Here is a 110407-nt window from a genome sequence, read left to right as displayed (position 1 = left end):
AGGAGGCCGCGGCGACCCTGCCGGCCTTCGCCCGGCTGGCGGGGCCGGAGACGGTCTTCCTCTCCATCATGGCCGGGCGGAACGTCGCCGGCATGCGCGCCGCGCTGGGCGGGCAGGCTGCGGTCATCCGCGCCATGCCGAACACGCCGGCCGCGGTGCGGCAGGGCTTCACCGTGGCCTTCCCCGGCCCCGGCGTGACCACGGCGCAGCAGGACCTCGCCGACCGGCTGCTCTCCGCCATCGGGGAGGTCGCCTGGGTGGCGGAGGAAGGGCTGATCGATCCGGTCACGGCGGTCTCTGGCGGCGGCCCGGCCTATGTCTTCCTGCTGGCCGAGGTGATGGAGGCCGCGGCGGTCGAGCAGGGGCTGCCGCCCGATCTCGCCCGCCGGATGGCGCGCGCGACGGTCGCCGGCTCCGGCGCCCTCCTGGCCGCCAGTCTGGAGGACAGCGCGCAACTGCGGAAGAACGTGACCAGCCCGAAGGGCACGACGGAACGGGCCCTCGCCGTCCTGATGGCGCCGGATGCCTTGCCCGCCCTGATGTCGAAGGCGATCCAGGCCGCCACCGACCGGTCCCGCGAACTGGCGGGGTGAGGGCGATGGGCCGGAGGGAGGCCGGACCGGCCACCACGTCCCGGCGATCCGTGGCGCCGCCGCCGGCCCGCGCCACCCTGGCCTGCCGACCACCCCATGCGGATGGCGCCCGGACCGGCATGCCGGTTCGCCATGGAGTCGCCTCCGGCCGGCGGGGGTGCCCTCCCGGCCCGCCCTGGTCTGCCCGACCCGCCAGCGCCATCGGCGATTTCCCCCTTTGCGCCGGCGCCGGCCAACCCAAACTGGAGCGTCATGAGCGAGACGACCGATGATATCGATTCCCGCCTGCTGGCCGGCTTCTGGCAGGTGGTGGCGGCGCATGGCTGGCAGGGCGTCACGCTCCGCCGGGTGGCCGCGGCCTCCGGCCTGCCGGCCTCGGAGGTACGCCTCCGCGCCCCTGGCGGCCCGCGGGACCTGCTGGCCCTGCACGGACGGCTGACGGATGAGGCGGTCGAGGCCGGCACCGTCCCCGGCCAGGGCGGCGCGCCGCGCGACCGGATCTTCGACGTGCTGATGCGCCGGATCGACGCCATGCAACCGCACCGCGCCGGCCTCGTGCGGCTGCTGGAGGAATTGCGGACCGAGCCGGGCCTGGCCCTCTGCCTGCTGGCCGGGCTGCCGCGCTCCATGGCCCGGCTGCTGCAGGCGGCGGAGATCGACTCCTCCGGCATCTTCGGCGCGCTGCGGGTGCAGGGGCTGACGGGCGTCTGGCTGGCGACCATCCGGGCCTGGGTGAAGGACGATTCCACTGATCTCGGCCCGACCATGGCGGCGCTCGACCGGGCCCTGGACCGGGCCGAGCAGGTTGCAAGATCGTTGCGGCTCGATCCGGGCGATATGGCCGCAAGTTGATTTTGCTGCATCGCAGCATGCTCTTTGACCGGCCCTCGCGAGGCCCCTACTGTGCCTTTGCCTGATCACAGGGCGGAGGACGATATGTCAGAGACCGGTGGCAACAAGCCCGCGAACGACCTGATGCGCATGCTGGCGGATTTCCGCATGCCCGGCATGCCGGATGTCGAGGCCCTGGCGGCGGCCCAGCGCCGGAACCTGGAGGCGCTCTCCGCCGCCAACCGGGTCGCGCTGGAGGGGGCGCAGGCAGTGGCCCGCCGGCACATGGAGATCCTGCAATCCTCCATGACCGAGATGACCGAGGCGATGAAGGCGCTCGGCACCCAGGAATCGCCGCAGGCCAGGGCGGCGCGCCAGGCGGAGATGCTGAAGGCCGCCTATGAGAAGGCGGTCGGCAACATGAAGGAGGTGGCCGACCTCATTCAGAAGTCGAATGAGGAGGCGCTGGCGCTGCTCAACAAGCGCTTCACCGAGGCGATGGACGAGGTGAAGACCCTGGTGGCCAAGAAGGGCTGACCCACACCGGTCCAGGCCAGGCTCCGGCCTGGCGGGAAGCTCCGGGAGGACAGGGCCTCCCATCGTCCATGGTGCGATGGGAGCCGCGCAAGGCCCTCCCGGACCGTTTTCAGGCCCGCGCCGCAACGGCCAGGGCCGGCGCCTGCCTGGCGGCCAGGGGGCGGCCCGCCGCCCCATACCCGGGTGCCGCCGCGCGCGGCAGGGCGGCGCCCGCGATCGTCTCGATCACCTGCGACTGGATGGCGATGGCGCGCTGCAACAGGCGCCGGTTCTCCTCGCCCAACTCCTGCAGCCGGGTCGTGAGCACCGCAGCATCCTGCCGCGCCGGCCCTTCGGCCTTGGCGCCGGTCTTCGTCGCCGCGGCATAGGCGGCAGCGAAGGCATCCGTCGCCTGGGCCTTGGCGGTGGCGAGCCCGGCAGCGCGCGGCAGGTCGAGCGCGGCGAGCGCCTCGTTCTCGGCCCTGAGTGCCTCGGCCAGGCGCTGGCCGGCGGCGAGCAGGGCATCCAGCATCATCGTCATGGGCGGGTCTCCTCGGGTGGGTGGGCGGCCTGGCGGCGCAGCAGCTCGCGCAGGACGAGGTCGGAAAGGCCGAGCCCCTGGCCGGCGCGCACCGCCTTGGCGGCGATCGCCTCGACCAGCATCGGGCGCCACTGCGCCTCGGCCGCGCCGCCGCCGAAGGCGGAGCGGCCGGCATCGAGGGTGGCGAAGGCGGGCTGCAGCAGCCGGGCCAGGGCCTGGGCCTCGAATTCCTGCGCCGCCTGGCGCAGCCGGGGCGGGGCCTTGGCGAGTTCGGCCGCGGTGAGGGGGCGCGGCAGCGGTGCCGCGCCGTCCCGCATCGGGGCGAGGGAGGGCGTGGCCAGCGTCATCAGCGCAGCTCCATCTCGGCCTGCAGGGCACCGGCGGCCTTCACCGCCTGCAGGATGGAGATCAGGTCGCGCGGCCCGACGCCGAGCGCGTTCAGCCCGCGCACCAGCTCCTGCAGGGTGACGCCGCCGCGCAGCACGCCCAGGCGACGCTCCGCCTGGTCCTCCACCTCGATATTGGTGCGCGGCACCACCACCGTCTCGCCATTGGCCAGCGGGTTGGGCTGGCTGACCTGTGGCGTCTCGGTGATGCGGATGGTGAGATTCCCCTGGGCGATGGCGACGGTGGAGACGCGGACATTGGCGCCCATGACGATGGTGCCGCTGGCTTCCTCGATCACCACGCGGGCGACCTGGTCGGGCTCGACCCGCAACTGCTCGACTTCGGCCAGCAGGGCAATGGGGTCGCGGCCGGCCATGTTGAGCGCCACGGTGCGCGGATCGGTCGCCGTCGCCAGGCTGCCGCCGGTCGCGCGGTTGATGGCGGCGGCGATGCGCCGGGCGGTGGTCAGGTCCGGGTTGCGGAGCGCGAGCCGCAGGCTGGGCCGGCCCGTGAGCGCATAGGGGATCTCCCGCTCCACGATGGCGCCCGAGGCGATGCGGGCGCTGGTGGGCACGCCGCGCTGCACGCTGGCGGCGGCGCCCCGGGCGGCGACGGCGCCGGTCGCGACCGCCCCCTGGGCCACCGCATAGACCTCCCCATCCGCGCCGAGCAGCGGCGTGACCAGCAGCGTGCCGCCCTGCAGGTTGGTGGCGTCGCCGAGCGCCGAGACCGCGACATCGATCCGGCTGCCCGGCCGGGCGAAGGCGGGCAGGTTGGCGGTGACCATCACCGCCGCGACATTGCGCGTATCCAGCCGCGCCTCGTTGTCCCGCGTATTGACGCCGAGGCGTTCCAGCATGCCGATCAGGGTCTGGCGGGTGAAGATGGCGGTCCGCAGCCGGTCGCCCGTGCCGGGCAGGCCGACGACCAGGCCGTAGCCGACGAGCTGGTTGTCCCGCACCCCCTCGATATCCGCGATGTCCTTGATGCGGACCGGCTGGGCCGCGGCGGGGGCGAGGCCCGCGAGGATGGCGAGCAGCGCCGTCATGGCCGCCGCCACAAGCGCGCTCTTCGCCCTTGCGAAAGCAATTTTGGCCACGCTGCCCTCCATCCCGCAGGTGCCGGCGGCGTCGCAACCGCCGTGCCAGCCCGCGGGCCGGGGCAGGCGGCAGGGCCTGCCGGGATGGCCGGCCAGGATTGCCGGCGGCAGGCAGAAGCGATGCGGGAGGCAGGCGGGATGCGGGAAGTCGGCAGGGTGGCGGCGGGCAGCGCGGCGCAGCGCGGGCGCGGCGCCTACCGCGGCGCGGGCGGCTTCTCGGTGGGCGGGGGAGGCGACGCGCCGCCGCTGGCCGAGGCGGCAGGCGCGGCCGCCCTCGGGCCGGTGGGGCTTGGCCTGCTCGCGGTGCAGGAAGGGGGCGACCGGGCGGCGCGCGACCGGGCGGCAAGGCAGCGTGCCGAGTCGATCCTGCAAGAGTTGCGCGATCTGCAACATGAGCTGCTGCGCGGCGGGAGCGATATGAAGCGGCTGGAAAGGCTCGCGGCACTCGGTCTGGGCGAGGAAGGGGCGGACCCACTCTTGCAGGAGGCGGTGCGTGCGATCGTCCTGCGCGCGCGGGTGGAACTGGCACGGCGAGGTTGGAACGAGACCGTGTCAGCCAAATGAAAATCCGTGCATATCAGCAATTTGCGCAGGCGTAACCCCTTGGCGCACGAGGGTGCGCCCCTGTATGGTCCGGCCAACTTTCCGGGGCGGGGCGCCAAGCCCGGGCCTCGAACGGAATGGGGCCGTCCAGACGATGCTGATCACCCTGCCGCCCGACTACCGCCCGACCGACGACGAAGAGTTTATGAACCCGCGGCAGCTGGAGTACTTCCGGCAGAAGCTGCTGCGCTGGCGGCAGGACCTGTTGCGGGAAGCAGGGGAGACCCTCGCCAGCCTCTCGATCGGCGGCATCAGCGAGGCCGACCTGACCGATCGCGCCAGCGTCGAGACCGACCGCGCGCTGGAACTCCGCACCCGTGACCGGGCGCGCAAGCTGATCTCCAAGATCGACCAGGCGCTGGAGCGGATCGAGAACGGCACCTACGGCTATTGCGAGGAGACCGGCGAGCCGATCGGCCTCCGCCGGCTGGAGGCCCGCCCGATCGCCACCCTGTCCATCGAGGCGCAGGAGCGCCATGAGCGCATGGAGCGGGTGCACCGCGACGACTGAGCACCGCCCGCCGCCGCGAACCCGGCGGAGGAGATATCCCGCGACGGCCGGCCTTGCGCCGGCCGTTGCCGTTCCCGGACCCTGGCCTGCCCGCCGCGCTGCCCCGTAGTCTCCCCCGAAGGAATGGGGGAGGATGACCATGCGACTTGCAGCCCGCCATGCGCTGATCACCGGCGGCGCCTCCGGCATCGGCCTGGCCACGGCGCGGCTCTTCCTGCGCGAGGGCGCCAGGGTCGCGCTGCTCGACCGCAATGCGGAAGCCCTGGCGCGCCTCGCCGCCGAACTCGGCGTGCCGGGCATTCCGGTGGATGTCGCCGATGCGGCGGCGACCGCGGCCGCGGTGGATGCCGCCGCGCAGGCGCTCGGCGCGCTCGATGCGGTGGTGAACGCCGCCGGCATCAGCCGGGTGGCCTCGCCCGCGGACACCACGCCCGAACTCTGGCGGCAGGTGATGGCGGTGAACCTGGACGGGCCCTTCCATGTCTGCCGCGCCGCGCTGCCGCATCTCCGCCGGGCGGGCGGCGGTGCGATCGTCAATCTCGCCTCCGCCGCCGGGCTGGTGCCGCGCCCGAATTACGCGGCCTATGGGGCCTCCAAGGGCGGGGTCCTCATGCTGACGCGCTGCCTGGCGCTGGATCTGGCGAAGGAGAACATCCGGGTCAACGCGGTCTGCCCCGGTGCCATCCTGACGCCGATGGTGGAGGAGACGATGGCGGCGCAGCCCGACCCCGCCTCGGCCGAGCGGGCCTTCCTGTCGCGCTACGCCATGGGCCGCTTCGGCACGCCGGAGGAGGTGGCGCAGGCGGTGCTCTACCTGACCAGCCAGGAGGCCAGCTTCGTCACCGGCTCCGCCCTCGGCGTGGATGGCGGCTCCGCCTGGCACTGAGCGGGGCGGGCGGGGCGGCCGTGGGCGATGCCGCCTTCCACCCCCCGCGCGGCGGGGGAGGGTTTCGCGCCGCGCTTGATCGCGGGCGGCGAGAGGCGTAACCCTGCCGGCGGGCCACGCCCCCCCACCGGGGCGCATTCGCTTCTGCAAGGGAGCCATATCATGGCGATCGCCGCGAAGCCGGACCTGCGTCCGGCCAATCCGAGATTCTCTTCCGGTCCCTGCGCCAAGCGTCCCGGCTGGACGCTGGAGGTGCTTTCGGGCGCCTATCTCGGCCGCAGCCACCGCGCCGCGGCGCCGAAGGCGCGCCTCGCCGAGGTGATCGAGCGCAGCAAGGCCGTTCTCGGCATGCCGGCCGGCTGGCGGCTGGGCATTGTTCCCGCTTCCGACACCGGCGCGGTCGAGATGGCGCTCTGGTCGCTGCTCGGCGCCCGCGGCGTGGACGTGCTGGCCTGGGAGAGCTTCTCCGGCGACTGGGCGACGGATGTCGTCAAGCAACTGAAGCTGGCCGATGCGCGCGTGATCAAGGCGGACTACGGCAGGCTGCCGAAGCTTGAGGCCGACGGCACGCGTGACCTGGTCTTCGTCTGGAACGGCACGACCAGCGGCGTGCGGCTGCCGAATGCCGACTTCATCCCGGCTGAGCGCGAGGGCCTGGCGATCTGCGACGCGACCAGCGCTGCCTTCGCCATGGACCTGCCCTGGGACAAGCTGGATGTCGTCACCTGGTCTTGGCAGAAGGTCCTGGGCGGCGAGGCGGCCCATGGCATGCTCGCCCTGTCCCCGAGGGCTGTTGCCCGTCTTGAGTCCTACACCCCGTCCTGGCCACTCCCGAAAATCTTCCGCATGACCAAGGGCGGGAAGCTGAACGAGGGCATCTTCCGGGGCGAGACGATCAACACGCCCTCCATGCTCGCGGTCGAGGACGCTGTGGATGGCCTCACATGGGCCGAGGGCGTCGGCGGGCTGAAGGGCCTCATCACGCGGTCGGAGGCGAATCTCGCCGCCGTCGCGGCCTGGGTGGCGAGGACCCCCTGGGTGGATTTCCTGGCCGAGGATCCGGCGACGCGCTCCTGCACCTCGATCTGCCTGAAGATCGTGGCGCCCTGGTTCGTGGCGCTGGATGCCGAGCGCCAGGCCGCAGCGGCGAAGAAGCTGGCCGCGCTGCTGGAGAAGGAGGGCGTCGCCCTCGATGCCGGCGCCTATCGCGACGCGCCCCCGGGCCTGCGCATCTGGGGCGGCGCCACGGTCGAGACCTCCGACATCGAGGCGTTGCTGCCCTGGCTCGACTGGGCCTTTGCGAGCGTCGAGGCCGAGTTCGCGAAGGTGACCGCCTGATGCCGAAGGTCCTTATCTCCGACAAGCTCTCCCCCGCCGCGATCGAGATCTTCCGCCGGCGCGGGATCGAGGTGGACTTCAAGCCGGGCCTCAGCCCGGCGGAACTCCGCGCCATCATCGCGCCCTATGACGGGCTCGCGGTGCGCAGTGCCACCAAGGTGACGCGCGAGCTGATGGACGCCGCGCCGAACCTCAAGGTGGTCGGTCGCGCCGGCATCGGCGTGGACAATGTCGACGTCACCAGCGCGACGGCGCGCGGCGTCGTGGTGATGAACACGCCCTATGGCAACGCCATCACCACGGCCGAGCATGCGATCGCCATGATGTTCGCCCTCGCCCGGCAGATCCCGGAGGCGAGCGCGAGCACCAAGGCGGGGCGTTGGGAGAAGAACCGCTTCATGGGCGTCGAGCTCTTCGGCAAGACGCTCGGCCTGATCGGCTGCGGCAATATTGGCTCCATCGTCGCCAACCGCGCCATCGGGCTGCACATGAAGGTCGTCGCCTTCGACCCCTTCCTGTCGGAGAAGCGGGCGCTCGAGCTGGGCGTCGAGAAGGTCGAGCTGAACGAGCTGCTGGATCGGGCGGAGTTCGTCACGCTGCACGCACCGCTGACCGAGCATACCCGCAACATCCTGAGCCGGGAGAACCTGGCAAAGCTCCGGAAGGGCGCGCGGCTGATCAACTGCGCCCGCGGCGGCCTGGTGGATGAGGCGGCGCTGTACGACGCGCTGGCCTCCGGCCATCTGGCGGGCGCCGCGCTCGACGTCTTCGAGACGGAGCCGGCGACGGAGAGCCCGCTCTTCGGCCTGGAGAACGTGGTCTGCACGCCGCATCTGGGCGCCGCGACCGCCGAGGCGCAGGAGAACGTCGCCCTGCAGGTGGCCGACCAGATGGCCGACTACCTGCTCTCCGGCGCCGTCTCCAACGCCATCAACATGCCCTCCGTCACCGCCGAGGAGGCGCCGCGCCTCAAGCCCTATATGGAGCTGGCGCGGCTGCTCGGCGGCATGGCCGGGCAGCTGACGGCGGCGCAGGACGATGCCATCAAGGTCATTCGCGTGGAGTATGAGGGCCATGTCGCCGAGCTGAACCGCCGGCCGCTGACGGCGGCGTCGCTGGCCGGCGTGCTCGCGCCGCTGATGGGCGCGGTGAACATGGTCAATGCCCCGGTGGTGGCGAAGGAGCGGGGGATCGAGGTCGCCGAGACGGTGCATGAGCGCCGGGGCGACTATGCCTCCCTGCTGCGGGTCACGGTGGTGACGGACCGCTACGAGCGGAGCGTCGCCGGCACGCTGGTGGGCGAGGCGCGGCCGCGCCTGGTGGAGATTAAGGGCATTGCGGTCGAGGCCGATTTCGCCCCCGACATGCTCTATGTGACAAACCAGGACCGCCCTGGCTTCATCGGCCGCTTCGGCATGGTGCTGGCGAATGCCGGCATCAACATCGCTACCTTCCATCTGGGCCGCGCGGCGCAGGGCGGGGACGCGATCTGCCTGGTCAGCCTGGACGGGCCGATCCCGGAGCCGGTGCTGGCCGAGGTGCGGGCCCTGCCGCTGGTGGTGCAGGCCACGCCGCTGCGCTTCTGATACCGACCCGCACAAATGCTGACGCATTTGTGCGGCCTCAATCGCCGGCGCCGCCTCCGGCGGCTTGGTTACGCGCCACAGGGCGCGGCGCCCATCCGGGCGCTCAGCCGCCTGCGGCGGCTGCAGGTCAGCCATTACGCGGCCCGGTATGAGGCGCGGCGGATGGCGGTGAAGGGGCCCGGCACCCGCCGGGCCCCGCCATCACCCTACCGGAAGACGAGGTGGGGCAGCGCCAGCGTGATCCAGGGGACGTAGGTGATCACCAGCAGGCAGGCGAGGATGACGCCGATGAAGACGCCGAGATAGCGCATCATCGTGTCGATGCTGGTGCCGGCCACCTGCGCCGCGGCGAAGAGGTTCACGCCGAAGGGCGGCGTGATCATGCCCATCGCCAGGTTCACCACCATGATCGTGCCGAAATGCACGCCATCCACGCCGAGGCGCTGCGCGGCCTCCTGCAGGATGGGTGCAAGCACGATGATCGAGGCCGAGGTCTCGATGAACATGCCGATGAAGAAGAGGGCGATGTTCACCGCGAACAGGTAGAGCCCGGCGCTCTCGAAGCTGGTGGTCAGCCAGGCCGCCATCTGGTCCGGCACGCCCTGCCGGTTCAGCAGCCAGGAGAACAGCGCCGCGCAGGCGATGATGAACAGGATCACCGCGCTGCTGATCACCGATTTGCGGAAGATCGGGAACAGGTCGGCCGGCCGGATCTCCCGGTGGACGAACATCCCGACCAGGATGGCATAGGCCACCGCGATCACGCTCGCCTCGGTCGGGGTCGTGATGCCGCCATAGATGCCGCCCAGCACCACCACCGGCATGAGGAGCGCCCAGCCGGCCTCCCGCGTCGCCCGCAGAAAGGGCAGGCGCCCCTCGCCGTCGTGCAGCCCCCAGCCCTTGATCCGGCACCAGACCAGCACGGTGGCGACCAGCCCGCCGGCGATCAGGACGCCCGGCCCGAAGCCCGCGATGAACAGCTCGGGGATCGAGGTCTGGGTGGTGACGCCGTAGAGGATCATCGGGATGGAGGGCGGGATCACCACGCCAAGCTCGGCCGCCGTCGCCTGCAGCGCCGCGGCGAAGCCCACGGGGTAGCCGGCCCGCACCAGGGCCGGGATCATGATGGCGCCGATCGCAAAGGTGGTGGCGACCGAGCTGCCGCTGATGGCGGCGAAGATCATGCAGGTGACGACGCAGGTGGCGGGCAGCCCGCCCTGGATGCCGCCGACGATCGATTTGGCAAAGTCCACCAGCCGGCGGGAGATGCCGCCGATCTCCATCAGGTTGCCCGCCAGGATGAAGAAGGGGATGGCGGCCAGCGGGAAGCGGTCCAGCGCGACGAAGAGCTGCTGCGCCGCGACGATCAGCGGGAAGGAGGTGAAGCCCTGGATGCCGACGATGGCGGCCAGCCCGATGGCGATGGCAACGGGGATGCTGGCGGCGAAGAGCACCAGCATCACGGCGAGCATCGTGCCGCTCATACCGCGGCCTCCAGCTCTTCGCCGCGCCGGTCGAGGAAATGCGCGACCGCGCCGACCATGCCGAAGGCGGCGCCGAAGGGGATGGCGGCATAGCCCCAGGACATCGAGACCTCGAGCCCCGCCATCTCCTGGAACTGCACGCGCTGCGTCATCAGCCAGCCGAACCAGAACATGACGCCGAGCAGCGAGAGGCTGGCGGCCAGCGCCGCCGCCTCGATGGCGCGCCGGGCCGTGCCGCGGGAGAGGCGATGGGCGACGTCGATGGAGACGAGGGCGCCGGCCCTGAGCGCCACGGCGACGCCGAGGAAGGCCATCCAGATCAGCGCGGTGCGGACCAGCGCCTCGGACCAGACGGCCGGGGTGGAGGTGGCGAAGCGGGTGATCACCTGCCAGAAGCCGGCGAAGAAGGCGATGGCGAGCGCGAGGCAGGCGAGCGCCGTGGCGAGGCCGGTGCTGAAACGGTCGAGGCCGAGGACGGCGCGCCGCAGCGTCGCGCGCGGGCCGTTGCCGGACCCCGCCCAGAGCGCCAGCGTCACGGCCAGCACGGTGGCCGCCCCGACCACCAGCAGCGGCTGAAGGTTCATTGCATTCATGCGTTCCCCCGCATGCGAAGGGGGCGCGGGACCAGCCCGCGCCCCCGACCCCGTCGGACCCCGGCCCGGCTCAGTTCGTCTGCCAGTCGCGGATGCGCTTCAGCAGCGCGGCATCCAGCGTGCGCTCCCATTCCGCGAAGGCCGGGGCGAGGCTGCTGCGGAAGGCGGCGCTGTCCACCTCGGTGGTCACCTGCATGCCGCGGCGGCGCAGTTCCTCCACGCCGCCGGCATCGTCCGCGGCGACGCGGTCGCGGTTGGCCTTCTGCCCCGCCTTGGCGGCCGTCATGAAGTGCTGCCGGTCGGCGGCCGAGAGGCGGCCCACCGTGCCTGGGTTGCAGATGATGACCTGGGGCGAATAGACATGCGCGGTCAGCGACATGTAGCGCTGCACCTGGTTCAGGTTGTTCGCCACGATCACCGGGATCGGGTTCTCCTGCCCGTCCACCGTGCCCTGCTGCAGCGCCGGCACCAGCTCGGAGAAGGCCATCGGCGTCGGCAGCGCGCCGAGGGTCGAGAAGGCGCGCATATGCACCTGGTTCTCCATGGTGCGCACCTTCAGGCCGCGGAGATCGGCCGGGGAGGTGACCTCCCGCCGCGAATTGGTCAGGTGGCGGAAGCCGTTCTCCGCCCAGATCACCCCGACCAGGCCGCGTGCCTCGAAGCGCTTGAGAACGGACTGGCCGATCTCGCCATCGAGGACGGCATGGGCATGGGCGCGGTCGCGGAAGAGGAAGGGGACGTCGAAGATCCGCACCTCGGGCACGAAATTGCCGACCGGCCCGGTCGAGGTCACGGTGCAGTCGATGGTGCCGATCTGCACGCTCTCGATCATCTCCCGCTCGTTGTCGTTGCGCTGCAGCACGACGCGGTAGCGGTTGTTGGTCAGGCGCTCGAAGGCCTCCTTGAAGCCGGAGGCGGCGGCGCCGGTATGGCTGTTGACCGGCAGGGCATGCTGGATGGTGATCTGGGTCTGCGCCAGGGCGGGCCCGGCGGCGAGCGGCGCAAGGAGCACGGCGGCGAGTGCCGCGCGGCGGGTCAGGGGCATTATGGGGACGTCTCCGGCTCCGTCGGGCCTCCGCGGTTGCGGTGCCGACACAGGGCGCCTCTATATGAGAAGGAGGGGGCTGCCAGCAATCCTCGGCATGGCTTTGGTTCCATTCTCCCCGGGTGGACCGATCCCGAAGCCTTGATCCGGCTCTTCCGCCCGGCAAGGCAGACTGTGCGGGCAGGCAGGGAGGGGCCAATGTCGCAGGATGCGTTCCGCGAGACGAACCGCGTCTTCGAAGAGGTCTTCGTCACGGGCGATTTCGGCGCCCTCGCGCAGGTCTATACGGAGGGCGCCCGGCTGCTCTCGCCCGGCGTCCCGATGATCACCGGGCTGCCCGGCATCATCGAATACTGGAAGGGTGCCGCTGCCGCGCTCGGCGTCACCGGGGTGAGGCTCCACACGCTGGATCTGGCGGCGACGGGCGACCGCGCCGCCGAGCTCGGTCGGGCCGAGATCCACACCGGATCAGGGGCCGCACCGGTGCGCGTGAAGTATGTTGTCCTCTGGACCCGGGCGGGCGGCGCCTGGAAGTGGGACGTCGATTGCTGGAACATGGACGCCTGAGACCGGATACCGCCTGACCGGACCCGGTCGGGCGGTGGGATTCGCCCGCCCGAACAAGGACCTGAGCATCGGAGGCCAGCCCCCGCGCGTGTCGGGCGGTCTACCGTGGCCCGGCATTCGGAACGGAAGGCCGATCCGCGGCAGGGTCCTGGTTTCGCCCCGCTCCACCTGTCCGGTTGTTCACCGCGCTCCCGCGCACCGGGCCAGAGCGGTGTCCCGTCCCCGCGGAGCGGGGGAGGGAGCCCTTGCCTACCGCCCCCGGAAGACCGGCGGCCGCTTCTCCACGAAGGCCTGCAGCGCCTCCTTGTGGTCCTCGGTGTCGCGGCAGCGCGTCATCCCGAAGGCCTCGGCGTCCAGCGCCTCGGCCAGTGTCCCTTCCTCGGCGACCTTCATGTTGCGCTTCATGTGGTGCCAGGCCACGCGCGGACCGGCGGCCAATTGCCGGGCCAGCGCCATGGTGGTCTCGGCCAACGCCTCGTCCTCGACCAGCCGGTTGAGCAGGCCAAGACGATACATCTCGGCGGAGTCGATGACCTCGGCGGTGAAGTAGAGTTCGCGCGCCTTGGCCGGCCCGACCAGCCGGTTCAGGAACCAGTGGCCGCCGAAATCGCCGGAGAAGCCCATCCTGGCGAAGGCGGTGCCCATGCGCGCGCTCTTCCCCCCGATGCGCATGTCGCAGGCCAGCATCAGGGACATGCCGGCGCCGGCCGCCACGCCGTTGACCATGGCGATGGTGGGCTTGGGCATCTCATGCAGGATGCGGGCGGCCTCCATGCGGGCGCGCAGCGACATCTGCGCCTGCTCCCGCGTGCCTTCCAGGATCGGCCGGGCGCCGGTCGCGCGGGACTTCATGTCCCCGCCCGCCGAGAAGCCACGGCCCGCGCCGGTCAGCACCACGCAGCCGATCGACATGTCGCCGGCGATGCGCGTCATCGCCTCCAGCAACTCGTCCAGCAGGCTGCCGCCGAGCGCGTTCAGGCTCTCCGGCCGGTTCATGGTGAGGAGGGCGACGCCCTCCTCCTCGGTCACGATCAGGTCGCCTGGCAAGTGCATCTCCTCCCATATCATTTGGCTGATGCAGCCAGCCTACACCGCCGGCGCGAAATGGCGACCTGTCTCCTGCGCCCGCCGGCCTGACCGCAGCATGGCCGTCCCTTGCGCCCGCGCGCGAATACCCGCCGCGGCGGCCGCCGGGGAAGCGGGGGCGGCTCACTCCGGCGCGTAAAGCCTGACCTTGCCGGGCACGCCCTTGAGCGTGCGGCTGCCGCAGCCACGGAAGCGGATGCCAGACCCGGCCACCAGATCGCGCACGGTCCCGGACACCAGCACCTCGCCCGCGCCGGCCAGGGCTGCGATGCGGGCGGCGATATGCACCGCGATGCCGCGCACATCGCTCTCCTCCCGGTCGAGCTCGATCTCGCCGGTATGCACGCCGCCCCGCACCTTGATGCCAAGCGAGGTGCGGACGGTCTCGGCGATGGCGCAGGCGCAGCGGACCGCACGGGCGGGACCATCGAAGGTGGCGAGGAAGCCGTCGCCCAGGCTGTGAACCTCGCGGCCACGGAAGCGCGCGATCTCGCGGCGGGCGATGCCGTTATGCTCGGCCAGCAGGAGCCGCCAGCGGCGGTCGCCAAGCTCGGCCGCGCGCTGCGTCGAGCCGACGATGTCGGTGAAAAGCACGGTGGCGAGCACCCGCTCCGGGTCGGCATCGCTATGCGCTCCCGTCAGGAACTCCTCAATCTCCGTGATCGCGCGGTCGGTGTCGCCGACCCAGAGGAGGTGGTCCTCTCCCGGCAGTTCGCGATAACGCGCCCCGGCGATGTGTTCGGCCAGGTACCGCCCGCCCTCGACGCTGACGCGGGTATCGCCTGTGCGGTGGATCACGAGCGTCGGCACATGGATCGCGGGCAGGACATGACGAACATCGATCTCCGCATTCATGCGCATCAGGGCCAGCGCCGCGGAGGGGCTGGCCGAGACGCGCTCGTATCGCGCCCACCAGTTGCGCATCCATTCATCCGCCACGGCGCTTGGGGCGAAGGCGCGCAAGCTCTCGCCTGTGCCCCAGTCGCGGTCGATGGCGTCCAGGAAGGGCCCGAACCGCTCCGGCGGCAGCACCCAGCTGTGGAAATGCGCGTAGCAGCCATACAGTACCAGGGATCGCACGCGGTCTGGATGGGTGGCGGCGAAGAGCATGGACATCGCACCGCCCTCGGAGATGCCGAGCAGGGCCGCACGCTCCGATCCGACGGCATCCATGACCGCACGCAGGTCGTCCATCCGCTGCTCCAGCGTCGGCAGGCCGCCGACACGATCCGAGAGGCCGGTGCCGCGCTTGTCGAAGGTGATCAGGCGACAGAAGGAGGCTAGGCGCGAGAACGTGTGCGCCATGCCCGGGTGGTCCCAGTAATGGTCTATATTTGAAATGAAGCCTGGCACAAAGACGAGGTCGAAGGGACCGTTGCCGAAGACCTGGTAGGCGATACGGACATCGCCGCTCCTGGCGTAGTGGGTTTCCGGAGCTCGCATGCCTGCCTCCACTCTTCCGCTGCGGCGCGGGGCCGGCGCCGCCAGGGCCAGCCTGACGCAGGCCGCCAGGACTCCGGGCCGTCTCCCGCCCATGCCGCTGCGCCTGGCCGCGCCGGCTGGCCTGAGCCGCGCAGCATGAGCCTAGGCCGGCCCCACCCCTTGCAGGAAGCCGGAGATGGCCGGCCCGGATCGGCTGGGCGCGGTGCGGGTTCGGGCTGCACGACGACCGATGCCCCGTCCCCCGGGGGCATGCGTCGCTTTGCCGAAAGGCAGCGCAGCCGTGGCGTGCTTCTTTGCTCGCCGCAGGATGGCTTGCGTTGCCGCAGGTCAGGCGGAACACTGCGGGCGTCGCGCCCGGGGAACGAGGCGCCCGAGGGAGGAGAGCGATCCATGAAGGCAGCGGTCCTGCACGCGCCGAACGAGCCCCTGACCATCGAGGAGGTCTCCCTGCAGAAGCCCAGGGCTCGGGAGGTGCTGGTGCGCACCGCCTATGCCGGGCTCTGCCACTCCGACCTGCATTTCATCGAGGGGCTCTACCCCCACCCGCTGCCGACCGTGCCGGGGCATGAGGTCGCAGGGGTGGTGGAGGCGGTCGGCTCCGATGTCACCTACCTGCAGCCGGGCGACCATGTCATCGGCTGCCTCTCCGTCTTCTGCGGCGCCTGCCAGCAATGCACCAATGGCCGCACGGTGCTCTGCGAGAACACCGAGGTGAAGATGGTGCCGGGCCAGTCCCGCCGCCTCTCCTGGAAGGGCGGGGAGGTGATGCACCAGTTCCTCAACCTCTCGGCCTTCGCCGAGCAGATGGTGGTGCACGAGAACGCGCTGGTGAAGATCGACCGGGAGGTGCCGCTGGACCGCGCGACGCTGGTCGGCTGCGGCGTCATCACCGGGGTCGGCGCCGTCATCAACACCGCCCGCATCCCGGCCGGCTCCACCGTCGCCATCATCGGCTGCGGCGGCGTCGGCCTCTCGGCGGTGAACGGCGCGGCGCTGGCCGGGGCCTCGCGCATCATCGCCCTCGACACCCTGCCGGAGAAGCTGGAGGTGGCGAGGACCATGGGCGCCACCGACACCGTCCTGGTGGGCCCAGGGGGGAGCAACGTCGACCCGGTGCAGGCGGTGCGCGACCTGACCGGCGGCGGCGTGGAATACAGCTTCGAGTGCCTGGGCCTGAAGGTCACGGCCGAGCAGAGCTTCGCCATGCTGAAGCCGGGCGGGACGGCCACCATCGTCGGCATGGTGCCCTTCGGCCAGAAGATCGAGCTGCACGGCTTCGACTTCCTGCGGGAGCGCCGGATCCAGGGCTCCTCCATGGGGTCCAACCATTTCCGCACGGACATGCCGCGCCTGCTGACGCTGTGGAAGCAGGGCAAGCTGAAGCTCGACCACCTCATCAGCAACACGCTGAAGCTCGAGGAGATCAACGAGGGCTTCGCCCGGCTGAAGGGCGGCCATGTGGTGCGGCAGCTGATCGCCTTCGGCTAGGGCGGGAGACCGGGGCGGCGCCCCGGCGGATCGGCCTGCATGCCAGAACGCCGGTCCGCTGCTGCTCCCCGGTTGCGGCGCAGGGGGGAGGCGGCGGGGCGCCCCCTTCGCGCCCCGCCGCGATCAGCCCTACAGCGGATTGCGTTCAGAACCGTACACCAATCCGCTGTAGGCCGTTGATTGCTGGGCAGATGCACGCTCCCGGGCGTGAACGTCCGGAAGCGTAATTCTGCTCGAAAAACAAGGAGCTACAGCGGATGAGCGTTCAGATATAAACGCAATCCGCTCTAGCGCTGCCGCTCCAGCCGCTCCATCTCGGACGCCACCATGCCGGCGGCCTCGGCGGTCCGGGGCAGGCGCGGCATGGCCGAAAGCCGGGCGAGCACGGCCGCCGGCCCCGCCGGGAAGGACGGGCCGCTCAGCGTCGCCTCCGCCTGAGCCCGGCTGCCGGCGCGCAGCGAGGCGGCGGTGCGGCGCATGGCCTCGATCACCAGTTGCGGATCCGCCGCGGCCGGGATTCCAAGATAATCCCGCATCTCCGTCCGGGCCCATTGCAGGGTCTGCGGCACCGCCGGGTTGACCACCGGGGCATAACGCGGGTTGGTCGCCATCTCGTGCGCCAGGAATTCCAGCTGCCCGACAGCGATGGCGGCATCGGCCGGCTTGCCGGCCCAACGGCTGGTATCGCCAAGGTTGCGCGGCGCCCAGAGCGCGGCGCCGCGCACCGGATCGCCGATGCCCCAGAGGTGATTCGCGCTCGGGTCGGTCTGGCAGGCCGTGGCCGCCAGGCAGAGCAGGGTGGCCATCGCCGCGCGCCTCATCCGCATCCCTGCCTCCTGGTGCCTGCCGCAGGCCTGTTCAAGAAACCCGGAGGCGTCGGACCGCGGGCCAGCACCTGGGGAGCGCAGGGTCGGGGTCGGCGTTGCGACGGGACCGGAACGCAACGGAAGGCAATCATGCGCGGCATCCTCCTATGGCTTCTCGGCATCCCCATCCCGATCCTGATCCTGCTCTACCTGTTCGGCGTCCTCTGAACCGAAACCGGCGCCGCCAGGTGGAGGGGCGCCATGGTTCTCATCGCCGGTGGGCCGGCCATCCCGGTGAGTAACTGTACGGCCCCACATGACTGCTGGCCCATGTCAGGGGCCGCGGCTGTCGGTGGCGGTCGCAGGTCAGGACCCGTGCGGGCTGAGGTGATACCAGTGGCATGAACGCCCCATTCATGCCGGGTGCCCGGACGGGCGCCGCCGCCGGTGTGGCCTAGAGGAGATCGCGGAGGGGCGTGAACGCCCCGCAGCGTGAATCTGCTCTTACAGACAACGGCCTATAGCGGACCGGCATAGGTTCTGACCTGCAGCCGCCGCCGGCGGCTGAGCGCCCCAACGGGCGCCGCGCCAGGTGGCGCGTAGCCAAGCCGCAGAGCGGCGCCGGCGACGGAGGCCGCAGAAATGCGTCAGCATTTGCGCGGGTTAGTATTATGAGGCGAAGCGGGGCTGCGACGTCGCAGCCCTTCGGAGGCGGCGGGGGCCGGACGCAGAAAGGGGCGCCTTGCGGCGCCCCTTCCCATGTTACCCTTCCGCAGGGATCGCCTCAGCGCAGGACGATCTCGACGCGGCGGTTCTGCGGCTCGCGCACGCCGTCGGCGGTCGGCACCAGCGGACGGCTCTCGCCGAAGGCGGTGATGCCGATGTCGTTCCGGCTGATGCCGCGGGACACCAGCTCCGCCGCCACCGCTTCGGCGCGGCGCTGCGACAGGCGCTGGTTGTACTGCGGCGAGCCGGAGCGGTCGGCATGGCCGGCCACCTCGATCCGCGTGGACTGCACCCGGCGCGCGTTCTGCGCCGCCTCGCCGATGATCTCCCGGGCGCGGGCGGTCAGGTCGGCGCGATCCCAGTCGAAGAAGACCAGGTAGGTGCGGGCCGGAGCGGGCGCCGCGGCCGGGGCCGGGGCAACCACTGGCGGCGGCGGCGGCGGCGGCTGGAACAGCGCGTAGCGCAGGCCGAGCATGACCGAGTGGTTGTAGTTGTCCGCCTCGAGCTTGCCGGCGCTCACCAGCTGGTTGTTCGCCGGGTTGCGGATGCTTGCGGAGAGCTCCGGCTGCAGCGTGCCGAAGAAGCGGTACTCCGCAGTCAGCGTCAGGCCGGTGACGCCGAGCCAGGTGAGGGGCGTCGCCACGCCGGCGATGGCCTGGTAGGCGAACTGGCCGTCATCGTCATCCGCGCTCAGGATCAGGCCGTTCACGGCGCTCTGGCCGCGAAGGTTCTTCCAGTCGGTCCAGGCATAGCCGGCGCCGACACCGATATAGGGCTGGAAGATGCTCTGGCCGAGGCCGAAATTCGCGAAGTCGAAGTCATAGAAGACGTTGACCATCGCGCCATAGGTGCGCTGGAAGCCGCCGGTCCGGGCGATGGGCGCGAGGCCGAGGCCGCGGATGCTGTCGACCTCGTTCTCGCGGTAATTGCCCTCGAGCTCGACGCGGAAGCCATTGCCGAAGCCCCAGCCGATGCTGGCCGCACCGGTCCAGCCAAGCTTGAAATTCGCCTTGCCGGCATTGTCGACCCGGACATTCGGCGGAAGGCCGAAATTGCCCGGAAGGGTCTCGCCGCTCAGATCGAAGGTGGACGGGTTGTTGACCCAGTTCGCACCGGCGCCAAGGCCGATGTACAGGCCGGTGACCGGCTGCGCGCTGGCCGCGGCGGGAACCGCCAGGATGGTCGCTGCCAGCAGCGCCTTCTTCAGACTCATGGCCTCTCTCTCCATTTCTCTCGCACGGGTCACGAGAACCGGAGGCTCGGTTCGGTGGCGACACGCGCTCATTGGCCTAATAAAATCCCGGGGCCGCAGGTTCAGTGGCGCCCGTGCAAGCTCGAAACCCGTTGCCTTTTTGCCACAGATCCTGTGCTGCCCGGTCCCGCCCCGGCCCGGCGGGCCATCTTGCGATGGTTCCCCCGGCGCGGCGGTCCCTACCCGCTGCCTGGCGTGGCGCGTCATGCGCCGGCCCGGGACGACGGGTCACCGGCAGGTAGAGCAGATCAATGCGCCTTGGGGGCACCACGGCTGCGCGAGCAGGCGGGGTGTAAGCTCGGCTGCAAAGTGATGTGGTATTTGCGCCACAGAGTGTGGCGCCAGCCGTGATGGATTGCCTGTCCCCCTCGCGCGCGCGGCAAGCACCGGGCGGGTTCTTCGCCCCGCTTCTGGTCCGGCCGGACTGCGACAGGGGGGAGGCAAGGGCCGGACAGGGCCTGCCGGTCCGAATGCGGGGCCTGCCCCGCCCAGCCATGGGCCGTGATCGGTCGGGCGCGGCCCCGGACGCGGTGTCTGCGGGGTCCGGCCCCAGCGCCGCCCTTGGCCAGGAGGCCAGCGCCGGCGGCATGCAATCGCCCAAGGCGCCGGCCCAGGCAACGGGGCCTGCATGCAGAAAGGGGCGCCGCAAGGCGCCCCTTTCCAGATGTCCGGTCGGGACCTGCGCGCTTAGCGCAGGACGATCTCGACGCGGCGGTTCTGCGGCTCGCGCACGCCGTCGGCGGTCGGCACCAGCGGGCGGCTCTCGCCGAAGGCGGTGATGGCGATCTCGTTCCGCTGGATGCCCTGGCGCACCAGCTCGGCGGCGACGTTGTCGGCGCGGCGCTGGGACAGGCGCTGGTTGTACTGCGGCGTGCCGGAGCGGTCGGCATGGCCGGCCACCTCGATCCGCGTGGTCTGGGTGCGACGGGCGTTCTGCGCCGCCTCACCGATGATCTCGCGGGCGCGGGCGGTCAGGTCAGCGCGATCCCAGTCGAAGAAGACCAGGTAGGTGCGGGCCGGGGCCGGGGCGGCAACCGGGGCCGGCGCGGCGACGGCCGGGGCCGGGCGCGGCGCGTTGAAGGCGTAGCGCAGACCGAGCAGCACCGAGTGGTTGTAGTTGGTCGGCTCGATACGGCCGGAGTCGATCACCTGGCCGTTCGGGCCGCCGGTGCGGACCTCGGCATCCAGCTTCGCATCGAGCGTGCCGTAGAAGCGGTACTCGGCGGTCAGGGTCAGGCCCGGCACGAAGGCGCCGAGATTGTAGCCCACGCCGGCGATCGCCTGGTAGGCAAAGGCCCCGTCGGTGTCGTTCGAGGTCACCGTGGCGCCCGGAACGCTCGCGCGGAACTTGCTGGTCTCGAGCCAGCCATAGCCGGCGCCGACGCCGAGATACGGCGTGAAGGGCGTGCCGGTCTGGATGTCATACACGGCGTTGACCATCACGCCGTACTGGTGGAGGCGGCCGGCCGTCGAGGTCGCACGGATGCCACCGATAGTCGCGGTGTCGACCTCGTTGTAGCGGTAGTTGCCCTCGAGCTCGGCGCGCAGGCCGTTGCCGAAGCCCCAGCCGATCGCGGCGACCGCGGCGGCACCCGGGTGCTTGTAGTCGGCCTTGAAGCCCGAGTCGGTCGACTCCTGGTGGAAGTTCAGGCCGGCGCCAGCGCCGACATAGAGGCCCGACACGGGCTGCGCCTGCGCCGCCACCGGCAGCGCCAGAACCGTCGCGGCCAGAAGGGCCTTCCTGAGGGTCATCCTCGTCTCTCCTCGATCCATAGAGGCAATCTGTCGCACCGCCTGCCACGCCAAAGACGCGTGATGGAACGGAGCGTGGGCGGAACCTAACACCGCTCCACCGCCAGTGGCAGTCCGGACGGACCATTTCCGCATCAATGTGGCGGATATGCCACGGTTAGTGATGGCAATTCGGCCACAGTCGGCTTGTTGGAAGGCCGGCCCGCGCTGCCAGTCAGCAGGGATCGCAGCGGAGCGCCGGGATGGGCAGGGCGGCCCGAGCCGCGCGTTCCGAGGCTCCGGTCAGGCCTGCGCGGCCGGCGCGGGACGGGGCCGGCGCCGCGGTTCCGCGCCTCTCGCCGCTACGGCGGATTGCGTTCCTGTCCGAGCGCCCATCCGCTGGTGCTCTTTGTTCTTCGAGCAGAGCCTCGCTCCCGGGCGTTCCCGCCCGTCCGCGATCCGCTCTAAAGTCCGGCCAGCGCCGCCTCGTCTGCCATCTCCGCCAGTGCCCCGAGCGGCAGCAGCCGGTTGGCATGGCCGAGCTTGCGGCCCACCCGCGCCTCCGCCTTGCCGTAGAGATGCGGCACCACGCCGGGCTGCCGCAGCAGCCCCGGCCAGCGCGCCATCCCCTCCGGCCCGACCAGGTTCAGCATGACGACGTCATGGTGCCGCTCGGGGCTGGCCAGCGGCAGGCCAGCCACCGCCCGCACATGCTGCTCGAACTGGCTGGCGGCGCAGCCATCCATGGTCCAGTGGCCGGAATTGTGCGGCCTGGGCGCGATCTCATTGCCCAGGATCCGGCCATCCGGCAGCAGGAACATCTCCAGCGCCAGCACGCCGATGAGGCCGAGCGACTCGGCAACCGCCGCGGCATGGCGCCGGGCGGCCTCAGCGGCTGCCGCCGGCAGCCGGGCCGGGGCGAAGCTGAGATCGAGAATGTGGTCGCGGTGCCGGTTCTCCACCGCGTCATAGACCGCGCTCGCACCATCCGCGCCGCGCGCCGCAATGGCCGAGAGCTCCGCCGCGAAGGGAACGAAGGCTTCCAGGATCAGTGGCCGGGGGGAGAGGCGGGCGAAGGCCGGCGCCAGATCCTCCGGCCTGCGCAGCACCGCCTGGCCGCGGCCGTCATAGCCGAGCCGGGTGGTCTTCAGCACCGCCGGCAGGCCGATCTCGGCGACCGCCGCCGCGAGGTCCGCTTCGGTATGCACCGCCCGCCAGGGCGCGACCGGCACCCCGGCCCGCTCCAGGAAGGCCTTCTCCAGCAGCCGGTCCTGGCAGATCCGCAGCACCTCCACCCCCGGCCGGCACGGCGAGAGGGGCTCCAGCGCCGCCAGCGTCCCGGCCGGCACATTCTCGAACTCGAAGGTCACCACATCGACCGCGGCGGCGAATCGGGCGAGCGCCGCCGCATCCTCATAGGGTGCGACGGTGGCGGCGGCCGCGACCTGCATCCCGGGGCTGTCCGGCTCGGGCGCATAGACATGGCAGCGATAGCCGAGCCGCGCCGCGGCCAGCGCCGACATCCGGCCGAGCTGGCCGCCGCCCAGGATGCCGATGGTGGCCCCCGGCGGCAGGGGGAACTGCCTGTTCACGCCGGGCTCTCCGGCACGCCCTCGGTCTGCGCGGCCCGCCAGGCGTCCAGCCGCCGGGCCAGGTCCGGGTCGGAGAGGGCGAGGATCGAAGCCGCCAGCAGCCCGGCATTGATGGCACCGGCCTTGCCGATGGCCAGTGTCCCGACCGGCACGCCGCCGGGCATCTGGACGATGGAGAGCAGGCTGTCCATGCCCTTCAGGGCATGGCTCTCGACCGGCACGCCGAGCACCGGCAGCGGCGTCATCGCCGCCGCCATCCCGGGCAGGTGCGCCGCGCCGCCGGCGCCGGCGATGATGACCCGGAGGCCCCGCCCGCGCGCCGCCTGCGCATAGTCGTAGAGACGCCCCGGGGTGCGGTGGGCGGAGACCACCCGCGTCTCGTGCGGCACGCCGAGCCTGTCCAACGTCTCGGCGGCGTGGCGCATCGTCTCCCAGTCGGAGCGGCTGCCCATGATGATGCCGACCAGCGGCGCCAGGGAGGCGGAGGTGGAGGTGGGGGTCCCCTCGGATGTCATGACGTGATGCGATACCTAGGCAATGATGTCGGGCAGCAGCCGGCTTTCCAGCCAGGCGATCTCGTCCTTCAGCTTCAGCTTGCGCTTCTTCAGCCGCTGCACCTGGAGCTGGTCGGCGAGGCTGCCCTCCAGCCGGGCGATGACCGTGTCGAGGTCGCGATGCTCGCTCCGCATCTCGTGCAACTGGCGCAGCAGGGAGTCGCGATCATCCAGCATCAGGATATGCACTCGGAAGTGAAAGGAGGGGTGCAATCCCCTCCGGGCCGCCATTACCATGCCCCGGCGCGGGCGCAACAGCATGGCCGTGCCGGCCTGCGGTGACCGCGTGCCACACAGTCCAGGGAGATGCCGAATGAACAACTCGCCGAGGCTCCGGTCCCTCGAGGAGCGTCATGCGGTGCTTGACCGCCAGATCGGCGAGGAGGATGCGCGGCCCAGACCGGACGAGGCGGAACTCACCCGCCTGAAACGGGAGAAGCTGCGCCTCAAGGAGGAAATGGAGCGGCTGCGGCGCCAGAACTGAGGCGAGGCCAGGGGGCGCCGCGCCTGTCCTGGCGCGGCGTCCTTGCTCAGGCCAGGGTTTCCTCCGCATCGGTGAGCGGCGGCAGCGGCGTGCCCGGCGGCGGCCCGCCCGCCGCGGCGATCGCGGCATTCAGGTCCGATTGGGTGCAGAGGCCGAGGATGACCGGATCGCGCGGCTTGATGTTGGCGCTGTTCCAGTGCGTCCGGTCCCGCACCTTGGCAATGGTCTCCTTGGTGGTGCCGAGCAGCTTGCCAATCGCCGTATCCGTCAGATGCGGGTAGTGGCGCAGAATCCAGGCGATGGCATCGGGCCGGTCATTGCGCTTGGAAACGGGGGTGTACCGCGCCCCCTTGCCGCGGGCCTTCGGCACTGGCAGCGCATTGGCCGACATCTGCAGCCGGGCGGTCGGGTCCGCCTCGCAGCGGGCGATCTCCTCCCGCGTCAGCTGGCCGTTCAGCACGGGATCGTAGCCGATGATCCCCTGCGCCACCTCGCCATCCGCGATCGCCTGCACCTCCAGCGGGTGCATGCCGACGAACTCCGCAACCTGCTCGAAGGTCAGGGACGTCTTCTCGATCAGCCACACGGCGGTGGCCTTCGGCATCAGAGGCTGGGTCATGGGGGCGGTACCTTCTGGGCAGTGCCCGGGGGTGCAGGATGAGCGGCCGGGCATCCCCGCCGCGGCATCGGATCGCATATAGAGGCACCCCCCCGCAGGGTCAAAGCCCGGACAGGCAAAGGAGAAGCGAAGATGGAGGAGGATGCGCCACGGCGCCCCACGGGCTTCACGCCCGCCCTTCTGGACGGATGGAGCGTTGAGGACCTGAAGCATTACATCGCGACGTTGCAGCGGGAGATCGCGCGGGCCGAAGCGGTGATCGAAAAGAAGCAGGCGCATCGCGGGGCGGCGGACGCCTTCTTCCGGAAACCCGCGGGCTGACAGGGGAGGTTCGGGGAACGCCCCCTGGGCGCCCTCGGCCTTCGCGCCCTTCTCCGCATCCACGCCTTCCGACGTCGTCAGGCGGCGGGGTGATAGGTCTCGATCCGCAATTCGCGCAGCGTCAGATCCTGGGCGGTGCCGAGGGTTGCGATCGTGGTCAGGAACCGCAGGCGCCCGCCATCCGGGGCCAGCATCTCGACCGGCACCACCAGCGGCGCGGCGGCGCCGAGGGGCCGGTTGCGCAGCAGGACGGCGATACCGGGCTGCGCCAGCGCCTCCTCGATCGGCGGGCGGCGCGCCGGGTCGGCGCTCGGCAGCCGTGCCTCCCGCTGCACCCGGTCCAGCAGGGCCCGCGCCACCTCCGGCCAGTTGCCGATCAGCCGCCGGGCGCCAGCGGGGTGGCAGAGCAGCCGCAGCAGGTTGGGCCGGGGCGCCGGCAGCAGGGCGAGGCGGGGCAGGGGACCGGGGCCGACCGCCGGCTCCACCCCCGCCGCCAGGCAGGCATCCAGCGCACCGCCATAGGCCCCGTTGAACATCACGATGTCCCAGGCGGCGTCGAAGGCGACCGCCGGCAGCGGCTCATGCCGCGCCAGCAGCAGCCGCAGCGCCGCCAGCACCTCCGCCATGGCCGGCGCCTCCAGCGGCGTCTCGCGATGCGCCGGGGCATGGCCGGCGGCCAGCAGCACCCCATCCGCCTCCCGCGGCGGGACGCCCAGCACCTCGCACAGGCGCAGCACCAGGCCGGGGCTGGGGCGGGACTTGCCGGTTTCGACGAAGCTGAGATGGCGGGTGGAGATGCCCGCCTCCAGCGCCAGGTCCATCTGGCTGAGCCGCCGGGCGCGGCGGGCGCGGGCGATCAGGGCCCCGGCATTGGCCGGGCCCTGGCCATGAGCGCCGGGGCTGAGGAATCCGTCCATGGACCGCAGCCTCGCGCGGACGGTGCCCGGATTCCATGACCTGGGAGGTCATGCCCGCGCGATCGCGGGCATGGAAAAGGCCGGCGGGGAAAGCCCCGCCGGCCCTCGATGGCAAGCCCGTTCCGGCGGCTTACGCGGCCTGGGCCTGGCTGCCCTGCTCATTGGCGGTGATCTGTGCCTGCGGGCGGCCAGCCTGCACCGGGATCTGCCGCGGCTTCAGCGCCTCCGGCACCACCCGCTTCAGGGCGAGCTGCAGCAGGCCGTTCTCCAGGGTCGCGCCCTCCACCACAATGTGGTCGGCCAGCACGAAGCGGCGCTCGAAGGCGCGGCCGGCGATGCCGCGATAGAGGAAGCTGCGGCCCTCCTCGGCCTGCGGGGCGCGGCCGGCGACGGTCAGCACGTTCTCCCGCGCCACCACATCGATGTCCTTCGGGCCAAAGCCGGCGACGGCCATGGTCAGGACATAGGTGTCCTCACCGGTCTTCTCGATGTTGTAGGGCGGGTAGCTCTGCGCGTCGCCGAGGTTGCGCGCGTTCTCGAGCTGGCGGGCCAGCCGGTCGAAGCCGATGGCGGTGCGGAACAGGGGGGAAAAATCGAGGGTGTTCACGGAGAACCTCCTTGAGGAAGCAAGGTCCATGGTTGCCTGCGATCCCCGGCCGAACGGCCCCTTCAGGGCGCCGCGGAGGGCGGGAACCACGCCCGGGGCCCCATCAGGGCGCCCCGTGCGGCGATGACATAGAAAACGCCGCCCCCCGGTTCAAGGGGGCGGCGTTTCGAGAACCTCGGTCCGGCAGGAGGCCGGGGGGCTTACTTCTTCCGGGTGCCGATGCCGGCGAACTTCTTGTTGAACTTCGCCACTTGGCCGCCCGTGTCGATCACGCGCTGCACGCCGGTCCAGGCCGGGTGGGACTTCGGGTCGATGTCCAGGCGGATGGTGTCGCCCGGATTGCCGGCGCAGGACCGGGTCTTGAAGGTGGTCCCGTCGGTCATGATGACGGTGATCTCGTGGTAGTCGGGATGAATGTCCGGCTTCATGGCGCGCTCATGAGGTAAGGCGCAGCCGATACCGACCGGCCGCGGGAAGCGGGGGCTATAGGCGAAGGGGGGGCGGGAAGCAACCTCGGCGATGCGGCGCGCCGGGGCAAGCGGCGCGCGCTCCTCTTCGGCGCCGGCCGTGGACAGGGTGGAGATCGGGGCGATGCCGGCAAGGCTGCCGACGCCTGCCATATCAGCCCTTGCCGGCCCTGCGCCGGATGGATAGGGTGCGATCCGTCATGCACCCGCACGCGCCCATTGCCGGCCTGAGCCGCGGCCTTCCCGCTGCCGCCGATGCGCGCCTGCCCCTCTCCCTCCTTCTCCTTCGACTTAGCCGCCCCTGGGCGTGACGCGCGGCTGACCGGCCCGCCACTGCTCAGGGGAACCTGAGGCGCCCTCGCGCGCCTGCGAGGCCAGGACTCCCTGCGCCCCCGGAGACGGCAACAGACAACCCGAAGGAACGCCCCCATGGCCATCACCCATCCCAGCTTCGGCACGCTGGACGACGACCGCATCATCATCTTCGACACCACGCTGCGCGACGGCGAGCAATCCCCCGGCTTCTCCATGAACATCGAGGAGAAGCTGCGCATGGCGGAGGCGCTGGCGGATCTCGGCGTCGATGTCATGGAGGCCGGCTTCCCCATCGCCTCCCCCGGCGATTTCGAGAGCGTGCAGACCATCGCCCGGCGCTTCGCCAAGGACGGCCCGGTGGTCTGCGGCCTCTCGCGCACCGCCCCGGCCGACATCCTCTCCGCTGCCGAGGCCATCAAGCCGGCCGCCCGCAAGCGCATCCATACCTTCGTCTCGACCAGCCCGCTGCACATGAAGGTCAAGCTGCGGCTGGAGCCGGAGCAGGTGCTGGAACTGGTCACCGGCAGCGTGACGCTCGCCCGCCAGCATACCGACGACGTGGAATGGTCGGCCGAGGACGGCACGCGGACCGAGCCCGACTTCCTCTGCCGCTGCGTCGAGGCGGCGATCAAGGCCGGCGCCACCACCATCAACATCCCCGATACGGTCGGCTATGCCGTGCCGGAGGACATGATCCGCATCTTCACCATGCTGCGGGAGCGGGTGCCGGGCGCCGACACGGTCATCTTCTCCGCCCACAACCACAACGACCTGGGCCTGGCGGTGGCGAACACCCTGGCCGCCATCCGCGCCGGCGTGCGGCAGATCGAGAGCACGATCAACGGCATCGGCGAGCGCGCGGGCAATGCCAGCCTGGAGGAGGTGGTGATGGCGCTGCGCACGCGCCACGACGCCATCCCGGTTCGGAACAACATCACCACGCCGAAGATCCTCAAGACCTCCAAGCTGTTGGCGACCATCACCGGCTTCGACGTGCAGCCGAACAAGGCGATCGTCGGCCGCAACGCCTTCGCGCATGAGTCCGGCATCCACCAGGATGGCGTGCTGAAGGACGCCTCGACCTACGAGATCATGACGCCGGAGAGCGTCGGCTGGACCACCAATTCCCTGGTGCTGGGCAAGCATTCCGGCCGCGCCGCCTTCCGCGACAAGCTGAAGGCGCTGGGCTACGGCGATATCGGCGACAACCAGCTGAACGATGCCTTCCGCCGCTTCAAGGACCTCGCCGACCGCAAGAAGGTCGTCTACGACGAGGACGTGGCGGCGCTGGTGGATGACGAGGTCGTCCGCGGCAATGATCGCGTGAAGCTGGTCGGCCTGACGGTCGCAACCGGCCTCGGCGTCCGTCCCATGGCGACGCTGGCCCTGGAAGTGGATGGCCAGCGGCGGGACGGTACGGCGACCGGCGACGGCGCGGTGGACGCGACCTTCATCGCCATCCGCCAGGCCTTCCCGCATGAGGTCGGCCTGAAGCTCTATGCCGTGCAGAGCGTGACCGGCGGCACCGACGCCCAGGCCCGCGTGACCGTGCGGCTGGAGGAGAACGGCAAGCTGGTGGATGGGCAGGGGGCGGATACCGACACCATCGTCGCCTCCGCCCGGGCCTATGTGCATGCCCTGAACAAGCTGCTGGCCAAGCGCGAGCGGACCGCCCCGCCGGAATTCCAGGCCGCCCTCTCGGCCTGAGGGCGCATCACGGAAGACCGGGATGGCCGGACATCACCCCGGCCGTCCCGCCCCGGACCGGCGGCCCGGATGCGAGCCACATCGCGGCCAGGGCGCCGCACTGGTGGCGCCGCACCGGTGATGGGCTGCGGAGGAGGATGCGAGGCGCGGCCATCGCCCGGCTTGCGCCTGTCTCACGGCGCGGGGCTGTCATGCTGGCATGCGGCGCCCGGGCCTGCGGCGATGCGGGCCGGCCTGCCCCCGATCCGGGGCAGGCACCGGGCCGGCCCCGCCGGGGTGACATCTGGCCGGTGGGGAAGGCCTGCGCCCGCCAGCCCATGATGCAGGCCGGCAGGCTCAACAGGGGCCTGGCGCGGCATCGGCAGGCGCCGATGCCGCCGGGCTCATTCGCCCTTCTTCTCGCGATCCTCTTCGATCATCCGGAGCAGCGCGTCCGGGATCGGCTCCTTCGCGACCGTGTCATATAATTGGTGCAGCCCGCGCCGCAACCATAGGTCGAAGGCGTTGTCCACCGCCTCGCCCTCCTGCTCGGCGCCGGCCTTGGCCGGTTCGCCTGGTCTCTTCTGGTCCGCCTTGCCCATCGCCACTGCCGAGAAAGACGGGGTGGCGACGGGCCGTTCCAGCACCGCCGCCGCGCTCCGCGTCATGGCACCCTAGACTCCGGCGCGGAGTTCGCCAATGCCAATGACATCGGAACGCTCCGGCCGTGGCGCCTGCCGCTCGGACCGCTCCTCGCCGGTCAGCCAGGTCTGGAGCTGACGGCGGGCGCGGAAGACGCGGCTCTTCGCCGTGCCCACCGCGCAGCCCGTGGCCTCGGCAACCTCCTCATAGGACAGGCCCTGCAGCACCACCATGAACAGGGCCTCGCGCTGGTCGCTCGGCAGCCGGCCCAGGGCGCGGGAGAGCTCCTTCAGCACCATCCGGTCCTCATGCGCGGCGCCGACCGCGAAGGCCGACATCGGCAGGTCCTCGATATCCGTGGTCTCGCGCTGCTTGCGCAGGGTGGAAATGAAGCGGTTGCGCAGGATGCGATGCATCCAGGCTGCGAAATTGGTGCCCGGCGTGAAGCTCTCCTGCGCCGCCAGGGCATTCGCCACCGCATCCTGCACCAGATCCTCGGCGGCGGCCCGGTTGCGAGTCAGCGCCAGCGCCTGCACGCGAAGCTTGGGAAGCAGGGCCACCAGCTGGCCATGGAACTCCGCGCTGGCGCGGCCCCCACGCTGCGGCCGCGTCTCGCTCTTCATCATGCCGTCCATCGGTGCGTCCCCTTCGAGAGTCTGACAACCAATGATCCCCGGCGGCGGAGGGTTGCATCGCGGCGGCGTTACGCCGTCACACGACCGAGAGCGGCGGCGAGCATCTTCCGGGCGCGCGACACGCGCGCCTTCATCGTGCCGACCGGCACGTTGCAGATCGCGGCGGCATCCTGGTGCGACATGCCCTGCGCGCCGACCAGGATCACGGCCTCGCGCAGCAGCGGCGGCAATTCCCGCAGGGCACGCGACAGGTCGCGCATCTGCCCCGGCGTCTCCTGCAGCGGCGGTGCCGGTGGCTCGGGCACCGCCTGGCGCAGCCTTGCTGCCTCTCGCTTGCGTGCGCGCAACTGCTCATGAAAGATGTTGCGGATGACGGCGAGGCACCAGGCGCGCAGATCCGTGACCGGTTCCTCGCGGCTGTCCAGGCTGCGCAGGCTGCGCGCCAGTGCTTCCTGCACCAGGTCGTCGGCTTCCTGGGCGTTGCCGCACAGGAATCGCGCGAAGGCGCGCAGTTCGGGCAACAATCCCGCGAGCGCGGACCGCAGTCCCGTATCCGTGGCTTGTTCGTTCACCTGGCGCTCAATATCAACCTTATCGTATACCAACGAGGGTGCCGGGCCTGTGCGCTGGATGACAACCCGAAGAGCGGTCGAGGCCTTACGGCGATGAGTGCAATGGACCGTGCTGCGCTGATCCGTGCCTTGCCCTATGCGCGGCGTTACGCCCGCGCGCTGACCGGCAGCCAGGCGCGTGGCGATGAGGTGGTGGCGGACGCGCTGCGGCAGGTGCTCGCCGCTCCCGCCGAGGGGCTGGCCGAGGATGCCGGGGCGCGCACCGCCCTCTACGGCGCCATCGGCGACACCGTCCGCCGCGCCGAGCCGCCTGCCACGGGCGACCACGCCGACATGTCGATGCTGCAGCGCATGCTGCTGCTGCTGACCGCGCTGGAGGAGCAGCCGCTGACGGCCGCCGCCGCCGCCTGCCGCATCCTGCCAGCGACCGCGGAGCTGGAACTCCGCCTGGCGCGCGACAGCCTGCGCACCGGCGTCGCCACCCGCGTCCTGATCATCGAGGACGAGCCGATCATCGCCCTCGACATCCAGGAGCTGGTCGAGCGCTGCGGCCACAGCGTGGTCGGCATCGCGGCCACCGAGACGGAGGCGGTGGCGATCGCGGAGGCGGAGAAGCCCGGCCTGGTGCTGGCCGACATCAATCTCGGTGCCGGTGGCGATGGTGCCAGCGCGGTGGCCCGCATCCTGCGGCATCTCACGGCGCCGGTGATCTTCGTCACCGCCTATCCGGAACGGCTGCTGACCGGCGAGGCGGTGGAACCGGCCTTCGTCATCACCAAGCCCTTCGACCCGACGACGCTGGCCGTCGCCACCTATCAGGCGGTGACGCGGGGCGTGCGGCCGGTCTGACGGCGGGCGCTGCGGCCTGCCCTTTGCAGGCCGCCGGGCGCGCCCATCTCCCGCACGGGCGATCCGTCCTTGCCCCGGCGCCGATGCCGGGGGGGGGTGCATCTCCCGGTTCGTTGAGCATCGGCAACCGCGGCGACAAGCCGGCGTTTTCCGGCCGCACAAGCAGCGGAGACAACGCATGCTCTACTGGACCCTGATCTTCCTTGTCATCGCGCTGGTCGCCGGCCTGTTCGGCTTCGGCGGCATCGCCTCGGCCTCGGCCGGGATTGCCAAGGTACTGTTTGCCATCTTCCTCGTGCTCTTCCTCGTCTCGCTGATCTTCGGCGTGGTGCGAGGGGCATAGCGGGGCCATCGCACCATGCGGCGGCGCGGCGCGCTGTTCCTCCTGCCGGCGCTCGCGCTGCCGCGTCCCGCCCCCGCGCAGACGCCGGTGCCGCGGGGGGAGTTCTGGTTCGACCCGACACAGCTTCCCTCCTTCACCGGCACGGTGGAGCGCTACCTGCTCAACCCGCGCGGCGAGACCGATGCGCTGATCTTCCGCGAAGGGCCGCAGATCGTCTTCCCGCCGGATGTGGCGGAGGCCGTCCGGCAGGTCGCGCCGCAGGGCCGGCCGCTCGTCGTCTGGGGCATCCGCGCCCGCACCGCGCCGGTCATCACCATGCTCGCCTTCGCCCCCGGCAGCGACGCCACGCCGACGGTGGTGGAGCGCTTCTACTGGCGCCTGGGCGGCCGCCTGCCGGAGGAGCGCGCGACGCGGCTCGCCGTCGCCGGCACGGTGAAGCAGCCCTATTACGCGCCGCAGGGCGAAGTTGCCGGCGCGATCCTGGAGGATGGCACCGTCATCCTCGTCCCGCAGGGCATGGCGGAGGGCATGCGGGACCTCCTGCGGCCCGGCGCGAAGCTGGCGGCCGAGGGCATGGGGCAGGAGGGTGAGGGCGGCCGCGCGCTGCTGGCCAGCGCGCTCGGCGACCAGCCCGGCACGCTGAAGCCGCTCCCGCCGCCGCAGCGCTGAGCCCCGGCATGGCTACCCCCGATCCCGCACCGGAGGCCGCGCCGCCGGAGCGCTTCCTGCGCCGCTTCGGCCGGCTCTCGGCGCTCTACTTCAATGGCGAGGAGAAGTGGCAGGCGCGGCGGCTCGCCACCGGCGTCCTGCTGCTGACCCTGCTGCAGATCGCCATCCAGGTGCGCTTCAACATCTGGAACCGCGACTTCTTCAACGCCCTGGAGTTGCGCGACCGCAGCGCCTTCTTCGGCCAGATGGGCCTGTTCCTGGTGCTGACCGTCGCCAGCATGGTGACGGCGGTCTTCCAGCTCTATGTCCGGCAATTGCTGCAACTGCACTGGCGGCGCTGGCTGGTCTTCCGCCTGCAGCGCCGCTGGCTGACAGATGGCCGGCACTACCAGATGAATTTCCTGGAAGGCGCCGCCGACAACCCGGACCAGCGCATCAGCGAGAACACCCGCTGGGCCACCGCCATGGCGGTGGACATGGCGGTCGGCCTCGTCACCTCGGTCCTGATGCTGGTCTCCTTCGTCGGCATCCTCTGGACGCTGTCGGGTCCGCTGCATGTCGCCTTCGGCGCCACCGAATTCGACATCCCGGGCTACATGGTCTGGGCGGCGCTGCTCTATGCCTTCATCGGCAGCTTCCTGACCTGGCGGATCGGCCGGCCGATGGTGGAGGCCAATATCCGCCGCAACGAGGCCGAGAGCGATCACCGCTTCGCCCTGGTGCGGCTGCGCGAGAGCAGCGAGGGCATCGCCCTGATCCGCGGTGAGGCGGATGAGGAGCGTGGTCTGCAGCACGCCTTCGACCACGTCATCCGGGTGATGAAGGAGCTGATGCGCAGCGAGCGCAACCTGATGTGGCTGACCAGCGCCTATGGCATGCTGCTGACGGTCTTTCCCATCCTGGTCGCCAGCCCGCGCTACTTCGCCGGTGCCATCACGCTCGGCGTGCTGATGCAGATCGCCTCCGCCTTCGGCCAGGTCACCACCAGCCTCAACTGGTTCGTGGACAATTTCCCCCGCATCGCCGACTGGCGCAGCCATGTGGAGCGGGTGGTGGAGCTGGAGGACACGCTGGAGGCGGAGGAACTGGTCGAGGCCGAGAGCCATATCGCGATCCACGAAGGCCCCACCGAGGACGGGCGGGAGGTGCTGGCCTTCCGCGACCTGCAGATCGCCCAGTCCGACGGCGCCATCCTGATCGGCGATGCGACGGCCGAGATCGCGGCTGGCGAGAAGGTGCTGATCGTCGGCGAGAGCGGCACGGGCAAATCCACCCTGTTCCGCGCCATCGCCGGCCTCTGGCCCTGGGGCAGGGGCGAGATCCGCATCCCGCCGCGGGCACAGATGATGTTCATGCCGCAGCGGCCCTACCTGCCGCTCGGTACCCTTTCCGCCGCGCTGGCCTATCCCGCGCCGCCGAAGCGCTTCCCGCACGCGGCGCAGGAGGACGCGCTCCGGCGCTGCGGGCTGGAGCACCTCATCCCGCGCCTGGAGGAGGAGGACCGCTGGGACCGCATCCTCTCGCTCGGGGAGCAGCAGCGGCTCGCCTTCGCGCGGCTGCTGCTGCACCGGCCGCGCTGGGTCTTCATGGACGAGGCGACGGCCGCGCTGGACGAGGCCAACCAGGACGCGATGATGCGGCTGTTCCGGGAGGAACTGGCCGAGAGCGCGCTGGTCTCGATCGGCCACCGGCCGGGGCTGGATGCCTATCATGACCGGACGCTCAGCCTGGTGCGCGGCGCGGAGGGGGCGAAGCTGACGGCGCGGCGGCGGCGGGCGGCACCGCCGGCAGGGAGGGCCGCAGGGCCGGTGGTGGCGGTGGGGCAGGGGGCGCTGCGGCGGCTGCTGCGGGGGGCGCGGGGGTAGCCCGGGTGATCGAGGGGAAGGCTCCCTCGCATCCCCGCTGGACATCGGGTCGGGTTCTGGTTCGATCCTCCCCATGCGTCTCTTCTTCTCCTCCGGCTCCCCCTTCGCCCGCGCCGTCCGCGTGGCCCTGCGCGAAACCGGCCTCGCGCCCCGTGTCGAGGAGGTGGAGACCGCCTTGCGCGACCCGCGCTCCACCCTGCTGCCGCACAACCCCGTCGGCCGCGTGCCGACGCTGGTTCTGCCCGACGGCACGGCGCTGACCGAGACGGCGCTGATCCTGCCCTTCCTCGACACGCTCGGCGTCGCCTATCCGCTGCTGCCGGCCGGTGATCTTCGCGCCCGTGCCGAATTCGGCCGCGTGCTGGGCATGCTGGACGGCATGGCGGTGTGGAACCGCGAATTGCGCCGGCCGCCGGAGGAACGCTCCCCCGGCGTCATCGCGCTGGAGACGGCGCGCACCAGCCGCGTGGCCGATGCGCTGGAGGCGGAGGTTGCGGCCGGCGCCTGGGCGCTGGACGGCCCGCCGGATGCGGCGCGCATCACCCTGGGCTGCCTGCTGGGCTATGCCGAGAGGCGCCACCGTGCCTGGCCCTGGCGGGAGGGACGGCCGGCCCTCGCCGCCTGGTTCGACCGCCTCGCGGCGCGTCCCGCCTTCGCCGCCACGGTGCCGCCGCTCAGCGGCCTTTGACAGGCGGCCTTCCGGCGGCAGAGCGGGGGCCGGGCGGGTCCCGGGCAGCGCGCCCGCGTCGTTCACGGCAACGCCCGGGCAGGGGAGGCCGAGGCATGTCCAAGCCGCCGCGCGAGCGCGCGCGCCTCAACCTGACCTGAAGGCGAAATCGGCGCGCAGGGCCTGCCAGACCTCGATCCGGCGCGGCTCCGCCAGTAGGTCCGGCAACCGGGCATTGAGGGCCGCGCGGTAGGGGCGCTGCATCTGCACCTCCACCAGGTCGCGCCGGTCGGTCCAGGTCTCGTAGAGGAGGAAGCGGCAGGGATCCTCCGGATCCTGATGCAGGATGGTGTTGATGAAAGTCGGCTCGTGCCGCATGGCGTTCAGCACGGGCGCGAGCAGGCCGAGGAATTCGGCCTCCCGCCCCGGCCTGACCTGCAGCGTGATCAGGATGGTGAAGGGCTCCGGGCTGACATCCGGCATGGCGTGCCTCCTGCGTCGAGGCGTGCCATGGGCCATGCCGGGCGCGCGGAAGCGATGACCTCGCAGGTCATCGCCGGACCATGCCCGCCCCGCCCTTTGCCGCGGTGGTTCACCGCTGATGCGGTCCTGGCACCTGCGGTGACGGGGGGCACCCGGGGCCGCATGCTGCTGCCCTGGCGGCGGCACACCGCGCCCCCTGCGCCGGCGCAGGGCCGGCAGCGACGCCTTCGGCCGGAAGGGCGGCGGTTGCGGCACCCCCACCCGGCGATCGGGCCCGCATCCGCCGGCCGTCACGCCGCGCCGTGCGCGCCGGTGGCCGGGCGCAGCAGCCGGGACGGCGCCTTCAGACCACCACGCGCTTGTAGAGGTGCCAGGTGGCATGCCCCAGCACCGGCATCACCACCGCGAGGCCGATGAAGGCCGGCAGGCAGCCGAGGAAGAGCAGCACCGCCACGATCAGCCCCCAGGCCGCCATCGGGCCGGGATTCGCCATGCAGGCGCGGAAGGAGGTCTGGATCGCCGTGCTGATATCGACGCGCCGGTCAATCAGCATCGGTACGGAGACCACCGTCAGCATCAGCACCAGCAGCGCGAAGAGGAAGCCGGCGCCATTGCCGAGCAGCAGCAGCTGCCACCCTTCCGAGGTGGTGAAGGTGGCGTTCACCAGGTCGCCGAAGGAGGCGATCGGCAACTGGCCCATGGTCATGTTGTAGATCATCTTCGCCACGAACAGCCAGGCGACGAAGATGGCCATCAGCATGACGCCCATCATGGCGATGAGCGGCAGGTTCGGGTGCCGCAGCACCTCGAAGGCCGTGAGCCAGGAGACCTGTTCGCCCGCTTCCCGCCGCCGGCTGATCTCATAGAGGCCGACCGCCGCGACCGGGCCGAGCAGGCTGAGTCCGGCGACCAGCGGCCAGAGCAGCGGCATCATCTCGCCGCCCGAGAAGGCGCGCGCCGCGACCCACCCGACCAGCGGATAGAGCACGCAGAGGAAGACGAGCTGGGTCGGGATGGCGAGGAAATCATCCCACCCCTGCCGCAGCACCTCCCGCAGGTCGGCCGTGCCGATCCGGCGAATGCCCGGTTCCGCATCGGTCGTCAGGTGATCATTGGTCCAGGCCCTTGCCATACCGAAACCCTCCCCTCTTCGCGCCGCGGGCACCCACGTCGCGGTCCGCCTGGACCCGAGCGGGAGCGCCGGCCTAGGGGGCGGGAGCCGCCACTCGAGCCTGAGCAAGTGAGATATGGCGCCCTTCCGGGCCAGGGCCGTGGTCACGACCGCGAGATGAGTGGAGGCCCGCTGACGCGACCATCCGATGCGGTTGATGGCACGACGCGACAATCGGACCAGATGGCGGCCCGGTCCCGGGGAGGCCGGCATGAGTTCCCCCAACGAGGTCCGGTGGGTTCCCGCCGCCGTCATGGCAGGGGCTGCAGCGGATTGTTCACAGAGCCGATTCCCGCTCCGGGCGTTCATGCCCGTCCGCGATCCGCTCTGAGGAACGGGCAGCCGGCCGGCGCCTGCGGGACCCGTGCCATTCGCCGATTAACCTTTCTGCCTGGCGCCCGGGTCGTGCCCGCGATGACGGGCTGCACGTCCCGCCACTGCACGAGGGCACCGGATGGCCAGAGGGCGGCAGGCCCGTCCGCGAGTCCCTCCGCGCATTCGGCATCGCCTTTCGTGGTACGACCCTGCCCTTCACCACGCAGCGCGCGACACGGCGGGGGAGGGCGCACTTCTGAGCCCGGTCCGCGATGCGTTGGCCCCGGGCGGCGTCCGCTGCGCCTTCGAGAGCATCACTGCCAAGTCCCGGTCCTGCACGCCGCCTGCCGGACCGGCATCCTGCCGACGCGCATCTCCTGGCTGGTGATCGGCACCGGCGGGCCATGCAGCCGGCCTGCGCCCTCCTGACCGGCGGATAATTCCAGTGCGCTGCCGGTCCACCCGTGCACCGTCCTGGCGATGCCGGCTGCGCCGAAGCTGATCGCCCGTCGCCGGATGCGGCGGCCGATCCCGTACCCTTCCGGCGCTTTGCCCGGCCTTCCGGTTCCGCAGTGGGTTGCGGGGTTCGGCGCTTCGGCTATATCCCTTGGCGGCCCTCTCCCGTGCCGATCCGGCGCGTGGTGCCACTCGTCCGTCGCGTTGCCAAGGACGCCATCGCCGATGAATTCGCTTGAACTGAACAAGGCCTTCGCCGCGGTACTCACGGCCGGGATCGCCTTCATGCTGGCAGGCCAGGTGGGGAAGCTGCTGGTCCACGGCGAGACGCCGCACGAGAGCGCCATCCGCATCGGCGAACCTGCCGGCGGCGCGGCCGCCCCCGCGGCACCGGCCGCCCCGGCGCTGGAGCCGATCTCGGGCCTGCTGGCCAACGCCAGTGTCGAGAATGGCCAGACGGTCGCGCAGCGCCAGTGCGCGGCCTGCCACACCTTCAACCAGGGCGGCCGCAACGGCGTCGGTCCGAACCTCTATGGCATCATGGGTGCACCGCACGGCCATGTGGAGGGGTTCAACTACTCCGCCGCCCTGAAGGGCAAGCCGGGCCCCTGGACCTATGAGGAAATGAATGCCTGGCTGGCCAAGCCGTCCACCTATGCGCCCGGCACCCGCATGGCCTATGCCGGCCTGGCCAATACCCAGCAGCGCGCCGATCTGATCGCCTATCTGCGCACCCTTTCGCCGAACCCGATTCCCTTGCCGCCGGCCGGTGCCGCCGCGGCACCGGCGGCCGCGCCCGCCGCGGCGGCAGCCGCGCCTGCCGCCCCCGCCGCGGCGCCGGCCGCGGCCGCAGTGCCGGCAATCGGTCCGCTCCTGGCCAATGCCGATCCGGAGAAGGGCGGCGCGGTGTTCCGCCGCCAATGCGCCGCCTGCCACACCGCGAATGAGGGCGGGCGCAACGGCGTCGGCCCCAACCTCTATGACGTGGTCGGCAAGCCGCATGGCCACATCCAGGGCTTCAACTACTCCGCCGCCCTGAAGTCGAAGGAAGGCCCCTGGACCTATGAGGAGCTGAACAGGTGGCTCCTCGCCCCGGCGCAGTACGCCCCGGGCAACCGCATGGCCTTCGCCGGCGTGAAGGACGCGCAGGACCGCGCGAACCTCATCGCCTATCTGCGCGGCCTCTCGGCCAACCCGCAGCCGCTGCCCTAAGCCGAAGGCGGCCTCCGCCGCATCACCCCCGGCGACCGTAAGGTCCCCGGGGGTTTTTCATGTCCGCCGGTCGCGCCGTCAGCAGCCTCTCGACTGCCGCTCAGGGGCTGTGACGGCCCCGGCCACCAGACGTCAGCGACTCAGCTCGCGCGTCATCTCCTCGATCCCGCCGAGGGTCAGCGGGTACATGCGCTGCTCCATCAAGCGATGGAGGAGCAGGGCGGACTGGTACCGTCCCCAGGCCGCCTCCGGCATCGGGTTCAGCCAGGCGCTGCGGCGGAAATGGCCGGTCAGCCGGTGCAGCCAGACCTGGCCCGTCTCCTCGTTCCAGTGCTCCACGCTGCCGCCGGGCTGGATGATCTCATAGGGGGACATGGCGGCGTCGCCGACGAAGATCGCCTTGTAGTCCGGGCCGTAGGTCCGCAGCACCTCCCAGGTCGAGACCTCGCTCTCCCGCCGCCGCCGGTTGTTCCGCCACAGCCGCTCATAGGGGCAGTTGTGGAAGTAGAAATGCTCGAGATGCTTGAACTCCGCCCGGGCGGCGGAGAAGAGCTCGGCGCAGACCTGCACATGGTCGTCCATGGACCCGCCGATATCGAGGAAGAGCAGCACCTTCACCGTGTTGTGCCGCTCCGGCACCATCTTCAGGTCGAGCGTGCCGGCATTGTTGGCCGTCGCGCGGATGGTGTCGGGCAGGTCGAGCTCGGTGGCCGCGCCCTGGCGGGCGAAGCGGCGGAGGCGCCGCAGCGCCAGCTTCATGTTGCGGGTGCCGATCTCGATATCGCCGTCGAGATCCCTGAACTCCCGCTTGTCCCAGACCTTCACGGCGCGGCGGTGGCGGGACTCGTCCTGGCCGATGCGCACGCCTTCCGGGTTGTAGCCATGGGCCCCGAAGGGGGAGGTGCCGCCGGTGCCGATCCATTTGCTGCCGCCCTGGTGCCGGCCCTTCTGCTCGGCCAGGCGCTGCTTCAGCGTCTCCATCAGTTTCTCGAAACCGCCGAGCGCCTCGATCTGCGCCTTCTCCTCCTCGGTCAGCAGCTTCTCGACCATCTTGCGGAGCCACTCCTCGGGAATGGCGGCCTCCGCGCCCGGATCGCCCTCGGGGGGTTCCAGCCCCTTGAACACCTCGCCGAAGACGCGGTCGAAGCGGTCGAGGTGCCGCTCGTCCTTCACCAGCGCGGCGCGCGACAGGTGGTAGAAATCGTCCACGCTGTAATCGGCCACGCCCTCCTTCATGCCGCGGAGCAGCGTCAGGTATTCCGTGATGCTGGCCGGGATGCCGGCGGTGCGGAGCGCGAGGATGAAGTGGGCGAGCATCGGCGGTCTCCTCGGGAGACCGGGGGGAGAAGGTATTCTCCCCCCGGGCCCCCCTCATCTATTTCTCTGAGTCTGACTCACAGAAAGCGGTGAGTGGGGGGTCCAAGGGGGAGAGAGGCAGCCCTCTCTCCCCCCTTCTCAGCGCTGCCTCTGCCGCGACAGGAAGGCCAGCCGCTCGAACAGGTGCACGTCCTGCTCGTTCTTCAGCAGCGCGCCGTACAGGGGCGGGATGGCCGTCTTCGGGTCCGAGGAGCGCAGCACCTCGGGCGGCAGGTCCTCGATCATCAGCAGCTTCAGCCAGTCCAGCAGCTCGCTCGTCGCCGGCTTCTTCTTCAGCTCCGTCACGGAGCGGACCTGGAAGAAGACGTTCAGCGCCTCCCGCGCCAGCTCCTGCTTGATGTCGGGGAAATGCGCCTGGACGATCCGCTCCATCGTCTCGCGGTCGGGGAAGCGGATGTAGTGGAAGAAGCAGCGGCGCAGGAAGGCGTCCGGCAGCTCCTTCTCGTTGTTCGAGGTGATGATGACCACCGGGCGGTGCTTCGCCACCACCGTCTGCCGCGTCTCGTAGACGAAGAACTGCATGCGGTCGAGTTCGAGCAGCAGGTCGTTCGGGAACTCGATATCGGCCTTGTCGATCTCGTCGATCAGCAGGACGTGGGGCTTCTCCGCCTCGAACGCGTCCCAGAGCTTGCCACGGACGATGTAGTTCGAGATGTCGTGCACCCGCGGGTCGCCGAGCTGGCCGTCCCGCAGGCGCGACACCGCGTCATATTCATAAAGGCCCTGCTGCGCCTTGGTGGTGGACTTGATGTGCCACTCGATCAGCGGGTGGCCGAGGGCCCGCGCCACCTCATGCGCCAGCACGGTCTTGCCGGTGCCGGGCTCGCCCTTCACCAGCAGGGGGCGCTGCAGGGCGACGGCGGCGTTGACCGCGACCTCCAGGTCGCGGGATGCGATATACGTCTCGGTGCTGCGAAACCCGGCCACGCCTGCCCCCTGAGTGATCTGGCCCAGAGGGTGGCGCCACTCCCGCCCCGCGGCAAGTCTTGCGCGCGGGGCGGGGGCGTGATCCTCAGCTCTTCGCCAGCCCGGCCGCCTTCATGGCGTCGCCGAGCGACTTGTCGGCCTGCTCCAGGTGCCGCGCCGTGCCCGCGGCATCGGCATACATCCCGCCGAAGCCGCGGGAGTTCAGGAAGTCCTGGTACTCCTTGGACTGGTAGATGCGCCCGAGCGCCGGCTCCACCACCCGGACCACCTCGGCCGGCAGGTTCGCCGGGCCGACGATGACGCGCCAAGCGCCGGTGGTGAAGTCGACCCCCAGGCTTTCCTTCAGCGTCGGGATATTGGGGAAGACCGAGAGCCGCTCCGGCGCCATCACCGCCAGGCTCCGGGCGCGTCCCGCATCCAGCATCGCCCGCGCCTCCGGCACCGAGCAGGTGGTGAAGTCGAGCCCGCCGGCTGCGAGGTCCTGCATGGCCGGCGCAGCGCCGTTGGAGGGCACCCAGCGGACATGGTCGGCCTTCAGCCCCATGGCGTTCAGCCAGCCGGCCAGCGCCAGGTGCCAGATGCCACCCTGGCCCGTGCCGCTCGCCTTCAGCTGGCCAGGGCGGCTGGCCTTGATCGCCTCGGCCAGCGACTTCACGTCCTGGTGGGGCGAGGAGGCGTTCACCTGGATGCCCGGCGGGTCGTTGTTCATCAGGCCGAGCGGCGTGTAGTTCCGGTAGGTGACCTCCGTCAGCCCCTGCCAGTGCAGCATGCAGATCTCGGAGGTGATGATGCCGAGGGTGTAGCCATCCGGCGCCGACTGGGCGAGGGCGGTATGGCCGACCACGCCGGAGCCGCCGGTGCGGTTCACCACGTTGAAGGGCTGGCCCAGCTCCCGCTCCAGCAGCGTGGCGACCATGCGCACCACCGCATCCGTGCCGCCGCCCGCGGCCCAGGGGCAGATCATCTGCACCGGGCGCGCCGGCCAGCGCGGCTGGGCGAGGGCCGGCGCGGCCAGGGGGGTGGCGATCAGGGCGGCGCCGCTGCCGAGCAGGGTGCGGCGGGACATTGCGTTCATCGGTTCGTATCCTCCTCTGCCGCCCCTCCCGGCGGGGCGGTTTGTTGCGGACTCTGCTACCCCGCCGCCCTGCCGGCAGGCAAGCGCCGGCCGTGCCGGCGCTTCCACAGCCAGACCCCGGCCGGCCAGAGCAGGGCGGTGAGGGTGAGGGCGGCGAGCAGGCCGCTGATCGGGCGCTCGAAGAAGGGCAGGAAATCGCCATCCGACTTGATGAGGGAGGTGACGAAGCTCTGCTCCACCATCGTTCCCATCACGATGCCCAGCACCAGCGCCGCCACCGGGTAGCCGTTGCGCTCCATCACGAAGCCCAGGCAGCCGAAGGCCGCCACCAGCACCACGGCGAACAGGTTGTTGCCCACCGCATAGGCGCCGACGGCGCAGAGCAGCAGGATCACCGGCATCACCGCCGCGCGCGGCGCGTGCAGCACGCGGGTGGAGGCGCGGATCAGCAGGATCCCGAGCGGGATCATGACGATATTCGCCAGGATGAAGATCAGGTAGAGCGCGTACATGGAGGACGCGTTCTCGGTGAACAGCGTCGGCCCGGGGTTCAGCCCCTTCATGTAGAGCACCCCGATCGCGATCGCCGTGATGGTATCGCCGGGGATGCCGAAGAGCAGCGCCGGCACCCAGGAACTGGCCAGCGCCGAGTTGTTGGCCGCCCCGGCCTCCACCAGCCCCTCCGGGTGGCCGGTGCCGAATTTCTCGGGCTCCTTCGAGAAGCGCTTCGAGGTGGCGTAGCTGATCCAGGCCGCCATGTCGGCGCCCGCGCCGGGCAGCACGCCGACGATGATGCCGATCAGGTTGCCGCGCACCAGCGGCTTCGGGTAACGCTTGGTCAGCGCCCATTGCCCGGAGAGGATGCTGCCGAAGCGCCGGCGCTCCAGTGGCGGCGGGTCGGGCAGCAGCATGGCGCGCATCACCTGCGCCACGGCGAAGACGCCGACCAGTGCAGGGATCGGCTCGATGCCGCCCAGCAGGTCGGGGGACCCGAAGGTGAAGCGCGGCGTGCCGGCCGGATTCTCCATGCCGATGCAGGAGACGAGCAGCCCCAGCAGCATGGCGGCGATCGCCTTCACCGGCGAGGAGCGGGCGACCAGCGTCGCGCACATCAGGCCGAGGATCGCCAGCCAGAAATACTCGAAGGTGGAGAAGGAGAGCGCGACCTCCGCCAGCGAGGGCGCCAGCACCATCAGGGCCAGGGTGCCGACGATGCCACCGATGGCGCTGAACCAGAGCCCGATGCCGAGCGCCAGTTCCGGCTGGCCCTTGCGGGTCATGGCATAGGATTCGTCGGTATAGGCGGCCGAGGCCGGCGTGCCCGGGATGCGCAGCAGGCAGCCCGGGATGTCGCCCGAGAAGATCGCCATGGCGGACGCGGTGATGATCGTCGCCACCGCCGCGATGGGCGAGAGGTAGAAGGTGACCGGCACCAGCAGGGCGGTCGCCATGGTGGCGGTCAGCCCCGGCAGCGAGCCGATGACAAGGCCGTAGACGGCCGCGGCGAAGATCGCCAGCAGGACGTCCGGTGCCGCGACGAGGGCGGCACCCTGGATGAGACCTTCCATGCGGCTACCAGGGCGCGGCCAGGAGGCCGTCCGGCAGCGGGACCCGGAGCAGCTTGCCGAAGATCAGGTGCAGCCCGACCGGCGCCAGTATCGCCAGCGGCAGCGCCAGCCGCGGCCGCGCCCCGAAGGCGAGGGCCATCACCAGCACCAGCCCGGCGGCGGTCAGCAGGAAGCCCAGCCGGTCCACCAGCAGGACATAGAGCAGCAGCAGCACCGGCGGCAGCAGGGCGCGCAGCCCATACAGCCAGCCCGGCGCGGAGCCCTCTTCCTCCTCCTCGAAGCTGTGGCCGATGCCGAAGGCGATCAGCAGGCCGCAGCCGACCAGGCCGAAGCCGATCAGCATGGGGAAGACGGCGGGCCCCACATCCTGGCCGGGCACTGCCGGCAGGCGCGATCCGCCCCAGGCGGACAGGCCCCCCAGGGCCACCAGGACCGCGCCGGTCACCCGGTCGGACAGATGCACCGGACTCTCCTTGGATAGTTTCCTTGCCGTGCAGTCTAGACGAGCGGGCGGATCACTCCAGACCCCCGGCCCTGGATTTGTCGTGCGGCACCGGCCGGTCCATGATGACCCGAAGCCGCAGCGCCGCCCCGGAGATGTACAGAATGAGCCGACCCGCCGCATGAGCATCGCCTGGCACCGCCTGCTTTCCTCGATCGAGGCCACCGAGGCCGGGCTGCAAACCGCGGGCTATATCGCCAGCCGCCCGATCTCGACGGCGCTCTACCTGGCCCATCACCTGCGCAAGCCGATCCTGGTCGAGGGGCCGGCCGGCGTCGGCAAGACCGAACTGGCCAAGGCCGCGGCCTCCTGGCTCGGCCTGCCGCTGATCCGCATGCAATGTTATGAGGGGCTGGACGAGTCCAAGGCGCTGTACGAGTGGAAGTACGGCAAGCAGCTCCTCTACACCCAGATCCTGAAGGACCGGCTGGGCAGCGTGCTGGGGGAGGAGCCGGGGCTGGATGCCGCCATGCGCCGCCTGCACGGCGTCAGCGACCTCTTCTTCTCCGAGGAGTTCCTGGAGCCCCGCCCCCTGCTGCGGGCGCTGCGGGAGCCGGGCGGGGCGGTGCTGCTGATCGACGAGGTGGACAAGGCCGACCAGGAATTCGAGGCCTTCCTGCTGGAGCTCCTCTCGGACTACCAGGTCAGCATCCCGGAGATCGGCACGGTGCGGGCGGATGTCCCGCCGGTCGTGCTGCTGACCTCCAACTCGATGCGGGACCTGGGCGATGCGCTCAAGCGCCGCTGCCTGCACCTGCATATCGGCCTGCCGGATGCGCGGCTGGAGGCGCGGATCATCGCGTCCCGCGTGCCGGATGCTGCCGAGGATCTGCGGCGGCAGCTCGTCGCCTTCGTGCAGCAGCTGCGGATGCTCGACCTGAAGAAGCTGCCCTCGGTCAGCGAGACGATCGACTGGGCGCGGGTGCTGGTGCTGCTGCACGCGCCGCAGCTCGACCATGTGATGGTGCGGGAGACGCTGAACGTCCTGCTGAAATTCGAGAGCGACATCGAGGCGGTCACGCCGCAGATCGCCGACCTGCTGCTGAAGGCGAAGCGGGAGGCGGTGCCCATACGATGACGACGTGGCGCTGATGGAAGGCCCGCTGCTCGACTTCTTCCGTGCCGCCCGCAGCGCCGGGCTGCGCATCTCCCCGGCCGAGAGCATCGATGCGACGCGCGCCGCGCAGGTGGTGGGCCTCGGCGACCGGGCGCGGCTGAAGGACACGCTCTCCCTCGTCCTGGCCAAGACGGTGGAGGAGAAGCGCGCCTTCGCCGAAGTCTTCGACCTCTTCTTCCGCCGCGGCGATTTCTCGCCCGCGCCGCCGGTGGAGGAGGCGGCCCGGCAGCCGGCGCCCGAAGCGCAGGCGAGCGGGCAGGGGGAGGGAGGTGGCGGAGGCGGCGGGCAGATTGCGCGGATGCTGCTCTCGGGCGATCAGGCGGAGCTCGCCGCGGCGGTGGAGGAGGCGGCACAGGAGGCCGGCCTTTCCAATATCGCGCTCTTCACCCAGGTGAACCTCTTCACCCGCCGCATCCTGGAGCGGATGGGGCTGCAGGCGCTGGAGCGCGAGATCGCGGCGAACCCGGAGGCCGAGCGCACCGGCCGCCTGCGCCAGGGCCGGGACCGGCTGCGCGACCAGGTGCGGGACTTCGTGGAGCAGAACCTGGCGCTCTTCGCCAGGGGCGAAACCGAGGCCTTCCGCGAGCGCATGCTGCAGCAGACGCGGCTCTCGGCCATCGACCGCCGGGACCATGAGCGGATGCGGGTGCTGGTCCGCGCCATGGCCCGCCGCCTGGCGACGCAATACGGCAGGAACCGCAAGCGCGACCGCCGCGGCGTGCTGGATGTGCGCCGCACCCTGCGCCGGAACATGGGCTGGGAGGGCATCCCCTTCCACACCGTCTGGAAGCAGGAGAGGATCGAGAAGCCGAAGCTGGTCGTGCTCTGCGATGTCAGCGGCTCGGTCGCCGCCATGGCGCAGTTCCTGCTGCTGTTCCTCTATTCCTTGAACGAGGCGTTGTCCGGCCTGCGGTCCTTCGCCTTCTCGGGCAACCTGGTGGAGGTCTCCGACATCCTGGAACGCCACCCGATCGAGGCGGCGATCCCGGAGGTGATGGCGCGGGCCGGCTTCGGCTCCTCCAACTACGGCATGGCGCTGGCGGATTTCGAGCGGGAGCATATGCGCCTCCTCGACAGCCACACCACGGTGATCATCCTGGGCGATGGCCGGGGCAACCGCACCGACCCGCGGGTGGACATCCTGACCCGCATGGCCGACCGGTCGAAGCAGCTGGTCTGGCTGAACCCGGAAGTCCGCACGCTCTGGGGCACCGGGGATTCGGACATGCTGCGCTACGCCCCGCATTGCCGCGTGACCGCCGTGTGCAACACCTTGCAGCATCTGGAGCGGGTGATCGGCGCCCTGCTGCGCGACGGCGGCTGAGCCCGGTCGCTCCAGGGCCGGTTCCGGCCGGGCAGGCGAACACGGCCACCCGCCCGGGGCCGTGCCACCGATGGGGCCCGCTGAGGGAGGGGGCGGCGTCCCCTCCTCAGGCGGTCCGCCGCCGCGGCATCTCGACGCCCGCGGCGTTGCCCTCCGGCTCGAACCTCACCGCATTCGGATGCAGCACGGTCGCCTGCGCCGCCTCCTCCACGCTGCGGATGCCGGCCTGGCCGAAGGTGGCGCGGATCTCCTCCATGAAGCCGGCGGTGGCATGCGCCCCGCCCGCCGCCCCGATGGCGGCGACCGAGAGCAGGAAGGCACGCCCCGCGAAGCAGAAATCCGCCCCCACGGCCAGCGTCCGCAGCACGTCCAGCCCCGAGCGGATCGAGCCGTCATAGAGGATCTTCGCCCGTCCCCCGACCGCGGCGGCAATCGCCGGCACCGTGTCGATCGAGGCGGGCGCAGCATCGAATTGCCGCCCGCCATGGTTGGAGACCCAGATGCCGTCCACGCCGAGCGCCACCGCGCGCTCCGCATCCGCCGGGTGCTGGATGCCCTTCAGCACCAGGGCGCGCGGCCAGGCCTCCCGGAATTTAGCGATGTCGTCCCAGGTGACGCCGGTGGTCATGTTCTGCGTGACGAAGCTGGCCAGTTCGGCGATCGAGGCGTTCTCGCCGACATATTTCCGCATGTTCTCGAAGCGCGGCTGGCCCTTCTGCAGCATCTCCAGCGCCCAGAAGGGCGCACGGGCGATGTCGAACAGGGTGCGCGGCCGGTAGCGGAAGGGCACCACCAGCCCATTGCGGACATCGTGCACCCGCTTCTGGCGCATCGGCACGTCCAGGGTCACGACCAGCGCATGCGCGCCCACCGCCTCCGCCCGCCGGATCAGGTCCAGGGACATCCGGTGGTTGTCCGCCGGCAGGCCATAGAGCTGGAACCAGAGGCTGTCCGGCGCGATGCGCGCCAGCTCCTCCATGCCCACATTGGCGACGGTGGAGGAAACATAGGGGATGCGCGCAGCCTGGGCCGCGGCGGCCAGGATGGCATCGGCCCTCGGCCAGACCATGCCGACATTGCCCATGGGCGCGACGCCGACCGGCGCCGCATAGTCCCGGCCGAAGAGCTTCGTGGCGGTGGTCACGCCGGCGAGATCGACGGCATAGCGGGGCACGATCCGCACCGCGTCCATGGCGGCGCGGTTATGCGCCACATTGGGCGCCCCGTCCCCGACGCCGCCCGCCACGAAGTCATAGGCGAAGCGGGCGACGCGCCACTTCGCCCGGCGCTGCAAGTCGTTATAGGTTGGGAATTTCCGGCGCAGCCGCCCCGCCGGCGTTTCCGACGCGCCGGCCGCGCCCCAGCCCGTCGGCTTGCCGGCACTGCCCGTGCTGCTGCCACTCATCGGTCGTTTCCCCCAATGCTTTGCGCCGATTATGCACCACCGCGGCCCGGCGGAAAGCGGGGGCGGCATTGACGCCTCGCCTTGAGATGACACATCCGGCTGTTGCCGCGGGCGACATTCCCGCCCGGGCGCCGTTGAGGCCAGGCCGATCGCCGGGCGCCGCACCGAGGAGGACACCAGACCGATGGTTGCCGACCACTTCCGACCAAGACTCGCCCGGCGCGCCGCCCTGCTGTGCCTGCCCCTGCTGGCAGGCTGCGCCGGCGCGGTGCAGCAGCCGCCGAATGGCTGGGCCAGGCTGCCGCGGGATGCGGTGGAGGGCGCCGGCGACCCGGTGCGCGCCGCGGTCCTCAACACCGCCTATGTCTTCGGCCAACCGGCCAGCGTTGCCGGCCAGCCCGGGGAGGCGGCGCGGGCGGTGGCGAATTACGAATTCCTGACCGTCGAGATCCCCTACGGCGCACGCTGGCGCGGCCTCAACCCCATGGTCTCGACCGAACTGGCCGCCGGCCGGCAGGAGGTGCACTCGGCCTTCGGCATCGCGCCGACCGCACCGACCCAGCAGGTGGTGGATGCGCTCTACGGCGCCTGGCGCGCGCAACTGGCGGGCGACCGGGGGGCGGCCGAGCGCGCCCTCTCGACCCCCGCCTTCACGTTGGGCGGCGCGGGGACGCTGCAGCGCCTGGCCGCCATGCCCGTGCTGCCGCGGGCCGCGGCGGCATCGTCCTTCGCCGCGGCGGAACTGGACCGGCAGGACCGGCTCGGCTCGCCGCGCGGCAATGACGGGGGCGGCGGCGGCCGTCAGTAACCGGCGGCGCCCCGGCTCCCGGCCGGGGCGGCCCTGCGGCCTATTCCGCCGCCCGCTTCGCGTAGATGCCCATGCCGTTATAGGGCGCATAGGGCGGGAAGGCGCCGATCGCGGTCATGTCCACCTCGACCAGGCTGGGGCCCGGGGTGGCGACCGCCTTTGCCACCGTCTCCGCCAGCTCCTCCGTCCGGCTGACCTTGAAGCCGGGCAGGCCGGCGACGGCGGCGAGCTTCTGGAAATCCGGCCCCTGCAGGTCGCCGAAGAACATGCGGCCATCCTGCAGCGCGCCCTGGATATGCTTGATGACGCCGTAGCCGCGGTCGTTCATCACCATCACCACCAGCTCCGCGCGTTCCTGCACCGCGGTCCAGAGCTCGGTCTGGTTCAGGGCGAAGCCGCCATCCCCGACCATGGCGATGGCCTTCCGCCCCCCTCCCGCCAGGGCGGCGCCGATGCCCATGGGCAGGCCCGGCCCGATGGCGGCGCTGACGGGGTGCACCGCGTCGCGCGGGCCATAGACCGGGAAGATGCGGTTGCCCCAGGAGGAATTGCTGATGGTGACGTCGCGCACCCAGAGCGCGTCGCGCGGCAGGGCGCGGCGCAGCTCCGCCGGGAAATCGGCATAGGGGCCGAGGGTCTCCCGGTACTCCGCCACGGCGCGGCGCTTCATCTCGGCAAAGTCGGCGGCGAAGCCGGGATCGACCCGGAGGCGCCCCTGCAGCCGCCGCGCCAGCCCGGCCATCACCAGCCCGGCATCGCCGCAGACGAAGGCGGCATTGGCATAGGTCCGGCCATTGGCGCGCGGATCGACATCTACATGCACCAGCGTTTCCGGCAGCTTCAGGGAGAAGTCCATGGTCTCATGGCCGCGCAGCCGGCTGCCGACCACCAGCATGGCATCGACGGAGCGGTAGAATTCCTGCACTCGCGGCGAGCCGTTGCCGTGCAGCCCCCCGAGCGTCATCGGGTGGTCCTCCGGCACGATCCCGCGGCCGTTCCAGGAGGAGACGGCGCCGAAGCCGAGGCCCATCAGCGCCATCGCCTCGGCCCGCGCCGATTTGGCGCCGTTGCCGAGCCAGAGCATAGGCCGCCTGGCCCGCGCCAGGATCTCCGCCGCCTCGTCCAGCGCGGCCTCGGAGGGCGGCAGGGGCGGCGGCACGGGCAGGACCAGCGTGTCGAGCTGGGCCGGGCGGGGGATGGGCGTGCGCTGGATGTCGATCGGGATCTCGAGGCTGACCGGGCCCATCGGCGGGGTCAGGGCAAGCGTGGCGGCCTGGGTCAGCACCCCCAGCGCCTCCTGCGCCGAGCGGATGCGGAAGGCCGCCTTGCAGACGGCCGCCAGCATCGCCGTCTGGCCCGGTACGTCATGCACCGTGCCCATGTCGCGGTCGATGAACCTGGTCGCGGTCTGGCCGGTGATGTGCAGCATCGGGGAGCCGGCGAATTGCGCCTCCACCAGGCCGGGCACGGTATTGGCGGCGCCGGGGCCGGTCGAGGAGAACATCACGCCGAGATGGCCGGAGACCCGGGCATAGGCATCCGCCATATGCGCCCCGCCCATCTCGTTCCGCACCATGACATAGCGGATGGCGTTCCGCCGCCCGATGCCGTCCAGCATCGGGATGTTGTGCACGGAGACGATGCCGAAGCAGGTGGTGACGCCGATGCGGGAGAGGAATTCCGCCACCAGGTCGCCGACATTGTAGGCGCTGTCCGCCATTCTTGGGTCCTCCCGTGATGTCACGTGGCGCCATGGGCGCTGGGGTGGTGTCCGGTCCGGCGGCTGCGCTGCCCCGGGGCGCGGGCGGCCGTGGACCGGTTGCGCAAACCATCGGCGCCCCGCTGGCGCCTGCGGAGTGGTGCGGCTGGTGGGAGCGGCGCCGTGGCTCCGGGCCTTGGCACGGTCCCCGTGTTTCCTGGAGCAAACTCCGACCGGACCGGACCGACCCGGCCAGGCGGAGGAACCGGCTCGCCTGAACCGGCAGCCGGAACGGCCGGAGTGAGGCCCCGCGAAAGCAAGCCGCTCCAGCGGCGGGCACCGGCGCGTGGTGCCCGCGCACCGCCTTCAGATGCCGTTCTTCAGCACCCGCCTGGCGATCGCCATGCGGTGCACCTCGCTCGGCCCTTCATAGATCCGCTGCACGCGCACCTGGCTGGCCATGAGCTGCAAGGGCAGCTCCTTCGTCATGCCCATGGCGCCGAATGTCTGCATGGCGTTGTCCAGCACCTCCTGCGCCATTTCGGTGGCGAAGACCTTGATCATGGAGGCCTCGTTGCGGACATCCTCGCCGGCGCCGAGCTTCGCCGCGGCGTCGCGCACCATCAGGCGGCAGGCATGGATCTTCGTCGCCGCCTCGGCGATCCACCACTGGATCGCCTGGCGGTCGGAGAGCTTGACGCCGAATGTCACGCGGTTCTTCGCCTGCTCGCAGAGCATCTCCAGCGCCCGGCGGGCCATGCCGGTGCAGCGCGCGCCCATCTGCAGCCGGCGGACATTCAGCCGGAGCTGCATCGGCGCATAGCCCCGGCCCAGCTCGCCCAGCACCTGGCTCTTCGGCACCCGGCAATCCTCGAAGACCAGCTCGTAGGTCCGGCGGCCGCCGATCATCGGGATCTCGCGCTCGATGATGAAGCCGGGCGTGCCGCGCTCGATGATGAAGGCGGTCACCCCCTCCTGCCGCTTGCCCTCGCCGGTGCGGGCCATGAGGATGATGAAATCGGCGCGGGGGACCCCGCTGACCCAGATCTTGCGGCCGTTGATGACCCAGTCGTCGCCATCCTGCACCGCGCGGGTGGTCATGCCGGCCGGGTCTCCGCCCGCCCCGGGCTCGGAGATGGCGATGCAGGACCGCGCCTCCCCCCGCGCATAGGGGTCGAGGTATTTCCGCCGCTGCTCCTCGTTGGCCACCGCCTTCAGCATGTGCAGGTTCGGGCTGTCCGGCGGGAAGAGGAAGGGGGTGACGGTGCGGCCCATCTCCTCCTCCACCGCCATCAGGGCGGCGAGCGGCAGGTCGGCGCCGCCGAACTCCTCCGGCACGTCGAGGCCCCAGAGGCCGAGCTCCTTGCATTTGGCGAGCAGCGGCGCCTCTTCCTCCGGCGTCAGGCCGTAGCGCTGGCCCTCGGCCTCCCGCTTCAGCACCGCCGGCTCCAGCGGCATCAGGTCCTTCTCGACGAATTTGACCACGAGGTCGCGCACCATCCGGTGCTCCTCGGCCAGTCCCGGAATGCCGCCGATATCGAAGCCGTCCATGGCCCGTTTCCCCAACCCTTCGGAATTGGCGGGAAGATTAGACCCGGGCGGCGGCGGGCGCGAAGCCCCCCTCCGGTGGCCATGATGGTTGACAGGGCCGGTCCCCTGTCCATGCTGCCGGCAAAGACGAGGGAGACGTTCCATGGCCGATCTGGACCTGGTGATCCGCGGCGGGACCGTGGTGGATGGCAGCGGGGCCAAGCCCTTCGAGGCCGATGTGGCGATCGCCGGCGGCAGGATCGTGCAGGTCGGGCAGGTCGCCGGACGCGGGGCGGAGGAGATCGACGCCAGGGGGAAGATCGTCACCCCCGGCTTCGTCGATATCCACACCCATTACGACGCCCAGGCCACCTGGAGCAGCCGGATCGACAGTTCCTCCTACAACGGCGTCACCACGGCGCTGATCGGCAATTGCGGTGTCGGCTTCGCCCCCTGCCGGCCGGAGCGGCGCGACGCGCTGGTCAAGTTGATGGAGGGCGTCGAGGACCTGCCCGAAGTGGTGCTGACGGAAGGGCTGCCCTGGAATTGGCAGAGCTTCCCGGAATTCATGGACGTCCTCGGCGCCCGGCGCTGGGACATGGACATCGCGGCGCAGGTGACGCACGCCCCCTTACGCATCCATGTGATGGGCGAGCGCGCCGAGGCGCATGCCGAGGCGACCGAGGCCGAGGTCGCCGAGATGGCCCGCCTGGCCGCCGAGGGCATCCGGGCCGGCGCGCTCGGCTTCTCCACCTCCCGCGCCATCGCGCACCGGACGCTCGACGGCAAGCACACGCCGACGCTCGGCACGCCCGAGGCGGAGCTGGAGGCGATCGGCCGCGCGGTCGGGGAGGCCGGCGCCTCCTGGCTGCAGGTCATCTCCGACTTCGATGAGCCGGAGGATGAGTTCGACCGGCTGCAGCGCATCTGCGCCGCCTCCGGCCGGCCGATGACCTTCTCCCTGCTGCAGCGGGAGAGCCGGCCCTGGCTGTGGAAATTCCTGCTGGAGAAGATCGAGGCGGCGAACCGCGCGGGCGCCCGGATGACCGGCCAGGTGATGGCGCGGCCGGTCGGGCTGATGTTCGGCTTCGAGCTGTCGCAGCATCCCTTCGTGGCGAAGCCGTCCTGGCAGAAGATCGCGCATCTGCCCTTCGCGCAGAGGATGCAGGCGCTGCGCGACCCGGCGCTGAAATCGGCGCTGCTGGCGGAGGAGACGCCCGACCCGATGCTGCGGGCCCGCCTGAACACCTGGGACATGATCTTCAAGCTGGGCGACCCGCCGGATTACGAGCCGCGGCCGGAGACCAGCCTCGGCGCCATCGCGGCGCAGCGCGGCATGGACCCGGCGGAACTGGCCTGGGAGTGGATGATGGAGCAGGAGGGCAAGGCCATCCTCAACCGTCCCATCATCAACTATGCCGACCGCGACCTGGAGGCGGTGCGCACCATGGTGGAGCATCCGCAGACCCTGATGGGCCTCGGCGATGGCGGCGCGCATGTCGGCATCATCTGCGATGCCTCCTCCACCACCCATATGCTGTCCTACTGGACCCGCGACCGCACGCGCGGCCCGAAGCTGCCGCTGGAATTCGCGGTGAAGCGGCTGACGTGGGACAATGCCCTGGCGCTCGGCCTGGCGGATCGCGGCCTGGTGGCGGCGGGGAAGAAGGCGGACCTGAATGTCATCGACTACGACCGGCTGCAGGTGAAGGTGCCGGTCATGCGCTACGACCTGCCGGCCGGCGGCAAGCGGCTGGTGCAGAAGGCGGATGGCTATGTGGCCACCGTGGTCAATGGCGCAGTGACCTACCGGGAGGGCGAGGCCACCGGCGCGCTGCCCGGGCGGCTGGTGCGCGGGGCACAGGGCTGACCACGGGGAAGGCCCTGCCTTCCCCGGACCTCATCCGCCAGGCCGGAATCCGGCCCGGACCGGGGTGATTTCCGCCGACGCAAATCCTGACCTGCAGCCGCCACAGGCGGCTGAGCGCCCGGACGGCCGGCCCCCATGGAAGACGCCGGAGGCGTCTTCCATGCGCATCGGGGGCGCCGCGCCAGGTGGCGCGTAGCCAAGCCGCAGAGCGGCGCCGGCGACCGAGGCTGCATGAATGCGCCAGCCTTCATGCGGGTTGGTTTCAGTCAGCGCCCGCGGATCGCGCGCCAGACCCGCTCTGGCGTCAGCGGCATCTCCAGATGCGTGATGCCGAGCGGCCGGAGCGCATCCACCACCGCATTCACCAGCGCCGGCAGGGCGCCGACCGTGCCGGCCTCGCCCGCCCCCTTCACGCCGAGCGGGTTGGTCTTCGTCGGCACCGGATTGCTCTGCACCAGCATGGCGCAGAGATCGGCCGCCCGTGGCATCGGGTAGTCCTGGAAGCTCGCGGTCAGCAGCTGACCATCGCGGTACAGGATGGCCTCGCCGAAGACCTGGCCGAAGCCCTGCGCCACGCCGCCATGGATCTGGCCCTTCACCAGCAGCGGGTTGATCACCGTGCCGACATCGTCCACCACCGTATAGGCCAGCAGCCGCGTCTCGCCCGTTTCCGGATCGACCTCCACCTCCGCGATGTGGCAGCCATTCGGGAAGGTCGCATCGCCCGGCCGTGTCACCAGCGCGGCGCCGAGGCCGAGTTCGGCCCCATCCGGCAAGGCTCCGGGAACATAGCTCTGCCGCGCCACCTCCTCGATGGATAGGCCGCGATCCGTGCCGGCAACGCGGAACAGGCCGCCATCGAATTCGACATCCGCCTCGGCGGCCTCCAGCAGATGCGCGGCGATCTGCCGGCCGCGGGCGATCACCTTCTCCGCCGCGCCCACCAGCGCGCCGCCGGCCGCCATCATGGAGCGCGAGCCGATGGTGCCACGGCCATGCGCCACCACATCCGTATCGCCGAACTGGATCCGCACCCGCTCCGGCGGCAGGCCGAGGCGGGAGGCGATGATCTGGCGGAACGCCGTCTCATGCCCCTGGCCATGGTTGTGGCTGCCGAGCAGCAGCGTGGCGCTGCCGCCAAGCGGATCTCGGCGCCTTCCTCCAGCGGCTTGCGATGCGGCCCGCCCGCGCTCTCGATCGCATTGGCGATGCCGATGCCGCGCAGCATCCCGCGCGCCCCGGATTCCGCGCGGCGCGCGGGGAAGCCGGCCCAGCCCGCCGCCTCCAGCGCCAAATCGAGGTTCCGCGGGAAGTCGCCACTGTCATAGGTGTAGTCGAGCCCGGTGCGGAAGGGCATCTCCTCCGGCCGGATCATGTTGCGCCGGCGGATCTCGACGCGATCCAGGCCGAGCCGGTCGGCGGCCAGGTCCGCCAGCCGCTCCATGGCATGGATCGCCTCCGGCCGTCCGGCGCCGCGATAGGGAGCGGTCGGCTGGGTATGGGTGAAGAGGCCGATCACTTCCGTGCAGATATGCGGCGTGCGATAGACGCCGGCGAGCCCGCCGACATTGTTGGTGGAGGAGACCGGGCCCTGCCAGGCGAGATAGGCGCCCATATTCGCCAGCGTGCGTACGCGCAGCGCGAGGAACTCGCCCTCGGCCGAGAGCGCCAGCTCCGCCGTCGAGAGGTTGTCGCGCGCATGGCTGTCACTCAGGAAGCTCTCGGTCCGCGTCGCGGTCCAGCGGACAGGCCGGCCCAGGCGCTTCGCGGCCAGCAGGCACAGGATATGCTCGGGGAAGGGGCTCTCCTTCATCCCGAAGCCGCCGCCGACATCGGGGGAGATGATGCGGAGACGGTTGGACGGGACGCCGAGGGCGTGCTCCGCGATCTCGTTGCGCATCACATGCGGCAATTGCGTGCCGGTCCAGAGGGTGTAGCGATCCTCGATCGGGTCATGCGCCGCCAGCGCATTGCGCGGCTCCAGCGGATTGGCCGAGACGCGGCTGATCCGGTAGTCCAGCGAGACGGTCTGCGCGGCGCGGGCGAAGGCCGCCTCGACCGCGGCGACATCGCCCAGGCGGAAGAGGAAGCATTCATTGTCCGGCGCCTGCTCCGGCCAGACCGCCGGCGCGCCGGGACGCGCGGCCTCGGCCAGGTCGGTGACGCAGGGCAGCGGCCCGTAGGCCACCTGGATGCGTTCGGCGGCATCCTGCGCCGCGGCCGGCGTCTCCGCCACCACCGCCGCCACGGGGTCGCCGACATGGCGCACCGCATCGGCGGGCAGCACGCGCCAGGGTGGCTGCACCAGCGGCCCGCCGCCGCGCCGGTGCCGCGGCGTGACGCAGCGCAGGCGGGCGGGGATGTCGAGATCGGCGGCCGTCAGCACCAGCCTTACGCCCGGCATGGCGCGCGCCGCCGAAATGTCGATGGACAGGATGCGCGCCGCGGCATGGGGTGAGCGCACCAGATGCAGGTGCCAGGCGCCCGGCGCCGCGATGTCGTCCACGAAGCGTCCGGCGCCGCGCAGGAAGCGCAGATCCTCCACCCGCCGCACCGGCGCGCCGATGCCCTGGGCCGCAAGCCCGGTCCCCGTCATGCCGCATTCCCTCCCGCCTGGCTTGCCGGGGATGCTAGCGGAGGAGGTGGCGGCTGCCGAAGCCCCTTGCCCCGCTGCGCCGCAGGGTTTTCCCTTGGCGCATGTCCAGCGTCACCGACATCGCCATTGCCGAGGCCGGGCGGCGCGCGCGGACCAAGGCGCGCAACCAGGAGGCGATCCTTGCCGCGGCGCGCCAGGTCTTCGCCGAGCTGGGCTATGAGGCGGCGAGCGTGCGCGACATCATCCGGCGGACCGACCTCGCTTCCGGCACCTTCTACAATTACTTCCGCTCGAAGGAGGCGATCGCCCGGGCGCTCGCCGCCGATGCGGCGGAGCGGCTGCGGCCGATCCTGCGGGCGGAGCGCGACCGGGCGGCGGATCTGGAGGGCTGGCTGGATGGCGTGATCCGCGCCTATTTCCGTTTCCTCGTGGAGGAATATGGCCGGGCCGCCGGCCTGCCGCAGGTACGGGTCGATGCCACGCCGGCGCAGCGCGCGGTGTTCGAGGAGGTGCGCGAGTCGCTCACCCGCATCCTGGGCGACCAGCTGGCCCCGCAGGCCGACACGGCCTATCTGACGGCCGGCGCCATCGGCATCGCCCGCCATGTGGGGGAGCAGATGCTGCGGCGTGCGCCGCCCGATCCGGACGGCGCCGCGCGCTTTGCCGTGCGGCTCATCCTGCATGGCCTGCCGGCGGTGGCGCGCGGCGCCTAGGCCGCCATTCCGGACCCTCCGGCGTCCGGGAAGGGGCGGCTTGACCGGCCTCGTCTATCCGGAGGGAGGGCGCTGGAGCGCCAATCCTTGCCGGAACTCCGGTCCCTCCGCGCCCGCCAGGTTGAGCCGGCGCAAGGCCAGGGTGCGCGCAGGGGGTTAAGGATATTGGATGCTTGCCGATTGCCTGCATGATCTCGCTGCTCTCGGCCCCGGCGGCCTGGCGGCCCTGATGGGGGCGCTGTTCCTGGCCGGGCTGGCGGGCGGCGTCACCCATTGCTCCACCATGTGCGCGCCCTTCGTGCTGGCCCAGGCGGCAACCGGCATCGGCGCCGGCGGCGGGCGGCTGCAGCGGCTCGCCGGGGCGGCGCTGCTGCCCTATCAGGCCGGGCGTATGCTGGGCTATGGCGCGCTTGGCGCCCTCGCCGGCGGCGCGGCCGGTCTGGTCACGCTTGCCAGCGGCATGCGCTGGCTGCTGGCCGCATTGCTGGCGGTGGCAGCGGTCTTCATGCTGGCCCAGGCCTCCCAGCGCTTCGGGGCGGTGTTGCCGCGGCTCGGCCGGGTGACGCCGAAGCTGCCGGCCGTGGTCGAGCGGCGGATCGGCGCGCTGCTGGCGGCGCCCACCGGCTGGCGGGGCGTGCTGCTCGGCCTGCTGCTCTCGGCCCTGCCCTGCGGGCTGCTCTACGGCGCGCTGGCGGCGGCGGCGGCTTCCGGCAGCGCCCTGGCCGGGGCGCTGGCGATGATGGCTTTCGTCGCGGGGACGGTACCGGCGCTGACCGGCGTCGCGCTGCTCGGCCGGCTGTTCGGGCGGCGGCAGGGGCCGGCGCTTCGCCTGGCGGGCGGGGCGCTCTTCGCGCTGAACGGCGTGGTGCTGCTGGCCATGGCGGCGCGGCTGGTGGCCTGACTCCCGCGGCCCGGCGCGGGGTGACCGCCCGCCGGGCCGGACTGCCCATCCGGCAGCAAATGGCCGCCGGACTGCCCAGACCCGACATTGCGGCCCGCCCAGGCCGGTCCCTCCGCATCCTTCGGCCATCCGCCCCCCGGCCCTGATCGCCGGCCGGGACGTATCGCACGCGTGGCGACGCCGTCTCCGGATTTGCCGTATTTTCACCGAATGTCTCGTTTCATGGGATCGTCCCATGAGATGAGGTGGCGCGGTGCGGGTCCTGCAGGTATCAGGCGTGCTGCCGGGGAGCATGGCGGAGAACAGCGGACCCGGCGACTGGGAGGCGACGCTCTCCCTGGCCGGCGACCTCTCCGGGCTCACGGGCGTCGAGCTGCTGGGGCGCGATGCGCTGGCCTTCAGCGCCAGCCTGCTGCCGGGCCTGCCCGCCCTGGTCCTGCGGCCGGGCGCCCCGGCCGATTTCGAGGCCCTGGCCGCTGCCGGGCGCAGCCCGGTGCTGGAATTCTCCCTGCGCTTCACCTTCGCGGACGGCAGCACGGTGGAGGACCTGACGCCGCGCAGCGTGACGGTGCTGGACCGGGACGACACGCCGCCCTCCTCCCTGGCTTTCGCCAGCGGTGGCACGGTCGTGGCCGGGGTCATCGGCGCCGTGATCGGCAGGCTGACCGTCACCGACCCGGACAGCGCCGGGCCCTTCACCTTCTCCTTCCCCGAGGAGGATGCCTGGCGGTTCGAGGTGGTGGGATCGGTCTTGAAGCTGCGGGAGGGCATCAGCCTCGGCCTCGACGACATGCCGCGCCGGCCCTTGATCATCGAGGTCTCGGACGGCCGGCAATCCGCCGCCTTCCTGCTCGAGCTGCGGGTCGCCGACCCGGCCACCTGGCTGGGTCATGTGCCGCCCGGCGAGACGCGCGGGGGGCTCCAGATCGTCGCGCCCGACACCGTCCTGGCGCTGCGCGAGAGCCGCGCCGTCACGCAGGTCGAGGCGCTGCCGGGTGGGGAGCGCGTGCTGACCCTGCAGGAGGGCCTGCAGGTGACCCTCCCGGCCGCCGAACGGCTCGTCTTCGCCGATGGCTTCCAGGATGCGGGCCCGCAGAGCCCGGGCGTGCAGGCCGCCGCCCTGGCCCGCGCCCTCACGGGCCGCGAAGCGGATGGGGGGACGCTGGCCGGCATGGTCGCGCGCGCCGAGGCCGGCACGGGCTGGACGGAGATCGCCGCCACGCTGGCCGGCACGCTGCCGGCCGACCCGGGGGCGGCGGTGACGGCGCTCTACCGCAACGCGCTCGGCCGTGATCCCGGGGGAGAGGAGCTGGCGCTGCAGACGGGCCGCCTCGCCGCCGGCGTCACGCCCGCCCAGCTTGCGGTGGATATCGCCCTCGGCGCCGAATCCCTCGGGCGGCAGCCGGGGGAGGGTGTCTGGGTCGCGGATCCGCTGGGCGAGGGCGGGGCCTGGCGCGGCGGGACAGGGGGGCTGCCCGGCGCCGTGGTCCCGGTGGCCACGGCGCCAGACATGGTGTGGCTGCTCTGACGGGGCCCCGGGCCGCGCGGCCCGGCGGGTCGCGTCAGCGCACCACCATATCCTTGTAGGCATGCCAGGTGGCATGCCCGATCAGCGGGAAGACCAGCACCAGGCCGAGATAGAAGGGCACCAGCGCCAGCCCGGTGAAGACCACGATCAGCGCGGCCCAGAGCAGCATGGCCTTCCAGTTCTCCAGCACCGCCTGGATGCTGACCGTGATCGCCTCCAGCGCCGAAACCTCCCGCTCCACCAGCATCGGGATGGAGACGGCGGAGATCGCGAAGCTCGCGGCGGCGAGGACGAAGCCGAAGCCCGTGCCGATCACGAGGAAGGGCAGCAACTGGTCGGATTGCAGCATCGCGTAGGGCAGCCGCTCCAGGCTCGGGATGCCGTTCAGGCCGAAGAAGAGCATGAAGATCAGCCCGGCGATGCGCACCCAGAACAGGTGGATCACCAGCAGGGCGACGCCGATGAAGGCGATCTGCCCGCCATTGCGCCGGAAGGGCCCGACCATGTCGGCCAGCGTCGGCTGCTTCCCCTCCGCCCGCAGCCGGCTCGCCTCATAGAGGCCGGCGGCGACCAGCGGGCCGATCAGGAAGAAGCCGGAGGTCGCGGGCAGGATGGCCCAGAGCGTGCCGACCTCGAACAGCAGCAGGGACAGCACCCAGCCGGCCAGGCAGACGGCACCGCCATAGGCGAGGGCGATCGGCTTGCTCGCGAGCATGTCCCGCCAGCCGGCGGTCAGCCAGACCCAGGGCCGGTCGGTGGCGATATTGCGCACGCGACTCGGTGGCCGGTCGGACAGGGGCAGGGTCTCAGTGGTCATCGGGCGTCCTCCCCGGGGCGCGATGTCGATATATCACCGTCAGGGTTTCCTGCCCACGCTGCCTTGATCCCGATCAAGGACTCCTTAGCGAGTTCGTCGTGTTCTCCGGCTGCGCGCGGCGCGATGGGACGAGTCCGTCTGCCTGCCGCCCGCGTCATAGTTGGGAGATCCGCTTCATGGCCGTCGCGGGCTATGCAGGACCTGCCACCGGTCACGGGCCGGGGCGGGATTTCGATATGGTGGAAGGGCCGATCCGGGCCTTTGCCATCGCCACCATCTTCTGGGGCGTGGTCGGCTTCCTGATGGGGGTGCTGATCGCCTCCCAGCTCGCCTGGCCGCTGCTCAACCTCGACCTGGAATGGACGACCTTCGGGCGCCTGCGCCCGGTCCACACCTCGGCCGTGATCTTTGCCTTCGGCGGCAATGCGCTGATCTGCACCTCGCTCTACGTCGTGCAGCGGACCTGCCGCGCCCGCCTGTTCGGCGGCGAGGACATGGGCTGGTTCCTGTTCTGGGGCTACCAGTTCTTCATCGTCACCGCCGCGCTGGGCTATGTGCTGGGCGTCACCCAGGGCAAGGAATATGCCGAGCCCGAGTGGTATGTGGACCTGTTCCTGACCGTCGTCTGGGTGGCCTACCTGATCGCCTTCGGCGGGACGATCCTGCGGCGGCAGGAGCCCCACATCTACGTGGCCAACTGGTTCTACCTGGCTTTCATCATCACCATCGCGATGCTGCACTTGGTGAACAACTTCGCCCTGCCGGTCGGCGGTGGCGTGGGCAAGTCCTACATCGTCTGGTCCGGCGTGCAGGATGCGATGATCCAGTGGTGGTACGGCCACAACGCGGTGGGCTTCTTCCTGACCGCCGGCTTCCTCGGCATGATGTACTACTTCATCCCGAAGCAGGCGGAGCGGCCGGTCTATTCCTACCGGCTGTCCATCGTGCATTTCTGGACGCTGATCTTCCTCTATATTTGGGCCGGCCCGCACCACCTGCACTACACCGCGCTGCCAGACTGGGCGCAGACGCTCGGCATGGTGTTCTCGGTGATGCTGTGGATGCCGTCCTGGGGCGGCATGATCAACGGCCTGATGACCCTATCGGGCGCCTGGGACAAGCTGCGCACCAACCCGGCGCTGCGCTTCTCCGTGACCTCGGTCGGCTTCTACGGCATGTCGACCTTCGAGGGGCCGGTGATGTCGATCAAGGCGGTGAACGCCCTGTCGCACTACACGGACTGGACCATCGGCCATGTGCATTCCGGCGCCATGGGCTGGGTCGGCTTCGTCTCCTTCGGCGCGATGTACTACCTGTTCCCCAAGCTCTGGAGGAAGACCGGGCTGTACTCGGACAAGCTGGTCTCCTGGCACTTCTGGCTCGCGACCCTTGGCATCGTCTTCTACATCACCGCCATGTGGGTCAGCGGCATCATGCAGGGCCTGATGTGGCGCGCCTACGATGAGCTGGGCTTCCTGCAGTACAGCTTCGTCGAGACTGTCGAGGCGATGCACCCCTACTACGTGATCCGCATGCTGGGTGGCCTGCTCTACCTCAGCGGCGCGCTGATCATGGTCTACAACCTGTGGATGACCGTGCGTTCCAGCACCCTGGCCGAGGCGGCGCCCGCTGCCCAGCCCGGCCTGGTGCCCGCGGCGGCCGAGTGAAGGAGGGCCGATCCATGTTCCGCTTCCTCCGCGACCACGGCATCATCGAGCGCAACCTGATCCTGATGGGCGTGCTCACGCTCATCACGGTCTCGATCGGCGGCCTGGTGCAGATCGTGCCGCTCTTCACCATCGAGACGACGATCGAGCGGGTGGAGGGCATGCGCCCCTACACGCCGCTCGAGCTCGCCGGCCGCGACATCTATGTCCGCGAGGGCTGCTACACCTGCCACAGCCAGATGGTCCGTCCCTTCCGGGACGAGGCCGAGCGCTATGGCCATTACTCCCTCGCGGCCGAGAGCATGTACGACCGCCCGTTCCAGTGGGGCTCCAAGCGTTCGGGCCCCGACCTGGCGCGGCTGGGCGGCCGCTACTCGGATGACTGGCATGCGGCGCATCTCCGCAGCCCGCGCGCGGTGGTGCCGGAGAGCATCATGCCGCCCTATGCCTTCCTCGACCGTCCGCTGGACTATTCGGACATCGGCGCGAAGCTGAAGGCGCAGCAGGCGCTCGGCGTCCCCTACACGGACGCGATGGTCGCCAATGCGCGGGCGGATCTGGAGGCGCAGGCCCGTCCGGATGCGGACGCCGCCGGCTTCTCCGGCCGCTACGCCAAGGCCCGCCAGGCCGCCTTCGATGGCAATGCCGGGACGATCACGGAAATGGACGCGCTGGTGGCCTATCTGCAGATGCTGGGCACCCTGGTGCAGTTCCGCGACGTGACGCCCGAGCAGGTCCGGCAGCAGTAGGGAGAGGCACCGATGGACCTCGTCAAGCTGCAGTCGATCCTCTCCACCGTCTGGGTGGTCTGGTTCTTCGCACTCTTCCTCGGGATGTTGATCTACGTCATGCGCCCGTCGAAGCGCCGGCACTACGAAAGCCAGGCCGACATCCCGCTGAGGGATGACGCGGCTGGCCACAGGAGCATCTGACGATGCCGACCAAGGTCGAAAAGGACAGCATCACCGGCCAGGAGACGACCGGGCATGAGTGGGACGGGCTGAAGGAGCTGAACACGCCGCTGCCGAAGTGGTGGCTGTACGTCTTCTATGCCACCATCCTGTTCAGCCTGGTCTGGGTGGCGCTCTATCCCGCGCTGCCCTTCAGCGGCGCCACGGGCGTCACCGGCTGGACCGCGCGCGGCGCGCTCGGGCCGGAGCTGGAGGCGGAGCGCGCGGCGCGCGAGCCGATGCTGGCGAAGCTGCGCGAGGCGACGCCGGAGCAGATCGCGGCCGACCCGCAGCTCCGCGCCTTCGCCCTCGCCGGCGGCCGCATCGCCTTCGCCAACAACTGCGCCGGCTGCCACGGCGCAGGCGGGCAGGGCGCGCCGGGCGGCTTCCCGTCACTGGCGGATGATGACTGGATCTTCGGCGGCAGCTTCGACGCCATCCAGCACAGCATCAGGCACGGCGTGCGGAACGGCGAGTCGGAGGAGGCGCGCGGCATCGCCATGCCCCGCTTCCAGGTGGATGGCCTGCTGACGGCCGCGCAGGTGGGCGACGTCGCCGAGCATGTGCTCTCGCTGACCGGCCGGGCGACCGACCAGGCGGCGGCGGGCCGCGGCGCCCCGCTCTTCGCCGAGCAATGCGCGAGCTGCCATGGCGAGAAGGGCGAGGGCAACCGCGACATGGGCGCCCCCCGCCTGAACGACCAGGTCTGGCTCTATGGCGGCGACAAGGCCAGCGTCGTGCGCAGCATCGGCTGGTCCCGCGCCGGCGTGATGCCGAGCTGGGGCGGCCGTCTCGACCCGGCCGTGGTCAACATGCTGACCGTCTACGTCCACACGCTGGGCGGCGGCGAGTAGGACGAGGCGTGTCATGGGCGAGGTGAAGTCACCCGAACGCACGAAGCCGGCGGCGGCGCAGGCCAGCACCGGCTCGCTCTACGCGACCCGCCAGAAGGTCTATCCGAAGGCGGTGCAGGGGACGGTGCGGAAGGCGAAGTGGCTGATCCTCGCCCTCTGCCTCGGCCTGTACTACACCGTGCCGCTGATCCGCTGGGATCGCGGCCCGGAGATGCCGGACCAGGCGGTGCTGGTCGACATGACCCATGGCCGCCTGTTCTTCTTCTTCATCGAGATCTGGCCGCAGGAGGTCTATTACCTCACCGGCCTGCTGGTGCTGGGCGCCATCGGCCTGTTCGCCGCGACCAGCCTGTTCGGCCGCGTCTGGTGCGGCTTCACCTGCCCGCAGACGGTCTGGACCGATCTGTTCATGCTGGTGGAGCGCAGGATCCAGGGTGACCGCAACGCCCGCATGAAGCTCGACCTGCAGCCCTGGACCAGCGAGTGGCTGCGCAAGAAGGCGCTGACCCATGCGGTCTGGCTGGGCATCGCGGCAGCGACCGGCGGCGCCTGGATCATGTATTTCAACGACGCGCTGGAGATGACCCCGCGCTTCTTCACCGGCCAGGCGAGCCTTGAGGTCTATTTCTTCTTCAGCCTCTTCACCGCCACCACCTACCTGCTGGCCGGCTGGGCGCGGGAGCAGGTCTGCACCTATATGTGCCCCTGGCCGCGCTTCCAGGCGGCGATGCTCGATGAGAACTCGCTGGTCGTCACCTACCGCGCCTGGCGCGGGGAGCCGCGCGGCAAGGCGAAGCAGGACGGGCTGGGCGACTGCGTGGATTGCCGCGCCTGCGTGCATGTCTGCCCGACGGGCATCGACATCCGCGACGGCCAGCAGATGGAATGCATCGGCTGCGGCCTCTGCATCGATGCCTGCGACGACGTCATGGGCAGGCTCGGCCGGCCGAAGGGGCTGATCGCCTTCGAGACCCTGACCAGCCTGGCGGCCAGCGAGGCCGCGGCGAAGCCGCTGCCGCCCGGCCCGCAGCGCCTGGCCTGCGGCATGCAGGCGCGCCGGCCGCAGAAGATCATCCGCCCGCGCACCCTGGTCTATGCCGGGGTCCTGGGCCTTGTCGTCGCCATCATGGGCGGCGCCTGGCTGCTGCGGGAGACCACCTCGCTGGCCGTGCTGCGCGACCGCGCCCCGATCTTCGTCAAGCTCTCGGATGGCGGCATCCGCAACGCCTATACGCTGAAGCTCGGCGACAAGACCCGCGGGATCGAGACCTACAGCCTGGTGCTGGACGGGCCGAAGGGGCTGAGCCTGATCGTGCTGGATGCGGAGAGCGATCCCGCCGGCGCGCCGGTGCTCACCACCCGGCCGGACGGCATCACCCAGTGGCGCGCCCTGGTCACCGCCCCCGCCGGGCTGAGGCTGCCCGAGAGCGTGCCCGTCACCTTCCGGCTGGTGGATGCCAGCGGCCGCACCGAGGTCCGCACCGCCAGCGTCTTCCTGGGACCGAAGCCATGAGCGCCACCATGACCACCCGCCGCAGCGCCTGGATCCCCTGGGTCTTTGTCGGCGGCATGCTGCTGGTCTTCGCGGTCAATGCCGGCATGGTCTATGCCGCCCTCTCCACCTTCACCGGCGTGACCGTGGGCAAGTCCTACGACAAGGGCCGCGCCTACAACCATGTGCTGGCGGAGGCCGCGCGGCAGGATGCGCTCGGCTGGCGGCCGGAGGTGGCGCTGGAAGGCGGCGTGCTGCGCGTGACGGTGCGCGACCGGGAGGGGCTGCCCGTCCCGGGCCGGCTGGACGGCGTGCTGCGCCGCCCCGTCGAGGGCGCCGAGACGGCGGTCGCCGCGGGCGCCGTGGCCCCGGGCGTCTGGGTAGCCGAGGCCCCGCCGCATGCCGGGCTGTGGGAGGCGCGGCTGCGCCTGACCGCGGAGGATGGCCGGCATCTCGACATCCGCCAGCGGGTTATCGCCCCGTGACCACCGCCGCCCGCCTCGCCCCCGAAGCCACGGCCGGCTGCGCCCATTGCGGCGCGCCGGTCCCCGCCGGCGCGCGCTTCTGCTGCGCGGGCTGCGAGGGGGCGCACGACCTGGTGGCGGGCCTTGGCCTCGATGCCTTCTACCGCCGGCGGGAGGGGGCGGATGGCAGCCTGCGCCCCGCGGTGGACGCCCCTGCCATCGACTTCACCCCGCATGTGCGGGAGGAGAAGGACGAGCGGACCATCGAGCTGATGGTCGCCGGTCTCACCTGCGGCGCCTGCGTCTGGCTGATGGAGCAGGCGCTGGCGGCGGAGCCGGAGGTGACGCGCGCCCGCGTCGCGCTCTCGACCCGCCGGCTGACCCTCTCCTGGCGGGGGGAGGCGGGGCGCGCCAATGATTTCGTCGCGCTGCTCGCCCGGCTCGGCTTCCGGGTCGCGCCCTGGTCGCCGGCCTGCCTGCGGGCGACCGAGGATGCCGAGGGGCGGCGGCTGATCCGCGCGCTCGGCATCGCCGCCTTCGGCGCGATGAACGTGATGATGCTCTCGGTCGCCGTCTGGGTCGGCTGGGACATGGGCGAGGCGACCCGCGCCGCCATGCATTGGGTGGCGGCGATGATCGCCCTGCCGGTGATCCTGGTCGCCGGCCTGCCGATCTACCGCAGCGCGCTGGACGGGATTCGCGCCGGGCGGCTGAACATGGACATGGCCGTCTCGCTCGGCGTGCTGGCGACCACCTTCATGTCGCTCAGCGAGACCCTGCGGAACGGCCCCTATACCTGGTTCGACGGCGCGACCGCGCTGCTCGCCCTGCTGCTGGCCGGCCGGGTGCTGGACCGCGCGGCGCGGCGCCGCGCCCGCCAGGCGGTCGCGGAATTGCTGGCGCTGCAGGAGGGCACCGTCACCCGGCTCGACCCCGATGGCACCGCCCATGCCGCGCCGGCCGCCAATATCCGCGCCGGCGACCGGCTGCTGGTCGCGGCCGGGGAGCGGCTGCGGCTGGATGCGGTGCTGGAGACTGGGGAGGCGCTGCTGGATGCCAGCGCCACCAATGGCGAGAGCCTGCCGCGCAGCTTCGCCGCCGGCCAGGCGCTGCCGGCCGGCGCGGTGAACATGGGCGCGCCCTTCGTCGCCCGCGTGACGGCCGCCGCGGCGGATGGCTCGCTGGCCGGCATGGCCCGGCTGCTGGAGCGGGCGGAGCAGGCCAAGGGCCGCTTCGTCGATATCGCCGACCGGGCGGTGCACTTCTACGTGCCCATCGTGCACACGGTGGCGGCGCTGACCTTCCTCGGCTGGTGGCTCGGCGTCGGCGTCTCCTGGCAGGAGGCGCTGGTGCCTGCCGTCGCCGCGCTGATCGTCACCTGCCCCTGCGGCTTCGCCATCGCGGTACCGGCGGTGCAGGCGGTCGCGGTCGGCGCGCTGTTCCGCCGCGGCGTGCTGGTGGCGAACGGCACCGCGCTGGAACGGCTGGCCGCCGCCGATCATGCGGTGCTGGACAAGACCGGGACGCTCACCGAGGGGCAGCCGACCCTGCTGCCCGGCGACTGGACCGAGGCCGAGCTGCGCGAGGCCGCCGGCCTCGCCCGCGCCAGCCGCCACCCCCTGGCCAAGGCGCTCGCCGCAGCCTGCCCGGAGGCGCCGATGCTCCCGGGTGTCGAGGAAGTGCCGGGCCGCGGCCTGATCGCCGGCGACCGGCGCCTCGGCAGCGCCGCCTTCATTGGCGTGGCCGGGCCGGATGCCGGGTTGACGCTGTGGTACGCCGCGCCGGGCCGCGCGCCCGTCGGGACACCACCGGCCTCGCAGAGCGATGGCGATGGGAAAGCTGTGGCCTTCCGCTTCGCCGACCGGCTGCGCGGGGATGCGCCGGCGGTGGTGCGGGGCCTGCGCGAGCTTGGCCTCTCGGCCGAACTGCTCTCGGGCGATGCGGCGCCGGCGGTTGCGGCGGTGGCCAGCCAGGCGGGCATCGAGCACTGGACCGCGCAGGCGACGCCTGAGGCGAAGGCAGCGCGGATCGAGGCGCTGCGGGCCGGGGGGCGCCACCCGCTGATGGTGGGCGACGGCATCAACGACGCCGCGGCGCTGGCGCTGGCGCATGTCTCCGCCTGCCCGGGCGATGGGACGGACCTGGCGCAGACCGCGGCCGACCTGGTGCTGCGGGCCGATGGGCTCGCCGCGCTGCCCGGCGCCATCCGCACCGCGCGGCAGGCGCAGCGCCTGGCGCGGCAGAACATCACCTTCTCGCTGGTCTACAACGTCATCGCCGTGCCGCTGGCGATCACCGGCGTGGTCACGCCGCTGATCGCAGCACTGGTCATGGCCTCCTCCTCCCTCATCGTGATCGGCAATTCGCTGCGCGCCGGAAAGGACGCCGCATGGACACCCTGATCCTCCTCGTGCCGGTGGCCCTCTTCATGGGTTTCCTCGGCCTCGTTGCCTTCCTCTGGAACCTGCGCGCCGGCCAGTACGAGGACCTGGACGGCGCCGCCTCCCGCATCCTCTTCGACGACCTTCCCCGCAAGGAGCCCCGCCCATGAGCGGCACCACCATCTTCTTCATCGCCTTCTCCGCCGTCATCGCCCTGGTCGGCCTCTTTGCCGGCGCCATGGCGCATGACTACCTGCAGTTCTTCGGCTTCGCGCTCTTCGCCTTCGGGGTGCTGTTCGGCTATTCCTGCGTCAAGCGGCACTACGACGCGCAGGACGCGGCGCGGCACTGAGCCTGGCCCCCCGCGGCGCCGGACAACGGTGCCGCGGGGGGGGGCGATCAGGGGGCGGGCGTCCAGCTCTGCTTCAGGCTGCGCAGGGTGAAGCTGGTCCGCGTGTGGCGCACGCCGGGCAGGCGGTACAGCTTCTCCCGCAGCAGCCGCTCATAGCCCGCGGTGCCGCCGACCGCGGCCTTGATGACATAGTCGTACTCGCCCGTGACCAGCCAGGCCTCGATGATCTCGGGCATGTCGGTCACCGCCTGCTCGAAGCGCCGCAGGCTCTCCTCGTCATGGCGCTCCATCATCACCTCGATGATGACGGTGTCCGGCAGGCCGAGCTGCGCCTGGTCGAGGATCGCCACATAGCCCTTGATGACGCCGGCCTGCTCCAGCCGCTTCACCCGCGTCCAGCAGGGGGAGGGGGAGAGGCCCACCTGCTCGGCCAGTTCCGCATTGGTCAGCCGGGCATTGCGGTGCAGGGCACGGAGGATCCGGCGGTCGATGGCGTCGAGCTTGGGGGCGTCCATGGCGGAAGCTTCCGCCGCCCCGGGGCTGACAGGCAAGGCGCCCGTGCTAGCCTGCCGCCATGCCCCGCGAGATTCGCCTGAACGCCTTCGACATGGCCTGCATCGGCCATATCCAGCACGGGATGTGGACCCATCCGCGCGACCGGTCCACCGACTACCACCGCCTGGACTATTGGACCGGCCTCGCCCGCACGCTGGAGCGCGGGCTGTTCGACGGGCTGTTCCTGGCCGATGTCGTCGGGATCTACGACGTGCTGGGCGCCAGCCCGGAGGCCGCCCTCCGCAACGCCGTGCAGGTGCCGCTGCTGGACCCGATGCTGCTGGTGCCGGCCATGGCGGCCGCCACGCGGCATCTCGGCTTCGGCGTCACGGTGAACCTGACCTATGAGGCGCCGGCGCTGTTCGCCCGGCGCTTCTCCACGCTCGATCACCTCACCGATGGGCGGATCGGCTGGAACATCGTCACCGGCTATCTCGACAGCGCCGCCCGCGCCATGGGCCTGCCCGCGCAGAAGGCGCATGACGCCCGCTATGACGCCGCCGAGGAATTCATGGCGACCGCCTATGGCCTCTGGGAGGGAAGCTGGGCCGCCGATGCGGTGAGGGCGGACCGCGCCGCCGGCCTCTATGCCGACCCGGCCCGAATCCGCCCGATCCGCTCCGGCGGGATCGAGGCCATCCATCTCTGCGAGCCCTCGCCGCAGCGCACCCCGGTCCTCTACCAGGCCGGCGCCTCCGACCGCGGCCGGGAATTCGCCGCGCGGCATGCCGAGTGCATCTTCCTCAACCCCTCCAGCCCCGCCAATGTCGCCCGGCTGGTGGCCGATCTGCGGGCCAGGGCGGCCCCGCGCCCAATCCGCGTCTTCGTCGGCGCCACGCTGATCCTGGGGCGGACCGAGGCGGAGGCGCACGACCTGCTGGAGGACTACCGCCGCCATGCCTCCGTGGAAGGGGCGCTGGCGCATGCCGCGGCCTCCCTCGGGATCGATTTCGACCGCTTCGGCATGGACGAACCGATCGCCGCCTCCGGCAGCAATGCCATCTCCTCCAATGTTGAAGCCATGGCGCGGGTCTTCGGCCCCGGCTGGACCAAGCGGCACCTGATCGACCAGTTCATCCTGGGCAGCCGGCAGAAGCCCCTGGTGGGCACGCCGGACGCCATCGCCGACCAGCTCATCGTCTTCTGCGAGGAGACGGGGGCGGATGGCTTCAACCTCTCCCGCACCGTCATGCCGGAATGCATCGAGGCGGTGGCGGACCTGCTCGTCCCCGCCCTGCAGGAGCGGGGCGCCTACAAGACCGCCTACGCCCCCGGAACCTACCGGGAGAAGCTGTTCGGCGCCGGCCCCCTGCTGGCGGAGCCCCATCCGGCGGCAGCTTTGCGCGGCTGAGCCCTAAGAGCCGGAAGATCCTTCCGTCTCTTCGGCGGCGCACAACGAAATCCGGCATGATCTGCGGCGGAACCCGGTCCATCCTTCCGGGTGAGACGGTCCGCGCGGGGGCTTGCCGCTGCCCCCGGCCGGCCCGACATTCACAGGCAACAAGGGTGGCCCCTGGCCGCCCCGTCCGGGAGAGATCGGAATGGGCAGCATCCAACGCCCCGAGGCGACGCTCGAGGACCGCTGGGAGAAGGCCGGCGAGACGCTGCTGCTGACCGGCATCCAGGCGCTGGTGCGCCTGCCCCTGGTCCGCCACCAGCTCGACCGGGCGATGGGCTGGAACACCGCGGGCTATGTCAGCGGTTATCGCGGCTCCCCCCTCGGCACCTACGACCAGCAATTGCTGAAGCAGCAGAAGCGGCTGGCGGAGGCGAATATCGTCGTCCGGCCCGCGCTGAACGAGGATCTGGCGGCGACCGCCATCTGGGGCACGCAGCAGGTCGCGCTCTACGGCGCGCAGAACTTCGATGGCGTCTTCGGCATCTGGTACGGCAAGGGCCCGGGCGTCGATCGCAGCGGCGACGCGCTGCGCCATGCGAACAGCGCCGGCACCGCGCCGAAGGGCGGCGTGCTGGCCCTGGCCGGTGACGATCCCTCCTGCAAGTCCTCCACCATCACCTCGGGCTGCGAATACTCCTTCATGGATGTCGAGATCCCGGTGCTCGACCCCGCGGGTGTCACGGAGATCCTCGATTTCGGGTTGAAGGCGCTCGACATGTCGCGCTTCTCCGGCCTCTGGATCGGGATGAAATGCGTCGCCGAGACCATGGACGGCGCCGGCACGGTGCTGGTGGACCCGGCCGCCTATGCGAGCGTGACGCCCGATTTCGCCTTCCCGGCCGATGGCGTGCATATCCGGCTCCGCGACCACGCCATCCCGCAGGAACAGCGCCTGCGGCACGTCAAGCTGCCGGCGGCGCTCGCCTTCGCTCGCGCCAACGGGCTGAACCGGATCGTCTGGGACAGCCCCAATGCCCGCTTCGGCATCGCCGCGCGTGGCCGCGGCTATGCCACGCTGCGCCAGGCGCTGCACGATGCCGGCATCACGGAGGAGCTGGCGCGCATGGCCGGCCTCCGTATCTGGAAGGTCGGCCTTGCCTGGCCGCTGGATGCCGAGGGCGCGCGGGAATTCGCCCGCGGGCTCGAGGAGGTGATGGTGGTCGAGGACCGTCGCCCGGTGATCGAGCCGCAGCTCCGCGATGCGCTGTACCATGAGGCGCAGCGCCCGCGGATCACCGGCAAGTTCGACGAGCAGGGCCGGCGGCTGCTGTCGGACCTGACCGAGCTCGACACCGGCGCGGTGCTGCGCGCGCTTGCCGCCCGCCTGCCGGAGGCGTTGCAGACCGAGCAGCTCAAGGCGCGCATCCGCCAGCTCGACCAGGTCGCGCAGCTGCAGATGCCGCCGATCCATGATCGGACGCCGCATTTCTGCCCGGGCTGCCCGCACAACACCAGCACGCGGGTGCCGGAGGGCAGCCATGCCATGGCCGGCATCGGCTGCCATACGCTCGCGATCTACATGGATCGCAACACCGACCTCTACACGCATATGGGCGCGGAGGGCATGCCCTGGCTCGGCATGGCGCCCTTCGTGTCCGAGAAGCATATGTTCGTGAATATCGGCGACGGCACCTATGCCCATTCGGGCAGCCTCGCCGTGCGCCAGGCGGTCGCCGCCGGCGCCACCATGACCTACAAGATCCTGGTCAACAGCGCCGTCGCCATGACCGGCGGCCAGACGCCGGAAGGCGAGCTGGGCGTGCCGGAGATCGCGGCGCAGATGGCGGCCGAGGGCGTGCAGAAGATCGTCGTCGTCTCCGACGATCCGGAGCGGCACCAGGGCGATGCGCGGATGCCGAAGGGCACGGAATACCGCCACCGCCGCGACCTCGACCTGGTGCAGCGGGAGCTGCGCGAGAGCCCAGGCGTCACCATCCTGATCTACGACCAGCAATGCGCGACGGAGCGGCGCCGCAAGCGCAAGCGCGGCTTGCAGGCCGTCGCCACCAGGCGCGTCGCGATCAACCCCCGCGTCTGCGAGGATTGCGGCGACTGCTCCCGCACCTCGAACTGCCTGGCCGTCGAGCCAATCGAGACCCCCTTCGGACGCCGGCGGCAGATCGACCAGAGCGCCTGCAACCAGGACCTGAGCTGCGTGGAGGGCTTCTGCCCGAGCTTCGTCACACTGGTCGGCGCCGAGCCGGTGAAGAAGGCGCCGCCCGCGGTCAGCGAGGCACTGCCGGAGCCGCAGCGTCCGGACGCGCGGGCGGGCGAGCCGGCCTTCAACATCCTCCTTGCCGGCGTCGGCGGCCAGGGCGTCACGGCGCTCTCGGCCATCCTCGGCATGGCGGCGCATCTGGAGGGACGGCCGAGCCGGTCGGTGGACATGCTCGGCCTTGCCCAGAAGGGCGGCGGCGTCTTCGCCCAGCTCCGCATCGGCCGGGTCGGGGCGGCGCCGGAGAGCATCGAGGCGCCGCGCATCGGCATGGGGCAGGCGGATCTGCTGCTCTCGGCCGACATGGTGGTGGCGCATGGCCGCACCGCGCGGCCGCTGCTGGGCAGTGACCGTACCGTCGCCGTGCTGAACGCGGACCTGCAGCCCACCGCGCAATTCGTGCTGGACACCAGCACCCGGTATGACCGGGAGGGCATGCTGGCCAGCATCCAGGGCGCCTGCCGGGAGGTGGTGACGGTCCCCGGCGTGCAGGCGGTGGAGGAGGCGCTGGGCGACCTCATCTACCTCAATGTCTGGCTGCTCGGCATCGCCTACCAGAAGGGGCTGGTGCCGCTGAGCGCGGAGGCGATCAACCGGGCGCTGGAGCTGAACGGCGCGCAGGTGGAGCGGAACAAGGCCGCCTTCGCCCTCGGCCGGCAGGCGGCGCTCCAGCCGCCCGCGCCGGTGACGCCCGAGAGCGAGACGCTGGACGCGCTGGTCGCCCGCCGCGTGGCCGACCTGACCGACTACCAGAACGCCCGCTACGCCCGCGACTACGCCGATTTCGTGGCGAAGGTCCGCGCCGCGGAACAGGCGGCGGTGCCGGGCGAGGAGCGGCTGGCGCGCGCCGTGGCGCAGCAGCTCTACCGCCTGATGGCCTACAAGGACGAGTACGAGGTCGCGCGCCTGCACAGCCTGCCGGAATGGCAGGCGCAGCTCGCCGGCCAGTTCACCGGCACGCAGCGGGTGGAGCTGAACCTGGCGCCGCCGATCCTGGCGAAGCCCGACCCTGTGACGGGCGTGCCGCGCAAGATCGCCTTCGGCCCCTGGATGCTGAAGGCGATGGGGATGCTGCGGCACGGCAAGGCGCTGCGCGGCACCGCGCTCGACCCCTTCGGCCGGACCGAGGAGCGGCGGATGGAGCGCGCCCTGATCGGCGAGTACCGCGCCGGCATCGAGCGGCTGCTGCGCCTGCTCTCGCCCGCGACGCATGCCAAGGTCTGCGACTGGGCGGAGGCCGCGGCCGGCATCAAGGGCTACGGCCACATCAAGGCGCGCAACACCGCGGCGGCGCGGGAGCGGATGGCGGCGATCGAGCAGGAGATCATGGCGCCGGCGCCCGTGCCGATGGCGGCGGAGTAGCGGGACGCCGGGCCACGGGCGGCGGTGCGTCCCGCGCCGCCGCGCGGGAGGCCGGGGCCTTCCCTCTGGACGCCGCCACCCCGCCGGTCCGATATCGGGGGACGGAGGAGACAAGATGCCGCTCGATCACCAGGCCGCCCCGGCCGCCGGTTTCGACCTGCCCGAGGCTACGCGCGAGCTGCGCGAGACAGCGCTCGCCTTCGCCCAGGAACGCCTGGCGCCCCACGCCCTGGACTGGGACCAGAACCGCCACTTCCCGGTGGAGGAGATGCGGGAGGCCGCGGCGCTCGGCATGGCCGCCCTCTATGTGCGGGAGGAATCGGGCGGCGCCGGCCTGACGCGCCTCGACGCCGCGGTGGTGTTCGAGGCGCTGGCGACCGGCTGTCCTACCGTCTCGGCCTATCTCTCCATCCACAACATGGTCGCCTGGATGATCGACCGGTTCGGCGATGACGCGCAGCGCGCGCAATGGCTGCCGGACCTGATCCCGATGCGGAAGGTCGCCAGCTATGCCCTGACCGAGCCGGGCAGCGGCTCCGACGCCGCGGCGCTGCGGACGCGCGCGGTGCGGGACGGCGAGGACTACATCCTGGATGGCACCAAGCAGTTCATCAGCGGCGCCGGCGCCTCCGACCTCTACCTGACCATGGTGCGGACGGGCGGGGAGGGGCCGGGCGGCGTCTCCGCCCTGCTCATCCCGAAGGAGACGCCCGGCCTCTCCTTCGGCGCCAATGAAAAGAAGATGGGCTGGAACGCCCAGCCGACCCGGCAGGTGATCTTCGACGGCGCCCGCGTCCCTGCCTCCGCCCTGCTCGGCGAGGAAGGGCAGGGCTTCCGCTTCGCCATGGCCGGGCTCGATGGCGGCCGGCTGAACATCGCGGCCTGCTCCCTCGGCGGCGCGCAGGCGGCGCTCGACAAGGCGCTCGCCTATGTCCAGGAGCGCCGCGCCTTCGGCAAGGCCGTGGCCGATTTCCAGAACACCCAGTTCCGCCTCGCCGACATGCAGACGGAGTTGGAGGCGGCGCGCACCTTCCTCTGGCGGGCCTGCGCCAAGCTGGACGCGAAGGCGCCGGACGCCACTACCTTCTGCGCCATGGCCAAGCGCTTCGTCACCGACACCTGCTCGAAGGTGGCGGATGACGCGCTGCAGCTCCTCGGCGGCTACGGCTATCTGGCGGAATACGGCATCGAGAAGATCGTCCGGGACCTGCGCGTGCACCGGATCCTCGAAGGGACCAACGAGGTGATGCGGCTGATCGTGGCGCGCAACATGCTCGGGCGGCGTGCGTGATGCGAGGGGCCGGACGCATCGCGTCCGGCGAGCCCCTCAAGGACGGGAGGGAGTCGATGATCCTCTGGGGCTACTGGCGCTCCTCGGCCGCCTACCGGGTCCGCATCGCGCTGAACCTGAAGGGCCTCTCGGCCGAGCACCGCTTTCGCCACCTGCGCCAGGGCGAGCACCGCTCGGAGGAGGCGCTGGCACTGAACCCGCAGGGCCTGGTGCCGGCCCTGGTGCTGGAAGATGGCGTGGTGCTGACGCAGTCGCTCGCCATCTGCGAATACCTCGATGAAATCCGGCCGGAGCCGCCGCTGCTGCCGCGCGAGCCGGTGGCGCGCGCCCGGGTCCGCGCCTTCGCCCAGGCGATCGCGGCCGAGATCCATGCGGTGCAGAACCTCAAGGTTCTCAACCGCCTCAAGGCGCTCGGCCACAGCCAGGAGGAGGCGAATGCCTGGGCGCATGACGTGATCGAGGAGGGGCTGCTGGCCTGCGAGGCGCTGCTGCGCGACCAGCCCGGCCCCTTCTGCTTCGGCGCGATGCCCAGCCTGGCCGATCTCGCGCTGGTCCCGCAACTCTACAACGCCCGGCGCTTCGGCGTCGCGCTCGGCCCCATGCCGCGCCTGCTGGCCGCCGAGGCCGCCTGCATGGCCCTGCCGGCCTTCGCCGAGGCGGCGCCGGAGCGGCAGGCGGATGCGGAATAGGCTTGCAACCACGGCGGGAATTTCCCACCTTGCCGTCATGGTCATACGGTATGGCTTCGGTGTCCTGGCCGTCCTGGCGATGCTGTCGGGCCCCGCCGGCGCGCAGACCTCCCCACTGGTGGTGCCGGAGGGCGTGGCGGTCGCGGTGCCGGCCCGGGGGGCGCCCGCCTTGCCCCGGACCGCCGCCGCCGCGCCGCAGCCGCGGCCCCGGCCGGCCCGCCTGGCGCCATCACCGGCGGAGCCCGCCTCCGCCATGCCCCCGGCTGTCGCCCTGCTGCCGCTGGTGGCGGCGGTGGCGCTGGCGGCGACGCTCTCGGGCGGCGGCGGGGGAGGCGGGATCTCGGCGCCGATCCGAACCCGCTGACGCCGGCGCCCTATCGCGCCGCGCGGTGCAGCTCCCGCCCGATATTCTCCCGCGCGCGCCCTTCGAAGGCGGCATGCAGGCGCGGGTGCCGCAGCAGCCGCGGCGCAGCCCGCAGGCGGCCGAGGAAGGCCCGCTGCGCCTCGGTCCAGGCCGCGTCATCCAGATGCCGCGCCTCGGCCCGCAGGTTCCGCCCGTTCCGGGCGAAGGTCGGTGCCTCCTCGCCGATCGGGGTCAGGTCCAGGTCCAGCATCCATAGCCGTGCCGCGCCGGGCTCGCCATGCGGCAGCGCGGCATTCAGGTGGTCGGCGGTTGCCAGGATCGTATCAGCGACCCAGTCCACCTCCGCCCGGGTGAAGCCCGGCAGGCGCTGCGCCACCTGTCGCCAATAGGCGGCCGAGCGTGCCTCATTGTCCCTCGCGCCCGGGACGAGCACGGCGTCGTGGAAGAGGATGGCCGCCGCGATCAGCCGGGCGATGCGCGGGCGGCGCATCGGCCCCGTCCGGGCATAGCGCCGGTGTCGGCGCCAGAGCACGGCCAGATGGCGGAGGTCGTGATAGCCGCGCCAGGGCGCGCTCATCCGGCGCAGAAGATCGGCCCGCACCGGCGCCGGCAGGTCCAGCACCGAGAGCAGGTCGTCGATGCCGCGGGGACGGTTCATGTCCGGGCCACGGCATGGACCATGGGCTGGCCGGCAGGGCACTCCTCCGGTCGCGGCACCTCCGGCCGTCCCCTGGCCGGGGCGAGGTGGCCGATGGGTCGGGCGTCGCTGGCGGGAATCCGGCAGTACTCCTGCGCAAGGGTGGGCTCCGGGAATCAAGGGCCGGGCATCCCGCTTCGGGCCGGCTCGTCGTCCGTAATCCGCGATCGGAAAATGGGTTCTGCCCCCGGGTCCCGGCCGCCCGGCCCGGCGCCTGCCATGCCGGCGCGCCGGGTGCCGCGGGCGGGGTTCCGGCCAGGCCGGTCCGGTGCGGCGAAGCCATCCGGCCGGATGGTTCGGGCATCCTGCGGCGGAGGGCGGGGACTCGGGCGGGACGCGACGAGAACGACGTCGGCCCGCACCGCCGGCCAGCGGCGGCCAGGGGCTGGTGGGTCGGTCAGGGTTGTCACGATCGTGTGGGCCGCCAGCGCGCCCCGCGGTGCCAGCCGCGTCGGGACCGCACCGGTGACGCCCTCCTCCATTCGGGCCTTGCCCCTGCCGGACGGCGCCGTATCCGCGCCAATGGCAGCAGGAGGGGGCAGGGCAGCGCGGACCATGGTCCGAAGTCCATCATTGCGCTGCTTACGATGCTCCCGGCCGTCCCGCGCCGGCTGTGCGCCAGCGCACAGTTCAGCTTGCGTAGGGTGTCATGCTGGGCTGTGATCCGGCGGCGGCAGCAGTGGCGGCGGAGCATGGCCCAGGCCCCGGAGGACGATCGGCTCTCCCGCTTCCCGCTTTTGCGGGAGGTGGAACCTGCCCTGCTGGCGGAGGCCGCGCGCCAGGCGCGCTGGCGCAAGGTGCAGCCCGGCGAGGTCGTCATCGACTTCGACGACAGCACGGATGAGGTCTTCCTCATCATCTCCGGCACGGTGCGCGTCGCCGTCCATTCCGCCAGCGGCCAGGAGGTGATCCTGGGCGAGCTGGGCAGCGGCGAGATCTTCGGCGAGATGGCGGCGATCGACGGGCTCAGCCGCTCGGCCAATGTCACCGCCGTGCACAGCTCCGTCCTCTGCTGCCTGCCGCGGACGGCCTTCCTCGACCTCGTGCTCAAGGCGCCCTCGGCCGGGCTGGGGCTGCTGCGGCTGCTGACCGCCCGGCTGCGCCTGCTGGATGCCCGCAATGTCGAACTCGCGGTGCTGCCGGTGCGGCACCGGCTGGTGGCGGAGCTGCTGCGGCTCGGCCGGCCGCGGGAGGATGGCCAGCTCCGCATCAGCCCGCCGCCGCCCCAGCATGTGCTCGCGGCGCGGATCGGGGCGCGAAGGGAGGCGGTTTCGCGCGAGCTCTCGGCCATGAGCCGGGAGGGGCTGGCGGCGGTCAGCCGCCAGAGCATCCTGCTGCCGAAGCCGGACGAGCTGCGCCAGGCGCTGCGCCGGGCCATGGCCGGGGATGTGGGAAAGGGCGCGAAGGCAGCGAAATAGGGCGGATCGCGGCCGGGCGTGATGGCCGGGCGCGCGAATCCCTCTGTGGAAACTGACCTCCGGCGGACCGGTGTTCTTCGCCGGATGCAGTCCGCTGCATTCCCTTGGTTGCGGCGCGGGGGTCGCGCCGGGGCGGTCACGCGCCTTCGCGTTCTGCTCCGGCCTGCCGCAGGCAGGCCGGCGCCTCGACGCCGGGCCTCACTCCGCCGCCGCCACCGGCCGCCTGGCCCGCCGCCCCCCGACCAAGGCCATGGCCATGGTGGCCAGGATGAAGAAGACCGAGGCGGCGAAGACCAGCAGCGGCTGGCCGTGGTCCATCAGGAAGCCATAAAGCATCGGCCCGACGGTGCCGCCGATGTTGAAGCCGGTGGTGACGATGCCGAAGACCCGCCCGACCGCATCGGGCGGCGCCGCGGCCCGCACCAGCATGTCGCGGGATGGCATGATCATGCCGGAGAGGAAGCCGGCCCCGCCCAGCGCCGCGACCAGTGCGACGGGGCCCAGCGGCACCAGCCCGACCAGCGCCACCAGCGCCCCGGTCAGGCCGAAGCCGAGCGCGGCGACATCGCCATGCCGCGTCGTGCGGTCCGCCACCACCCCGCCGGCCAGCACGCCGAAGGCGGAGAGCAGCATGAAGGCACTGAGCGCCACATTGGCCACGGCGAAATCCACCCCGTGCCCGTTCACCAGCGCCGCCACCGAGAAATTCTGCACGCCGCCGGTGGACAGGCTGAGAAGGGCGAAGAAGGCGGTCAGCATGATGACCGCCGGGGTGAGCACCGAGCCGCCCTTGGCCGCCTCCTTGCCCTTCGCCGCGGCGCGCGGGGCAGGGGCGGGGTCGCCTGCCAGCGCCAGCGGCAGGGCGACGGCGAAGGCGATGGCGCCGGCTGCCAGCAGCGCGGCCGGCAGCCCGCCGAAGGCGGAGATGCCGAGCATCAGCGCCGGCGCCAGCGCCCCGCCGAGATAGCCGGCGAAGGTGTGGATGGAGAAGGCGCGGCCGATCCGCGCCTCCCCGATGCCGCGCGACAGCATCTCGTAATCGGCGGGGTGGTAGACGGCGTTCGCCAGGCCGAGCAGCGCCGACGCCGCCAGCAGCATGGGGTAGGAGGGAAAGAGGCCGAGCGCCACGAAGCAGGCGCCGCCCAGGCCGAGCCCGGCCACCAGCACCCGGCGGGACCCGTAGCGGTCCACCGCGAAACCCATCGGCGCCTGGGTGACGCCCGAGACGATGTTGAAGACCGTCAGCGCCAGGCCGAGTTCGATGAAGCCGACCCCGAGGCTGTCCCGCAGCAGCGGGAAGAGCGGCGGCAGCACCAGGATATGGAGATGGCTGACCAGATGCGCGGCGGAGACGAGCGCGAGCGTCCGCAACTCGGCTGGCGTCCAGGCGCGGGTACCCGTCTGCTCCCCCTGCTGGTGCATGGACCGGTCTTTCCTCCTTGCCTGCCGGGCAGATGGGGCGCCCGGCCGAGGCTGCCAGGATCGGACAGGCGGGCCGGGCTTGGGAAGCCGGCACGGCCCGGGGCTGCGCCGCGCCTGCCGCATGGGTCCGGGGGGATGGGCCGGCCGGGCAGGGTGCCGGGATCCGCTGATCCGCCGCCGATTCGCGGCCGCGGCACCCGCATTGCGGGCCGGCGTTTGATCGCTCAGCGCCCCGCGCCACGCCCATCATGCCGGGCGCCGGCCCCGGATGGCCATGCCGGAGGGCAGGCCGGGCGGGGAGCGATCCGGCCAAGGGAGAGGCATCATGGACCGGCGAGTCAGCGGCCATGTCCGGGGGCACGGCATTCCGGAGTGCGGCGGCCGCCATGGCGCCTCGCTTCCGGATCATGATCGGTCGGCCGATCCCAACGACCCTCCCGCCGCCATCGATGCGGTGGTGCTGAATACCCGGGCCAGCTGGGCCTATTTCGCCGATGGCGGCGGGCAATTCGCCGCGGTGGCGAATCTCGGGGCCGGGCCGGCCGCGACCACCGGCAAGGTCGTGCTGGCCGATACCGACGGTGACGGCGACCTGGACGTGACGCTGGCACACCGGCCGCACGCCACAGAGGTCTGGCTGAACCAAGGGGGCCGGAATTTCACCTTGGCCAGCGAGCTTGGGATGGGCGTCGCGGCCGCCCTCGCCGATCTGGATGGCGATCGCCGGGTCGATCTGCTCATCGCCGACCGCGACGCCTCCATCATCCGGCTCGGCGATGGCCGGGGACAGTTCCGCGACAGCGGACAGAGGCTGGCCGGTATCGGTGAGGAGGGCGACGCCGCCCTGGCCGATCTGGACCAGGATGGCGCCCCCGATGCGATCCTCGTTCATGGAAGCGGCCCCGGCGCGGTCTACCTGAACGACGGCCAGGGGCAGCTTACGGACACTGGCCAGCGCCTGCCGGCGGCGCTCAGCCTCGCCATCGGCGATCTCGACGGGGATGGCCTGCCGGACCTCTTCCTTGGCCGCGCCAGCGAGGATCAGGTCTGGTTCAACGACGGCACGGGGCGTTTCGCCGATAGCGGCCAGCGCCTGTCGGGTGCCGCCGGAAGCCGTGATGTGGCGCTCGGCGACGTGGATGGCGATGGTTCGCTCGACGCCGTGACGGCAAGCTCGGACCCGGGCCCGGTGGTGTATCTGAACGATGGCGCAGGGCGTCTGCGGCCGGGCCAGGACATCGCCGTCGGCCCTGCGGAGATGGTGGGAGTGGCGCTGGCCGATCTGAACGGCGACGGCGCGCTCGACCTGTTCTTCGCCAATTACGCCGGCTTCAACCAGGTCTGGTACAATGACGGAACCGGACGCTTCACGGATAGCGGATTGCGCATTGCCAGCGACCGGAACCTCGACGTCGCGCTGGGCGAGCTGGATGGCCCTGCCGTGACGCCATCCGTCCCGGGGCCGGGGCCCGAGCTGTTCTGACCGGTCCGGGTCGCGTCGCCCTGAGGGGGAAGCGTCCTCCCCGTCCGGGGCTGGCGTGACCGGCGCGCCGGGCGATAGCCTGCGCCGGCCGAACGGAGACATTGCGATGCGCCCGAACAGCCTGCACGCCGCCGACCTTGCCCATATGGTCCATCAGCAGACGGACCTGGATGCGCATGGCCGCGAGGGCGCGGTGCTCATCGCCCGCGGGGAGGGTGTGCATGTCTTCGACACCGAGGGGAAGGAATACATCGAGGCGATGGCCGGCCTCTGGTGCGCCTCACTCGGCTTCTCCGAGAAGCGCCTGGCGGAGGTCGCCTATCGGCAATTGCTGACGCTGCCCTACTACCACACCTTCTTCCAGAAGGGGCATGAGCCGAGCGTCAGGCTGGCCGAGCGGCTTGCCGCGATCGCGCCGGCCGGGCTCAACCACGCGCTCTTCCAGTGCAGCGGGTCGGAGGCGAACGACGCCGCCATCAAGCTGGCGTGGTATTACCACAACGTCACCGGCCGGCCGGCGAAGAAGAAGATCATCGGCCGCATCCGCGGCTATCACGGCAACACGGTGGCGACCGCCTCGCTCTCGGGCCAGCCGCACATGCAGGCGGATTTCGACCTGCCGCTGACCGACCGCTTCCTGCACGTCTCGAACCCCAACTACTACCGCTTCGGCCAGTCCGGGGAGACGGAGGAGCAGTTCAGCGCCCGCATGGCCGCGGAGCTGGAGGCGCTGATCGAGCGGGAAGGGGGCGACACGATCGCCGCCTTCTTCGCCGAACCCGTCCAGGGCGGCGGCGGCGCCATCACCCCGCCGCGCGGCTATTTCGACCTGATCCAGCCCATCCTGAAGAAGCATGACATCCTCTTCGTGGCGGATGAGGTGATCTGCGGCTTCGGCCGCACCGGCCACTACTGGGGCTGCGAGACCTACGGCATCAGGCCCGACATGCTCTCCTGCGCCAAGCAGCTCACGGCCAGCTACCAGCCGCTCTCGGCGCTGCTGATCTCGGACCCCATCCATGCCGCGCTGATCGAGGGCAGCCGGCGCAACGGCAGCTTCGGCCATGGCTATACCTATGGCGGCCATCCCGTCGCCTGCGCCGTCGCGCTGGAGACGCTGAAGATCTACGAGGAGCGCGACATCGTCGGCCATGTCCGGCGCGTCTCCCCCGCCTTCCTGGACGGGCTCGGCGCGCTCGGGGAGCATCCGCTGGTCGGGGATGTGCGCGGTGTCGGGCTGATCGCGGGTGTCGAGCTGGTGGCGGACAAGGCGACGAAGGAGCCTTTCCCGCCCGCGGCCAAGGCCGGGCTGCTGGTGCAGGAGAAATGCCACGAGGCCGGGCTGATCGTCCGCGCCATCGGCGACCGCATCGCCTTCACCCCGCCCTTGATCATCACCGCGGAGGAGATCGCGGAGATGTGCGCCCGCTTCCGCGCCGGGCTGGATGCGGCCTGGGCCGTACTGCGGGAACGGCGGACGCTGGCCGCCGAATAGCACCCGCTCACGCTTCGCTTTCCTTCTTGTTTCCTCCCGGCCTAGCCTCTCCGCGCCGGGAAGCGAAGGAACGGAGGGAACGCGATGCGGGTATCGACCGTGGCGGCGGCGGCCGTCCTGGTGCTGTCGCCTGTGCCCGGGCAGGCCCATGGGCCGGGCGAGCACCACCAGGTGCGCGACCATCAGGCGGAGCATCACCCCGCCGCGCAGCAGATGGCGCAGGCCCGGCCGGCGCAGCAACAGCAGCAGCAGCAGGGCGCCAACTGGCACCCCTCCCGCTACGGCGCCAACGACACCATCGGCGCGATGAACCTGCTGACGCCACAGAAGGTGCTGGAGGCGGCGCGGCTGGTGCAGCGCGGCCAAGTCTATCGCCTCGGCGTGCCGGTGGGGCGGGAGACGCCGGCCTACCCGCCGCGCAACGCTGCGGTGACCATCCTCATGCCGGACCAGCATGGCGGCGCCATCGTGCCTTCCGAGAACAAGGTCTCCTATGTGGATGACATGTTCACGGGATGGCTCGGCGTCGGCAGCCAGCTCGACGGCTTCGGCCATCTCGGCATCGACAACGTCTTCTACAACGGCAACCGGGCCGAGGATTTCGTCCGCACCACCGGCGTCACCAAGCTCGGCATCGAGAACGTGCCGCCGATGGTGACGCGCGGCGTGCTGGTGGACATGGCGCGCGCCCGCAACAAGCCGATGCTGGAGGAAGGCGAGGTCATCACCGCCGAGGACCTGCAGGCCGCCATGCGCGACCAGGGCGTGCAGCTCCGCCAGGGCGACGTGATCCTGATCCATACCGGCTGGGTGGAGATGCTGGAACGCGACCCCGCCCGCTTCGGCAAGGGCGAGCCCGGCATCGATGCCGGCGCGGCGGAGTGGCTGGCCGGGCAGGGCGTGGTCGCGGTGGGCGCCGATACCTGGGGCGTGGAGGCCGTGCCCTTCAAGAACCCCAACCGCGTCTGGGAGGGCCACCAGATCCTGCTGGCGAAGAACGGCGTCCATATCCTGGAGGTCATGGACACCCGGGGGCTCGCGCGCGACCGGGCGACGGAGTTCCTCTTCGTGCTCGGCCAGCCGCTGCTGAAGGGCGCGGTGCAGGCGATGATCAACCCGATCGCCATCCGCTAGGCGGGTGCGCCGGCGTGCCGCGGCACGCCGGCGCACCCGGCAACGGCGCGCATGGCCCGCACCCGAAAGCCCGAGCCCCTCGCGGGCCTCACCAGTCCCGAACGGGAGCTCTGGCCCGGCATCACCAAGCAGGACCTGGCGGCCTACTGGCAGCAGGTCGCGCCGCGCGCCCTGCCGGAGATCGCGCATCGTCCGCTTGCGCTGCTGCGCTGCCCGGAGGGGATCGGCGGCGGGCGCTTCTTCCAGAAGCATGGCGGCCGCGGCCTGCCGGCACCCATCCGGGCGGCGGAGGCCGAGGGCCAGCCCTATCTCGCCATCGACGATGCGGCGGGCCTGCTCGCCTGCGTCCAGGTCGCGGCCATCGAACTGCATGGCTGGGGCGCAACCGAGGCCGACCCGGCGCATCCCGACCGGGTGGTCTTCGACCTCGACCCCGGGGAGGGCACGCCCTTCGCGGCGGTGGTGCAGGCCGCGCTCGACCTGCGCGCGCGGCTGGAGGGGCTCGGCCTCGTTCCCTTCTGCCGCACGACCGGCGGCAAGGGGCTGCATGTGCTGGCGCCGCTTGATGGCGGCGCGGACTGGCCGGCGCTGCGCGGCTTCGCGCGTGGCCTCGCCCAGAGGCTGGAGGCGGAGGCGCCAGAGCGCTTCGTCTCCAGCCTGCCCAAGGCCAGGCGCAAGGGCCGCATCCTGGTGGACTGGCTGCGCAACGGCCCGGGCGCGACCGCCATCTGCTCCTACGCACCGCGGGCACGGCCCGGGGCGATGGTGGCGACGCCACTGGCCTGGCAGGAGGTGACGCGGGCGCTCGACCCCGCCGGCTTCACCCTCCGCACCGTGCCGCGGCGCCTGGCCCGGCAGCGGCAGGACCCTTGGGCGGCTTTCGCCGCCGCGGCGCGGCCGCTGCCGGAGGCGCCGGGCTGAGCCGACCGCATGCTGGCCGCGCCGCCACGCCCCGGTGGGCGGCATCGCCGGCCTGGCGGTCCCGCCCGGCGCCTCCTTGCGCTAAGCTGGCCCGGACACGGCCGGCGGGGCAGCCGCCGGGCCAGCGCAGGGGCGGGATGCCGATGGATACCAGGATTGATATGCAGGCCGGCCGGTCGCAGGCGGCCCGGCTGGATCGCCTTGCCGAGCTGGCGGTGCGGGTCGGGCTCAACCTCGCCCCGGGGCAGGAGCTGGTGATGACCGCGCCGCTCGAGGCGCTCGACCTCTCCCGCCGCATCACCGAGCATGCCTATCGCGCCGGCGCCTCGCTGGTGACGACCTTCCTCTCGGACGACCAGGCGGTGCTGGCGCGCTACCGCCACGCGCCGGATGAGAGCTTCGACAAGGCGCCGGGCTGGCTGTTCGACGGCATGGCGCAGGCCTTCCGGGATGGCGCGGCGCGCCTTGCCATCGTGGGCGAGGATCCGGCGCTGCTCGCCGGCCAGGAGCCGGGAAAGGTGGCGCGCGCCAATCGCGCCCGCTCCAGGGCCTATCGGCCGGCGCTGGAGCTGATCTCCGGCACCGTCATCAACTGGAGCCTGGTCGCCGCCGCGACGCCGGCCTGGGCCAAGGTGATGTTCCCAGACCTGCCGGAGGAGCAGGCCATGGCGCGGCTGTGGGACGCGATCTTCGCCGCCTCCCGCGTCGATGCGCCGGACCCGGTGGCGGCCTGGGCGGCGCACAATGCGGGGCTGATGGCGCGGCGGACCATGCTGAACGGCAAGCGCTACGCCGCGCTGCATTTCCGCGGGCCCGGCACCGACCTGCGGGTCGGGCTGGCGGAGGGTCATGCCTGGATGGGCGGCCTCTCCACCGCGAAGAACGGCATCACCGGCAATCCCAACATCCCGACGGAGGAGGTCTTCACCACCCCCGATGCCCGGATGACCGAGGGCGTGGTCGCCGCCACCAAGCCGCTCTCCTACCAGGGCACCCTGATCCGCGACATCCGCGTCCGCTTCGAGGCCGGGCGGATCACGGAGGCGCAGGCGAGCACCGGCCAGGCGGTGCTGGAGCAGATGATCGGCACCGATGAGGGCGCGCGGATGCTGGGGGAGGTGGCGCTGGTCCCTGCCTCCAACCCCATCGCGCAGAGCGGGCTGCTCTTCCTCAACACGCTGTTCGACGAGAATGCCGCGAGCCATATCGCGCTCGGCCAAGCCTATTCGAAATGCTTCCTCGACCAGGATCTGTCGAAGGAGGAACTCGCGCGGCGCGGCGCCAATACCAGCCTGATCCATGTGGACTGGATGATCGGCTCGGCCGGGACCGATGTGGACGGCGTGGATGCCGAGGGCCGGGCGGAGCCGCTGATGCGCGGCGGCGAGTGGGTGGGGTAGGGCCCCCCTGCACAGGCGGCAGCCGGGGCGGGCCCAGGCTCTGCGGATCTGATCCGGGCCGGGCCACCCCGGCGCGCCTTTCACGGCCGGCGCCGGCCTATGGGACCTTGGCGCCCGCCGTGCGGATCACCTCCGCGAAGAGTTTCTCCTGTGCCGTCCGGAACTGGGCAAGCTCCTTCGGCTTCGTCCACCAGGTCGTCGCGCCATTCTCCTCGAAGAACCGGCGCAATTCGGCATTCTCCAGGGCCTGCCTGGTCAGTGAGGACAGGCGCTCCACGACCGGCGCCGGAATCCCCGCCGGGCCGACCAGGCTGCCCCAGGAGGTGATCTCGAAGCCGGGCAGGAACTCCGTCATCGTCGGTATCTCGGGGGCTGCCTTGCTGCGTTCCGCGCTGGTCACCGCCAACGCCCGCACCTTGCCTTCGCGGGCCGCCGAGATGACCGTCGGCATGTTGTCGAACATGAGCTGCACCCGCCCGGCCAGCAGGTCGAGCATCGCCGGGGCGCCGCCGCGATAGGGAACGTGCAGGATCTCCAGCCCGGCCTTCTGCTTGAACATCTCCATCGAGAGATGCGGCGAGGTGCCGAAGCCGCTGGAGCCGTAGGTGTATTTGCCTGGACTCTTCTTGAGCAGGTCGATCAGCTCCGGCACCGTTCGCGCCGGCAGGTCGTTGTTGACGAAGAGGAGGTTCGGCACCTTCCAGATGCCGGAGATGAAAGTGAAGTCGCGCGCCGGATCGTAGGGCAGGTCGGGAAGGATGCTGGGCGCGATCGCCAGCGAGGCGATGCTGCCAAGGCCGAGGGTGTAGCCGTCCGCAGGAGCCTGGGCGATGGCGGCCTGGCCGACTGTGCCCCCGGCGCCGCTCCGGTTCTCGACCACGAACTGTTGCCCCGCCAGCTGGCTCATCCTGTCGCAGTAGATGCGTGACAGGATATCCGTGGCAGCGCCGGGCGGAAAAACATTGATGTAGACCACCGGCCGGCTTGGCCAGTCGGATGCCGTGCCACTCTGGCCGCGTGCCACCCCGGACGCCGACAGGCTTGCCGCCATGCCGAGCAGCAGCGGACGCCGCGTAATGCGCGGATTTCCTCGTGCCTGGTCCATGTCCCTTCTCCCGGTGCCCGGCTCCTTCGCGGCCGGGCTCGGGGGGATATAGGCAGCCACTGCCGCGGCCGAAGCCTCGGGACGGCCCGGCCCGCCATGCGCTGTCTCGGCGACCGGAGGCCGGCCTCCCGGGCACCATGACAGGCGGCGGTTCCCCGGCCGGGATCAGCCGGCGCGCCTGGCCTTCCAGACCTGCCAGCCGATCATCGTGAAGACGCCGAGCATGATGGTCAGGCCGATCGGCCCGGCCCAGCGCTCCACCAGGTCGAACCTGTCCTCCAGCATATAGCCGGCCACCGCCAGCCCGCCGGTCCAGATCATCGTCCCGACCCCGGTCCAGAGATAGAAGACCCGCCGCGGCAGGGCGACCAGCCCGGCCGGGATGGAGATGCCGGTGCGGATGCCCGGCATCATGCGGGCGATGCACACCGCCGCCGGCCCGTTGCGCCGCAGCGCCAGCTCCGCCTTGCCCACCTCCTCACGGCCCAGCCGGGTGAAGCGGTGCAGCTTGTCGAGGATGCGGTACATCCGGTCGGTCCCGAAGGCGCGGGCCAGTTCGAACCACACCGCATTGCCGGTGAGGGAGCCGGCAATGCCGGCGATGATCACCCCCTCCAGCGACATCTGCCCGCGCGCCGCGGCGAAGCCGGCCAGCGGCATCACCACCTCGGACGGGATGGGCGGGAAGAGGTTCTCCGCCACCATCAGCAGGAAGACGCCGAACAGGCCGCCCGAGGCGACGAGATTGGTGGCCCAGTCGATCATGTCCCCTGCCTGAAGAGCATCAGCGTGACCCAGCGACCACGCGTGTAGTTGAAGCCCGTGACATTACCGATATCCTGGAGCGGAAGCGACAACGCCTTCGCTTCCGCCTGGAAATCCTTCTCCGCCCGGTCGCCCACCGCGACCACCCGGCCGGGCCCGGCCGCGAGGAAGCGGGCGGCATCCGCCCCTGTGCGCAGCAGGCTGGTCTCGCCCCCTACCGCGAACAGCACCGAGGGCTCGGCATGGCTGGTGATGCCGAAATCGCGGGAGGTGAGGCCGGGCACGCGTGCTTCCAGCGTCGCGGCCAGGCGCGGCGCGATCCAGAGCGGCTGCAGCCGCGGCACCAGCCCTTCCAGGATGGCGGCATAGAGCGGGATGGCGAGCAGCGCGCCGAGCAGCCCGGCCCGGCCCCATTCACCCCGCCAAGCGGTGCGGAGCAGGACGAGGACCAGCAGGGCGGCGAGCGGGCCGATCAGCAGCCCGGTCACGAACATGTCCCGCAAGGTGAACAGGGCGGCCGCCTGCGCCGCCAGCACCAGGCCGAGCGCCGTGAGGATCAGCGCCGCCGCCGCGACCCCGCGCCACCAGCGCCGCGGCAGGTGCCGAAGCGGGTCCATGGCCCAGGCGGCGCCGAGCAGCATCAGCGGCGGGTAGAGCGGCAGGGTGTAGTGCGGCAGCTTGGTCTGCACGGCCTCGAAGACCAGCCAGGATGGCACCACCCAGGCCAGCAGGAGGCGCGTCGGCGGGTGCAGCCGCTCCCGCCAGGCGGTGGGCAGGGCGCAGAGCACGATCCAGGCGCCCGGGAAGGCGGCGATGCCGAAGGTCAGCAGGTAGAAGCCGGGTGGGCCCCAGTGCTTCTCCTCCCCCGAGCCGATCTTGGAGAGCATGTCGCCGCCCACCGCCTGCTCGAAGAAGCGGCCTTCGGTCGCGAGGCCGATGGCGATGAACCAGGGGGCGGCGGCGGCGGCCATCAGCGGCAGGCCCCAGCCCGGGCGCAGCGCCCGCAGCCAGGGTGCCCCCTTGTCGGCGATGGCCAGCGTGACGCCGGCCAGCAGCGGCACCATGGGCCCGACCGGGCCCTTCAGCAGCACGCTGGCGCCGAGGATGAGCCAGAAGCCGGCGGCCTGCCGCGCCGTGAACTGCTCCGGCCGCAGATAGGCCTGGGCGAAGAGGCCCATGATGGCCGCGACCGTCGCCAGCAGCGCCGCATCCGTCTTGGCGATATGCGCCTCGGCCACCAGCACCAGGGAGGAGGCGAGCATGGCCGCGCCCAGGAAGGCCGCCCGCCGCCCGACCAGCGAGCGACCCCAGTGGAAGGTCGCCAGCACCGCCAGGATGCCGCCGAGCAGGCTCGGCACCCGATAGGCCCAGATGTCGCCCCGTTCGCCGAGCCCGGTCGCTTCCAGCAGATGGACCGAGCCGGCCTGCAGCCAGTGGATGCCGGCCGGCTTCTTGTTCCGCTCCTCCTCGCCGACGCGGATGCGGACATAGTCGCCGGTATCGACCATCTGCCTGGTCGCCTGGGCGAAGCGGGATTCGTCGCGGTCCGTGGCGGGCAGGCTGAAGAAGCCCGGCAGCCAGAGAGCCAGGCAGAGCAGCACCAGCGCGAGCCGCGGCCGGCGCTGGAGCGCATCAGGCAGGGCCCCGAGGGAGCGGTCGGGGCTGGACGGCGCCGGGATATGCATGGGGGCGCGCGATAGCGCGTTTCGTCGCCGGGTGATAGAAGCAAAACACGCTATCTGCTTGTTTTCTGAGCAGATTCAGGCCCTTGGTCACTGGGTGCCGGGCCCTGGACGCCGCCGGCGATCGGCTCTGGCCTGCGCGGGGCCCGCGGGCCATAAACGGCGGCCTCATGGCCAATCCCCCGCAGAACCCTGCCCGGCGCGCCGCCGCCGCCCTGCTCGACGCCGTCCTGGTCCGCCACCGCCCGCTCGAGGAGGCGCTGGACGCCCTGCCGACCGACGGCAAGCCCCACAAGGTGCGGGGCAAGGGGGAGGCCCGGCCGGGCGCCGCCCTCTCCCCGCGCGACAAGGCGGCGGGGCACCGGATCGCCGCCGCGGTGCTGCGCCGGGCGGGCTCGCTGGACGCGGTGCTGGAGCCCTTCCTGCGGCGCGAGCCGCCGCCCGCGGTCCGCCATGCGCTGCGCATCGGCGCCGCCGAACTCCTGCTGCTCGGCACGCCGCCCCACGCCGCGGTGGGCAGCGCCGTGGACCTGGTGCCGGCGCCCTTCGCGGGCCTGGTGAATGCCGTGCTGCGCCGGGTGGCGGAGGCAGGGCCGGCAGCGCTGGAGGGGCTGGATGCCGAGCGGCTGGACACGCCGGGCTGGCTCTGGACCGCCTGGCATGCCGCCTATGGCCCCGCGGTGCGCGCCATCGCCGCGGCGCACCGGGTCGAGGCGCCGCTCGATCTCAGCCTGAAGCCCGGTGCCGCGGCGCCGGAGGGTGGGGAAGAACTGCCGGCAGGTGGTTGGCGCTACCCGGCCGGCACGCGCGTGACCGAACTGCCGGGCTTTGCCGAGGGCGCCTTCTGGGTGCAGGACGCCGCCGCCGCCCTGCCGGCGCGGCTGCTGGCGGCACGGCCCGGGGAGCGCGTAGCCGATCTCTGCGCCGCGCCCGGCGGCAAGACCGCGCAATTGGCGGCGACCGGCGCGCAGGTCTGGGCGGTGGAGCGCGACCCGAAGCGCGCCGCGCGGCTGCGCGAGAACCTGGACCGCCTGAAGCTGCCGGCCGAGCTGGTGGTGGCGGATGCGGCGCAATGGGATGCCGGCGGCGCGCAGTTCGACGCCATCCTGCTGGACGCGCCCTGCACCGCGACCGGCACCATCCGCCGCCATCCGGACGTGCCCTACCTCAAGCGCCCGAAGGATGTGCCGAGCGCGGCCGGGCTGCAGCGCAGCCTGCTGGAGGCCGCCGCGAAGCGCCTCGCGCCCGGTGGCCGGCTGGTCTTTGCCACCTGCTCCCTGCAGCCGGAGGAAGGGGAGGGGCATCTGGCCGCGGCGCAGGCGCTCGGCCTGATCCCGGACCCGGTGCGGGCCGAGGAGGTGCCGGGCCTCGCCGCGGCGGTGACGCCGGCCGGCACGCTGCGCACGCGGCCGGACCTCTGGGCGGAGCGCGGCGGCATGGACGGCTTCTTCGTCGCCCGCTTCCGCAAGGCCTGATCTCCGGCGCGCCGGATTTCCGTGCGCAGGACGGCCGCGCGCCGCTGCCGCTTGACGGCCCGGCGCGGGCATCGTCTGCTCTCCACCAAGGGCTGCGCGGCTGCAAGGGCGCGGCGAGGGAGACGTCGCAGGAAAGACCGGCACCGCGCGTGCCGCCCGCCATGCATCCGTCGCTTCGCCGTCCTGCCGATCCCGATGGGGAAAACCCCGCGCGCGGCCATGGGAGAGAGGGACGACAAGGATGCAGAGCAACGGGACTTCGCGCCGCACGCTCCTCCAGGCCGGGGCCGGGCTCGGCCTCGCCGCCACGGTGCCCGCCACGGCGCGGGCCCAGACCGGCCCGGCGCGCGGCGGCGACCCGCTGCGGATCGGCGTCATGACCGACCTCTCCGGCCCCTTCGCCGGCGCCGGCTCCGTCCCGCTCTTCCAGGGCGCCGAGGTGGCGATCGAGCTCTTCAACGAGCGCGGCGGGGTGGATGGCCGCCCGATCGTCGCCGTCACGGCCGACAGCCAGAGCAAGGCCGATGTCGCGATCAACGAGGCCGAGCGCCTGCTGGGGCAGGAGCGGCTGGAGGTGGTGACGGGCATCTATTCCTCCGCCCATGCCGTGCCGCTCTCCGGCCGGTTCGAGGCGCAGCGGAAGATGATGTGGATCACCTCGGCGATCGCCACCGCGGTGCTGAAGGACAAGAACTACCGCTACGTCTTCCGCCCGACCGTGCATTCCGACCAGTACGGGGAGGGCTCGGTCTCCATGATCCATGAGCATGCGCAGTCGAAGCTCGGGATCGCGCCGGACAAGGTAAAGCTCGCCGTCATCTACGAGGACGGGCCCTACGGCACCGGCGTCGCCGCGGCGATCGAGGCCAATGCGAAGCAGCGCAGCATGCCGATCGTGCTGAAGGAGGCGTATTCCGCCAGCGCGCCGGATCTCTCGACCCTGGTGACCAAGCTGCGGCGGGAGCGGCCGGATGTCATCTTCCAGGTGGGCTACAATCCGGACATCACGCTCTTCCTGCGCCAGGCGAAGTCGGGCGGCCTGCGCTTCCGCATGCTGATCGGCCATGGCGCGGGCTGGTCGCAGATCGACCGGCTCTGGGACACCTTCGGGGCCGATGTGAACCACATGTGCAATGTGGACCCGGCGGCGACCCAGATGCTGGACTGGTCCAAGCTGCAGCCGGGCATCGGCGACCTCGCCAAGACCTTCGTGGACAAGTTCGCCGCCAAGCACCAGGTGCGCGACCTGCCGCCGCATGCCTCCATGGGCTTCAACAACACCTGGATCTTCCTCGAGCACGTCCTGAAGCCGGCGGTGCGCAAGACCGGCGGGTTGAGCGCGGATGCGCTGCGGGAGGCGGCGCTGGAGGTGGATATCCCGGTCGGCGGCACCATCCAGGGCTATGGCGTGAAATTCGAGCCGCCCGGCGCCGCCATGGCGGGCCAGAATGCCCGCAGCATCGCCGTGGTGATGCAGTTCGAGAACGCCAAGTCGCGGGTGATCTGGCCGACCGCGATCGGCGTGCCGCCGGTGCTGCCGCTGCCGCCCGGCCACGCCTACGCGCTGCGGTCCTGACATGGCGGGCGGCGGCGCGCCGCTGCTGCAGGTGGAGGAGCTGACGAAACGCTTCGGCGGCTTCACGGCCGTCGCCGCCGTCTCCTTCACCGTGGCGCAGGGCGAGATCCTGGGGCTGCTCGGGCCGAACGGCTCGGGCAAGTCCACCACCTTCAACTGCATCGCCGGCATGCTGAAGCCGAGCGCGGGCTCGGTGAAGCTGGCCGGCGAGGAGATCGGCGGCCTCACCGCCGACGAGACCTGCCGGCGCGGCATCGGCCGCACCTTCCAGATCCCGCGCCCCTTCCGCAAGCTGTCGCTGCTGGAGAACGCGACCCTCGCGGCGCATTACGGCGCGGCCGGGCATATCGACCGGGCGGAGGCGGAGCGGCGCGCGCGAGACGCGCTGCGCCTTGCGCAATTGCCGGACGACCCGGAGGCGACGACCCACGGGCTGGGCGCCGCCGGCCTCAAGAAGCTGGAACTGGCGCGCGCGCTGGCGACCCAGCCGAAGCTGCTGCTGGCCGATGAATCGCTCGGCGGGCTGGATGCCGGGGAGATGCGCCAGGCCGCCGACATGCTGAAGCGCATCCGCGACGAGCGCGGCATCACCATCGTCTGGGTGGAGCACATCATGGGCGTGCTGCTCTCCGTCGTGGACCGGGTGGTGGTCCTCGACCATGGCGCGGTCATCTTCCGCGGCACGCCGCAGGAAGCGCAGGAGGATGCCAGGGTCGCCGAGGTCTATCTCGGCCCACCGGAATCGAGGGCGGCATGAGCGCGGCACTGAAACCCGATGCGGGCCCGAGGCTGGAACTCTCCGGCATCCAGGCCGGCTATGGCGATTTCCAGGCGCTGTTCGGCGTTGGCCTGAGGGTCGAGCCGGGCGAGGCGGTGGGCGTGGTGGGACCCAATGGCGCCGGCAAGACCACGCTGCTGCGCGTCATCTCCGGCCTGATCCGGCCGCGCGCCGGCACGCTGCGCTATGGCGACCGGGACCTGACCAGGGTGCCGCCGCATGAGCTGCCGGGTCTGGGCATCGCGCACGTACCGGAGAACCGCCGGCTCTTCCCGCACCTGACGGTGGAGGAGAACCTGAAGGTCGGCGCCTTCACCAAATCGGCCCGGGCGCATTTCGAGAAGCGGCGCGACCATGTCTATGAGCTCTTCCCCCGCATGAAGCAGCGCCGGCACCAGCTGGCGGGCACCCTGTCGGGCGGCGAGCAGCAGATGTGCGCCATCGGCCGTGCCCTGATGTCGGGGCCGAAGATCCTGCTGCTGGACGAGCCCTCGGCCGGCCTGGCGCCGCTCGTCGTGCAGCAGGTCTTCGAACTGGTGAAGCGCATCCGGCAGGAGGGGCTGACGGTGCTGATCGTCGAGCAGAACGTGGCGCAGGTGCTGCGCGTGGTGGACCGCGCCTATGTGCTGGAGACCGGGCGCGTGGCGGCAGAGGGCCGCAGCGCCGAACTCGCCGCGGATCCCGCCATCCGCCGCAGCTATCTCGGGGGGCATTGACCGTCCGATCGGCGCAGGGCGCAGCCCGAAGCCGTGAATCGGCCGGTCCGATCATGACCCGTCCGATCGGCGCAGGGCGCAGTCCGAGGCCGTGAATCGGCCGGTCCAACCACTCATCATCCGGCCGGCGGAAGGCGCGGCCCGGAGCCCTGAAGCGGCCGATCCAACACAAGGATTTCCGATGGATCCGTTCTTCCTCGAAGCCCTCGTCAACGGCATTTTGCTCGGCGGAGTCTTCGCCCTGCCGGCGCTCGGCCTGAACCTGGTCTTCGGCGTCGTGGACGTGGTCTGGCTCTGCTATGCGGAGCTGGTCATGGTCGGCATGTACACGGTGTGGTTCCTCTACACCCAGGCCGGCTGGCCGCTCGGCCTCGCCTTCGCCGCCTGCCTGCCGGCCATCGCCGTGCTCGGCCTGCTGCTGCACCTGATCGTGGTGCGGCCGCTGCTGAGCTCCCCGCCGATCAACCAGGTGCTGGCGACGGGCGGCGTGCTCTTTTTCCTGCAGGGCGCGGCGACGCTGGTCTTCTCCACCGATTTCCGCTCGCTCGGCGTGGACATGCCGCCGATGGAGGTGGGCGAGGTCTTCGTCAGCGGCACCAAGCTCGCGGCCTTCATCGCGGCCCTGGTGGGCGCCGGCATCCTGTGGGCCTTCCTCAAATTCACCTATGTCGGCACCGCCATCCGCGCCATCGCCCGCGACCGCGAAGTGATGCCGCTGATGGGCGTCGATCCGCAGAAGATCTACCTCATCGCCTCGGCGGTCGGCGGTGCGCTGGCCGGGCTCGCCGCCTGCCTGCTGGTGGTGCAGCTCGATGTGCATCCCTTCGTCGGCCTCTCCTTCGGGCCGATCACCTTCATGATCTGCGTCATGGGCGGGCTCGGCAACATGCTGGGCGGGTTCCTCGCGGCCTTCCTGATGGGGCTGATCATCTCAGTCGGCGGCTTCTGGGGCACGACGGAGTTCTCCTATGTCGTCGCCTTCGCCTTCTTCATCATCGTCATGTTCCTCCGGCCGAAAGGGCTCTTCGCGCGATGAACGGTCTTGCCCTGCCGGCGGCCCTGTTCGCGGCGCTCGCCGCCGTGCCGCTGCTCTCGCTGCCCGACTATGTCATGCACCTCCTCATCACCATGCTGCTGACGGCGCTGGCCGGCACGGGATGGGCGATGATGGGGCGGTTCGGCCTGGTCTCCTTCGGCCATGGCGCCTTCCTCGGCGCCGGCGCCTATACCATGGCGATCCTCTGGAACGAGCTGGGGCTGACCCCCTGGCTCGGCATTCCCATCGGCGTCGCGGTCGCGATCCTCGCCGGCGTGCTGCTCGCCTACCCCGCCTTCAAGCTGCGGGTGGTCGGACACTATTTCGCCCTGGTCACGCTGGCGGCGGGCGAGATCGTGCGCATCCTGATCGTCGCGCTCCGCGAGCATACCGGCGGCTCGCTCGGCATGACGCCGGCCAAGGCGCCGGAAGGCGGCGCCTTCCTCGCCATGCAGTTCGACAAGGCCGGCTTCTGGTGGGTCGCCCTCATCGCCTGGGCGGGGGGACTCCTCGCCTGGCGGATGCTCGACCGCTCCATGGCCTCCAAGGCGCTGGCCGCGATCTCGGAGGATGAGGACGCCGCCGCCTCCATCGGCATCAAGGTGACGGCGGAGAAGCTGAAGGTCACCGTCATCTCCGTGACGCTGGCCGCGCTGGCGGGGGCGCTGACGGCGCAGTACCGGCAGTACCTGAACCCGGAATCGCTCGCCGGCCTCGGCATCTCGCTGCAGATCGTCTTCGGTGCCATCGCCGGCGGGATGTATGTGCCGCTCGGTCCCACCATCGGCGCCGCCATCACCATCGGGCTGGAGGAAGGCCTGCGGATCGGCTTCGGCACCGAACTGACCGGCGCCGCGCCACTGGTCTATGGCCTGCTGCTGGTGCTGTTCATGCTCTACCTGCCGCGCGGCATCGCCGGCCTGTTCGAGCGCAGGGCGAAGACGCCTGCCACGGCGAAGCGGGCGCCGGGCGAGGCGACGGCCTGACGCGGGCGGAGGGTTGCGGGGAGGCTCCGCCCCCCGGCAACCCTCCGCCCGGGGGCGATGCCCCCGGTGGGCCCGGGCATCGCCATGTCCGCGGCCGCCCGTCTACCACCGCAGCCCGAAGACCCGCCCATGCGCCCGCAGCGGCGCCGCCTCCGCCCCCGCCGCGCCGATCGCGCCCCAGAGGGAGACCGCGACGCTGTCGAGCACGGGGATGCCGAGCTCCGCCTCCAGCGCCGGGGCGATGCGGCCGCCGCGGAAATTGGTGCAGTGGATGGCGATCGCCTCCGGCCCCGCCGCCGCCACCTCCCGCACCAGCCGCGCGACCACCGCCTCGTCATGCCCGGCGAAGCTGTAGTTGCCGGGATCCTCCAGGTGCCGCTCGGCGACGCATTGCAGGCCCTGCTCCGCGAAGCGCGCGGCGATCGCCTGCTGCACCTCCGCGAGATAGGGGGTGACGAGGCCGATCCGCCGCGCGCCCAGGGCGGCGAAGGCGCGCAGCAGAGCCAGCGTCGCGGTGGTCGCCGGGATGCCGGTGCGTGCCGTGATCGCCTCGCACAATGTGCGGTCCTGGTCGAGGCCGAGCCAGGAGCCGCTGGTGCCGTTCCAGCAAATGGCATGCACCTTCGCATCCGCCAGCAGCTCCGCCGCCGCCAGCACCGGCGAGAGGTCGAACTGCGCGCGCGAGCCCTCGCCGAGATCGATCGCCACCACCCGGAAGCGGGCGAAATGCGCCGATGCGCCGGGCAGGTCGGCGAGCATGGCGGCCGTCAGCGGCTCCAGCACGGTGTTGGAGGAGGGGGTGAGCATGCCGAGGCGAAGCGCGCGGGTCATGGGTCCTTCTCCGGCCGCGCGCGGCGCCGCGTCAACCGGGCACGGTAGGGGTGGGCATGTGGACCACCGCGCGGCTCCGGCCCCTGCATGCGGCCCGAGCACGATCCCGCGATGTGATCCGCGGCACAGTCGCTACCGCTTCGGTTCCCCAGTCTTGCGGCGCACGATGACGCTCGGAGGCGGTCCGATGCAATGCCAGCCCCGATCCTGGCGCCGGACATGGCTGGCCCTCATGGCCCCTGTCCTTGTCCTGTGCGGCCCGCCGGCATGGGCGGGGGCGGCGCCCGATGGCGGCGATGCGACCGAGGTCGTCGGGCTGACCGGGGCGGACAGCGCCCTGCTGACCCTGCCGCCGCGGCGCAGCCCGGACCGCCCCATGCCCGTCGTCCTGCTGCTGCCGGATGCCGACGGCCCGGGACCGCGCACCGAACTCTATGGCCGGCGCCTGCTGGAAAACGGCATCGCGCTGCTGGAACTTCCGGGCGGCGAGGACCCGGAGAATGGCGGCCTGCCGCCCTCCGGCCCGCCTTTGGCGCCGCTACTGGCCGCGATCGCCGCCGATCCGCGGCTGGATGCCCGGCAGGTCGCGCTCATGGCGCTGGGGGAGGGGGCGCGCCGCATCCTGCCGGGCCTCGCCGCCGGCGGGCCCGTCGCGGCGCTCGTGCTGCTCTATCCGGGCTGCGACGCCGTGCTGGCCGGGGCGGCGCGGCGGGTCGGCGGCGCGCCGCGCATCCTGCTGCTGCATGGCGACGAGGACGCGGCCAACGACCCGGGCGCCTGCGCCGCAGTGGCCGGCGCCTTCCCGGCACAGCGGGAGGTGCGCCACCGCGTGCTGGCCGGCGCCGGCTATGGCTGGGACGCCTATGCCATGGTGCGGCCGGGCGGTGCGGTGCTGCTGCCGCACCCCGCCGGCAACGGCCGCCGTGCCTGGTCCCAGCCGGATGCGCGGACCACGGAAGTCGCGGCGGACCGCGTGCTGGGCTTCATCCTGGCGGCGCTTGCCGGGCGGTGAGGGCGGGTCAGCCCCCGACCGCCAGCCCCGTCCCGTCCTGCCCGCGCATCGCCCAGCCGGTGGTGCGCCGCTCGATCGCCGCCGCGACCGCATACATCAGCACGCCCATCACGCCTGTCACCACCAGCCCGGCGAAGACCAGCGGCACGTCGAAGCGGGAGGAGGCGACGATCATCAGGTGGCCGATGCCGGCATTCGCCGCGACCGTCTCCGCGATGATGGAGCCGACGAAAGCGGTGGTGATCGCGACCTTCAGCGAGGCGAAGAAATAGGGCATCGCCCGCGGCAGCCCGACCTTGCGGATGATGTCCGTCTGCTTCGCGCCGAGCGCCCGCAGCACGTCCTTCAACTCCGGCTCCACGGTGGCGATGCCGGTCGCGACATTCACCACGATGGGGAAGAAGCTGATCAGGAAGGCGGTGATGACGGCCGGCCAGGTGCCGATGCCGAACCAGATCACCAGCACCGGCACCACCGCCACCTTGGGGACGGAGTTGAAGGCGATCAGCAGCGGGTAGAGGCCGCGATAGAGCAGCGTGGAGGAGCCGATGGCGACGCCGAGCGCCAGGCCGAAGGCGACGGCCAGCAGGAAGCCGAGCACGGTGGTGAACAGCGTCTGCCCGGCATTCTCCAGGATCGGCCACCACCATTTCTGGATGCTCAGCGCCACCGCGCTGGGGGCGGGCAGGATGAACTCCGCCACGCCGAGGATCCGCACCCCTCCCTCCCAGAGCAGGAAGGCGGCGAGGGTGACGAGCCAGGGCAGCGCCGCCTCCACCCGCCGGCGCCGGCGGGCCCGGGCGAGGGCAGGGTCAGCGGACATCGGCCGCCTCCCGCCGCGCCGCATCCGGCCCTTCCTCGCGGGCGGCCGCGATATGGTCCCGCAACTCATGCACCAGCGCCTGGAATTCCGGCGCGTAGGTGTCCTCCAGCCGGCGGGGTCGCTGGAAGCCCACCTCCCGCTCCGCGATGATCCGGCCGGGGCGGGCGGACATGACCAGCACGCGGTCGGCCAGATAGGCCGCCTCGCGCAGATCATGGGTGACCAGGATGACGGTGGGCCGGCGCGCCATCCATACCTCCTGCAGCACCGCCCAGAGATCCTCCCGCGTGAAGATGTCGAGCGCGCCGAAGGGTTCGTCCAGCATCAGCAACGCCGGTCGGTGGATCAGCGCGCGGCAGAGGCTGGCGCGCTGCTGCATGCCGCCCGAGAGCTGCCAGGGGTATTTCTGCTCGAACCCCGCGAGGCCGACCTGCGCCAGCAGCTCCCGCGCCTCCGCCTCGTAGCGCGCTCGCTCCCGCCGCAGCTGGCGGCGATGCGGCTCCACCACCTCGAGCGGCAGCATGACGTTGTCGAGGATGCTCCGCCAGGGCAGCAGGGTGGGGTTCTGGAAGGCCATGCCGGCAATGGCGACCGGGCCGCTGACCGGCCGGCCATCCACCGTGACGCGCCCGGCCGTCGCGGGCCACAGCCCGGTGACCAGGCGCATGAGGGTGGACTTGCCGCAGCCGGAGGGGCCGACCACCGCCACGAATTCCCCGCGCGCCACGGCAAGGTCGGCGGCCTGGAGGGCGAGCGTCCCCTCCAGGCCGCCATAGCGCATGGAAACCTGCTCGACCTGGACGAAGGGGGGTGGGGGCATGCGTGGCTGGGCTCCGGACGGCATGGACAGGGTAGCAAGGCGCGCGCCAGGGCAGGGGGGGTGCGCGATGCCGGACCCGGCGGCGCTGCTGCCGCCATCGCCGGAGACCACGCCCGGCCCGGCCGGGGCGGCCACCAGCCGAGGCGGCTGGGCCGCAGGCGTGCCAAGGTCGGCGTGCCAAGGTCGGCGTGCCAAGGTCGGCGTGCCAAGGTCGGCGTGGCAGGGCAGGCGGGCCGGGCCTCGACGCCCCGGCCCCCGCATAGCAGCGGATTGCGCCCGCAGCCGGCCGAAGCTCCGCCACCGGGCTGCGGGCATGAGGCGGCCTCACGCGCCCGGACGGCGACGCCCGGGCGCGAACCGCCTCAGCGGACGACGGTGACCGCCCGGCGGTTCTGCGCCCAGGCCTGCTCGTCCGAGCCGAGCTCGGCCGGGCGGTCCTTGCCGTAGCTGATGGTCTGGATGCGCGAGCCGGCCACGCCGTTGGTCACGAGCTGGTCCCGCGCCGCATTGGCGCGGCGCTGGCCGAGCGCCAGGTTGTACTCGCGGGTGCCGCGCTCATCGGCATGGCCCTCGACGGTCACCTGCACCTGCCGGTACTGGGCCAGCCACTGGGCCTGGCGCTGCAGGGTTGGGCGCTGGTCGGCGCCGATGGTCGCACTGTCGGTCCCGAAGAAGACGCGGTCCCCCACGGTCGCGGCCAGGTCCTCCTGCGAGCCGGGGCGGGCCGCGCCGCGCTGGCCGCCGCCGGGCAGCGCCGAGCCGGCGAGGCCGGCCTGGCCGGCGGCGGCGCCGCTGGTCGCGGCATTCTCCGCGGAATCCGAACAGGCGGCCACGAGGACGGCAAGGGCCAGGACGGCAGCCGGCGCGATCTTCATAGGACATTCTCTCTGCTACAGGGCCGGGACGGCAGGCGCGGCCGCCCCACGGGCCACGGCATCGCCCGGCGGCGGCAGGAGCGCAAGCAGAGCTTGCGCGCAACACGCGAAAACCGGCCCGCTGCGGCACGCCTGCCGCGCCGGCCGGTTGCGCCGGGCGTGATTCCGGCCGATGCAGGGCGGCGGCGCGGCGCGGCCCGCCCGCCGGGAGGGGAAAGGCCATGCTCACCGTGCATCACCTGGGCAAGTCCCAGTCGGAGCGGATCGTCTGGCTCTGCGAGGAACTGGGCATCCCCTATGCGCTGCGACACTACACGCGCGACCCGGTGACCATCCTGTCGCCGCCGGAGCTGAAGGCGCTGCACCCGATCGGCGCCGCCCCGGTGATCACCGAGGACGGGCTGGTGCTGGCCGAATCCGCCGCGATCATGGAATACATCCTGGCGAGGCATGGCGGCGGGCGGCTGGCGCCCGGCCCGCAGCACCCGGCCTTCGCCGACTACCTCTACTGGTTCCATTTCACCAACGGCACGCTGCAGCCTGCCATGGGCCGGATGATGATCCTCGGCCGGCTGAACCTGCCGGCGGACAATCCGGTGCGGCAGGCGATGCAGGGGCGGCTGGACCGCGCGCTCGGGCTGGTCGAGTCCCGGCTGGCAGCCGTGCCCTGGCTGGCGGGGCAGGAATTCACCGCAGCCGACATCATGATCGGCTTCACCCTGACCACCATGCGCTATTTCCACCCGGTGGATGTCACGCCCTACCCCGCCATCCGCGCCTATCTGCAACGGATCGGCGGGCGGGAGGCCTATCGGCGGGCCATGGCGAAGGGCGATCCGGGCATGCGGCTGCTGCTGGACTGAGGCCTGGGGCCGTGGATGGCAGCCCATCGACGGTCCCCCCGATCGCCGGGCGGTCTGCCCCGCAAACCCCGGCGATGCCGCAGTTGCGGCGGCGCCCGTTCCGGCGTCCGGCATGAATGGAACAGCCATGCCGCTGGCAGGAGACGGCCGGGCCGGCGATTGCGGCGCGCGCCCCGCATGCCATCCGGTTCTGCAATGGCCGGCGCTTCGGCCCGGGCGCCGGTCAGGCCGGCCCGCCGCCCCGCTTGGGCGCCGCGCCCCGGGCGGTTTACTTTCCGCCCCGCCCGCCGCATCTGGGGCCCCATGAAGATCGACGGCACCCCCTATCGCAGCGTCTGGGTGGATGCGGATGGCTGGTCCGTCCGCATCCTCGACCAGACGAAGCTGCCCTGGCAGCTCGACATCCTCCGCCTGACCGATGCGCAGCAGGTGGCGCATGCCATCCGCTCCATGCAGGTGCGCGGCGCGCCGCTGATCGGCGCGGTCGCGGCCTATGGCGTCGCCCTGGCCCTGCGCGCCGATGCCTCCACCGAGAGCCTCAACCGGGTGGTGGCGATGCTGGGCGAGACCCGCCCCACCGCCATCAACCTGCGCTGGGCGCTGGACCGCATGCGCGCCCGGCTGCACAACCTGCCGGCGGGCGAGCGCGTGGCGGCCGCCTATGCCGAGGCCCAGGCGATCGCCGACGATGATGCCGAGACCTGCCGCCGCATCGGCGAGCACGGCCTGCCCCTGCTGCGGGAAATCGCGGCGAGGAAGCCGGGCGAGAGGGTGAACGTCCTGACGCATTGCAATGCCGGCTGGCTGGCGACGGTGGATTACGGCACCGCCCTCTCCCCCATCTACCAGGCGCATGACGAGGGCATCCCGGTGCATGTCTGGGTGGATGAGACCCGGCCGCGCAACCAGGGCGCCGCGCTGACCGCCTTCGAACTCGGCAAGCACGGCGTGGCGCATACCGTCATCGCCGACAATGCCGGCGGCCACCTGATGCAGCATGGCGAGGTCGATCTCTGCATCGTCGGCACCGACCGGGTGACCCGGACGGGGGACGTCGCCAACAAGATCGGCACCTATCTGAAGGCGCTGGCGGCGCGGGACAACGGCGTGCCCTTCTGGGTGGCGCTGCCGCATTCCACCATCGACTGGCGCGTCGGGGACGGCGTCGCCGAGATCCCGATCGAGGAGCGGGCCGAGGCGGAGGTGACGGACCTGACCGGCCGCACCGCAGATGGCCGGCTGGAGACCATCCGCGTCGCGGCGGAGGGCAGCCCGGCCGCCAACCCGGCCTTCGACGTGACGCCGGCCCGCCTCGTCACCGGCCTGATCACTGAGCGAGGGCGCTGCGACGCCTCCGAGGCCGGGCTGCGCGGACTCTACCCCGAGGCCGGGTAGCGCGGGTCTCCGAGGGGGCGCGCACGCCCCGCAGCGTGACGCCGCCCCCAGGAAGGATGCCCGGCCGCGGCTCAGCCGAAGAGGAAGTCCGCGGCCGTCAGGGTGGAGAGGTCGAGCACGGTGAGGGTGTTCTCAACCACCGGGCTCGGCGGCCCACTCTCCGTGCGGCTGAAGAGGATGAAGCTGCCGGACTCGGTCACCTGGATCTTCGGCTGCAGGTCCGCGAAGCCGCGGATGCCCTGGCTGGCATAGCCGGTCAGGTCGATCCGGTCCTGGCCCTGCTCGAAGTCATGGATGCGGTTCGCCTGGCTGAAGGGGCTGATGACGAAGACGTCGCGGCCCGTCGTCACGCCCTCCCCGGCGATGATTGCGGCATCGCCCCACATGTCGTTGTCGGCATTGGTGCCGCTGACCAGCGTGTCGTTGCCGCCCCGCGCCTCGCCCGCCAGGATCCCGGCGTCGCCATACAGGCTGTTCGTGCTGCCGGGATAGGAGCCGCCGCCGGTGACCAGGTCGTTCCCGCCCGTGGCGCGGCCGGTCATGAGCCAGGCATCCCCGTACAATTCGTTGACCGCGGCCCCGCGCGCGCTGAGGCCGGCGCCGCCGAGCAGGTCGTCATTCCCGCCCCTGGTGTCGTCCGCCATGATCTCGGCATCGCCGAAGGCCGTGATGAAATTGCCGCTCGCCCGCAGCACGTCCCGGCCGCCCGTGGCGAAGTCCAGCATCAGTTGCGCATCGCCGATGAGGACGGAGGTGCCGCCGGGGCCCGAGAGGCTGTCATGGCCCCCCGCCGCCCGGTCCCAGAGCACATCGGCATCGCCCAGGAGGGTGAGGAAGATGTCGCCGGGGCTGATGCCCCTGTCCCGGATGACGTCGCTGAGCCCCCGGGGCAGGGACTGGTTGCCGGCGGTCTGCTGGCCGCCGAGCACGCCCGGCCCGTCGCCATGTTCGGTGTAGGGGATGCTGTCCGGCGGGGCTTCCACGAGGGTGGAGGCTTCATGCTGCATGGCTGAAATTTCCCTTCCCGCCCGGCCGCGCGCCATGGGCCTGCGGCCGGCCGGGACAGCATCGCGCGGATCGCGGCCCGGCGCCGACACAGCGGCGGGAGGCGACACCCTGGCCCGCGAGGCGCGCCGGCTGTGACATTCGTGCCATGGCATGGATAATGGCTGTCGCCCGCTGGTTGCGGAATGCCCAGGCGGTTCCGCCCCGATGTGCAGGGGAGGCTCTCCTCGCGCTGAGGTGAACCCGTCGCGCCTCGCCACCCATGCCGCGCATGCAAAGTCACGGAAACGACTGCGTTCGCCGCCTGCGGAAGCGCCAGCGGGCGGGCAGAACCGGCTTCCGCCACGCGCAGGAAGGGGGAGTGTTCCATGGCCAGCATCGCGCACCGGATCCCGGCGGGGATCGCCCTCGGCGGCCTCGGCCTGGTCCTTGCCCTCGGCGCCCCCCCGGCCCGGGCGCAGGATGCCGCCCGGATGGAGGCGATCGAGCGGCAGATCCGCGCCCTGCAGGGCGAGCTGACCCGCATGCGCCGCGACATGCAGGCGCGCGAGACGGAAGCCCGCGCCGCGCGGCAGGAGGCGGCGCAGGCCCGCAGCGAGGCGCAGGCGGCGCAGCGCCGGCTCGACACCACCCCGCCGCCGCCGCGCCTGACCGAGGCGCCGCCGCCCGATCAGGTCCGCCTGGCTTTCCGCGATGGCAGGCCGACCATCAGCTCGGCCGATGGCCGCTTCCAGGCCTTCATGGGCGGGCAGGTCCAGTGGGATGTCGGCGGCGCCATCCAGGGCCAGCCGGGCGCGGCGGACAGCCCGGGCGAGCGGCTGGACACCTTCGGCCAGAATCTCCGCCGCGGCAGGCTGCTCTTCGGCTTCCGCTATGACGACTTCCAGCTCAACCTCACGCCGGATTTCGGCGGCTCCCCGGACGGCACGCCGACGCTTTACGAGGCGAATTTCAACTGGTCGCCGGTCCGGCCGCTCACGCTGACCCTCGGCTACTACAAGCCGCATTTCGGGCTCGGCGATGCGATGAGCTCGAACGATTTCCTGATGCTGGAGCGGCCGAGCATCATCGAGATCGCCCGCAACATCGCCGCCGGCGATGCGCGCGCCGTCATCGGCGGGCGCTGGGCGGCGGAGCGCTGGTTCGCCTCCGCCTATCTGACCGGCGATTCCTACGGCTCGAACGAGGACAGCCAGGCGACCACGGGGCAGACCGGCGCCATGCTGCGCGTCGCCGGCCGGCCCTGGACGGATGACGATGCCGACCTGCATCTCGGCGTCACCGGCTCCTACGCCTTCGACATCCGGCGCGATTCCGAGGGGCAGTCGCTGCGGCTGCGGGACCGGCCGGAATGGCGCATCGACCAGACCCGGCTGATCGACACCGGCGGGCTGCCGGCCGACGGCGCCTGGACCGTCGGCCCCGAATTCGGCCTGCGCTGGCGGAATTTCCTGCTGCAGGGCGAGTATGTGCGGATCGGCGTGGACCAGTCCGAGTCCGGGACCTCGCCGCGCCCGGACCTGGCGTTCGAGGGCGGCTATGTCGAGGCGAGCTGGGTGATCACCGGCGAGCCGCGCCGCTACAGCACCAGCAGCGCCGCCTTCCGCCGGCCGGATCCGGCCAATCCCTTCAGCCTGCAGGGCGGGGGGGCCGGCGCCTGGGAGCTGGCGCTGCGCTGGAGCCTCGCCGACCTGAACGACCGGGTGACGCGCGGCCGGCCACAGGCGGCGACCGGCGGCGTCTTCGGCGGGCGGCAGGAGATCATCGGCACCTCGCTCTCCTGGTACCCCAACAACTACCTGCGCTTCGTGCTGAACTGGAACATCGTGAATGTGGACCGGCTGAACGCGGCGGGGACGACCCAGATCGGCGAGCGCTTCCACACTATCGGGCTGCGCAGCCAGCTCGCCTTCTGAGGCCGGGCGGCGGAATGCCCGGCTCCTGCCGGGCGTGACGCAGGCGGCCCGGCGCCGCGCCGCGGTGCCGGCCGGCCGCGTGCCGGATCAAGGGCAGGCCCGCCCGCCTGAGGCGGGCCTGGAGGTGGGCGGGCGCCGCGGCCTTAGCCAACCGTGCGGCGCACGGCCTCGCGCGGGCCGAATTCCAGCAGGGCAAGGCCCGCGATCAGCAGCGCGCCGGACCCGCAGGCGCCCCAGAAGGCCAGCATGGGCGGCACCCGTCCCGGGGCGAGCGCATCGCTCAGCAGCAGCCCGACGAGGGCGGTGATCAGCGTCAGTGCGCTCCCGATCAGCGTGCAGGCGATGCGTTGCATGGCGGCGAGGTTCCCTTGGCTTCCCGGCCCGGGCGAAGCGCCCGTGCCCCCCTTGAACACCCGGGACTTGGCGCGAAGGGGGAAAGGCTGAGGCGATTTCATGGCAGGGAGGGGGATGCGGGCCTGCCGAGGCCCTGGGCAGGCCGGCGCGAACCCGCCCAAGGCGCGGGCAGTGGCAGGTGCCGGACTGCCCATGCGCCCATCCCCGCCCGGTTGCGCCCCCGGGACGGATGCGGGAACCTGCCGCCGCATCACCCGCCCTGCCGGAGCCCAAACGACATGCGCCTGCTGCTTGCCGCCCTCTCGCTCTCCGCCGGCCTGGCAACGGCCGCCGCCGCGCAGACCATCACGGTGGGTGCCACCGGCTCCGGCCAGCCGCCGCTGCGCTGCGGGGTGGACGGCACCTTCGCGCCGCATGCCTTCCCCAGCCTGCAGGGCGGGGTGCAGGGCTTCCAGATCGACCTGTTCGACGCCATCGGGAAGAGGATGGGCCGGCCGGTCGAGATCACCTCGGCCAGCTTCTCCGGCCTGATCCCGGCGATGAATGCCGGGCGCTACGACTTCCTCTGCGCCCCCACCACGGTGACGCCGGAACGGGCGGCGAACCTGCTCTTCACCGAGGGCTATCTCTGGACCGAGCTGCAATTCGGCATCCGCCGCGGCACGCCGCCCATCAAGTCCGAGGAGGATCTGCGCGGCAAGGCGATCAGCGTCAACAAGGGCACGCCCTATGAGCAATGGGTGACCCGCAATGCCGAGCGGCTGAACCTGACGCTGCTGGCCTTCGACAGCCAGGCGGATGCGGCGCAGGCGGTGATCCAGGGGCGGGCCTATGCCAACCTCTCCGGCAACACCGTGGTGAAGTACAGCGCGACCCGCAGCCCGCAATACGTGGCGGATTTCGTGCTGCCGGGGACGCGGCTGCACTGGGGTACCCCCTTCCGGCAGGACAGCGCCGCGGCGCGCAACCAGATGGAGCAGGTGATCGAATGCCTGAAGAAGGACGGCACCATCGCCGCCCTGTCGAAGAAGTGGTTCGGCGCCGAGCCGAAGGAGGATGATGCCGAGCGCGTCGTCTTCCCCGGCTTCGGCCCGCCCGGCCTGCCCGGCTACGATGCGACGCCGAACACCGCGGCCTGTTCGTGAGCCTGGCGCAGGCTGACGCGCGCCCCGTGACCGGGCCAACGGCGCGCCCCATCGTCGAGGCGCGCGGCATCCACAAGCATTTCGGCCAGCTCCATGTCCTGAAGGGCGTGGACCTGGTGGTGGCCGAGCGGGAGCTGGTCTTCGTCATCGGCCCCAGCGGCTCCGGCAAATCGACACTGCTGCGCTGCCTGAACCGGCTGGAGGAGCCCTCCTCCGGTTCCATCATGGTGGACGGCATCGACCTGCTGGACCGCAAGACCGACATCAACAAGGCGCGCCAGCGCATCGGGATGGTCTTCCAGTCCTTCAACCTCTACCCGCACATGACCGCGCTCGGGAATGTCGCGCTGGCGCTGCGCAAGGTGCAGGGCAAGGGAAAGGCGGAGGCCGAGGCGCGCGCCCTCGCGGCGCTGGAGCGCGTGCACCTCGCGGACCGGGCGGACCATTATCCCGGCCAGCTCTCCGGCGGGCAGCAGCAGCGCGTGGCGATCGCCCGCGCCATCGCGCTGGAGCCCCGGGTGATGCTGTTCGACGAGCCGACCTCGGCGCTGGACCCCGAACTGGTGGGCGGCGTGCTGGCGGTGATGCGGGAATTGCGGGAGGACGGGATGACCATGGTGGTGGTCAGCCACGAGATGGCCTTCGCCAAGGCCGCCGCCGACCGCGTGGTGTTCATGGCCGATGGCCGGATCGTGGAGGAAGGGCCGCCCGCGCAGATCTTCGGCGCGCCGCGGCATGAGCGGACGCGCGCCTTCATCGGCCAGATCGAGCGGCACTGAGCATGCCGTCAGGTCGCCTGGTCGGCGCAGCTCTTCGGCGGGCGGGTGAAGGCGATCCAGGCGCCGCCCGTATCGAGGCAGCCCAGCTCCCACCGCCCCTCGAAGGTCCGGCCGTTCACTATCAGCCGGCCCTGGCCGTGCGGGCCGTCCCGGAACCAGCCACCCTCATAGACCAGGCCTGCCGCGGGAATGGTGAAGCGGCCGCCGGTGAAATAGTCGTCCCGGTACTCCCCTTCCTCCTGCACCCGGAGCTGGCCGCTCTCGTAATGCGAGAGCCGGCCGCGCCCCTCCGCCTTGCCGCGGCGGAGCGGGCCCTCATAGACCATCTGCTTCTCCTGCCCCTCCTCGCGCCAGGTCGTCACGGCGCGGCCCTCGCCCTCGGCCGGGCCTTCCGGACAGGCGCCGGTCCAGTGGCCGGTCACGGCTTCGGCCGAGGCGGGCAGGCCGCCGACCCAGATCCAGCAGCCGCTGGCGCCATCGCTGATGAAGCCCGGCCTGCCGCCGGGGATGGCGCGCTCCGCCTCCGGTGGCGGGCCGAAGGCGGCCAGCATCAGCAGGGCCAGCAGCGGCAGGGTGGCGCGTCCGGACAAGGTCATCGCATGGGCTTCCATGGCAAGGTCCCGCAGGTCTGCACCCGCGGGCGGTTTCGTTGCAAGGGCATCGCGGCATGAGCGGCTGGGACCGCTTCCTCGACTCCTTCTTCAACGCGAAGGTGGCCTGGGAATACCTGCCGAGGATCATCGACGGCTTCTGGCTGACCATCCTGCTCGCGCTCTGCATCATCGCGACCGGGCTCGCGGCCGGGCTGGCGCTGGCGGTGCTGCGGAGCCTGGGCATCCGGCCGCTGACCTGGCTGATCGTCTTCACGGTCGATCTGTTCCGCGCCCTGCCGCCGCTCGTGATCATCGCCCTGCTTTATTTCGGCCTGCCGGCGGCGGGCCTGCAGCTCTCGGGCTTCGCCGCCACCTGGCTCTCGCTCTCCCTCGTGCTGATGGCCTTCGCCGAGGAGATCTTCTGGGCCGGCATCACCGCGACGCCGCGCGGTCAGTGGGAAGCGGCGCGCTCGACCGGCCTCTCCTTCCTCCAGACCCTCGGCCACGTCATCCTGCCGCAGGCGGTGCGCATGGTGATCCCGCCGCTGACCAACCGCACCATCGCCATCACCAAGGGCACCGCGCTCGGCTCCGTCGTCGCGGTCTCGGAGATCCTGGGCGCGGCGCAGGCGGGTGTCTCCTTCTCCTTCAACCCGACGCCGCTGACCCTCGGCGCCGTCGCCTATATCGTGTTGTTCTTCCCGGTGGTGATCGCGGGCCGCTGGATCGAGACGCGCTTCGCGTGGAAGAGGTAAGGCGATGGAGATCACGCTGGACGATTTCCTGACCGCCTTCTTCTCGCTCGAGATCCTGGAGCAGGCCTGGCCGATCCTCTGGCAGGGCTTCCAGATGACCCTGCTGCTCTCCGCCGTGGTGGTGCCGCTCGGCCTGCTCGGCGGCGTCATCCTCGCGCTGCTCTCCACCGTGCGCCACCCGCTGGTGCGCTGGCCGCTGATGGCCTGGGTCGACCTGTTCCGCGCCCTGCCGCCGCTGGTGCTGCTGGTCTTCGTCTATGCCGGCCTGCCTTTCGCGGGGCTGGAGGTCTCGGCGCTCGGCGCGGTGGCGATCGGCTTCTTCCTCAATACCGGCGCCTATTACGGGGAAATCCTGCGGGCGGGCATCGAGAGCGTGCCGCGGGGCCAGATGGAGGCGGCGCGCAGCACGGGCCTGACCCGCGGCCAGGCCATGGCCCATGTGATCCTGCCCCAGGCCGTGCGGAACGTGCTGCCGGACCTGATCAGCAACACGCTGGAGGTGGTGAAGCTCACCTCCATCGCCAGCGTGGTGGCGATGCCCGAACTGCTCTTCCAGGCGCGGCAGGCGCAGAGCGTCACCTATAACGCGACGCCGATCATGGCCGCGGCGGTGATCTACTTCCTGCTGCTCTGGCCGGTGGTGCGGCTGCTGAGCCGGCTGGAGAACCGCCAGCTCGCGGCGGGGCGTTAGACCCGAGTAGCCCTGGCTGGAATCGGCTTGTGATTGGCTGCGGCGCGAGGTGGTGTGATTCGTAGGTGTCCAGCTTGGGCTGGAGGCTTCGATGGCGTGGCGTCGCGGGCAGGCCT

At 71.5% G+C, this 110407-nt stretch carries 106 protein-coding genes and 1 pseudogene (1 of these 107 cut by a window edge); 60 read left to right on the top strand and 47 right to left on the bottom strand.

Annotated elements, in window-relative coordinates:
* The 3 genes from proC to LHA35_RS11330 all read left to right on the top strand — a co-directional run.
* Window positions 1-593: the 3' portion of a pyrroline-5-carboxylate reductase gene (gene proC, locus LHA35_RS11340; protein WP_226608328.1), read on the top strand. 223 nt of this gene lie to the left of the window's left edge; only the last 593 of its 816 coding nucleotides appear in the window; the start codon falls outside the window, past its left edge; its stop codon occupies window positions 591-593.
* A 252-nt stretch (window positions 594-845) separates the two neighbouring features.
* Window positions 846-1445 carry a TetR family transcriptional regulator gene (locus LHA35_RS11335; RefSeq protein ID WP_226608327.1) on the top strand — a complete coding sequence of 200 codons (600 nt, stop codon included), beginning with the start codon at window positions 846-848 and terminating at the stop codon, window positions 1443-1445.
* Window positions 1446-1529: 84 nt separating this feature from the next.
* Window positions 1530-1961, top strand: coding sequence for a phasin family protein (locus LHA35_RS11330; RefSeq protein ID WP_226608326.1), 432 nt, complete (start codon window positions 1530-1532; stop codon window positions 1959-1961).
* A 109-nt stretch (window positions 1962-2070) separates the two neighbouring features.
* On the opposite strand, the gene LHA35_RS11325 is transcribed toward LHA35_RS11330, so the two are convergent.
* Genes LHA35_RS11325 through LHA35_RS11315 form a run of 3 tightly spaced genes read right to left on the bottom strand, consistent with a single transcriptional unit; the run spans window position 2071 to window position 3916 of the window.
* The gene (locus LHA35_RS11325) at window positions 2071-2481 is read right to left on the bottom strand and encodes a hypothetical protein (RefSeq protein ID WP_226608325.1); all 411 of its coding nucleotides are present in this window, start codon (window positions 2479-2481) and stop codon (window positions 2071-2073) included.
* Complete coding sequence (locus LHA35_RS11320; protein WP_226608324.1) at window positions 2478-2828, bottom strand: rod-binding protein; 351 nt, start codon at window positions 2826-2828, stop codon at window positions 2478-2480. The genes LHA35_RS11325 and LHA35_RS11320 overlap by 4 nt, the downstream gene beginning before the upstream one ends.
* Window positions 2828-3916 (bottom strand): flagellar basal body P-ring protein FlgI, encoded by a 1089-nt coding sequence (locus LHA35_RS11315; RefSeq protein WP_226608362.1) that lies wholly within the window; start codon window positions 3914-3916, stop codon window positions 2828-2830. Before LHA35_RS11315 ends, LHA35_RS11320 begins: the two co-directional genes overlap by 1 nt.
* 189 nt (window positions 3917-4105) lie before the next feature.
* Between LHA35_RS11315 and LHA35_RS11310 the strand changes: the two genes are divergently transcribed.
* From LHA35_RS11310 to serA, 5 genes are all read left to right on the top strand, one after another.
* Window positions 4106-4531: a flagellar assembly protein FliX gene (locus LHA35_RS11310; protein ID WP_226608322.1), complete on the top strand. Its 426-nt coding sequence runs from the start codon at window positions 4106-4108 to the stop codon at window positions 4529-4531.
* A gap of 136 nt (window positions 4532-4667) precedes the next feature.
* Window positions 4668-5081, top strand: coding sequence for an RNA polymerase-binding protein DksA (dksA, locus tag LHA35_RS11305; protein ID WP_226608361.1), 414 nt, complete (start codon window positions 4668-4670; stop codon window positions 5079-5081).
* A 139-nt stretch (window positions 5082-5220) separates the two neighbouring features.
* Entirely contained in the window at window positions 5221-5967 is a 747-nt protein-coding gene (locus LHA35_RS11300; RefSeq protein ID WP_226608321.1) for an SDR family NAD(P)-dependent oxidoreductase, read from the top strand.
* 162 nt (window positions 5968-6129) lie between these two features.
* The gene (locus LHA35_RS11295) at window positions 6130-7305 is read left to right on the top strand and encodes a phosphoserine transaminase (RefSeq protein ID WP_226608319.1); all 1176 of its coding nucleotides are present in this window, start codon (window positions 6130-6132) and stop codon (window positions 7303-7305) included.
* The gene (serA, locus tag LHA35_RS11290) at window positions 7305-8891 is read left to right on the top strand and encodes a phosphoglycerate dehydrogenase (RefSeq protein ID WP_226608317.1); all 1587 of its coding nucleotides are present in this window, start codon (window positions 7305-7307) and stop codon (window positions 8889-8891) included. The genes LHA35_RS11295 and serA overlap by 1 nt, the downstream gene beginning before the upstream one ends.
* Window positions 8892-9097: 206 nt before the next feature.
* Here the strand turns inward: serA and LHA35_RS11285 are convergent, their stop codons facing one another.
* The 3 genes from LHA35_RS11285 to LHA35_RS11275 form a co-directional block, all read right to left on the bottom strand.
* On the bottom strand, window positions 9098-10375 hold the full coding sequence (locus LHA35_RS11285; protein WP_226608315.1) for a TRAP transporter large permease: 1278 nt from the start codon (window positions 10373-10375) through the stop codon (window positions 9098-9100).
* Entirely contained in the window at window positions 10372-10959 is a 588-nt protein-coding gene (locus tag LHA35_RS11280; protein ID WP_226608313.1) for a TRAP transporter small permease, read from the bottom strand. Before LHA35_RS11280 ends, LHA35_RS11285 begins: the two co-directional genes overlap by 4 nt.
* A 79-nt stretch (window positions 10960-11038) precedes the next feature.
* A complete protein-coding gene (locus LHA35_RS11275; protein ID WP_226608312.1) occupies window positions 11039-12013 on the bottom strand; it encodes a TRAP transporter substrate-binding protein in 975 nt (324 codons plus the stop codon).
* Between the two features lie 198 nt (window positions 12014-12211).
* On the opposite strand from LHA35_RS11275, the gene LHA35_RS11270 reads away from it, so the two are divergent.
* Window positions 12212-12580 (top strand): YybH family protein, encoded by a 369-nt coding sequence (locus tag LHA35_RS11270; RefSeq protein ID WP_226608310.1) that lies wholly within the window; start codon window positions 12212-12214, stop codon window positions 12578-12580.
* A gap of 249 nt (window positions 12581-12829) precedes the next feature.
* Here LHA35_RS11270 and LHA35_RS11265 read toward each other — a convergent pair whose 3' ends face one another.
* Window positions 12830-13627: an enoyl-CoA hydratase gene (locus LHA35_RS11265; protein WP_226608309.1), complete on the bottom strand. Its 798-nt coding sequence runs from the start codon at window positions 13625-13627 to the stop codon at window positions 12830-12832.
* A 162-nt stretch (window positions 13628-13789) separates the two neighbouring features.
* Entirely contained in the window at window positions 13790-15109 is a 1320-nt protein-coding gene (locus LHA35_RS11260; RefSeq protein ID WP_226608307.1) for an adenylate/guanylate cyclase domain-containing protein, read from the bottom strand.
* 390 nt (window positions 15110-15499) lie between these two features.
* Between LHA35_RS11260 and LHA35_RS11255 the strand changes: the two genes are divergently transcribed.
* Window positions 15500-16597: a Zn-dependent alcohol dehydrogenase gene (locus LHA35_RS11255; protein WP_226608305.1), complete on the top strand. Its 1098-nt coding sequence runs from the start codon at window positions 15500-15502 to the stop codon at window positions 16595-16597.
* Window positions 16598-16884: 287 nt separating this feature from the next.
* Here the strand turns inward: LHA35_RS11255 and LHA35_RS11250 are convergent, their stop codons facing one another.
* The 6 genes from LHA35_RS11250 to LHA35_RS11225 all read right to left on the bottom strand — a co-directional run bounded on the left by LHA35_RS11250 (window position 16885) and on the right by LHA35_RS11225 (window position 23435).
* Window positions 16885-17424: a hypothetical protein gene (locus LHA35_RS11250; protein ID WP_226608303.1), complete on the bottom strand. Its 540-nt coding sequence runs from the start codon at window positions 17422-17424 to the stop codon at window positions 16885-16887.
* 763 nt (window positions 17425-18187) lie between these two features.
* Window positions 18188-19342 carry an OmpA family protein gene (locus tag LHA35_RS11245; protein WP_226608301.1) on the bottom strand — a complete coding sequence of 385 codons (1155 nt, stop codon included), beginning with the start codon at window positions 19340-19342 and terminating at the stop codon, window positions 18188-18190.
* Window positions 19343-20068: 726 nt separating this feature from the next.
* Window positions 20069-21133 (bottom strand): OmpA family protein, encoded by a 1065-nt coding sequence (locus LHA35_RS11240; RefSeq protein WP_226608299.1) that lies wholly within the window; start codon window positions 21131-21133, stop codon window positions 20069-20071.
* Between the two features lie 443 nt (window positions 21134-21576).
* Window positions 21577-22704, bottom strand: coding sequence for a 5-(carboxyamino)imidazole ribonucleotide synthase (locus tag LHA35_RS11235; RefSeq protein WP_226608298.1), 1128 nt, complete (start codon window positions 22702-22704; stop codon window positions 21577-21579).
* Window positions 22701-23219 (bottom strand): 5-(carboxyamino)imidazole ribonucleotide mutase, encoded by a 519-nt coding sequence (purE, locus tag LHA35_RS11230; RefSeq protein WP_226608297.1) that lies wholly within the window; start codon window positions 23217-23219, stop codon window positions 22701-22703. Before purE ends, LHA35_RS11235 begins: the two co-directional genes overlap by 4 nt.
* A gap of 15 nt (window positions 23220-23234) precedes the next feature.
* A complete protein-coding gene (locus LHA35_RS11225) occupies window positions 23235-23435 on the bottom strand; it encodes a YdcH family protein (protein ID WP_226608296.1) in 201 nt (66 codons plus the stop codon).
* Between the two features lie 58 nt (window positions 23436-23493).
* Between LHA35_RS11225 and LHA35_RS11220 the strand changes: the two genes are divergently transcribed.
* Window positions 23494-23742, top strand: coding sequence for a YdcH family protein (locus LHA35_RS11220; protein ID WP_408902317.1), 249 nt, complete (start codon window positions 23494-23496; stop codon window positions 23740-23742).
* Window positions 23743-23788: 46 nt separating this feature from the next.
* Here LHA35_RS11220 and LHA35_RS11215 read toward each other — a convergent pair whose 3' ends face one another.
* Window positions 23789-24361 carry a DUF1013 domain-containing protein gene (locus tag LHA35_RS11215; RefSeq protein ID WP_226608294.1) on the bottom strand — a complete coding sequence of 191 codons (573 nt, stop codon included), beginning with the start codon at window positions 24359-24361 and terminating at the stop codon, window positions 23789-23791.
* A gap of 132 nt (window positions 24362-24493) precedes the next feature.
* Between LHA35_RS11215 and LHA35_RS11210 the strand changes: the two genes are divergently transcribed.
* Window positions 24494-24682 (top strand): DUF1192 domain-containing protein, encoded by a 189-nt coding sequence (locus tag LHA35_RS11210; protein WP_226608293.1) that lies wholly within the window; start codon window positions 24494-24496, stop codon window positions 24680-24682.
* A 77-nt stretch (window positions 24683-24759) separates the two neighbouring features.
* Here the strand turns inward: LHA35_RS11210 and LHA35_RS11205 are convergent, their stop codons facing one another.
* The 3 genes from LHA35_RS11205 to rpmE all read right to left on the bottom strand — a co-directional run bounded on the left by LHA35_RS11205 (window position 24760) and on the right by rpmE (window position 26634).
* On the bottom strand, window positions 24760-25599 hold the full coding sequence (locus tag LHA35_RS11205; protein ID WP_226608292.1) for a helix-turn-helix domain-containing protein: 840 nt from the start codon (window positions 25597-25599) through the stop codon (window positions 24760-24762).
* A gap of 130 nt (window positions 25600-25729) precedes the next feature.
* Window positions 25730-26206, bottom strand: coding sequence for an Hsp20 family protein (locus LHA35_RS11200; RefSeq protein WP_226608290.1), 477 nt, complete (start codon window positions 26204-26206; stop codon window positions 25730-25732).
* A 200-nt stretch (window positions 26207-26406) separates the two neighbouring features.
* Window positions 26407-26634 carry a 50S ribosomal protein L31 gene (rpmE, locus tag LHA35_RS11195; protein WP_226608359.1) on the bottom strand — a complete coding sequence of 76 codons (228 nt, stop codon included), beginning with the start codon at window positions 26632-26634 and terminating at the stop codon, window positions 26407-26409.
* Between the two features lie 468 nt (window positions 26635-27102).
* Here rpmE and LHA35_RS11190 point away from each other — a divergent pair, with 468 nt between their 5' ends.
* Complete coding sequence (locus LHA35_RS11190; protein WP_226608288.1) at window positions 27103-28695, top strand: 2-isopropylmalate synthase; 1593 nt, start codon at window positions 27103-27105, stop codon at window positions 28693-28695.
* A 383-nt stretch (window positions 28696-29078) separates the two neighbouring features.
* On the opposite strand, the gene LHA35_RS11185 is transcribed toward LHA35_RS11190, so the two are convergent.
* The 3 genes from LHA35_RS11185 to LHA35_RS11175 all read right to left on the bottom strand — a co-directional run bounded on the left by LHA35_RS11185 (window position 29079) and on the right by LHA35_RS11175 (window position 30556).
* Window positions 29079-29342, bottom strand: a complete 264-nt coding sequence (locus LHA35_RS11185) for a hypothetical protein (protein ID WP_338050859.1) — start codon at window positions 29340-29342, stop codon at window positions 29079-29081.
* A 6-nt stretch (window positions 29343-29348) separates the two neighbouring features.
* On the bottom strand, window positions 29349-29951 hold the full coding sequence (locus LHA35_RS11180) for a sigma-70 family RNA polymerase sigma factor (protein WP_226608286.1): 603 nt from the start codon (window positions 29949-29951) through the stop codon (window positions 29349-29351).
* A 68-nt stretch (window positions 29952-30019) separates the two neighbouring features.
* A complete protein-coding gene (locus LHA35_RS11175; protein ID WP_226608284.1) occupies window positions 30020-30556 on the bottom strand; it encodes a sigma-70 family RNA polymerase sigma factor in 537 nt (178 codons plus the stop codon).
* Between the two features lie 60 nt (window positions 30557-30616).
* Here LHA35_RS11175 and LHA35_RS11170 point away from each other — a divergent pair, with 60 nt between their 5' ends.
* The 5 genes from LHA35_RS11170 to LHA35_RS11150 all read left to right on the top strand — a co-directional run bounded on the left by LHA35_RS11170 (window position 30617) and on the right by LHA35_RS11150 (window position 34937).
* The gene (locus LHA35_RS11170) at window positions 30617-31372 is read left to right on the top strand and encodes a PhyR family response regulator anti-anti-sigma factor (RefSeq protein ID WP_226608282.1); all 756 of its coding nucleotides are present in this window, start codon (window positions 30617-30619) and stop codon (window positions 31370-31372) included.
* Between the two features lie 178 nt (window positions 31373-31550).
* Entirely contained in the window at window positions 31551-31715 is a 165-nt protein-coding gene (locus LHA35_RS11165; protein WP_226608281.1) for a DUF1328 domain-containing protein, read from the top strand.
* Between the two features lie 15 nt (window positions 31716-31730).
* Entirely contained in the window at window positions 31731-32384 is a 654-nt protein-coding gene (locus LHA35_RS11160; protein WP_226608279.1) for a hypothetical protein, read from the top strand.
* Window positions 32385-32392: 8 nt separating this feature from the next.
* Window positions 32393-34249, top strand: coding sequence for an ABC transporter ATP-binding protein/permease (locus LHA35_RS11155; protein ID WP_226608277.1), 1857 nt, complete (start codon window positions 32393-32395; stop codon window positions 34247-34249).
* 73 nt (window positions 34250-34322) lie between these two features.
* Window positions 34323-34937 (top strand): glutathione S-transferase family protein, encoded by a 615-nt coding sequence (locus tag LHA35_RS11150; RefSeq protein WP_226608276.1) that lies wholly within the window; start codon window positions 34323-34325, stop codon window positions 34935-34937.
* Window positions 34938-35063: 126 nt separating this feature from the next.
* Here LHA35_RS11150 and LHA35_RS11145 read toward each other — a convergent pair whose 3' ends face one another.
* Together LHA35_RS11145 and LHA35_RS11140 are read right to left on the bottom strand one after the other, a co-directional pair.
* The gene (locus LHA35_RS11145; RefSeq protein ID WP_226608275.1) at window positions 35064-35399 is read right to left on the bottom strand and encodes a putative quinol monooxygenase; all 336 of its coding nucleotides are present in this window, start codon (window positions 35397-35399) and stop codon (window positions 35064-35066) included.
* A gap of 343 nt (window positions 35400-35742) precedes the next feature.
* Window positions 35743-36531 carry a DUF2189 domain-containing protein gene (locus LHA35_RS11140; protein ID WP_226608274.1) on the bottom strand — a complete coding sequence of 263 codons (789 nt, stop codon included), beginning with the start codon at window positions 36529-36531 and terminating at the stop codon, window positions 35743-35745.
* A gap of 1035 nt (window positions 36532-37566) precedes the next feature.
* On the opposite strand from LHA35_RS11140, the gene LHA35_RS11135 reads away from it, so the two are divergent.
* The gene (locus LHA35_RS11135; RefSeq protein WP_226608273.1) at window positions 37567-38553 is read left to right on the top strand and encodes a c-type cytochrome; all 987 of its coding nucleotides are present in this window, start codon (window positions 37567-37569) and stop codon (window positions 38551-38553) included.
* Window positions 38554-38685: 132 nt separating this feature from the next.
* On the opposite strand, the gene LHA35_RS11130 is transcribed toward LHA35_RS11135, so the two are convergent.
* The 5 genes from LHA35_RS11130 to LHA35_RS11110 form a co-directional block, all read right to left on the bottom strand.
* Window positions 38686-39870: a vWA domain-containing protein gene (locus LHA35_RS11130; protein WP_226608272.1), complete on the bottom strand. Its 1185-nt coding sequence runs from the start codon at window positions 39868-39870 to the stop codon at window positions 38686-38688.
* A gap of 138 nt (window positions 39871-40008) precedes the next feature.
* The gene (locus tag LHA35_RS11125) at window positions 40009-40857 is read right to left on the bottom strand and encodes an AAA family ATPase (RefSeq protein WP_226608271.1); all 849 of its coding nucleotides are present in this window, start codon (window positions 40855-40857) and stop codon (window positions 40009-40011) included.
* An 85-nt stretch (window positions 40858-40942) separates the two neighbouring features.
* Complete coding sequence (locus LHA35_RS11120; RefSeq protein WP_226608267.1) at window positions 40943-41932, bottom strand: tripartite tricarboxylate transporter substrate binding protein; 990 nt, start codon at window positions 41930-41932, stop codon at window positions 40943-40945.
* A 56-nt stretch (window positions 41933-41988) separates the two neighbouring features.
* Window positions 41989-43500 (bottom strand): tripartite tricarboxylate transporter permease, encoded by a 1512-nt coding sequence (locus LHA35_RS11115; protein ID WP_226608265.1) that lies wholly within the window; start codon window positions 43498-43500, stop codon window positions 41989-41991.
* Window positions 43501-43504: 4 nt separating this feature from the next.
* Complete coding sequence (locus tag LHA35_RS11110; protein WP_226608263.1) at window positions 43505-43963, bottom strand: tripartite tricarboxylate transporter TctB family protein; 459 nt, start codon at window positions 43961-43963, stop codon at window positions 43505-43507.
* Between the two features lie 160 nt (window positions 43964-44123).
* Here LHA35_RS11110 and LHA35_RS11105 point away from each other — a divergent pair, with 160 nt between their 5' ends.
* The gene (locus tag LHA35_RS11105; protein ID WP_226608261.1) at window positions 44124-45080 is read left to right on the top strand and encodes an AAA family ATPase; all 957 of its coding nucleotides are present in this window, start codon (window positions 44124-44126) and stop codon (window positions 45078-45080) included.
* 13 nt (window positions 45081-45093) lie between these two features.
* Complete coding sequence (locus LHA35_RS11100) at window positions 45094-46443, top strand: vWA domain-containing protein (RefSeq protein WP_226608356.1); 1350 nt, start codon at window positions 45094-45096, stop codon at window positions 46441-46443.
* A gap of 106 nt (window positions 46444-46549) precedes the next feature.
* Here the strand turns inward: LHA35_RS11100 and LHA35_RS11095 are convergent, their stop codons facing one another.
* Entirely contained in the window at window positions 46550-47848 is a 1299-nt protein-coding gene (locus tag LHA35_RS11095; RefSeq protein ID WP_226608259.1) for an alpha-hydroxy acid oxidase, read from the bottom strand.
* Between the two features lie 184 nt (window positions 47849-48032).
* Between LHA35_RS11095 and LHA35_RS11090 the strand changes: the two genes are divergently transcribed.
* A complete protein-coding gene (locus LHA35_RS11090; protein WP_226608257.1) occupies window positions 48033-48656 on the top strand; it encodes a hypothetical protein in 624 nt (207 codons plus the stop codon).
* A gap of 40 nt (window positions 48657-48696) precedes the next feature.
* On the opposite strand, the gene LHA35_RS11085 is transcribed toward LHA35_RS11090, so the two are convergent.
* Both LHA35_RS11085 and LHA35_RS11080 read right to left on the bottom strand, forming a co-directional pair.
* Window positions 48697-50376 (bottom strand): thiamine pyrophosphate-binding protein, encoded by a 1680-nt coding sequence (locus LHA35_RS11085; RefSeq protein WP_226608256.1) that lies wholly within the window; start codon window positions 50374-50376, stop codon window positions 48697-48699.
* A gap of 345 nt (window positions 50377-50721) precedes the next feature.
* Window positions 50722-51906 carry an acyl-CoA dehydrogenase family protein gene (locus tag LHA35_RS11080; RefSeq protein ID WP_226608255.1) on the bottom strand — a complete coding sequence of 395 codons (1185 nt, stop codon included), beginning with the start codon at window positions 51904-51906 and terminating at the stop codon, window positions 50722-50724.
* Window positions 51907-52048: 142 nt separating this feature from the next.
* On the opposite strand from LHA35_RS11080, the gene LHA35_RS11075 reads away from it, so the two are divergent.
* Window positions 52049-53755: an N-acyl-D-amino-acid deacylase family protein gene (locus tag LHA35_RS11075; protein WP_226608254.1), complete on the top strand. Its 1707-nt coding sequence runs from the start codon at window positions 52049-52051 to the stop codon at window positions 53753-53755.
* A 266-nt stretch (window positions 53756-54021) separates the two neighbouring features.
* Here LHA35_RS11075 and LHA35_RS28955 read toward each other — a convergent pair whose 3' ends face one another.
* On the bottom strand, window positions 54022-54876 hold the full coding sequence (locus LHA35_RS28955) for a xanthine dehydrogenase family protein molybdopterin-binding subunit (protein WP_338050862.1): 855 nt from the start codon (window positions 54874-54876) through the stop codon (window positions 54022-54024).
* A gap of 311 nt (window positions 54877-55187) precedes the next feature.
* Window positions 55188-56351 (bottom strand): annotated as a pseudogene (locus tag LHA35_RS28950) (xanthine dehydrogenase family protein molybdopterin-binding subunit); the annotation flags it as partial.
* A gap of 101 nt (window positions 56352-56452) precedes the next feature.
* On the opposite strand from LHA35_RS28950, the gene LHA35_RS11065 reads away from it, so the two are divergent.
* The 3 genes from LHA35_RS11065 (at window position 56453) to LHA35_RS11055 (ending at window position 59493) form a co-directional block, all read left to right on the top strand.
* On the top strand, window positions 56453-57064 hold the full coding sequence (locus LHA35_RS11065; RefSeq protein WP_226608253.1) for a TetR/AcrR family transcriptional regulator: 612 nt from the start codon (window positions 56453-56455) through the stop codon (window positions 57062-57064).
* 169 nt (window positions 57065-57233) lie between these two features.
* A complete protein-coding gene (locus LHA35_RS11060; protein ID WP_226608252.1) occupies window positions 57234-57965 on the top strand; it encodes an urease accessory protein UreH domain-containing protein in 732 nt (243 codons plus the stop codon).
* Window positions 57966-58218: 253 nt separating this feature from the next.
* Window positions 58219-59493, top strand: coding sequence for a hypothetical protein (locus LHA35_RS11055; protein ID WP_226608251.1), 1275 nt, complete (start codon window positions 58219-58221; stop codon window positions 59491-59493).
* A 34-nt stretch (window positions 59494-59527) separates the two neighbouring features.
* On the opposite strand, the gene LHA35_RS11050 is transcribed toward LHA35_RS11055, so the two are convergent.
* Window positions 59528-60310: a DUF2189 domain-containing protein gene (locus tag LHA35_RS11050; protein ID WP_226608250.1), complete on the bottom strand. Its 783-nt coding sequence runs from the start codon at window positions 60308-60310 to the stop codon at window positions 59528-59530.
* A gap of 176 nt (window positions 60311-60486) precedes the next feature.
* Between LHA35_RS11050 and ccoN the strand changes: the two genes are divergently transcribed.
* The 9 genes from ccoN to LHA35_RS11005 are packed head-to-tail and all read left to right on the top strand — an operon-like array spanning window position 60487 to window position 68470.
* The gene (ccoN, locus tag LHA35_RS11045) at window positions 60487-61977 is read left to right on the top strand and encodes a cytochrome-c oxidase, cbb3-type subunit I (RefSeq protein ID WP_456316079.1); all 1491 of its coding nucleotides are present in this window, start codon (window positions 60487-60489) and stop codon (window positions 61975-61977) included.
* 14 nt (window positions 61978-61991) lie between these two features.
* Window positions 61992-62726 (top strand): cytochrome-c oxidase, cbb3-type subunit II, encoded by a 735-nt coding sequence (ccoO, locus tag LHA35_RS11040; RefSeq protein WP_226608248.1) that lies wholly within the window; start codon window positions 61992-61994, stop codon window positions 62724-62726.
* A 12-nt stretch (window positions 62727-62738) separates the two neighbouring features.
* Window positions 62739-62909 (top strand): cbb3-type cytochrome oxidase subunit 3, encoded by a 171-nt coding sequence (locus LHA35_RS11035; protein ID WP_226608244.1) that lies wholly within the window; start codon window positions 62739-62741, stop codon window positions 62907-62909.
* A gap of 2 nt (window positions 62910-62911) precedes the next feature.
* Window positions 62912-63781, top strand: a complete 870-nt coding sequence (gene ccoP / locus LHA35_RS11030) for a cytochrome-c oxidase, cbb3-type subunit III (RefSeq protein WP_226608242.1) — start codon at window positions 62912-62914, stop codon at window positions 63779-63781.
* Between the two features lie 13 nt (window positions 63782-63794).
* Window positions 63795-65294, top strand: a complete 1500-nt coding sequence (ccoG, locus tag LHA35_RS11025; protein ID WP_226608237.1) for a cytochrome c oxidase accessory protein CcoG — start codon at window positions 63795-63797, stop codon at window positions 65292-65294.
* Complete coding sequence (locus LHA35_RS11020; protein WP_226608232.1) at window positions 65291-65758, top strand: FixH family protein; 468 nt, start codon at window positions 65291-65293, stop codon at window positions 65756-65758. The genes ccoG and LHA35_RS11020 overlap by 4 nt, the downstream gene beginning before the upstream one ends.
* Window positions 65755-68139, top strand: coding sequence for a heavy metal translocating P-type ATPase (locus tag LHA35_RS11015; RefSeq protein ID WP_226608231.1), 2385 nt, complete (start codon window positions 65755-65757; stop codon window positions 68137-68139). Before LHA35_RS11020 ends, LHA35_RS11015 begins: the two co-directional genes overlap by 4 nt.
* Window positions 68127-68288, top strand: coding sequence for a cbb3-type cytochrome oxidase assembly protein CcoS (gene ccoS / locus LHA35_RS11010; RefSeq protein ID WP_226608230.1), 162 nt, complete (start codon window positions 68127-68129; stop codon window positions 68286-68288). The genes LHA35_RS11015 and ccoS overlap by 13 nt, the downstream gene beginning before the upstream one ends.
* Window positions 68285-68470 carry a hypothetical protein gene (locus tag LHA35_RS11005; RefSeq protein ID WP_226608229.1) on the top strand — a complete coding sequence of 62 codons (186 nt, stop codon included), beginning with the start codon at window positions 68285-68287 and terminating at the stop codon, window positions 68468-68470. The genes ccoS and LHA35_RS11005 overlap by 4 nt, the downstream gene beginning before the upstream one ends.
* 47 nt (window positions 68471-68517) lie before the next feature.
* Here LHA35_RS11005 and LHA35_RS11000 read toward each other — a convergent pair whose 3' ends face one another.
* On the bottom strand, window positions 68518-68985 hold the full coding sequence (locus tag LHA35_RS11000) for an Lrp/AsnC family transcriptional regulator (RefSeq protein ID WP_226608228.1): 468 nt from the start codon (window positions 68983-68985) through the stop codon (window positions 68518-68520).
* Between the two features lie 59 nt (window positions 68986-69044).
* On the opposite strand from LHA35_RS11000, the gene LHA35_RS10995 reads away from it, so the two are divergent.
* From LHA35_RS10995 to LHA35_RS10975, 5 genes are all read left to right on the top strand, one after another.
* Complete coding sequence (locus LHA35_RS10995) at window positions 69045-70376, top strand: LLM class flavin-dependent oxidoreductase (RefSeq protein WP_226608226.1); 1332 nt, start codon at window positions 69045-69047, stop codon at window positions 70374-70376.
* 190 nt (window positions 70377-70566) lie between these two features.
* Window positions 70567-74001, top strand: a complete 3435-nt coding sequence (locus LHA35_RS10990) for an indolepyruvate ferredoxin oxidoreductase family protein (protein WP_226608225.1) — start codon at window positions 70567-70569, stop codon at window positions 73999-74001.
* Between the two features lie 115 nt (window positions 74002-74116).
* On the top strand, window positions 74117-75292 hold the full coding sequence (locus LHA35_RS10985) for an acyl-CoA dehydrogenase family protein (RefSeq protein WP_226608223.1): 1176 nt from the start codon (window positions 74117-74119) through the stop codon (window positions 75290-75292).
* A gap of 56 nt (window positions 75293-75348) precedes the next feature.
* Entirely contained in the window at window positions 75349-75981 is a 633-nt protein-coding gene (gene maiA, locus LHA35_RS10980) for a maleylacetoacetate isomerase (protein ID WP_226608221.1), read from the top strand.
* A gap of 37 nt (window positions 75982-76018) precedes the next feature.
* Entirely contained in the window at window positions 76019-76345 is a 327-nt protein-coding gene (locus LHA35_RS10975) for a hypothetical protein (protein ID WP_226608219.1), read from the top strand.
* Window positions 76346-76355: 10 nt separating this feature from the next.
* Here LHA35_RS10975 and LHA35_RS10970 read toward each other — a convergent pair whose 3' ends face one another.
* A complete protein-coding gene (locus LHA35_RS10970; RefSeq protein ID WP_226608218.1) occupies window positions 76356-77003 on the bottom strand; it encodes an HD domain-containing protein in 648 nt (215 codons plus the stop codon).
* A gap of 731 nt (window positions 77004-77734) precedes the next feature.
* Here LHA35_RS10970 and LHA35_RS10965 point away from each other — a divergent pair.
* Entirely contained in the window at window positions 77735-78460 is a 726-nt protein-coding gene (locus tag LHA35_RS10965; RefSeq protein WP_226608217.1) for a Crp/Fnr family transcriptional regulator, read from the top strand.
* A gap of 198 nt (window positions 78461-78658) precedes the next feature.
* On the opposite strand, the gene LHA35_RS10960 is transcribed toward LHA35_RS10965, so the two are convergent.
* Window positions 78659-79882, bottom strand: a complete 1224-nt coding sequence (locus LHA35_RS10960) for an MFS transporter (RefSeq protein ID WP_226608216.1) — start codon at window positions 79880-79882, stop codon at window positions 78659-78661.
* Window positions 79883-80207: 325 nt separating this feature from the next.
* Here LHA35_RS10960 and LHA35_RS10955 point away from each other — a divergent pair, with 325 nt between their 5' ends.
* From LHA35_RS10955 to LHA35_RS10935, 5 genes are all read left to right on the top strand, one after another.
* The gene (locus LHA35_RS10955) at window positions 80208-81365 is read left to right on the top strand and encodes an FG-GAP repeat domain-containing protein (protein ID WP_226608215.1); all 1158 of its coding nucleotides are present in this window, start codon (window positions 80208-80210) and stop codon (window positions 81363-81365) included.
* 106 nt (window positions 81366-81471) lie between these two features.
* Window positions 81472-82860, top strand: a complete 1389-nt coding sequence (locus LHA35_RS10950; RefSeq protein ID WP_226608213.1) for an aminotransferase — start codon at window positions 81472-81474, stop codon at window positions 82858-82860.
* 84 nt (window positions 82861-82944) lie between these two features.
* Window positions 82945-83994: a cyclase family protein gene (locus LHA35_RS10945; RefSeq protein ID WP_226608211.1), complete on the top strand. Its 1050-nt coding sequence runs from the start codon at window positions 82945-82947 to the stop codon at window positions 83992-83994.
* 51 nt (window positions 83995-84045) lie between these two features.
* Window positions 84046-84915, top strand: coding sequence for a non-homologous end-joining DNA ligase (gene ligD, locus LHA35_RS10940; RefSeq protein ID WP_226608210.1), 870 nt, complete (start codon window positions 84046-84048; stop codon window positions 84913-84915).
* Between the two features lie 143 nt (window positions 84916-85058).
* Window positions 85059-86315: an aminopeptidase gene (locus LHA35_RS10935; RefSeq protein ID WP_226608208.1), complete on the top strand. Its 1257-nt coding sequence runs from the start codon at window positions 85059-85061 to the stop codon at window positions 86313-86315.
* A gap of 97 nt (window positions 86316-86412) precedes the next feature.
* On the opposite strand, the gene LHA35_RS10930 is transcribed toward LHA35_RS10935, so the two are convergent.
* The 3 genes from LHA35_RS10930 to LHA35_RS10920 all read right to left on the bottom strand — a co-directional run bounded on the left by LHA35_RS10930 (window position 86413) and on the right by LHA35_RS10920 (window position 89870).
* Window positions 86413-87420 (bottom strand): Bug family tripartite tricarboxylate transporter substrate binding protein, encoded by a 1008-nt coding sequence (locus tag LHA35_RS10930; RefSeq protein ID WP_226608206.1) that lies wholly within the window; start codon window positions 87418-87420, stop codon window positions 86413-86415.
* Window positions 87421-87585: 165 nt separating this feature from the next.
* On the bottom strand, window positions 87586-88185 hold the full coding sequence (locus LHA35_RS10925; RefSeq protein WP_226608205.1) for a DedA family protein: 600 nt from the start codon (window positions 88183-88185) through the stop codon (window positions 87586-87588).
* The gene (locus LHA35_RS10920) at window positions 88182-89870 is read right to left on the bottom strand and encodes an ArnT family glycosyltransferase (RefSeq protein ID WP_226608204.1); all 1689 of its coding nucleotides are present in this window, start codon (window positions 89868-89870) and stop codon (window positions 88182-88184) included. The genes LHA35_RS10925 and LHA35_RS10920 overlap by 4 nt, the downstream gene beginning before the upstream one ends.
* Before the next feature lie 167 nt (window positions 89871-90037).
* On the opposite strand from LHA35_RS10920, the gene LHA35_RS10915 reads away from it, so the two are divergent.
* The 6 genes from LHA35_RS10915 (at window position 90038) to LHA35_RS10890 (ending at window position 96434) form a co-directional block, all read left to right on the top strand.
* The gene (locus tag LHA35_RS10915; protein ID WP_226608203.1) at window positions 90038-91342 is read left to right on the top strand and encodes an RsmB/NOP family class I SAM-dependent RNA methyltransferase; all 1305 of its coding nucleotides are present in this window, start codon (window positions 90038-90040) and stop codon (window positions 91340-91342) included.
* A 241-nt stretch (window positions 91343-91583) separates the two neighbouring features.
* On the top strand, window positions 91584-92918 hold the full coding sequence (locus tag LHA35_RS10910) for an ABC transporter substrate-binding protein (RefSeq protein ID WP_226608202.1): 1335 nt from the start codon (window positions 91584-91586) through the stop codon (window positions 92916-92918).
* A gap of 1 nt (window position 92919) precedes the next feature.
* Entirely contained in the window at window positions 92920-93675 is a 756-nt protein-coding gene (locus LHA35_RS10905; RefSeq protein ID WP_226608201.1) for an ABC transporter ATP-binding protein, read from the top strand.
* Window positions 93672-94412, top strand: coding sequence for an ABC transporter ATP-binding protein (locus LHA35_RS10900; RefSeq protein ID WP_226608200.1), 741 nt, complete (start codon window positions 93672-93674; stop codon window positions 94410-94412). The genes LHA35_RS10905 and LHA35_RS10900 overlap by 4 nt, the downstream gene beginning before the upstream one ends.
* A gap of 181 nt (window positions 94413-94593) precedes the next feature.
* Window positions 94594-95448, top strand: coding sequence for a branched-chain amino acid ABC transporter permease (locus LHA35_RS10895; protein WP_226608198.1), 855 nt, complete (start codon window positions 94594-94596; stop codon window positions 95446-95448).
* Window positions 95445-96434, top strand: coding sequence for a branched-chain amino acid ABC transporter permease (locus tag LHA35_RS10890; protein ID WP_226608195.1), 990 nt, complete (start codon window positions 95445-95447; stop codon window positions 96432-96434). The genes LHA35_RS10895 and LHA35_RS10890 overlap by 4 nt, the downstream gene beginning before the upstream one ends.
* A 102-nt stretch (window positions 96435-96536) precedes the next feature.
* Here the strand turns inward: LHA35_RS10890 and LHA35_RS10885 are convergent, their stop codons facing one another.
* Window positions 96537-97265 (bottom strand): maleate cis-trans isomerase family protein, encoded by a 729-nt coding sequence (locus LHA35_RS10885; RefSeq protein ID WP_226608193.1) that lies wholly within the window; start codon window positions 97263-97265, stop codon window positions 96537-96539.
* Window positions 97266-97497: 232 nt separating this feature from the next.
* Between LHA35_RS10885 and LHA35_RS10880 the strand changes: the two genes are divergently transcribed.
* Window positions 97498-98277 carry a dienelactone hydrolase family protein gene (locus LHA35_RS10880; RefSeq protein ID WP_226608189.1) on the top strand — a complete coding sequence of 260 codons (780 nt, stop codon included), beginning with the start codon at window positions 97498-97500 and terminating at the stop codon, window positions 98275-98277.
* A 7-nt stretch (window positions 98278-98284) separates the two neighbouring features.
* Here the strand turns inward: LHA35_RS10880 and LHA35_RS10875 are convergent, their stop codons facing one another.
* The 3 genes from LHA35_RS10875 to pal form a co-directional block, all read right to left on the bottom strand.
* Window positions 98285-99100: an ABC transporter permease gene (locus LHA35_RS10875; RefSeq protein ID WP_226608188.1), complete on the bottom strand. Its 816-nt coding sequence runs from the start codon at window positions 99098-99100 to the stop codon at window positions 98285-98287.
* Window positions 99090-99920, bottom strand: coding sequence for an ABC transporter ATP-binding protein (locus tag LHA35_RS10870; protein WP_226608186.1), 831 nt, complete (start codon window positions 99918-99920; stop codon window positions 99090-99092). Before LHA35_RS10870 ends, LHA35_RS10875 begins: the two co-directional genes overlap by 11 nt.
* Window positions 99921-100282: 362 nt before the next feature.
* Entirely contained in the window at window positions 100283-100795 is a 513-nt protein-coding gene (gene pal / locus LHA35_RS10865; protein ID WP_226608183.1) for a peptidoglycan-associated lipoprotein Pal, read from the bottom strand.
* Between the two features lie 221 nt (window positions 100796-101016).
* On the opposite strand from pal, the gene LHA35_RS10860 reads away from it, so the two are divergent.
* Together LHA35_RS10860 and mtnA are read left to right on the top strand one after the other, a co-directional pair.
* The gene (locus LHA35_RS10860) at window positions 101017-101658 is read left to right on the top strand and encodes a glutathione S-transferase family protein (protein ID WP_226608181.1); all 642 of its coding nucleotides are present in this window, start codon (window positions 101017-101019) and stop codon (window positions 101656-101658) included.
* 303 nt (window positions 101659-101961) lie between these two features.
* Window positions 101962-103053 carry an S-methyl-5-thioribose-1-phosphate isomerase gene (mtnA, locus tag LHA35_RS10855; RefSeq protein WP_226608179.1) on the top strand — a complete coding sequence of 364 codons (1092 nt, stop codon included), beginning with the start codon at window positions 101962-101964 and terminating at the stop codon, window positions 103051-103053.
* A gap of 71 nt (window positions 103054-103124) precedes the next feature.
* Here mtnA and LHA35_RS10850 read toward each other — a convergent pair whose 3' ends face one another.
* Window positions 103125-104060 carry a calcium-binding protein gene (locus LHA35_RS10850; RefSeq protein WP_226608178.1) on the bottom strand — a complete coding sequence of 312 codons (936 nt, stop codon included), beginning with the start codon at window positions 104058-104060 and terminating at the stop codon, window positions 103125-103127.
* Window positions 104061-104426: 366 nt separating this feature from the next.
* Here LHA35_RS10850 and LHA35_RS10845 point away from each other — a divergent pair, with 366 nt between their 5' ends.
* Window positions 104427-105974 (top strand): OprO/OprP family phosphate-selective porin, encoded by a 1548-nt coding sequence (locus LHA35_RS10845; protein ID WP_226608176.1) that lies wholly within the window; start codon window positions 104427-104429, stop codon window positions 105972-105974.
* Window positions 105975-106117: 143 nt separating this feature from the next.
* Here LHA35_RS10845 and LHA35_RS10840 read toward each other — a convergent pair whose 3' ends face one another.
* On the bottom strand, window positions 106118-106327 hold the full coding sequence (locus tag LHA35_RS10840) for a hypothetical protein (protein WP_226608175.1): 210 nt from the start codon (window positions 106325-106327) through the stop codon (window positions 106118-106120).
* A 279-nt stretch (window positions 106328-106606) separates the two neighbouring features.
* On the opposite strand from LHA35_RS10840, the gene LHA35_RS10835 reads away from it, so the two are divergent.
* Together LHA35_RS10835 and LHA35_RS10830 are read left to right on the top strand one after the other, a co-directional pair.
* On the top strand, window positions 106607-107473 hold the full coding sequence (locus LHA35_RS10835; RefSeq protein ID WP_226608173.1) for a transporter substrate-binding domain-containing protein: 867 nt from the start codon (window positions 106607-106609) through the stop codon (window positions 107471-107473).
* 26 nt (window positions 107474-107499) lie between these two features.
* Window positions 107500-108252 carry an amino acid ABC transporter ATP-binding protein gene (locus LHA35_RS10830; RefSeq protein WP_338050856.1) on the top strand — a complete coding sequence of 251 codons (753 nt, stop codon included), beginning with the start codon at window positions 107500-107502 and terminating at the stop codon, window positions 108250-108252.
* Between the two features lie 8 nt (window positions 108253-108260).
* On the opposite strand, the gene LHA35_RS10825 is transcribed toward LHA35_RS10830, so the two are convergent.
* Window positions 108261-108848: a hypothetical protein gene (locus tag LHA35_RS10825; RefSeq protein WP_226608171.1), complete on the bottom strand. Its 588-nt coding sequence runs from the start codon at window positions 108846-108848 to the stop codon at window positions 108261-108263.
* Between the two features lie 71 nt (window positions 108849-108919).
* Between LHA35_RS10825 and LHA35_RS10820 the strand changes: the two genes are divergently transcribed.
* Both LHA35_RS10820 and LHA35_RS10815 read left to right on the top strand, forming a co-directional pair.
* Window positions 108920-109600 carry an amino acid ABC transporter permease gene (locus LHA35_RS10820; protein WP_226608169.1) on the top strand — a complete coding sequence of 227 codons (681 nt, stop codon included), beginning with the start codon at window positions 108920-108922 and terminating at the stop codon, window positions 109598-109600.
* Between the two features lie 4 nt (window positions 109601-109604).
* A complete protein-coding gene (locus LHA35_RS10815) occupies window positions 109605-110291 on the top strand; it encodes an amino acid ABC transporter permease (RefSeq protein ID WP_226608167.1) in 687 nt (228 codons plus the stop codon).
* Window positions 110292-110407 lie beyond the last annotated feature (116 nt).

It is taken from the genome of Roseicella aerolata, assembly GCF_020523605.1.
In the GTDB taxonomy this organism is placed as follows: Bacteria; Pseudomonadota; Alphaproteobacteria; order Acetobacterales; family Acetobacteraceae; genus Paracraurococcus; species Paracraurococcus aerolatus.
Note: the sequence above shows the minus strand (reverse complement) of the source record. Positions and strands in the feature narration are given on the sequence as shown.

Coding starts and splice junctions, on each gene's coding strand:
- LHA35_RS10960 (WP_226608216.1), bottom strand. CDS start 79,882: ATGCACCAGCAGGGGGAGCAGACGGGTACCCGCGCCTGGACGCCAGCC.
- LHA35_RS11325 (WP_226608325.1), bottom strand. CDS start 2,481: ATGACGATGATGCTGGATGCCCTGCTCGCCGCCGGCCAGCGCCTGGCC.
- LHA35_RS11090 (WP_226608257.1), top strand. CDS start 48,033: ATGGTTGCCGACCACTTCCGACCAAGACTCGCCCGGCGCGCCGCCCTG.
- LHA35_RS10845 (WP_226608176.1), top strand. CDS start 104,427: ATGGCCAGCATCGCGCACCGGATCCCGGCGGGGATCGCCCTCGGCGGC.
- LHA35_RS11035 (WP_226608244.1), top strand. CDS start 62,739: ATGGACCTCGTCAAGCTGCAGTCGATCCTCTCCACCGTCTGGGTGGTC.
- LHA35_RS11210 (WP_226608293.1), top strand. CDS start 24,494: ATGGAGGAGGATGCGCCACGGCGCCCCACGGGCTTCACGCCCGCCCTT.
- LHA35_RS11120 (WP_226608267.1), bottom strand. CDS start 41,932: ATGAACGCAATGTCCCGCCGCACCCTGCTCGGCAGCGGCGCCGCCCTG.
- LHA35_RS11250 (WP_226608303.1), bottom strand. CDS start 17,424: ATGCGGATGAGGCGCGCGGCGATGGCCACCCTGCTCTGCCTGGCGGCC.
- LHA35_RS10910 (WP_226608202.1), top strand. CDS start 91,584: ATGCAGAGCAACGGGACTTCGCGCCGCACGCTCCTCCAGGCCGGGGCC.
- LHA35_RS10990 (WP_226608225.1), top strand. CDS start 70,567: ATGGGCAGCATCCAACGCCCCGAGGCGACGCTCGAGGACCGCTGGGAG.
- LHA35_RS11165 (WP_226608281.1), top strand. CDS start 31,551: ATGCTCTACTGGACCCTGATCTTCCTTGTCATCGCGCTGGTCGCCGGC.
- LHA35_RS10930 (WP_226608206.1), bottom strand. CDS start 87,420: ATGGACCAGGCACGAGGAAATCCGCGCATTACGCGGCGTCCGCTGCTG.
- LHA35_RS11155 (WP_226608277.1), top strand. CDS start 32,393: ATGGCTACCCCCGATCCCGCACCGGAGGCCGCGCCGCCGGAGCGCTTC.
- LHA35_RS11005 (WP_226608229.1), top strand. CDS start 68,285: ATGAGCGGCACCACCATCTTCTTCATCGCCTTCTCCGCCGTCATCGCC.
- LHA35_RS10835 (WP_226608173.1), top strand. CDS start 106,607: ATGCGCCTGCTGCTTGCCGCCCTCTCGCTCTCCGCCGGCCTGGCAACG.
- LHA35_RS10820 (WP_226608169.1), top strand. CDS start 108,920: ATGAGCGGCTGGGACCGCTTCCTCGACTCCTTCTTCAACGCGAAGGTG.
- LHA35_RS11160 (WP_226608279.1), top strand. CDS start 31,731: ATGCGGCGGCGCGGCGCGCTGTTCCTCCTGCCGGCGCTCGCGCTGCCG.
- LHA35_RS11075 (WP_226608254.1), top strand. CDS start 52,049: ATGGCCGATCTGGACCTGGTGATCCGCGGCGGGACCGTGGTGGATGGC.
- LHA35_RS10935 (WP_226608208.1), top strand. CDS start 85,059: ATGGATACCAGGATTGATATGCAGGCCGGCCGGTCGCAGGCGGCCCGG.
- LHA35_RS10870 (WP_226608186.1), bottom strand. CDS start 99,920: ATGCCCCCACCCCCCTTCGTCCAGGTCGAGCAGGTTTCCATGCGCTAT.
- LHA35_RS11145 (WP_226608275.1), bottom strand. CDS start 35,399: ATGCCGGATGTCAGCCCGGAGCCCTTCACCATCCTGATCACGCTGCAG.
- LHA35_RS11280 (WP_226608313.1), bottom strand. CDS start 10,959: ATGAACCTTCAGCCGCTGCTGGTGGTCGGGGCGGCCACCGTGCTGGCC.
- LHA35_RS10950 (WP_226608213.1), top strand. CDS start 81,472: ATGCGCCCGAACAGCCTGCACGCCGCCGACCTTGCCCATATGGTCCAT.
- LHA35_RS11085 (WP_226608256.1), bottom strand. CDS start 50,376: ATGGCGGACAGCGCCTACAATGTCGGCGACCTGGTGGCGGAATTCCTC.
- LHA35_RS11215 (WP_226608294.1), bottom strand. CDS start 24,361: ATGACCCAGCCTCTGATGCCGAAGGCCACCGCCGTGTGGCTGATCGAG.
- LHA35_RS10895 (WP_226608198.1), top strand. CDS start 94,594: ATGGATCCGTTCTTCCTCGAAGCCCTCGTCAACGGCATTTTGCTCGGC.
- LHA35_RS10890 (WP_226608195.1), top strand. CDS start 95,445: ATGAACGGTCTTGCCCTGCCGGCGGCCCTGTTCGCGGCGCTCGCCGCC.
- LHA35_RS11150 (WP_226608276.1), top strand. CDS start 34,323: ATGCGTCTCTTCTTCTCCTCCGGCTCCCCCTTCGCCCGCGCCGTCCGC.
- LHA35_RS11190 (WP_226608288.1), top strand. CDS start 27,103: ATGGCCATCACCCATCCCAGCTTCGGCACGCTGGACGACGACCGCATC.
- LHA35_RS11320 (WP_226608324.1), bottom strand. CDS start 2,828: ATGACGCTGGCCACGCCCTCCCTCGCCCCGATGCGGGACGGCGCGGCA.
- LHA35_RS10885 (WP_226608193.1), bottom strand. CDS start 97,265: ATGACCCGCGCGCTTCGCCTCGGCATGCTCACCCCCTCCTCCAACACC.
- ccoG (WP_226608237.1), top strand. CDS start 63,795: ATGGGCGAGGTGAAGTCACCCGAACGCACGAAGCCGGCGGCGGCGCAG.
- LHA35_RS10860 (WP_226608181.1), top strand. CDS start 101,017: ATGCTCACCGTGCATCACCTGGGCAAGTCCCAGTCGGAGCGGATCGTC.
- LHA35_RS11295 (WP_226608319.1), top strand. CDS start 6,130: ATGGCGATCGCCGCGAAGCCGGACCTGCGTCCGGCCAATCCGAGATTC.
- LHA35_RS10970 (WP_226608218.1), bottom strand. CDS start 77,003: ATGAACCGTCCCCGCGGCATCGACGACCTGCTCTCGGTGCTGGACCTG.
- LHA35_RS10925 (WP_226608205.1), bottom strand. CDS start 88,185: ATGATCGACTGGGCCACCAATCTCGTCGCCTCGGGCGGCCTGTTCGGC.
- LHA35_RS10945 (WP_226608211.1), top strand. CDS start 82,945: ATGCGGGTATCGACCGTGGCGGCGGCGGCCGTCCTGGTGCTGTCGCCT.
- LHA35_RS11220 (WP_408902317.1), top strand. CDS start 23,494: ATGCCCCGGCGCGGGCGCAACAGCATGGCCGTGCCGGCCTGCGGTGAC.
- purE (WP_226608297.1), bottom strand. CDS start 23,219: ATGACATCCGAGGGGACCCCCACCTCCACCTCCGCCTCCCTGGCGCCG.
- LHA35_RS10825 (WP_226608171.1), bottom strand. CDS start 108,848: ATGACCTTGTCCGGACGCGCCACCCTGCCGCTGCTGGCCCTGCTGATG.
- LHA35_RS11315 (WP_226608362.1), bottom strand. CDS start 3,916: ATGACGGCGCTGCTCGCCATCCTCGCGGGCCTCGCCCCCGCCGCGGCC.
- ccoO (WP_226608248.1), top strand. CDS start 61,992: ATGTTCCGCTTCCTCCGCGACCACGGCATCATCGAGCGCAACCTGATC.
- LHA35_RS11240 (WP_226608299.1), bottom strand. CDS start 21,133: ATGACCCTCAGGAAGGCCCTTCTGGCCGCGACGGTTCTGGCGCTGCCG.
- LHA35_RS10915 (WP_226608203.1), top strand. CDS start 90,038: ATGGCCAATCCCCCGCAGAACCCTGCCCGGCGCGCCGCCGCCGCCCTG.
- pal (WP_226608183.1), bottom strand. CDS start 100,795: ATGAAGATCGCGCCGGCTGCCGTCCTGGCCCTTGCCGTCCTCGTGGCC.
- LHA35_RS11180 (WP_226608286.1), bottom strand. CDS start 29,951: ATGGACGGCATGATGAAGAGCGAGACGCGGCCGCAGCGTGGGGGCCGC.
- ccoN (WP_456316079.1), top strand. CDS start 60,487: ATGGCCGTCGCGGGCTATGCAGGACCTGCCACCGGTCACGGGCCGGGG.
- LHA35_RS11105 (WP_226608261.1), top strand. CDS start 44,124: ATGAGCATCGCCTGGCACCGCCTGCTTTCCTCGATCGAGGCCACCGAG.
- LHA35_RS11285 (WP_226608315.1), bottom strand. CDS start 10,375: ATGAGCGGCACGATGCTCGCCGTGATGCTGGTGCTCTTCGCCGCCAGC.
- LHA35_RS11130 (WP_226608272.1), bottom strand. CDS start 39,870: ATGCTCGCCCACTTCATCCTCGCGCTCCGCACCGCCGGCATCCCGGCC.
- LHA35_RS11100 (WP_226608356.1), top strand. CDS start 45,094: ATGGAAGGCCCGCTGCTCGACTTCTTCCGTGCCGCCCGCAGCGCCGGG.
- mtnA (WP_226608179.1), top strand. CDS start 101,962: ATGAAGATCGACGGCACCCCCTATCGCAGCGTCTGGGTGGATGCGGAT.
- ccoS (WP_226608230.1), top strand. CDS start 68,127: ATGGACACCCTGATCCTCCTCGTGCCGGTGGCCCTCTTCATGGGTTTC.
- LHA35_RS11205 (WP_226608292.1), bottom strand. CDS start 25,599: ATGGACGGATTCCTCAGCCCCGGCGCTCATGGCCAGGGCCCGGCCAAT.
- LHA35_RS11065 (WP_226608253.1), top strand. CDS start 56,453: ATGTCCAGCGTCACCGACATCGCCATTGCCGAGGCCGGGCGGCGCGCG.
- LHA35_RS11275 (WP_226608312.1), bottom strand. CDS start 12,013: ATGCCCCTGACCCGCCGCGCGGCACTCGCCGCCGTGCTCCTTGCGCCG.
- LHA35_RS11060 (WP_226608252.1), top strand. CDS start 57,234: ATGCTTGCCGATTGCCTGCATGATCTCGCTGCTCTCGGCCCCGGCGGC.
- LHA35_RS10900 (WP_226608200.1), top strand. CDS start 93,672: ATGAGCGCGGCACTGAAACCCGATGCGGGCCCGAGGCTGGAACTCTCC.
- LHA35_RS11255 (WP_226608305.1), top strand. CDS start 15,500: ATGAAGGCAGCGGTCCTGCACGCGCCGAACGAGCCCCTGACCATCGAG.
- LHA35_RS10840 (WP_226608175.1), bottom strand. CDS start 106,327: ATGCAACGCATCGCCTGCACGCTGATCGGGAGCGCACTGACGCTGATC.
- LHA35_RS10815 (WP_226608167.1), top strand. CDS start 109,605: ATGGAGATCACGCTGGACGATTTCCTGACCGCCTTCTTCTCGCTCGAG.
- LHA35_RS10985 (WP_226608223.1), top strand. CDS start 74,117: ATGCCGCTCGATCACCAGGCCGCCCCGGCCGCCGGTTTCGACCTGCCC.
- maiA (WP_226608221.1), top strand. CDS start 75,349: ATGATCCTCTGGGGCTACTGGCGCTCCTCGGCCGCCTACCGGGTCCGC.
- LHA35_RS11140 (WP_226608274.1), bottom strand. CDS start 36,531: ATGGCAAGGGCCTGGACCAATGATCACCTGACGACCGATGCGGAACCG.
- LHA35_RS11115 (WP_226608265.1), bottom strand. CDS start 43,500: ATGGAAGGTCTCATCCAGGGTGCCGCCCTCGTCGCGGCACCGGACGTC.
- LHA35_RS11170 (WP_226608282.1), top strand. CDS start 30,617: ATGAGTGCAATGGACCGTGCTGCGCTGATCCGTGCCTTGCCCTATGCG.
- LHA35_RS11095 (WP_226608259.1), bottom strand. CDS start 47,848: ATGAGTGGCAGCAGCACGGGCAGTGCCGGCAAGCCGACGGGCTGGGGC.
- LHA35_RS11310 (WP_226608322.1), top strand. CDS start 4,106: ATGCGGGAAGTCGGCAGGGTGGCGGCGGGCAGCGCGGCGCAGCGCGGG.
- LHA35_RS11270 (WP_226608310.1), top strand. CDS start 12,212: ATGTCGCAGGATGCGTTCCGCGAGACGAACCGCGTCTTCGAAGAGGTC.
- LHA35_RS10880 (WP_226608189.1), top strand. CDS start 97,498: ATGGCCCCTGTCCTTGTCCTGTGCGGCCCGCCGGCATGGGCGGGGGCG.
- ligD (WP_226608210.1), top strand. CDS start 84,046: ATGGCCCGCACCCGAAAGCCCGAGCCCCTCGCGGGCCTCACCAGTCCC.
- LHA35_RS11335 (WP_226608327.1), top strand. CDS start 846: ATGAGCGAGACGACCGATGATATCGATTCCCGCCTGCTGGCCGGCTTC.
- LHA35_RS11050 (WP_226608250.1), bottom strand. CDS start 60,310: ATGACCACTGAGACCCTGCCCCTGTCCGACCGGCCACCGAGTCGCGTG.
- rpmE (WP_226608359.1), bottom strand. CDS start 26,634: ATGAAGCCGGACATTCATCCCGACTACCACGAGATCACCGTCATCATG.
- LHA35_RS10850 (WP_226608178.1), bottom strand. CDS start 104,060: ATGCAGCATGAAGCCTCCACCCTCGTGGAAGCCCCGCCGGACAGCATC.
- LHA35_RS11020 (WP_226608232.1), top strand. CDS start 65,291: ATGAGCGCCACCATGACCACCCGCCGCAGCGCCTGGATCCCCTGGGTC.
- LHA35_RS11225 (WP_226608296.1), bottom strand. CDS start 23,435: ATGCTGGATGATCGCGACTCCCTGCTGCGCCAGTTGCACGAGATGCGG.
- LHA35_RS10875 (WP_226608188.1), bottom strand. CDS start 99,100: ATGTCCGCTGACCCTGCCCTCGCCCGGGCCCGCCGGCGCCGGCGGGTG.
- LHA35_RS11260 (WP_226608307.1), bottom strand. CDS start 15,109: ATGCGAGCTCCGGAAACCCACTACGCCAGGAGCGGCGATGTCCGTATC.
- LHA35_RS10955 (WP_226608215.1), top strand. CDS start 80,208: ATGGACCGGCGAGTCAGCGGCCATGTCCGGGGGCACGGCATTCCGGAG.
- LHA35_RS10965 (WP_226608217.1), top strand. CDS start 77,735: ATGGCCCAGGCCCCGGAGGACGATCGGCTCTCCCGCTTCCCGCTTTTG.
- serA (WP_226608317.1), top strand. CDS start 7,305: ATGCCGAAGGTCCTTATCTCCGACAAGCTCTCCCCCGCCGCGATCGAG.
- LHA35_RS11135 (WP_226608273.1), top strand. CDS start 37,567: ATGAATTCGCTTGAACTGAACAAGGCCTTCGCCGCGGTACTCACGGCC.
- LHA35_RS10995 (WP_226608226.1), top strand. CDS start 69,045: ATGCCCCGCGAGATTCGCCTGAACGCCTTCGACATGGCCTGCATCGGC.
- LHA35_RS11300 (WP_226608321.1), top strand. CDS start 5,221: ATGCGACTTGCAGCCCGCCATGCGCTGATCACCGGCGGCGCCTCCGGC.
- LHA35_RS10920 (WP_226608204.1), bottom strand. CDS start 89,870: ATGCATATCCCGGCGCCGTCCAGCCCCGACCGCTCCCTCGGGGCCCTG.
- LHA35_RS11245 (WP_226608301.1), bottom strand. CDS start 19,342: ATGAGTCTGAAGAAGGCGCTGCTGGCAGCGACCATCCTGGCGGTTCCC.
- LHA35_RS11330 (WP_226608326.1), top strand. CDS start 1,530: ATGTCAGAGACCGGTGGCAACAAGCCCGCGAACGACCTGATGCGCATG.
- ccoP (WP_226608242.1), top strand. CDS start 62,912: ATGCCGACCAAGGTCGAAAAGGACAGCATCACCGGCCAGGAGACGACC.
- LHA35_RS10975 (WP_226608219.1), top strand. CDS start 76,019: ATGGTCATACGGTATGGCTTCGGTGTCCTGGCCGTCCTGGCGATGCTG.
- LHA35_RS11185 (WP_338050859.1), bottom strand. CDS start 29,342: ATGACGCGGAGCGCGGCGGCGGTGCTGGAACGGCCCGTCGCCACCCCG.
- LHA35_RS10905 (WP_226608201.1), top strand. CDS start 92,920: ATGGCGGGCGGCGGCGCGCCGCTGCTGCAGGTGGAGGAGCTGACGAAA.
- LHA35_RS11080 (WP_226608255.1), bottom strand. CDS start 51,906: ATGGACGGCTTCGATATCGGCGGCATTCCGGGACTGGCCGAGGAGCAC.
- LHA35_RS11000 (WP_226608228.1), bottom strand. CDS start 68,985: ATGGACGCCCCCAAGCTCGACGCCATCGACCGCCGGATCCTCCGTGCC.